97 protein-coding genes, 1 tRNA gene and 3 pseudogenes (1 of these 101 only partly in view) are annotated in these 115,035 nt (G+C 64.3%); 41 read left to right on the top strand and 60 right to left on the bottom strand.

Features of this window, described 5'->3' with window-relative positions:
* From DA1_RS19945 to DA1_RS19925, 5 genes are all read left to right on the top strand, one after another.
* Positions 1–467, top strand: partial view of a pyridoxal phosphate-dependent aminotransferase gene (locus DA1_RS19945; protein WP_034393073.1) — the end only. 700 nt of this gene lie to the left of the window's left edge; only the last 467 of its 1,167 coding nucleotides appear in the window; its start codon lies beyond the left edge, outside the window; it ends in the stop codon at positions 465–467.
* 105 nt (positions 468–572) lie between these two features.
* The gene (locus tag DA1_RS19940) at positions 573–2,267 is read left to right on the top strand and encodes a tannase/feruloyl esterase family alpha/beta hydrolase (RefSeq protein WP_034393071.1); all 1,695 of its coding nucleotides are present in this window, start codon (positions 573–575) and stop codon (positions 2,265–2,267) included.
* Positions 2,268–2,377: 110 nt separating this feature from the next.
* Positions 2,378–3,340, top strand: a complete 963-nt coding sequence (locus DA1_RS19935) for a helix-turn-helix transcriptional regulator (RefSeq protein WP_034393068.1) — start codon at positions 2,378–2,380, stop codon at positions 3,338–3,340.
* A 77-nt stretch (positions 3,341–3,417) separates the two neighbouring features.
* Positions 3,418–5,637 (top strand): TonB-dependent alcaligin siderophore receptor FauA, encoded by a 2,220-nt coding sequence (fauA, locus tag DA1_RS19930; RefSeq protein ID WP_230590779.1) that lies wholly within the window; start codon positions 3,418–3,420, stop codon positions 5,635–5,637.
* Between the two features lie 402 nt (positions 5,638–6,039).
* Positions 6,040–7,032, top strand: coding sequence for a Bug family tripartite tricarboxylate transporter substrate binding protein (locus DA1_RS19925; protein WP_034393063.1), 993 nt, complete (start codon positions 6,040–6,042; stop codon positions 7,030–7,032).
* Here the strand turns inward: DA1_RS19925 and DA1_RS19920 are convergent.
* From DA1_RS19920 to DA1_RS19880, 9 genes are all read right to left on the bottom strand, one after another.
* Complete coding sequence (locus DA1_RS19920; protein ID WP_034398471.1) at positions 6,968–8,197, bottom strand: FAD-dependent monooxygenase; 1,230 nt, start codon at positions 8,195–8,197, stop codon at positions 6,968–6,970. The genes DA1_RS19925 and DA1_RS19920 overlap by 65 nt on opposite strands.
* A gap of 9 nt (positions 8,198–8,206) precedes the next feature.
* Positions 8,207–10,108: a LodA/GoxA family CTQ-dependent oxidase gene (locus tag DA1_RS19915; protein ID WP_034393060.1), complete on the bottom strand. Its 1,902-nt coding sequence runs from the start codon at positions 10,106–10,108 to the stop codon at positions 8,207–8,209.
* A gap of 179 nt (positions 10,109–10,287) precedes the next feature.
* Positions 10,288–11,775 (bottom strand): ribonuclease G, encoded by a 1,488-nt coding sequence (gene rng / locus DA1_RS19910; protein ID WP_013802635.1) that lies wholly within the window; start codon positions 11,773–11,775, stop codon positions 10,288–10,290.
* 161 nt (positions 11,776–11,936) lie between these two features.
* Positions 11,937–12,551, bottom strand: a complete 615-nt coding sequence (locus DA1_RS19905; protein ID WP_034393057.1) for a Maf family protein — start codon at positions 12,549–12,551, stop codon at positions 11,937–11,939.
* Between the two features lie 127 nt (positions 12,552–12,678).
* On the bottom strand, positions 12,679–13,146 hold the full coding sequence (rlmH, locus tag DA1_RS19900) for a 23S rRNA (pseudouridine(1915)-N(3))-methyltransferase RlmH (protein ID WP_012205361.1): 468 nt from the start codon (positions 13,144–13,146) through the stop codon (positions 12,679–12,681).
* 21 nt (positions 13,147–13,167) lie between these two features.
* A complete protein-coding gene (gene rsfS, locus DA1_RS19895) occupies positions 13,168–13,953 on the bottom strand; it encodes a ribosome silencing factor (RefSeq protein ID WP_013802637.1) in 786 nt (261 codons plus the stop codon).
* 249 nt (positions 13,954–14,202) lie between these two features.
* A complete protein-coding gene (gene hemF, locus DA1_RS19890) occupies positions 14,203–15,177 on the bottom strand; it encodes an oxygen-dependent coproporphyrinogen oxidase (RefSeq protein ID WP_051940708.1) in 975 nt (324 codons plus the stop codon).
* A 4-nt stretch (positions 15,178–15,181) separates the two neighbouring features.
* Positions 15,182–16,465: a phosphoribosylamine--glycine ligase gene (gene purD, locus DA1_RS19885; protein ID WP_012205358.1), complete on the bottom strand. Its 1,284-nt coding sequence runs from the start codon at positions 16,463–16,465 to the stop codon at positions 15,182–15,184.
* Complete coding sequence (locus DA1_RS19880; protein ID WP_012205357.1) at positions 16,462–17,181, bottom strand: YebC/PmpR family DNA-binding transcriptional regulator; 720 nt, start codon at positions 17,179–17,181, stop codon at positions 16,462–16,464. Before DA1_RS19880 ends, purD begins: the two co-directional genes overlap by 4 nt.
* Positions 17,182–17,259: 78 nt before the next feature.
* Here DA1_RS19880 and DA1_RS19875 point away from each other — a divergent pair, with 78 nt between their 5' ends.
* From DA1_RS19875 to upp, 3 genes are all read left to right on the top strand, one after another.
* Positions 17,260–18,786 (top strand): helicase HerA-like domain-containing protein, encoded by a 1,527-nt coding sequence (locus DA1_RS19875; protein ID WP_034393052.1) that lies wholly within the window; start codon positions 17,260–17,262, stop codon positions 18,784–18,786.
* Between the two features lie 147 nt (positions 18,787–18,933).
* Positions 18,934–19,911: a threo-3-hydroxy-L-aspartate ammonia-lyase gene (locus tag DA1_RS19870; protein WP_034398468.1), complete on the top strand. Its 978-nt coding sequence runs from the start codon at positions 18,934–18,936 to the stop codon at positions 19,909–19,911.
* Positions 19,912–19,967: 56 nt separating this feature from the next.
* Positions 19,968–20,597, top strand: a complete 630-nt coding sequence (gene upp / locus DA1_RS19865; protein WP_012205354.1) for a uracil phosphoribosyltransferase — start codon at positions 19,968–19,970, stop codon at positions 20,595–20,597.
* 72 nt (positions 20,598–20,669) lie between these two features.
* Here the strand turns inward: upp and DA1_RS19860 are convergent, their stop codons facing one another.
* A complete protein-coding gene (locus tag DA1_RS19860) occupies positions 20,670–21,371 on the bottom strand; it encodes a YebC/PmpR family DNA-binding transcriptional regulator (protein ID WP_012205353.1) in 702 nt (233 codons plus the stop codon).
* 255 nt (positions 21,372–21,626) lie between these two features.
* Here DA1_RS19860 and DA1_RS19855 point away from each other — a divergent pair, with 255 nt between their 5' ends.
* Positions 21,627–22,772, top strand: a complete 1,146-nt coding sequence (locus tag DA1_RS19855) for a PQQ-dependent sugar dehydrogenase (RefSeq protein WP_034393050.1) — start codon at positions 21,627–21,629, stop codon at positions 22,770–22,772.
* A gap of 20 nt (positions 22,773–22,792) precedes the next feature.
* Here DA1_RS19855 and DA1_RS19850 read toward each other — a convergent pair whose 3' ends face one another.
* The 5 genes from DA1_RS19850 to DA1_RS19830 all read right to left on the bottom strand — a co-directional run bounded on the left by DA1_RS19850 (position 22,793) and on the right by DA1_RS19830 (position 27,883).
* Positions 22,793–23,785, bottom strand: a complete 993-nt coding sequence (locus DA1_RS19850; RefSeq protein ID WP_034393047.1) for a tripartite tricarboxylate transporter substrate binding protein — start codon at positions 23,783–23,785, stop codon at positions 22,793–22,795.
* A 63-nt stretch (positions 23,786–23,848) separates the two neighbouring features.
* Positions 23,849–24,706, bottom strand: coding sequence for an amidohydrolase family protein (locus tag DA1_RS19845; RefSeq protein WP_034393044.1), 858 nt, complete (start codon positions 24,704–24,706; stop codon positions 23,849–23,851).
* Positions 24,706–25,869 carry a CoA transferase gene (locus DA1_RS19840; RefSeq protein ID WP_012205349.1) on the bottom strand — a complete coding sequence of 388 codons (1,164 nt, stop codon included), beginning with the start codon at positions 25,867–25,869 and terminating at the stop codon, positions 24,706–24,708. Before DA1_RS19840 ends, DA1_RS19845 begins: the two co-directional genes overlap by 1 nt.
* 58 nt (positions 25,870–25,927) lie before the next feature.
* A complete protein-coding gene (locus DA1_RS19835) occupies positions 25,928–26,932 on the bottom strand; it encodes a tripartite tricarboxylate transporter substrate binding protein (protein WP_034393042.1) in 1,005 nt (334 codons plus the stop codon).
* Positions 26,933–27,013: 81 nt separating this feature from the next.
* Positions 27,014–27,883, bottom strand: coding sequence for an HpcH/HpaI aldolase/citrate lyase family protein (locus DA1_RS19830; RefSeq protein ID WP_034393039.1), 870 nt, complete (start codon positions 27,881–27,883; stop codon positions 27,014–27,016).
* Between the two features lie 75 nt (positions 27,884–27,958).
* On the opposite strand from DA1_RS19830, the gene DA1_RS19825 reads away from it, so the two are divergent.
* Complete coding sequence (locus DA1_RS19825; protein ID WP_034393037.1) at positions 27,959–28,876, top strand: LysR family transcriptional regulator; 918 nt, start codon at positions 27,959–27,961, stop codon at positions 28,874–28,876.
* A 9-nt stretch (positions 28,877–28,885) separates the two neighbouring features.
* Here the strand turns inward: DA1_RS19825 and DA1_RS19820 are convergent, their stop codons facing one another.
* Positions 28,886–29,794: a LysR family transcriptional regulator gene (locus DA1_RS19820; RefSeq protein ID WP_196248525.1), complete on the bottom strand. Its 909-nt coding sequence runs from the start codon at positions 29,792–29,794 to the stop codon at positions 28,886–28,888.
* Positions 29,795–29,901: 107 nt separating this feature from the next.
* Between DA1_RS19820 and tam the strand changes: the two genes are divergently transcribed.
* Positions 29,902–30,675: a trans-aconitate 2-methyltransferase gene (gene tam, locus DA1_RS19815; protein WP_174549407.1), complete on the top strand. Its 774-nt coding sequence runs from the start codon at positions 29,902–29,904 to the stop codon at positions 30,673–30,675.
* Between the two features lie 19 nt (positions 30,676–30,694).
* Here the strand turns inward: tam and DA1_RS19810 are convergent, their stop codons facing one another.
* On the bottom strand, positions 30,695–31,090 hold the full coding sequence (locus DA1_RS19810) for a VOC family protein (RefSeq protein WP_034393034.1): 396 nt from the start codon (positions 31,088–31,090) through the stop codon (positions 30,695–30,697).
* Positions 31,091–31,238: 148 nt separating this feature from the next.
* Here DA1_RS19810 and DA1_RS19805 point away from each other — a divergent pair, with 148 nt between their 5' ends.
* Positions 31,239–32,468, top strand: a complete 1,230-nt coding sequence (locus tag DA1_RS19805) for a spore maturation protein (RefSeq protein ID WP_034393032.1) — start codon at positions 31,239–31,241, stop codon at positions 32,466–32,468.
* 136 nt (positions 32,469–32,604) lie between these two features.
* Here DA1_RS19805 and sbcB read toward each other — a convergent pair whose 3' ends face one another.
* From sbcB to dnaE, 5 genes are all read right to left on the bottom strand, one after another.
* Complete coding sequence (gene sbcB, locus DA1_RS19800) at positions 32,605–34,044, bottom strand: exodeoxyribonuclease I (protein ID WP_034393030.1); 1,440 nt, start codon at positions 34,042–34,044, stop codon at positions 32,605–32,607.
* Between the two features lie 37 nt (positions 34,045–34,081).
* Complete coding sequence (gene cls / locus DA1_RS19795; protein WP_034393027.1) at positions 34,082–35,536, bottom strand: cardiolipin synthase; 1,455 nt, start codon at positions 35,534–35,536, stop codon at positions 34,082–34,084.
* 267 nt (positions 35,537–35,803) lie between these two features.
* Positions 35,804–38,140, bottom strand: coding sequence for an ATP-dependent Clp protease ATP-binding subunit ClpA (clpA, locus tag DA1_RS19790; RefSeq protein ID WP_012205339.1), 2,337 nt, complete (start codon positions 38,138–38,140; stop codon positions 35,804–35,806).
* A 63-nt stretch (positions 38,141–38,203) separates the two neighbouring features.
* Complete coding sequence (clpS, locus tag DA1_RS19785) at positions 38,204–38,581, bottom strand: ATP-dependent Clp protease adapter ClpS (protein WP_012205338.1); 378 nt, start codon at positions 38,579–38,581, stop codon at positions 38,204–38,206.
* Positions 38,582–38,714: 133 nt separating this feature from the next.
* On the bottom strand, positions 38,715–42,248 hold the full coding sequence (dnaE, locus tag DA1_RS19780; protein WP_034393024.1) for a DNA polymerase III subunit alpha: 3,534 nt from the start codon (positions 42,246–42,248) through the stop codon (positions 38,715–38,717).
* Positions 42,249–42,460: 212 nt separating this feature from the next.
* Here dnaE and DA1_RS19775 point away from each other — a divergent pair, with 212 nt between their 5' ends.
* Entirely contained in the window at positions 42,461–43,252 is a 792-nt protein-coding gene (locus DA1_RS19775; protein ID WP_034393021.1) for an outer membrane protein assembly factor BamD, read from the top strand.
* Here the strand turns inward: DA1_RS19775 and DA1_RS19770 are convergent.
* Positions 43,215–45,383 carry an ATP-dependent DNA helicase gene (locus DA1_RS19770; protein WP_034393018.1) on the bottom strand — a complete coding sequence of 723 codons (2,169 nt, stop codon included), beginning with the start codon at positions 45,381–45,383 and terminating at the stop codon, positions 43,215–43,217. The two genes, DA1_RS19775 and DA1_RS19770, sit on opposite strands and share 38 nt — an antisense overlap.
* 136 nt (positions 45,384–45,519) lie before the next feature.
* On the opposite strand from DA1_RS19770, the gene DA1_RS19765 reads away from it, so the two are divergent.
* Entirely contained in the window at positions 45,520–46,293 is a 774-nt protein-coding gene (locus DA1_RS19765) for a PP2C family protein-serine/threonine phosphatase (RefSeq protein WP_034393013.1), read from the top strand.
* 9 nt (positions 46,294–46,302) lie between these two features.
* Here DA1_RS19765 and DA1_RS19760 read toward each other — a convergent pair whose 3' ends face one another.
* From DA1_RS19760 to DA1_RS19740, 5 genes are all read right to left on the bottom strand, one after another.
* Positions 46,303–47,031 (bottom strand): hypothetical protein, encoded by a 729-nt coding sequence (locus DA1_RS19760; protein ID WP_034393010.1) that lies wholly within the window; start codon positions 47,029–47,031, stop codon positions 46,303–46,305.
* Between the two features lie 40 nt (positions 47,032–47,071).
* Complete coding sequence (gene zapE, locus DA1_RS19755; protein WP_012205332.1) at positions 47,072–48,175, bottom strand: cell division protein ZapE; 1,104 nt, start codon at positions 48,173–48,175, stop codon at positions 47,072–47,074.
* A gap of 97 nt (positions 48,176–48,272) precedes the next feature.
* On the bottom strand, positions 48,273–49,700 hold the full coding sequence (lpdA, locus tag DA1_RS19750; RefSeq protein WP_034393007.1) for a dihydrolipoyl dehydrogenase: 1,428 nt from the start codon (positions 49,698–49,700) through the stop codon (positions 48,273–48,275).
* 90 nt (positions 49,701–49,790) lie between these two features.
* Positions 49,791–51,056, bottom strand: coding sequence for a 2-oxoglutarate dehydrogenase complex dihydrolipoyllysine-residue succinyltransferase (gene odhB, locus DA1_RS19745; RefSeq protein ID WP_013802659.1), 1,266 nt, complete (start codon positions 51,054–51,056; stop codon positions 49,791–49,793).
* Between the two features lie 54 nt (positions 51,057–51,110).
* A complete protein-coding gene (locus tag DA1_RS19740; protein ID WP_034393004.1) occupies positions 51,111–53,990 on the bottom strand; it encodes a 2-oxoglutarate dehydrogenase E1 component in 2,880 nt (959 codons plus the stop codon).
* A gap of 231 nt (positions 53,991–54,221) precedes the next feature.
* Between DA1_RS19740 and DA1_RS19735 the strand changes: the two genes are divergently transcribed.
* The 8 genes from DA1_RS19735 (at position 54,222) to DA1_RS19695 (ending at position 65,254) form a co-directional block, all read left to right on the top strand.
* Positions 54,222–55,385 carry an AI-2E family transporter gene (locus DA1_RS19735; protein WP_034393000.1) on the top strand — a complete coding sequence of 388 codons (1,164 nt, stop codon included), beginning with the start codon at positions 54,222–54,224 and terminating at the stop codon, positions 55,383–55,385.
* A 358-nt stretch (positions 55,386–55,743) separates the two neighbouring features.
* Positions 55,744–58,809, top strand: a complete 3,066-nt coding sequence (gene fdnG, locus DA1_RS19725) for a formate dehydrogenase-N subunit alpha (protein WP_080518199.1) — start codon at positions 55,744–55,746, stop codon at positions 58,807–58,809.
* Positions 58,810–58,819: 10 nt separating this feature from the next.
* Positions 58,820–59,749, top strand: coding sequence for a formate dehydrogenase subunit beta (fdxH, locus tag DA1_RS19720; RefSeq protein WP_012205325.1), 930 nt, complete (start codon positions 58,820–58,822; stop codon positions 59,747–59,749).
* A complete protein-coding gene (locus tag DA1_RS19715; RefSeq protein ID WP_012205324.1) occupies positions 59,746–60,372 on the top strand; it encodes a formate dehydrogenase subunit gamma in 627 nt (208 codons plus the stop codon). Before fdxH ends, DA1_RS19715 begins: the two co-directional genes overlap by 4 nt.
* 213 nt (positions 60,373–60,585) lie before the next feature.
* A complete protein-coding gene (gene fdhE, locus DA1_RS19710; RefSeq protein ID WP_034392996.1) occupies positions 60,586–61,560 on the top strand; it encodes a formate dehydrogenase accessory protein FdhE in 975 nt (324 codons plus the stop codon).
* A 14-nt stretch (positions 61,561–61,574) separates the two neighbouring features.
* Positions 61,575–63,041, top strand: coding sequence for an L-seryl-tRNA(Sec) selenium transferase (selA, locus tag DA1_RS19705; RefSeq protein WP_034392994.1), 1,467 nt, complete (start codon positions 61,575–61,577; stop codon positions 63,039–63,041).
* 10 nt (positions 63,042–63,051) lie between these two features.
* Positions 63,052–64,983 carry a selenocysteine-specific translation elongation factor gene (gene selB / locus DA1_RS19700; RefSeq protein ID WP_034392991.1) on the top strand — a complete coding sequence of 644 codons (1,932 nt, stop codon included), beginning with the start codon at positions 63,052–63,054 and terminating at the stop codon, positions 64,981–64,983.
* 175 nt (positions 64,984–65,158) lie between these two features.
* Positions 65,159–65,254 (top strand) — tRNA-Sec (locus DA1_RS19695).
* A 32-nt stretch (positions 65,255–65,286) separates the two neighbouring features.
* Here DA1_RS19695 and yfiB read toward each other — a convergent pair.
* The 4 genes from yfiB to DA1_RS19675 form a co-directional block, all read right to left on the bottom strand.
* Positions 65,287–65,793: an outer membrane lipoprotein YfiB gene (gene yfiB / locus DA1_RS19690; protein ID WP_013802666.1), complete on the bottom strand. Its 507-nt coding sequence runs from the start codon at positions 65,791–65,793 to the stop codon at positions 65,287–65,289.
* Between the two features lies 1 nt (position 65,794).
* Positions 65,795–67,024: a diguanylate cyclase DgcN/YfiN gene (dgcN, locus tag DA1_RS19685; RefSeq protein WP_013802667.1), complete on the bottom strand. Its 1,230-nt coding sequence runs from the start codon at positions 67,022–67,024 to the stop codon at positions 65,795–65,797.
* Positions 67,021–67,578 carry a regulatory sequestration protein YfiR gene (yfiR, locus tag DA1_RS19680; protein WP_034392987.1) on the bottom strand — a complete coding sequence of 186 codons (558 nt, stop codon included), beginning with the start codon at positions 67,576–67,578 and terminating at the stop codon, positions 67,021–67,023. Before yfiR ends, dgcN begins: the two co-directional genes overlap by 4 nt.
* A gap of 182 nt (positions 67,579–67,760) precedes the next feature.
* Complete coding sequence (locus DA1_RS19675; RefSeq protein ID WP_034392984.1) at positions 67,761–68,585, bottom strand: GNAT family N-acetyltransferase; 825 nt, start codon at positions 68,583–68,585, stop codon at positions 67,761–67,763.
* 99 nt (positions 68,586–68,684) lie between these two features.
* Between DA1_RS19675 and selD the strand changes: the two genes are divergently transcribed.
* The gene (selD, locus tag DA1_RS19670) at positions 68,685–69,743 is read left to right on the top strand and encodes a selenide, water dikinase SelD (RefSeq protein WP_034392981.1); all 1,059 of its coding nucleotides are present in this window, start codon (positions 68,685–68,687) and stop codon (positions 69,741–69,743) included.
* Between the two features lie 106 nt (positions 69,744–69,849).
* On the opposite strand, the gene DA1_RS19665 is transcribed toward selD, so the two are convergent.
* Positions 69,850–72,300 (bottom strand): penicillin acylase family protein, encoded by a 2,451-nt coding sequence (locus DA1_RS19665; RefSeq protein ID WP_034392977.1) that lies wholly within the window; start codon positions 72,298–72,300, stop codon positions 69,850–69,852.
* Positions 72,301–72,456: 156 nt separating this feature from the next.
* On the bottom strand, positions 72,457–72,936 hold the full coding sequence (locus DA1_RS19660; RefSeq protein ID WP_012205315.1) for an Lrp/AsnC family transcriptional regulator: 480 nt from the start codon (positions 72,934–72,936) through the stop codon (positions 72,457–72,459).
* 662 nt (positions 72,937–73,598) lie between these two features.
* On the opposite strand from DA1_RS19660, the gene DA1_RS19655 reads away from it, so the two are divergent.
* Entirely contained in the window at positions 73,599–75,077 is a 1,479-nt protein-coding gene (locus DA1_RS19655) for a GGDEF domain-containing protein (RefSeq protein WP_034392974.1), read from the top strand.
* A gap of 30 nt (positions 75,078–75,107) precedes the next feature.
* Here the strand turns inward: DA1_RS19655 and DA1_RS19650 are convergent, their stop codons facing one another.
* Complete coding sequence (locus DA1_RS19650; RefSeq protein ID WP_034392971.1) at positions 75,108–76,955, bottom strand: methyl-accepting chemotaxis protein; 1,848 nt, start codon at positions 76,953–76,955, stop codon at positions 75,108–75,110.
* Between the two features lie 800 nt (positions 76,956–77,755).
* Here DA1_RS19650 and DA1_RS19645 point away from each other — a divergent pair.
* Positions 77,756–78,049: an H-NS histone family protein gene (locus DA1_RS19645; protein ID WP_012205312.1), complete on the top strand. Its 294-nt coding sequence runs from the start codon at positions 77,756–77,758 to the stop codon at positions 78,047–78,049.
* A gap of 486 nt (positions 78,050–78,535) precedes the next feature.
* On the opposite strand, the gene DA1_RS19640 is transcribed toward DA1_RS19645, so the two are convergent.
* Positions 78,536–80,098, bottom strand: coding sequence for a methyl-accepting chemotaxis protein (locus DA1_RS19640; RefSeq protein WP_034392967.1), 1,563 nt, complete (start codon positions 80,096–80,098; stop codon positions 78,536–78,538).
* Between the two features lie 346 nt (positions 80,099–80,444).
* Here DA1_RS19640 and DA1_RS19635 point away from each other — a divergent pair, with 346 nt between their 5' ends.
* Entirely contained in the window at positions 80,445–81,620 is a 1,176-nt protein-coding gene (locus DA1_RS19635; RefSeq protein WP_255288159.1) for a GGDEF domain-containing protein, read from the top strand.
* Between the two features lie 109 nt (positions 81,621–81,729).
* On the opposite strand, the gene DA1_RS19630 is transcribed toward DA1_RS19635, so the two are convergent.
* Both DA1_RS19630 and DA1_RS19625 read right to left on the bottom strand, forming a co-directional pair.
* Positions 81,730–81,909, bottom strand: a complete 180-nt coding sequence (locus DA1_RS19630) for a CsbD family protein (RefSeq protein ID WP_012205309.1) — start codon at positions 81,907–81,909, stop codon at positions 81,730–81,732.
* 131 nt (positions 81,910–82,040) lie between these two features.
* The gene (locus tag DA1_RS19625) at positions 82,041–82,442 is read right to left on the bottom strand and encodes an Arc family DNA-binding protein (protein WP_034392960.1); all 402 of its coding nucleotides are present in this window, start codon (positions 82,440–82,442) and stop codon (positions 82,041–82,043) included.
* Positions 82,443–82,624: 182 nt separating this feature from the next.
* On the opposite strand from DA1_RS19625, the gene DA1_RS19620 reads away from it, so the two are divergent.
* Complete coding sequence (locus tag DA1_RS19620; RefSeq protein WP_034392958.1) at positions 82,625–83,017, top strand: hypothetical protein; 393 nt, start codon at positions 82,625–82,627, stop codon at positions 83,015–83,017.
* A gap of 24 nt (positions 83,018–83,041) precedes the next feature.
* Here DA1_RS19620 and DA1_RS19615 read toward each other — a convergent pair whose 3' ends face one another.
* Both DA1_RS19615 and DA1_RS19610 read right to left on the bottom strand, forming a co-directional pair.
* Positions 83,042–84,343: a UDP-N-acetylglucosamine 1-carboxyvinyltransferase gene (locus tag DA1_RS19615; protein ID WP_034392956.1), complete on the bottom strand. Its 1,302-nt coding sequence runs from the start codon at positions 84,341–84,343 to the stop codon at positions 83,042–83,044.
* A gap of 141 nt (positions 84,344–84,484) precedes the next feature.
* Positions 84,485–84,961, bottom strand: coding sequence for a GNAT family N-acetyltransferase (locus tag DA1_RS19610; RefSeq protein WP_034392954.1), 477 nt, complete (start codon positions 84,959–84,961; stop codon positions 84,485–84,487).
* Between the two features lie 271 nt (positions 84,962–85,232).
* Between DA1_RS19610 and DA1_RS19605 the strand changes: the two genes are divergently transcribed.
* From DA1_RS19605 to DA1_RS19595, 3 genes are all read left to right on the top strand, one after another.
* On the top strand, positions 85,233–85,436 hold the full coding sequence (locus tag DA1_RS19605) for a hypothetical protein (RefSeq protein WP_034392952.1): 204 nt from the start codon (positions 85,233–85,235) through the stop codon (positions 85,434–85,436).
* A gap of 194 nt (positions 85,437–85,630) precedes the next feature.
* Positions 85,631–86,761: a linear amide C-N hydrolase gene (locus DA1_RS19600; protein ID WP_232625586.1), complete on the top strand. Its 1,131-nt coding sequence runs from the start codon at positions 85,631–85,633 to the stop codon at positions 86,759–86,761.
* A gap of 579 nt (positions 86,762–87,340) precedes the next feature.
* A complete protein-coding gene (locus tag DA1_RS19595; protein ID WP_268988480.1) occupies positions 87,341–88,231 on the top strand; it encodes an IPTL-CTERM sorting domain-containing protein in 891 nt (296 codons plus the stop codon).
* A 221-nt stretch (positions 88,232–88,452) separates the two neighbouring features.
* On the opposite strand, the pseudogene DA1_RS31125 reads toward DA1_RS19595, so the two are convergent.
* Positions 88,453–88,581: pseudogene (locus tag DA1_RS31125) on the bottom strand (transposase); the annotation flags it as partial.
* Positions 88,582–89,327: 746 nt separating this feature from the next.
* On the opposite strand from DA1_RS31125, the pseudogene DA1_RS31560 reads away from it, so the two are divergent.
* Together DA1_RS31560 and DA1_RS29895 are read left to right on the top strand one after the other, a co-directional pair.
* Positions 89,328–89,741 (top strand): annotated as a pseudogene (locus DA1_RS31560) (hypothetical protein); the annotation flags it as partial.
* 60 nt (positions 89,742–89,801) lie between these two features.
* A complete protein-coding gene (locus DA1_RS29895) occupies positions 89,802–91,268 on the top strand; it encodes an IPTL-CTERM sorting domain-containing protein (protein WP_230590778.1) in 1,467 nt (488 codons plus the stop codon).
* Between the two features lie 58 nt (positions 91,269–91,326).
* Here DA1_RS29895 and DA1_RS19580 read toward each other — a convergent pair whose 3' ends face one another.
* Complete coding sequence (locus tag DA1_RS19580) at positions 91,327–91,605, bottom strand: hypothetical protein (protein WP_034392940.1); 279 nt, start codon at positions 91,603–91,605, stop codon at positions 91,327–91,329.
* Between the two features lie 311 nt (positions 91,606–91,916).
* Here DA1_RS19580 and DA1_RS19575 point away from each other — a divergent pair, with 311 nt between their 5' ends.
* From DA1_RS19575 to DA1_RS29890, 3 genes and pseudogenes are all read left to right on the top strand, one after another.
* Complete coding sequence (locus DA1_RS19575; protein ID WP_034398464.1) at positions 91,917–92,336, top strand: hypothetical protein; 420 nt, start codon at positions 91,917–91,919, stop codon at positions 92,334–92,336.
* 46 nt (positions 92,337–92,382) lie between these two features.
* Positions 92,383–92,700 (top strand): phospholipase D-like domain-containing protein, encoded by a 318-nt coding sequence (locus DA1_RS19570; protein ID WP_174549406.1) that lies wholly within the window; start codon positions 92,383–92,385, stop codon positions 92,698–92,700.
* Positions 92,661–92,861: pseudogene (locus DA1_RS29890) on the top strand (tyrosine-type recombinase/integrase); the annotation flags it as partial. The gene DA1_RS19570 and the pseudogene DA1_RS29890, both read left to right, overlap by 40 nt.
* A gap of 336 nt (positions 92,862–93,197) precedes the next feature.
* On the opposite strand, the gene DA1_RS19565 reads toward DA1_RS29890, so the two are convergent.
* Positions 93,198–93,476, bottom strand: coding sequence for a hypothetical protein (locus DA1_RS19565; protein WP_034392938.1), 279 nt, complete (start codon positions 93,474–93,476; stop codon positions 93,198–93,200).
* Between the two features lie 188 nt (positions 93,477–93,664).
* Between DA1_RS19565 and DA1_RS30570 the strand changes: the two genes are divergently transcribed.
* Positions 93,665–93,817 carry a hypothetical protein gene (locus DA1_RS30570; RefSeq protein WP_155737659.1) on the top strand — a complete coding sequence of 51 codons (153 nt, stop codon included), beginning with the start codon at positions 93,665–93,667 and terminating at the stop codon, positions 93,815–93,817.
* A gap of 380 nt (positions 93,818–94,197) precedes the next feature.
* On the opposite strand, the gene DA1_RS29885 is transcribed toward DA1_RS30570, so the two are convergent.
* Both DA1_RS29885 and DA1_RS19560 read right to left on the bottom strand, forming a co-directional pair.
* The gene (locus tag DA1_RS29885; protein WP_225614168.1) at positions 94,198–94,494 is read right to left on the bottom strand and encodes a hypothetical protein; all 297 of its coding nucleotides are present in this window, start codon (positions 94,492–94,494) and stop codon (positions 94,198–94,200) included.
* A 448-nt stretch (positions 94,495–94,942) separates the two neighbouring features.
* Positions 94,943–95,593: a BON domain-containing protein gene (locus DA1_RS19560; RefSeq protein ID WP_034392934.1), complete on the bottom strand. Its 651-nt coding sequence runs from the start codon at positions 95,591–95,593 to the stop codon at positions 94,943–94,945.
* A gap of 232 nt (positions 95,594–95,825) precedes the next feature.
* Here DA1_RS19560 and DA1_RS29880 point away from each other — a divergent pair, with 232 nt between their 5' ends.
* The 5 genes from DA1_RS29880 to DA1_RS29870 all read left to right on the top strand — a co-directional run bounded on the left by DA1_RS29880 (position 95,826) and on the right by DA1_RS29870 (position 101,801).
* Positions 95,826–96,512 carry a PRC-barrel domain-containing protein gene (locus DA1_RS29880; protein WP_080736855.1) on the top strand — a complete coding sequence of 229 codons (687 nt, stop codon included), beginning with the start codon at positions 95,826–95,828 and terminating at the stop codon, positions 96,510–96,512.
* 2,477 nt (positions 96,513–98,989) lie between these two features.
* The gene (locus DA1_RS30565; RefSeq protein WP_141441616.1) at positions 98,990–99,202 is read left to right on the top strand and encodes a hypothetical protein; all 213 of its coding nucleotides are present in this window, start codon (positions 98,990–98,992) and stop codon (positions 99,200–99,202) included.
* A 447-nt stretch (positions 99,203–99,649) separates the two neighbouring features.
* Positions 99,650–100,249 carry a tyrosine-type recombinase/integrase gene (locus tag DA1_RS19550; protein ID WP_155294227.1) on the top strand — a complete coding sequence of 200 codons (600 nt, stop codon included), beginning with the start codon at positions 99,650–99,652 and terminating at the stop codon, positions 100,247–100,249.
* 369 nt (positions 100,250–100,618) lie between these two features.
* Positions 100,619–100,825, top strand: a complete 207-nt coding sequence (locus DA1_RS29875; protein ID WP_080736854.1) for a hypothetical protein — start codon at positions 100,619–100,621, stop codon at positions 100,823–100,825.
* Between the two features lie 55 nt (positions 100,826–100,880).
* On the top strand, positions 100,881–101,801 hold the full coding sequence (locus DA1_RS29870; RefSeq protein ID WP_080736853.1) for a S1 family peptidase: 921 nt from the start codon (positions 100,881–100,883) through the stop codon (positions 101,799–101,801).
* A gap of 107 nt (positions 101,802–101,908) precedes the next feature.
* Here DA1_RS29870 and DA1_RS19545 read toward each other — a convergent pair whose 3' ends face one another.
* From DA1_RS19545 to DA1_RS19480, 15 genes are all read right to left on the bottom strand, one after another.
* Positions 101,909–102,418 (bottom strand): hypothetical protein, encoded by a 510-nt coding sequence (locus DA1_RS19545; RefSeq protein ID WP_034392928.1) that lies wholly within the window; start codon positions 102,416–102,418, stop codon positions 101,909–101,911.
* A complete protein-coding gene (locus DA1_RS19540) occupies positions 102,415–102,885 on the bottom strand; it encodes a lysozyme (protein ID WP_034392926.1) in 471 nt (156 codons plus the stop codon). The genes DA1_RS19545 and DA1_RS19540 overlap by 4 nt, the downstream gene beginning before the upstream one ends.
* The gene (locus DA1_RS19535; RefSeq protein WP_034392925.1) at positions 102,882–103,178 is read right to left on the bottom strand and encodes a hypothetical protein; all 297 of its coding nucleotides are present in this window, start codon (positions 103,176–103,178) and stop codon (positions 102,882–102,884) included. The genes DA1_RS19540 and DA1_RS19535 overlap by 4 nt, the downstream gene beginning before the upstream one ends.
* Before the next feature lie 69 nt (positions 103,179–103,247).
* A complete protein-coding gene (locus DA1_RS31355) occupies positions 103,248–103,760 on the bottom strand; it encodes a hypothetical protein (RefSeq protein WP_230590777.1) in 513 nt (170 codons plus the stop codon).
* An 8-nt stretch (positions 103,761–103,768) separates the two neighbouring features.
* Positions 103,769–104,455, bottom strand: coding sequence for a hypothetical protein (locus DA1_RS31600; protein WP_501037393.1), 687 nt, complete (start codon positions 104,453–104,455; stop codon positions 103,769–103,771).
* Positions 104,456–104,475: 20 nt separating this feature from the next.
* A complete protein-coding gene (locus DA1_RS19525) occupies positions 104,476–105,711 on the bottom strand; it encodes a hypothetical protein (protein WP_080736852.1) in 1,236 nt (411 codons plus the stop codon).
* Positions 105,708–106,619 carry a carbohydrate-binding protein gene (locus DA1_RS19520; protein ID WP_034392922.1) on the bottom strand — a complete coding sequence of 304 codons (912 nt, stop codon included), beginning with the start codon at positions 106,617–106,619 and terminating at the stop codon, positions 105,708–105,710. The genes DA1_RS19525 and DA1_RS19520 overlap by 4 nt, the downstream gene beginning before the upstream one ends.
* Positions 106,616–111,508 carry a phage tail length tape measure family protein gene (locus DA1_RS19515; protein ID WP_034392919.1) on the bottom strand — a complete coding sequence of 1,631 codons (4,893 nt, stop codon included), beginning with the start codon at positions 111,506–111,508 and terminating at the stop codon, positions 106,616–106,618. The genes DA1_RS19520 and DA1_RS19515 overlap by 4 nt, the downstream gene beginning before the upstream one ends.
* An 89-nt stretch (positions 111,509–111,597) precedes the next feature.
* A complete protein-coding gene (locus DA1_RS19510) occupies positions 111,598–111,816 on the bottom strand; it encodes a hypothetical protein (protein ID WP_062794145.1) in 219 nt (72 codons plus the stop codon).
* A gap of 559 nt (positions 111,817–112,375) precedes the next feature.
* Positions 112,376–112,702, bottom strand: a complete 327-nt coding sequence (locus DA1_RS19505; RefSeq protein WP_034392916.1) for a hypothetical protein — start codon at positions 112,700–112,702, stop codon at positions 112,376–112,378.
* An 83-nt stretch (positions 112,703–112,785) separates the two neighbouring features.
* Positions 112,786–113,265, bottom strand: a complete 480-nt coding sequence (locus DA1_RS19500) for a hypothetical protein (protein WP_034392915.1) — start codon at positions 113,263–113,265, stop codon at positions 112,786–112,788.
* A 111-nt stretch (positions 113,266–113,376) separates the two neighbouring features.
* Positions 113,377–113,847, bottom strand: a complete 471-nt coding sequence (locus tag DA1_RS19495) for a phage tail tube protein (protein ID WP_034392912.1) — start codon at positions 113,845–113,847, stop codon at positions 113,377–113,379.
* A 65-nt stretch (positions 113,848–113,912) separates the two neighbouring features.
* Positions 113,913–114,278: a tail completion protein gp17 gene (gene gp17 / locus DA1_RS19490; RefSeq protein WP_034392909.1), complete on the bottom strand. Its 366-nt coding sequence runs from the start codon at positions 114,276–114,278 to the stop codon at positions 113,913–113,915.
* Position 114,279: 1 nt separating this feature from the next.
* The gene (locus DA1_RS19485; RefSeq protein ID WP_034392906.1) at positions 114,280–114,834 is read right to left on the bottom strand and encodes a hypothetical protein; all 555 of its coding nucleotides are present in this window, start codon (positions 114,832–114,834) and stop codon (positions 114,280–114,282) included.
* 9 nt (positions 114,835–114,843) lie between these two features.
* A partial coding sequence (locus DA1_RS19480; protein WP_155737658.1) for a phage head closure protein occupies positions 114,844–115,035 on the bottom strand: 192 nt, incomplete at its 5' end.

Raw genomic sequence — 115,035 nt, 5'->3', positions numbered from 1 at the left:
TCTCCAGCTTCGGCAAGACCTACCATGTCACGGGCTGGAAGGTGGGCACCGTCGCCGCGCCGGCCGCGCTCACGGCCGAGTTCCGCAAGGTCCACCAGTTCAACGTCTTCACCGTCAACACGCCCATGCAGGCGGGCCTGGCCAGCTACATGGCCGACCCTGCGCCCTACCTGCAGCTGCCCGCCTTCTACCAGGCCAAGCGCGACCTGTTCTGCCAGGGCCTGGAAGGCTCGCGCCTGCGCCTGCTGCCCACGGCGGGGACCTACTTCGTCTGCGCCGACATCTCGGCCGTGTCGGACCTGGACGAAGCCGCGTTCTGCCAGTGGCTGGTCCGGGAGCATGGCGTGGCGGCCATCCCGCTGTCGGCCTTCTATGGCGACGGCTTCGACCAGCGCGTGGTGCGCTTTTGCTTTGCCAAGCAAGACAGCACGCTGCGCGCGGCGTTGGAGCGGCTGCGCAAACTCTGAAGCCGGGCGCGGGGCAGCGCCCACGCCGGGTTGTCCCGTCATCCTCTGAGATGACATGGCCCCTCCGTCCCTGGTCTTACGCTCGGGCGACAGGAGACACAAGCCATGCGAATCGACCACGCCCCACGCGCCTTGCGGCGCGTTTTTCCATCCACGGCCGCCTTTGCCGCATCCCTTCTCATGGCGGGCTGCGGCGGTGGCAGCAGCCCCACTTTGGCCGATGCCGCAACGCAGGCGGCCGCCTGCGCCGACCTGCCTGACAGGGCAGGCCTTGCGGCCACCCGGCTGTCCACCAGCTATGTGCCGCCCGACACCCGCAGGCCGGGCGGCGCCAGCACCGGCGCGCTGCTGCCCGGGCACTGCGTAGTCACCGGCGCCATCAACCCGCGCGTGGGCGTGGACGGCAAGAACTACGCCATCGGGTTCCAGCTCAGCCTGCCGGACCAATGGAACGGCCGGTTTCTCTTCATCGGCGGCGGTGGCAACGACGGCATCCTGCGCGACACCTCGCTGAGCTCCAGCATCTCTGGCGCAACGCCTTCGCCGCTGGGCCAGGGCTTTGCGGTGGTCTCCACCGACGCGGGCCACACCGGCACCACGGCCAGCTTCGGTGCCGACCCTCAGGCCCGGCTGGACCACGCCTACAACGCCTACGACAAGACCGCCGTGGCGGCCAAATCACTGATCTCCACGCGCTACGGGCGCAAGCCTGAGCACTCCTATTTTTCAGGCTGCTCGGGTGGCGGGCGGCAGGGCATGGTGTTCTCGCAGCGCTTTCCCGACTACTTCGACGCCATCACGGCCGGCGCCCCTGCCATGCGGGTATCGAGCGGCGCCACGGTGGCCGCGATGTGGAACACCATCGAGTTCGATGCCATCGCGCCGGCCGACAGCAGCGGTCGGCGCATCCTCTCCCGGGCCTTCAGCAACGAGGACCTGAACCTGGTGGCCAAGGCCGTGACCGCCTCCTGCGATGCGGCCGACGGCGTGGCCGATGGCATGGTGAACCACGTCAAGGCCTGCCATTTCGACCCCGGCGTGCTGCAGTGCGGCGGCGCCAAGACCGGCAGCTGCCTGAGCAGCGGACAGGTGAACGCGCTCAGAAACGTGTTTGCCGGGCCGCGCAACTCGGCAGGCCAGGCCCTGTATGCGGGCCAGCCGTGGGATCCGGGCCTGGCAGCGCCGGGCTGGCGCACCTGGACACTGGGCAGCTCCACCACCGCCACGCCGGATTCGCGCTACATCACGCTGATCGTGGATGCGCTGGTCAACGAATTCCTCACCCCGCCAGACCTGGGCTTCAACCCGCTGGCCTTCAATTTCGACACCGACCCGGCGCGCATGCAGGCCTACTCGGCCATCTATGACACCTACCGGGATGACCGGCTCACGGCCTTCCGGCAGCACGGCGGCAAGATGCTCTTCATCCACGGCATGTCCGACCCCATCTTCTCGGCGCTGGACACGCTGGACTACTACGAGCGCCTGGCCGCCAACAACGGCGGCATGCAGGCCACGCAGGACTTTGCGCGCACCTTCCTCGTGCCGGGCATGAACCATTGCTCGGGCGGCCCGGCCACGGACAGCTTCGACTCCATACAGGCCATGGTCGACTGGGTGGAGAAAGGCGTCGCCCCGGACACCATCGCCGCCAGGGCCCTGCCGTCCAGCGCGGACTTTCCGCAGCGCACGCGCCCGCTGTGCCCGTATCCGAAGATTGCCAGGTACAGGTTCGAGGGCGCAGCCGCCGGCACGGGCAATGTGGAGGATGCGGCCAGCTTTGTCTGCGCCCTGCCCTGAGCCTGCGCATCTGCGGGCTGGACGGCGCAGGGCCGGAGCAAGCCTGCAGCGATAATGAGAAGCGTTCACTGCAGCGAGCGCTTCCCGCCACCGCCTTTCCGCCTCCGCCCATGCCCGCCCCTTCCCAGCGCTACACCACGGCGCAGCTCGACGCCATGCGCCAGCGCCACGGTTTCAGCGTGCGCTTTCTCTCCACCGTCTCCGAAAACGATTGCATCTTCGAAGGCCAGGTGCAGGAGCACCAACTGCCTTCGGGCCTGCAGCTGGTCAGTTCCGACATCCGCATCAACCATGGCTATGAATCCACGTCCGAGCACCCGCGGCGCTTCACCGCCGTGGTCCTGCTGGACGGCCAGGCCGAGCTGCAGCTGCCCGCCGCCCGCAAGGCCCTGAGCGTAACGCGCCATGCCGCAGCGGCATTCTCCTGCGGCGACACCGAGGTGCTCAAGGCCACCCATGCGGCAGGCCAGAGGGTGCGTGGCTTCAACCTGTCCATCGAGGCACCCGAGGCCTGCGCCGATGCCGAACTGGCCGAGCTGCTGCACCACGCCCTGCAGCAGTCCGGCCCGCCGCTGCATGCCTGGTCGCTGCCCGAGCATCTGGCGGTGTCGCTGCGCCAGCTGCTCGATGGCGTCTGGAGCGGCAGCCTGGCCCGGCTGCACCGCGAAGGCATTGCGCTGCAGGTGCTGGCCTGCGCGCTGCAGGCACATGCGCAGCCGCGGCCTGCGCCCTCGCCGCGCATCCATCCCCGGGACAGGCGCGGCCTGGAGCGCGTGCGCGAGTGCATGGATGCGGCGCCGGGCCAGGCGCACAGCCTGGACGACCTGGCGCGCCTGGCCTGCATGAGCCCGACCACGCTGCGCGAGAAATTCCAGGCCGCCTACGGCCAGACCGTGTTCGGCTGGCTGCGCGAGCGCCGCATGCAATTGGCGCGCGAGCGGCTGGCACAGGGCTGGAGCGTGCAGGAAGCGGCCGACTGCGTGGGCTTTCAGCACGCCAGCAATTTCGCCACGGCCTTTCGCCAGCGCTTCGGCCACGCGCCCAGCCAAGGCAGCCTGCGTCGCAAACCATAGGACTGGCGTCGCCGGGAACAGGCGGCGGCGGCACACATTTCCCACAATCCGGGCTCACGCCCAGGACCATGGAAATGATGAGCATTCGCATTCAAAACCCCACCCCCCGACACCCCCAAGGCGCGCGGACCCCGCTGTCCCTGCTGATCTGTGCACTTTGTGCAGCCCCTGCGCCAGCAGTCTGGGCCGCCGACGAGGACAGGCCCCCTGCCAGGAAAGGCGACACCGAACTGGGCACCGTCACCGTGCGCGCCGCCGCCGATGCGGGTACCACCGAAGGCACGGCGCGCTACACCAGCGGCGCCACAGGCACGGCCACGGGCCTGCAACTGTCGGCGCGCGAGACACCGCAGTCGGTCAGCGTGATTACGCGCCAGCTCATGGACGATGCCGGCCAGCTCACGGTCTCGCAGACGCTGGAGGCCTCCGCCCCCGGCCTGTCGGTCAGCCGCAGCGACAGCAACCGCTACCAGTTTTCCTCGCGCGGCTTTGGCGTCAGCAACTTCCAGTTCGACGGGCTGGCCTCGCCCATCAACAGCCTGTGGAACTTCGGCGCCACCGACATGGACACGGCCTTCTACGACCGCGTGGAAATCGTGCGCGGCGCCACGGGCCTGCTCAATGGCTCGGGCGATCCGTCGGCCACGGTGAACTTCGTGCGAAAGCAGCCGCGCGAGACGGCGGGCGGCCATGCCTCGCTGACGCTTGGCCGCTGGAACCTGCGCCGCGCCGAGGCCGATCTGTCCCTGCCGCTGGACCGCAAAGGCCGCGTGCATGGCCGCGTCGTGGCCGTGCAATCGGATAGCGATAGCTACGTCAGCCACTTTGGCCAGCGCAGGCAGGGCCTGTATGCCGTGGTCAGCGCGGCCCTGACGCCCGCCACGCGGCTCGTGACCAGCCTCGAATACCAGAAGAACACCAGTCCCGGCATGGGCGCCGGCTTTCCGCTGTTCTATGCGGACGGCAGCCGCACGGACTTCGACCGCTCGGTATCCAACAACACGCGCTGGTCGCATTTCGGCACCGAGAACACCACGGCCACGCTGGACCTGACGCACCGCCTGGACAACCGCTGGCTGCTGCGCGCCGCCTACAGCCGCAACGAAGGCAACTACGACATGCGCTACGTCTACCGGGGCGGCGCGCCGGACGCCACCACCGGCCTGGGCATGGCCAACTCCTTCATCAAATACCGGGGTGACCGCTCGCGCGACAGCCTGCACCTCACGGCCAGCGGCCCGGTCGCGCTGTTCGGGCGTCAGCACGAGATTGCCGTGGGATGGAACCATGTGCGCGACGACATCGACATCCGCCGCTACGCACCGCTGGGCACGCCGCCTGCCACGGACAACTTCCTCGACTGGCGCAACGGCAGCCTGGCCGAGCCTGGCTGGTCCGACGTCTCCAACGGCGGCGACGACAGCCGCATGCGCCAAAGCGGCGGCTATGCCGTGGGGCGTTTCTCGCTGGCCGATGGCTGGACGGCCGTGGCCGGCGCCCGCCTGAGCCGCTGGTCCACGCGCCAGAACTACTTCGGCAGCCTGCGCGACTACCGCTACAGCAACGAAATCACGCCCTACGCCGGCCTGCTGTGGGACATCGATGCCCGGCATACGGCCTACCTGAGCTACACGGAAATCTTCACGCCCCAGAACTACCGCGACAAGCAAGGCAGCATCCTGGACCCCGTCACCGGCCAGGCCTTCGAGCTGGGCCTCAAGGGCTCCTGGCTGCAGGACCGGCTGCAGGGTTCTGCCGCGCTGTTCCAGACCCGCCAGGACAATCTGGCGCAGGACACGGGCGAATTCATCGACGGCACCACAGACCAGAAGGCCTATCGCGGCGTCAAGGGCGCGCAGGTGCGCGGCATCGATCTGGAACTCAGCGGCGAGCCGGCCCGGGGCTGGCGCATGGGCGCCAGCTACACGCACTACACGGCACGCAGCGCCAGCGGCGCCGCCTTCAACACCACGCACCCGCGCAGCCTGGTCAAGCTCACGGCCATGCGCAGCTTCGAGGGTGCGCTTCGGGGCCTGAGCCTGGGCGGCAACCTGCGCTGGCAAAGCCGCATCTGGCAGAACGTGACCAACCCGCTGCGCCAGAGCGTGCAGGTCGGCCAGGGCAGCTACCTGGTGGTCAACCTCTCGGCCCACTACCGCATCGACCCCACCTGGTCGGCCAGCGTGCAGCTCAACAACGTGCTGGACCGCCAGTACTACAGCCAGATCGGCTTCTACAACCAGGGCTGGTGGGGCGAGCCGCGCAATCTGACGGTGAGCCTGAAGGCGGATTTCTAAGCTGTATCGGCATCGGCAATGCCCACCCCACCCCGGTGCCTCGGCGGGCGCCGGCCCACGCCATGGGGCGCACCGTGCAGGTGCAGGCAGGAGCCGCAAAGCCGCATGGATGCGGGCAGTTGGCAGCGACGGGGGCGGATGCAGGAGAGGGTGCGGACCTTGTTCATGGGCGGGTCCAGGAGGCTTGCGCCGTGGTTGCAGGAGCCATGAAGAGCGCACGCCGGTGCAATCCATTCTCATTTTCCGAGCAAGGACGAACAGGTCATTCGCCCGCCGCATGACGTCCTGCCAAAACATTGATTGACGTCAAGACAGCCACCGCCCAGCATTGGCCCGCCTGAAAAATCCGCCGCCGGCCGCAGCCGCTGCGCCACCAAAAACACCGACAAGGAGACATCCCCCATGCCCCGCACCCTTTCACGCAAGCAATTCCTGCGCGCTGCCGCGCTGCTCGGCGCCACGCTGCTGCCCCTGCCCCAGGCCTGGGCGGATGCCTATCCCACCCGGCCCGTCAAGCTGGTCGTGCCCTTCGCCCCTGGCGGCAATACCGATGTGCTGGCGCGCATGGTGGCGCAGGGCCTGTCCGAATCGCTGGGCCAGCCCGTGATCGTGGAAAACATCTCCGGCGCCAACGGCTCCATCGGCGCCAGTCGCGTGGCTTCGGCGGCCAATGATGGCTACACGCTGCTGTTCGGCACGGCCGGCACCCAGGCCATCAACCAGAGCCTGTACAAGAACCTGAGCGAGAAGAGCCTGGGCGATTTCGAGTACGTGGCCCTGGTGACCACCATTCCCAATGTGCTGGTCGTCAACGAGACGCGCACGCCCGCAAGGACGGTGAAGGACCTGGTGGCACGCGCCGCCGCGCAAAAGACCGGCATGAGCTATGGCTCGCCGGGCAGCGGCTCCACGGTCCACCTGTCGGGCGAGCTGTTCAAGAGCGCCACCCAGCTGGACATGGTGCATGTGCCCTACAAGGGCAGCGCGCCGGCCCTGACCGACCTGCTGGGCGGCCAGATCGATTTCATCTTCGAGAACGTGACGCCCGCCCTGCCCTTCGTGCAGTCGGGCAAGCTCAAGGCCCTGGCCGTGACCTCCGAGCAGCGCCTGCCCGCCCTGCCCGATGTGCCGACCATGAAGGAAAGCGGCTACCCCACCTTCGTGACCGGCACCTGGAACGGCGTGCTGGCACCCAAGGGCACGCCGGCCGCCATCGTCAAGCGGCTGGAGGATGCCACGCTCAAGGTGGCGGGCCATGCCGACTTCAAGTCCAAGGTGACGGCACTGGGCGGCGAAGTGCGCCTGCTGGACTCCAAGGCCTTCCGCGAATTCACGCGGGCCGAGTACCAGCGCTGGAATGCGATCGTGCAGACGGCGAAGTTGGAGCGGCAGTAACGTCGGCTCCGATCCCTGCCTCCGGAGCCTGCTGGCGGCGGGTCCAGAACGGCTCGGCCGCCCAGCGCTGCTCCAGCGCGTAGTAGTGCTGGTGGTGGGTGCGGTACGCGGCGCGTATCGTGCCGATCCACGCATTCCAGGACGGCAGCGCATCGGCATCGCCCGCCAGACTGCGGCGCACGGCCAGGGCGGCCTCGCTGCCCGTGACCAGGCTGTTGAGCAGGCCCTGCGATGCCAGCGGATCGAAGGACAGGCCTGCATCGCCCACGGCCAGCCAGTCAGGCCCGCTGGCTGCATCAAGCCATTGTTCGTGGGCGGCGGCCACGCGCAGCGGCTCCAGCACCCGGCTGCCCCTGCTGCGCGCGCCCACCAGGGCCGTGTGATGCGCCATTTCCAACAGATCGGCCGTGCTGAGCAGGCGCCGGGCTTCAGGCAGATCGATGTCGGTCTGCCAGGCAATCACGCAACTGCCATCGGGCAGGTCAGCGCTGTACCACCAGCCTTCGGCATCCGACTCGATCATGGTGGTGCCTGCATGCTCATGCGATGGCGGCTCCACCCAGGCGTGAAAGCAGACCAGGCGGCCACCACGGTGGACCTGGGCGCCCGCCTGCCGGGCCACGCGGGCCGCGCGGCCCGTGGCATCGACCACGATGCGGCAGGACAGCTCCAACGGGCCATGCGCCGTGTCGCCCTGCGCCCTATCGATCAGGCAGCGCCAGCGCATGGGTGCGCCCGGTGGCTGGCGCTGCATGCTGCGCAGCGTGGCGGGCACCAGGCAGGGCACGCCACGGCTGCGCGCAGCCTCCAGCAGCATGGCGTCGAAGCGCGCACGGTCCAGGTGCCAGCCCGCACCATGCGGGTCGAACAGCGCGTCCTGAAAGATGACCTCGGAGCTTCCCCACAATGACCGCCGCGACCAGGCAGGACGGTGGCCCTGTGCCGCGAACGCATCCCACACGCCCAGGTCGGACAGAATCACCCGGGCCGCAGCGGGCAGGGTTTCGCCAATGGCCCGCCCAGCCTGCACGGCACGCCCTATCAGCGCCACGCGGCAGTGCCCTGCCAGCTGCGCGGCAACGGCCGCGCCCGCCGGCCCTGCGCCCACGACGAGCACATCCAGTTCATCCGGCAGCGGCGCGGCGGCCATGGCGTGCGACGACATGGCCGGCACTCAGCGCGGCAGCACCGGGCCGCGCTGCGTCATGGCGCGCAACTGCTGCTCGTTGTCTGCATCGAAGGGCTCGATGCGGGGAGGCACTTCCTGCCCGTCCGGTTGCACCGCAGTCTTGAGCATGTGCAACGGCGCCGGGGCGATGCGGTTTTCCACCTGCATCACCGGCGGGAAGTCCTTGTCGCCCCGCACCCCGGGCCGACTCTCGATGACGCCCATGTCACCGAAGTGGCTGATCATGCGGTTGATCTCGCTCTCATAGCCTTCCTCACCCAGTGTGCGGAACCACGACTCGCGGCGGTTGAAGGCGGCAACGCGCTGCTCGCGCGGCAGTTCGGCGTTGATGACCCTTTCATAGGCCTCCTGCGTCAGCACCTGGTTGGGCACGCGGGCTGGCCAGAACGTGGGCAGGTAGGGGTCGTAGCGTGGGCCATAGCCGGCGTAATAGCCGCTGCGGCAGCTGGCGGTGTCGGTCTGCCAGGGGACCGCCATCCAGCGCGTGAGGTCGCCGGCCACCTGCGCATACAGCGGCCCGCTCTCTGACAGGGCCACCGCAGGCGTGAGCCGGGAGCCGTAGAGCTGCAGCTCGGGCGGGTTCACTGCCGCCTCGCGGATGCGGAACGGCGCCCGGTACATGCTGGCGTGCCGCATGGGCCAGGTGATCTCGCAGCCCGGATGGAAGGCGTCGGCCAGGCAGTCGTCCATGGCGGCATGGTCGAGCATGGCCGGCTGCTCCTGCAGCGGCACGTCGGCGAGCTGGGCAGGGTACTGCTGGCCGGGCTTCCAGTCGGACAGGAAATGGCCACCGGCCCACAGGTCCAGCATCCTCAGCTGCGTGGCCGTCAGCGCCGCATGCTGGCGCGGTGTGTCGACGGGCGGCACGGCCATGGCATCGCCATACAGCCAGGGCCAGGGCTGGGGAGATGCGCCATCACGGTCAAAGCGCCGGAAGGCATTCGCCACCTGCTGGCGCAGCTCGGCCCAGGTCGTGCCCGGGCTGTTGAGCCTGGCGATCCACACCTCGTCATCCGCATTGGCCGCCCCGCCCCAGCCGAACTGGGATGCAAAGCCCTTGTTCGCCCACTGCAGGCTGCTCTGGCGCTGGAGTATGGGCAGGATGTGCCGGCTGAAGGAGACGTGCAGCGGGAAGGCGGCCATGCCCGAGTGGATGTACACATCCTCCATCAGGTCCTTCATGGTGCGCACCGACTTCATCTGCGGGCCGTAGTTGGGCGGCGCAACCGTGACCCATGCCGCATCCACCGGCACGGAAACACCGGCCACGACGACCTTGGCGCGCACGGGGCCGTCGGCCACATCGTCATGCCAGCCCTCGTTGTTCGCAAACGTGGTGGCCTTGGAGCCATCCACGGAGGCAGAGACGCCACGGCCTCCCAGCACGAGAAGCTGGCCCGTCTTTTCAATGCGCAATTCGCCCAGATAAACCGGCTTGCCGCAGAAACTGCCGCTGTCGAATGCCACGGGGGCCGAGCCTTTGGCAATGCGGCGGGCTCCGGGTCGAATGGCCAGGCTTTTCCGGTCCTTCACCGTGGCATTGCGCAAAATCGTGGGATCGGCCGTTGCGGCTTCAGGCACGTCCAGCGCCAATTGGAATTGATACCAGGCAGCCTTGGTATTGGCCAGCTCGACTTCCCATTCGATCTGCTCCTGGTCGGCCGTGAGTTCACGCACCACCTCGCCCGCAGCGTTGTAGCCGTAGATGCGAAAGCGCGCCGCCTGCCGCTTGAGCGCGCCCTGCGCATCGCGCAGGCTGCCCGGCGCCATGGGCGGCACATGCATCAGCTCGGGGCCGACATAGTACTCATCCGGACTATTGCCAATACGCGCCACACCAATTCCCGGGTGTATGGCTGCACGCACAATGGTGGAGTCGATTCCCATTCGTCGCCCTTTCAGTTGCTGAGGCACTGATTGCAACAAACAGTATCAAAAAAGCCGAGACAAAGTTAATTATCGGGAATCAACAATCCATAGCAATGCAAGAATGAGTTCAATTGAACACATTCATTCACCAATAGATGGACTGCTATTGATAATGAATTAGCAGGATAAATACCGATTCACAGCAGCACAATGTCGTATTGCTCCTGTGCCATGGCTGTCTCGGCCTGCAGCGAGATGGGCTTCTTGATGAAGTCGGACAGGCCTGCCAGGTGCTGGCTTTCCTCGTCCAGGAACATCTCCACCACCTTGGGCGAGGCCACGATGCGGAACTCGCGCGGGTTGAACTGGCGCGCTTCGCGCAGGATTTCGCGCAGCACCTCGTAGCAGACGCTGCGCACGGTCTTCACATGGCCCTTGCCCTGGCAGACCGGGCAGGATTCGCACAGCATGTGGGCCAGCGATTCCCGCGTGCGCTTGCGCGTCATCTCCACCAGGCCCAACTGCGAGAAACCGCCCGCCATGGTCTTGACACGGTCGCGCCCGAGCTGGCGCTTGAATTCGGACAGCACCTCGGCCTGGTGGTCGTCCCGCACCATGTCGATGAAGTCCACGATGATGATGCCGCCCAGGTTGCGCAGGCGCAGCTGGCGCGCAATCTGCTGGGCCGCTTCCAGGTTGGTCTTGAAGATGGTGTCGTCGAAGTTGCGCGCCCCCACGTAGCCGCCGGTGTTGACGTCCACCGTGGTCAGCGCCTCGGTCTGGTCCACGATCAGGTAGCCGCCGGACTTGAGATCCACGCGGCGGCCCAGCGCACGGGCGATTTCCTCGTCGATGGCGAAGAGGTCGAAGATGGGCCGCTCGCCGCGGTAGTGCTGCAGCTTGGGCACGGCCGCCGGCATGTATTCCTGGCCGAAGGTCATGAGCAGGGCGAACTGCTCCTTGGAGTCGATGCGGATGCTCTGCGTGCCCTCGCCCACCAGATCGCGCAGCACGCGCTGCAGCAGGTTCAGGTCCTGGTGCAGCAGCGACATGGGCGGCAGGCGCACCGAGGCGTCCTTGATGCGGCTCCAGGTCTTGCGCAGGTAGCGGATGTCGTCGGCCAGCTCGGCGTCGCTGGAATCCTCGCCATTGGTGCGCAGGATGAAGCCGCCGCCCCCGCCGGTTTCCTTGGTGCCCACCAGGCCCTGCAGGCGGGCGCGCAGCGCGTCGCGCTCGCCCTGCGGGATTTTCTGCGAGATGCCGATATGGTCATCCTGGGGCAGCAGCACCAGCAATCGCCCCGCAATGCTGATCTGCGTGGACAGGCGCGCACCCTTGGTGCCGATCGGGTCCTTGATGACCTGCACCATGATGGTCTGGCCTTCGAAAACCTGCTTTTCGATGGGCACGACAGGCATGTCCTTGCGCGCGAACATGGGGGCCTCGCCCCCTTCCTGCCGCTGCCACACATCGGCCACATGCAGGAAGGCCGCGCGCTCCAGGCCGATGTCGATGAAGGCCGACTGCATGCCCGGCAGCACACGCGAGACCTTGCCCAGATAGACGTTGCCAACCAGGCCGCGCTCCAGCGGGCGCTCCATGTGCAGCTCCTGGACGGCGCCGTTCTCGATGATGGCCACGCGCGTTTCCTGTGGCGACCAATTGATCAGAATGTCTTGCTGCATGCTGTGCCTGTGGTGTGCTTTGTCGTTTGTATTTCTCGGCCATGGCGGCCCGGCAATCATTGCGCCGGTGGCCGCTTGCCACTATCTTGCCGCGCCATCCGCTGCCATCGGCGGTCTGCGCATGCCTGCACGCCCCTGCGGGCCAAGGTCGGGGAGCCGGCCTACAGTGCCCAGCCCAGCTCGCGCAGCAGCGCCGCCGTCTCGAACAGCGGCAGGCCCATGATGCCCGAGTAGCTGCCGTGCAGCCACTGCACATGGGCCGCCGCGCGGCCCTGTATGCCATAGGCGCCGGCCTTGCCCATGGGCTCGCCCGAGGCCACATACGCGTCGATCTGCTGCGCGCTCATGGCCGAGAAGCAGACCTGGGACACCGACAGCGCAGCCAGGCGCCGCGCGCCGTGCTGTATGGCGACGGCGGTCAGCACCTCGTGCTCGCGGCCCGCAAGCGCGGTCAGCATGCGGCGGGCATCGTCGGCATCGGCAGGCTTGCCAAGAATGCGGCCATCCAGCGCCACCGTGGTGTCCGAGCACAGCACGGGCGCCACAGCCAGGGCGCGGCGCGCATGGCGGGCCACGGCGGCATCGAGCTTGAGCGCGGTGACGCGCTGCACATAGTCGCGCGCTGCCTCATCGGCCAGTTCGGCCTCTATGGCCTCGGCATCTTCGGCAATGTCGCCCTCGGCGTTGGGCAGCAAAAGCTCATGGGCCACACCCAGCTGCTCCAGCAGCTGGCGGCGGCGGGGGCTCTGGGAGGCAAGGTAGATGAATGGCGGCATGATAAGAATGAGAAATGCCTTCAGCCCTTTGTTGCAAAGCGCTGAAGGCTATCAAAATCATAGTATCACGAGATCCTCGGATCCGCGTGACAGGGCCGCTGGCAGAGCCTGGGAGCCGGGACAGGCCCTATTCCCGGTGGTAGGGATGGCCGGCGTTGACCGACCAGGCACGGTACAGCTGCTCGATGAGCAGCACCCGCACCATGGCATGCGGCAGGGTCAGGTCCGACAGGCGGATGCGCTCGTGCGCAGCCTGCCTGAAGGCGGGGTCCAGTCCGTCCGGGCCGCCGATGATCAGGGCCACGTCGTCGCCCTCCAGCTGCCAGCCCTGCAGGCGCTGGGCCAGTGCCTTGGTCGTCAGATTGGTGCCACGCTCATCGAGCACGACGATGCGCGTGCCGCGCGGAATGGCGGCCTCGATGCGCTTGCGCTCGGCCGCGTACAGGGTCTCTACCGTCTTGGAGCCGCGCGGCTCGGTCTTGACGGCCTTGAGCTCCACCTTGAGCTCCGGGGGAAAGCGCTTTGCATAGTCGTCGTAGGCCGTCTGCGCCCAGTCGGGCACATGCTGGCCCACGGCCACGATCAACAGTTTCATGCAGCGTCAGTCCCGAACCGTTCAGGCCTTGGCGCGGGGAGCGCGCTTGGCGGCCGGCTTGGCAGCGGCACCTGCCTTGGGCTTGGCGGGAGCGCGGTTGACCACCACGGTCTTGATGGCCTTGGGCGCTGCCGTCTTGCGGGCCGGCGCCTTGGCGGCGGCCGACTTCACGGCGGCGGACTTGGGAGCGGCCGACTTTGCAGCAGCCGTACGGGATGCGGCCGGCTTGGCAGCTGCGGAACGGGGCGCAGCGGCCTTGGCAGGAGCTGCCTTCTTGGCAGCGGGCTTCTTGCCTGCAGCAGGTGCAGCGGCAGAAGCGGCCTTCTTGGCAGCAGGCTTGGCGGCCGTTGCAGCAGCCTTCTTGGAAGCGGCCTTCTTGGCCTTTTCCTCGGCCTTGTCGGTGGCGGCCGAGCGCGTGGGCTTGGGAGCACCCAGCTTCAGGCGCACAGGCGTCTCGCCCCAGATCTCTTCCAGGCGGTAGTACTGGCGGATGGCTGGCTGCATGACATGGACCACGGCCTGGCCGCAGTCCACGATGATCCACTCGCCGTTTTCTTCGCCTTCCTGGCGTGGCACGGGAAAACCGGCCTGCTTGACGGCGTCGCGCACGCTGGAGGCCAGCGCCTTGGTCTGGCGGTTGGAGGTGCCCGCAGCCACGATCACGCGCTCGAACAGCGGCGAGAGCTTTTCGGTATTGAAGACCTGGATGTCTTGGGCCTTGACGTTTTCGAGGCCGTCAACAATGGCGCGTTGCAGCTTGGTCACGTCGCGCTTGGCTGCGGAATCCGATTTGGTGGAAGTGGTCATCAGGCGGTGATCAGTGGAATAGAAATGGGATCAATATAGCGCGAGCGCCGTGCGGCCCGTAGAGGGCTTGGCTGTAGCGGCGCTCCAAAATGCATGGAGTTCGCCCACAGATCGCCGGAAGATTTCGCGCCGAAGAAAGTGGAGAACGCAGCCAACGCTGCGCCTCAAGCTATTGAAATTATAGTTTTGCCGCCTATTCCCTTGCACGCGCGGATTTCGCCACGCGGTCGGGGATGGCGGCAATGGAGCTCAAAGCCAGTCGCGGCGCACCAGGAATTGCTCCAGCAGCGCGCGTTCGGGCGTGCCGGGCGCGTCCTCGCGCTGGTAGCTCCAGCTCGCATGCGGGGGCATGGACAGCAAGATGGATTCCGTGCGCCCGCCGGACTGCAGGCCGAAGTGCGTGCCCCGGTCCCAGACCAGGTTGAACTCCACGTAGCGGCCGCGGCGGTAGCGCTGGAAATCGACCTGCTGCTGCCCGTAGTCCATGGCCTGGCGGCGCTCGACGATGGGCAGGTAGGACTCCAGAAAGGAATCTCCCACCGAACGCAGCATGTCGAAGCTGCGCGCCTGGCCCAGCTCAGAGAAGTCGTCGAAGAAGATGCCGCCGATGCCGCGCTGCTCGTTGCGGTGCTTCAGGCAGAAGTACTCGTCGCACCAGGTCTTGAAGCGCGGGTAGAGCGTGTCGCCAAAAGGCGCCAGCGCATCGCGGCAGACGCGGTGAAAGTGCTGTGCATCTTCCTCGAAGCCGTAGACCGGTGTCAGGTCCATGCCGCCGCCGAACCAGCAGGTGGGTTCGTTGCCCGGATGCCCTGCCGCACCTGAGCCGGCCGCACCTGAGCCAGCCGCAATCATTCGCACATTCATGTGTACCGTAGGCACAAAAGGATTGCGCGGATGGAAGACCAGGGACACGCCCATGGCCTCGAACGGCGCACCCGCCAGTTCAGGCCGGTGCTGCGTGGCCGAGGGCGGCAGCTGCGGCCCTCGCACATGCGAGAAGCCGCAGCCCGCGCGCTCGAACACGCGGCCGCCCTCCATGATGCGGGTGATGCCATCGCCCTGCAGGCGCTCGCCGGGGCCCTTGCTCCAGGCGTCGGATAGAAAGCGTGCACCGCCCTCGCCTTCAACCTGCTCCAGCGCCTGCGTGATGCGGGCCTGCAGGCCCGTCAGGTACTCGCGCACCTGCGCCACGGGCAGCGCCTGCCCGGTCGATTGCTCTGCCATGGACTCAGTTCTTCACAGCACGGAAGCCGATGTCGCGGCGGTACTGGGCACCATCGAAATGGATGCCGCGCGCCACGTCATAGACCTTTTGCTGGGCCTGCTTGACGCTGTCGGCCAGCACGGTGACGCACAGCACGCGGCCACCGCTGGTGACGGGAACGCCATCCTTGAGCTGGGTGCCGGCATGGAAGACCATGGCATCGGCGGCGTCCTGCGGCAGCCCGCTGATGGCATCGCCCTTGCGCGGGTCCTCGGGGTAGCCGGCCGCGGCCATGACCACGCCCAGCGCCGTGCGGCGGTCCCATTGCAGCTCGACCTGGTCGAGCTTGGCATCGGTGGCCGCCAGCATGACGTCCACCAGATCGCTCTTGAGACGCATCATGATCGGCTGGGTCTCGGGGTCGCCCATGCGGCAGTTGAACTCCAGCGTCTTGGGATGGCCGGATGCATCGATCATCAGGCCCGCATACAGGAAGCCGGTGTAGGGAATGCCGTCCTTTTCCATGCCACGGATAGTCGGCAGGATGATCTCGCGCATGGCGCGGGCATGCACGTCGGCCGTGACCACGGGCGCGGGCGAGTAGGCGCCCATGCCGCCCGTGTTCGGGCCCTGGTCGCCGTCCTTCAGGCGCTTGTGGTCCTGGCTGGTTGCCAGGGCCAGGACGTTCTTGCCGTCGCACAGCACGATGAAGCTGGCTTCCTCGCCAGCGAGGAACTCCTCGATCACCACGCGGGCGCCGCCGTCGTTGTGGGCCACGCCGTACTTGTTGTCCACGAGCATGAAGTCCACGGCGTCGTGGGCTTCCTGCAGCGTTGTCGCAACGACCACGCCCTTGCCTGCGGCCAGGCCGTCGGCCTTGACCACGATGGGCGCACCCAGGCGGTCTACGTATGCATGGGCCGCCACCGGGTCGGTGAAGGTTTCATAGAGTGCCGTGGGGATGCCGTGGCGCGCCATGAAGTCCTTGGAGAAGGCCTTGGAGCTTTCCAGCTGGGCGGCCGCCTTGGAGGGGCCGAAGATGCGCAGGCCGTGGGCGCGGAACTCATCGACCACGCCGGCAGCCAGCGGAGCCTCGGGGCCGACCACGGTCAGCGCGACCTTCTCGGCCTGCGCCCACTCGCGCAGCGCCTGCGGGTCGGTGATGTTGAGGTTTTCCACCTTGCCGCCGGCCAGGCCCGTGCCACCGTTGCCGGGGGCCACATAGACCTTGGTCGATTTCGGCGATTCAGCCAGTTTCCACGCCAGGGCGTGCTCGCGGCCTCCGCCACCAATCACAAGAATTTTCATAGTTCAGCGTTGTGGTAGACGTCCTGTACGTCATCCAGGTCTTCGATCATGTCCAGCAGCTTTTGCATGCGGGCTGCGTCATCGCCTTGCAGGGCGATGGTGTTTTCCGGGCGCATGGTGACTTCAGCCACCTCCGGCGTCAGGCCCTTGGCCTGCAGCGCGTCGCGCACGGTTTCGAACTCTGCGGGTGCGGTCAGCACCTCGATGGCTCCCTCGTCATCGGTGATCACGTCCTCGGCGCCGGCCTCCAGAGCCACTTCCATGATCTGGTCCTCGTCGCTTCCGGGAGCGAAGATCAGTTGTCCGACATGCTTGAACTGGAAGGACACGGAACCCTCCGTGCCCATGTTGCCACCGTACTTGCTGAAGGCGTGACGCACATCCGCCACAGTGCGCACGCGATTGTCGGTCATGGTGTCCACGATGATGGCCGCGCCGCCAATGCCATAGCCTTCGTAGCGGATTTCCTCGTAGGTCACGCCTTCGAGGTTGCCCGTGGCCTTGTCGATGTTGCGCTTGATGTTGTCGGCCGGCATGTTGGCCGCCTTGGCCTTTTCCACCGCCAGGCGCAGGCGCGGGTTGGCGCTGAGATCGCCCCCTCCCGTGCGTGCCGCCACCATGATTTCACGGATGATGCGGGTCCAGACCTTGCCACGCTTTTCGTCCTGGCGGCCTTTGCGGTGCTGGATATTGGCCCATTTACTGTGTCCTGCCACAGGCTGTCCTTTGATATTGATTTAACCTTGCGGCTGGGATTTTACTTTTGACCGCATGCTCCCCCGAGGAAACCCGAAATGGCCGCTCCACTTCTGATCGCCCGCCACTCTGCCACAGAATGCCTGCTGCTGCCCGCACTGGCCAATCGACATGGCCTGATTACGGGCGCCACCGGCACCGGCAAGACCGTGACGCTGCAGAAAATGGCCGAGGGATTCTCCGAGATCGGCGTGCCGGTGTTCATGGCCGACATCAAGGGAGACCTGTCCGGCATCAGCCAGGCTGGCAGCACGGGCGCCAAGATGGCGGCCTCCCTGCAGGAGCGCGGCATCGAGATTCCCCAGCCCCTGGCCTGCCCCACCACGCTGTGGGACGTGTTCGGCGAGCTGGGCCACCCGGTGCGCGCCACGGTCTCGGACATGGGTCCGCTGCTGATCGGCCGCATGCTGGCCCTGAATGACACGCAGATGGGCGTGCTCAACCTGGTCTTCAAGATTGCCGACGACAACGGACTGTTGCTGCTGGACCTCAAGGACCTGCGGTCCATGCTCCAGCATGTGGGCGACAACGCCAAGCAGTTCACCACCGAGTACGGCAACATCAGCGCGGCCAGCGTGGGCGCCATACAGCGCGGGCTGGTGGCCATCGAGTCGCAGGGCGGCGACAAATTCTTTGGCGAGCCCATGCTCGACATCAACGACCTGATGCAGACCGATGCCGGCGGCAAGGGCGTGGTCAACATCCTGGCCGCCGAGAAGCTGATGAATTCGCCGCGCCTGTACTCCACCTTCCTGCTGTGGATGCTGTCCGAGCTGTTCGAGCGCCTGCCCGAGATCGGCGACCCCGACAAGCCCAAGCTGGTCTTCTTCTTCGACGAGGCCCACCTGCTGTTCAACGACGCGCCCAAGGTGCTGCTCGAACGCATCGAGCTGGTGGTGCGCCTGGTGCGCTCCAAGGGCGTGGGCGTGTATTTCGTTACGCAAAACCCGATGGACGTGCCCGACACCGTGCTGGCCCAGCTGGGCAACCGCGTGCAGCATGCGCTGCGCGCCTTCACGCCGCGCGACCAGAAGGCCGTCAAGGCCACGGCCACCACCATGCGGCCCAAGCCCGGCCTGGATATCGAGGCCGCCATCACCGAGCTGGCCGTGGGCGAGGCCCTGGTGAGCTTCCTCGACGACAAGGGACGCCCCGGCATCACCGAGCGTGCCTACGTGATCCCGCCCGGCAGCCAGATCGGCCCCATCAACGAGGAGCAGCGCAAGACCCTGCTGGCACAGTCGCTGGTGGCCGGCGTCTATGAAAAGGCCGTGGACCGCGAGTCGGCCTACGAGGTGCTGCGCGGCCGCACGGCAGCGACCGGCGACGGCGCAGCGCCAACCGGCACGGGCCCGGCCGGTGCCACCCCTGCGGCGAGCGAAGGTGGCGCCATGATGGACGGGCTCAAGGACCTGCTGTTCGGCACCACGGGCCCGCGCGGCGGCAAGCACGACGGCCTGGTGCAGACCATGGCCAAGTCCACCATGCGCACCATGGGCAATTCGCTGGGCAAGGAGATCCTGCGCGGCGTGCTCGGCGGCATCCTGGGCAACAAGAAGCGCTGAAGCGCTGGCGCACCGGCCCTGCGCCGCATCAAACACCATAGCACCCAGCCGTTGCCATGCAACGGCTGGCGCATTTCAGGGCTCTGAAAGCCCGCGCATGCGGCTATGATCGAAAGCGCCTCCATCCACTTTGCGGAACCGCACGCCATGACGACGAACAGCCCTCCCTCGCTGCCCACCTATGACGATGTCGCCGCCGCCGCTCGCCGTCTGGAAGGCGTGGCCCACCGCACACCCATACTGCGCAGCCGCACCGCCGACGAGCTGCTGGGCGCCCAGCTGTTCTTCAAGTGCGAGAACCTGCAGCGCACGGGCGCCTTCAAGATACGCGGCGCCTACAACGCGCTGTCGCAGTTCACGCCCGAGCAGCGCAAGCGCGGCGCCCTGGCCTTCTCCTCGGGCAACCATGCGCAGGCCGTCGCCCTGGCCGCGCAGATGCTGGACATGCCCGCGCTCATCGTCATGCCCGAGGATGCCCCCGCCTCCAAGATGGCAGCCACACGCTCCTACGGCGCCCAGGTGGTGACCTATGACCGCTTCACCGAAGACCGCGAGGCCATCTCCCGCCGCCTGGCCGACGAGCGCGGCATGACGCTGATCCCGCCGTTCAACCACCGCGACGTGATCGCCGGCCAGGGCACGGCAGCCAAGGAACTGTTCGAAGAGGTGCCCGACCTGGACTACCTCTTTGTCTGCCTGGGCGGCGGCGGCCTGCTGTCCGGCAGCCTGCTGGCAGCCGGACAGCTCGCCCCGCGCTGCAAGGTCTACGGCGTCGAGCCCCAGGCCGGCGACGATGCCCGCCAGTCGCTGCGCGCAGGCCAGATCGTGCAGATCCCCACGCCCCACACCATTGCCGACGGTGCCCAGACCCAGTCCATAGGAGATATCACATTCGCCATCATCCGCGAGCATGTGGAAGATATCCTGGCCGTGGCGGACGAGCATCTGGTGCAGGCCATGCGCTTTTACGCGGAACGCAAGAAAATCGTGGTCGAACCCACGGGAGCGCTCTCGCTGGCGGGCGCCCTGCATGGCGGGGTTGCGCTGTCGGGCGCGCGCGTGGGCATTCTGATCAGCGGCGGCAATGTGGACCTGGCGCGCTACGCACGCTTTCTGCACGACTGAACCGCCCCCTGGCGCCGGCCGCAAATGCCGGCACCCCTTTTTTCCAGAAGAAAACCATGAGTACTCTGCACCTGATCGACCACCCGCTGGTCCAACACAAGCTCACGCTGATGCGCCGCAAGGAAGCCAGCACCAACAGCTTTCGCCGCATGCTGGGCGAGCTGTCCACGCTGATGGCCTACGAGATCACGCGCGACATGCCGCTGCAGGACATCGAGATCGAGACCCCGCTGGAGACCATGACCGGCAAGGTCATCGACGGCAAGAAGCTGGTGCTGGTGTCCATCCTGCGCGCCGGCAACGGTTTCCTCGACGGCATGCTCAATGTTGTGCCCGGTGCGCGCATCGGCCACATCGGCCTGTACCGCGACCCCGAGACGCTGCAGCCCGTCGAGTACTACTTCAAGATGCCTTCCGAGATGGAAGAGCGCGACGTGCTGGTCGTCGATCCCATGCTGGCCACGGGCAACTCGGCAGCCGCCGCCGTGGCGCGCCTGAAGCAGCTGAACCCGAAGTCCATCAAGTTCATGTGCCTGCTGGCCGCGCCCGAAGGCGTGGCCACCATGCAAAAGGCCCATCCCGACGTGGACATCTACACGGCCGCCGTGGACCGCCAGTTGGACGCGCACGGCTACATCCTGCCGGGCCTGGGCGACGCGGGCGACCGCATCTTCGGCACCAAGTAGGCTTGGTGCACGCACCCACAAAAAAGCCGCACATCGTGCGGCTTTTTTGCTTGGGAGCGGGGGGCAGCGGGATCAATCCACCAGGCCCGCGTAGACGTGCTGCACGTCATCATCGTTCTCGATGCCGGCCAGGAAGTCCTGCACTTCCTCCTGCTGCTCGGCCGACAGGCTGGCCATGCTGACCGGCGTCTTGGCCTTGTAGCCCAGCTTGGCCGACAGCACCTTGAAGCCCTGGGCCGGCAGCGCCTTGCTCACGGTATCCAGGTCCGTCGGGTCGGTGATGAACAGCGTCGTGCCCTCTTCCTCGCCGGGCTCGAAGTCCTGTGCGCCGGCCTCGATGGCGGCCAGCTCGGCATCGGCACCGCCTTCGGGCTCGCCCTCGATCATGCCCACATGGTCGAAGTCCCAGGCCACGGCCGTCATCTGGCCCTTGCGGAAACACACGCGCATGTTGGGCGCCGTGCGGTTCACGTTGTCGGTCAGGCACTCGATCATCACGGGCACGCGGTTGGGGCCGTAGCCTTCATAGACCACGCGCTCGTAGTTGACGGCGTCGGCACCCACGCCCGAGCCCTTCTTGATCGCACGCTCGAGCGTGTCCTTGGGCATGGAGGCCTTGCGGGCGGCTTCCACGGCCATGCGCAGGCGCGAGTTGCCTGCCGGATCGGCGCCGGCGCGCGCCGCGACGATGATTTCCTTGGCCAGCTTGCCAAACAGCTTTCCCTTGGCATCGGCGACCAGCGCCTTGCCCTTTGCTTTCCATTGCGCGCCCATGGCTGCTTTTCCCTTGCGGATTCTCTGGTGGGTAGGAGGCGCCGCCGACCGCCCCACGCAGGGACCCGGCCCGGCGCCGAAAGAGCGCTGTTTATACACCCGCGCAAGTGGCTGCGCGGGCTTTTTGCGCAGTGGTTGACAGGGCGCCGCTGGCTCTGGCCGCGTCGTGCATGATGTTTGCCAGATCAAAGCCGCCCGACTGCGCTGCAGCGCAGTCGGGCGTCCCTCTTGCCCCCTCTTCACAGGAACATCGGCATGCCGCCATCCCTATCCGCCGCCATCGGCATCAGCACCCTGGGCCTGTCCGGTGCACTGTGGGCCGCCGGCAGCCCCAACCTCTCCACCGAAATCGTCGCCGAAGGCCTGGAGCATCCCTGGGCCGTGGCTTTCCTGCCGGATGGGCGCCACCTGGTGACCGAGCGGCCGGGCCGCATGCGCATCGTGCAGGGCGACGGAAGGCTGGGCGCTCCTCTGGCAGGCCTTCCGGCCGTGGAGGCCGCAGGCCAGGGCGGCCTGCTGGACGTGGTGCTGGACAGCGATTTCGCGCGCAACCGCCAGCTGTACTTCTGCTACTCCGAGCCCGGCAGCGGCGCCGACAGCAGCAAGAACAGCACGGCGCTGGCCAGCGCGCGGCTGTCCGACGATGCCAGCCGGCTGGAGCAGGTGAAAGTACTGTTCTCGCAGCGCCCCAAGTACGCGAGCGCGCTGCATTTCGGCTGCCGCATCGTTGAGCGCATGGTGGAAGGAAAGAGCGATGGCACGTTGTTCCTGGCGCTGGGCGAACGCTCGCGCTACAAGGAAGAGGCCCAGAACCTGAAAAGCCACCTGGGCAAGATCGTGCGCATCGCAAAGGATGGCAGCGTGCCCGGGGACAACCCGTTCGCGGGCCGTGCAGATGCCAGGCCCGAGATCTGGAGCTACGGCCACCGCAACGCCCAGGGCGCGGCGCTGGGGCCCGATGGCAGCCTGTGGATGCATGAGCACGGCCCGCAGGGCGGCGACGAGGTCAACCGGCCCGAGGCGGGCAAGAACTATGGCTGGCCCGTGATCACCCATGGCGAGAACTACGGCGGCGGCAAGATCGGCGCGGGCATCACACGCAAGGAGGGCATGGAGCAGCCACAGCACTACTGGGTGCCTTCGATTGCACCATCGGGCATGGCCTTCGTGACCAGTGACCGCTATGGGCCGCAGTGGAAGGGATCGCTGGTCGTGGGCTCGCTCAAGTTCCAGAGGCTGGAGCGCCTGACGGTCAGGTCCGGCAAGGTAACGGCCAGCGAGCAGGTACTGCCGCGCCTGGGCCAGCGCGTCCGTGATGTCCGCCAGGGACCGGACGGCTGGCTTTACCTGCTGACGGACGCCCAGGACGGGCAGTTGCTGCGCGTCACCGCCACGCCCTGAGCCCCGTCACGCGCGGCGGCTCACTGCACGGTGATGCCGTTGGCCTTGACCACGGCATCCCAGCGCTTGCGCTCGGCCGCCACGAAGCCCGTGAAGGCGGCGGAGGAACTGCCCACCGGCGTCAGGCCCAGCTTTTCAAGGCTGGCGCGCGTGGCCGGCAAGGCCAGGGCCTTTTGCACCAGGTCCTGCAGCTTCTGCACAGTCTCGGGCGCCGTACCCGCAGGCAGGAAGAAGCCGTTCCACTCCGTCACCTCGAAGCCCTTGATGCCGCTTTCCGCCACCGTGGGCACGTCGGGCAGGTCCGGCATGCGCTTGGCCGAGGACACGGCCAGCGCCTTGAGCTTGCCGCCCTTGACGTAGTTGATGCTGGAGGCCGCGTTGGCAAAGTACACATCGACCTGGCCGCCCATGACATCGACGATGGCGGGCGCCCCACCCTTGTAGGGAACGTGGACGGCATCGAACTTGGCGTCTGCCTTGAGCAGTTCCGTCGCCATCTGGGCCAGGCTGCCCGGACCGTAGGAGGCATAGGTGAGCCTGCCGGGCTTTTGCCGCGCGGCATTCATGAAGTCGGCCAGGCTGTTGTAGGGCGAGGACGGCGCCGCCACGAGGATGTTGGGCACGCTGATGGCCTGGGACACGGCAATGAAGTCCTTGGCCGGGTCATAGGGCAGCTTGCGCAACGCGGGGTTGATGGCGAAGGACGATGCGTCATACAGCACCGTATAGCCATCGGCCTTGGCGCGCGCCACGAGGGCGGCACCAATGGCGCCGCTGGCGCCGGCCTTGTTGTCCACCACCACGGTCTGGCCCGAGACCTCGCCCAGCGCCTTGGCGATGATGCGCGCCGCATTGTCCGCACCGCCACCGGCCGAGAACGGCACGACGACCGTGATGGCCTGCGCGGCCGGATAGTCGGCCGCATGCAGCGTGCCCTGGAACAGGCCCAGCCCCGCCCCAATACCCAAGGCCAGCACCGTCATGGCGGGCCGCAGTGTCTTGATCTTCTTCACGTTTCTGTCTCCTGTTGCTCAATGGTGAAAACCTGGGCTGCGAGGCTTGCGTGCCCCGCACCCTCAATCGAATCCGTACAGCTCGGCGGCGTTGTCCACCAGCACGCGGGCGCGCAGCGCCGCATCGGGAATCCAGCGCGACAGCAGCGCCAGCAGCATGGGGGTCTGCGGCGGATGAGCAGCTTCGGTGACATGGGGCCAGTCGCTGCCCCAGACCAGGCGCTGCGGGGCCTCGGCCACCCAGGCCTGCGCCAGCGCGTCGCAGTCGGCATAGCCTGCGGCCAGGCCCGCCCGGCTGTTCAGATACGGGCCCGAGAGCTTGACCCAGGCCCTGCCCTGCTGCACCAGCCCGCGGACCACGCCGAAGGCGGGCTGGTGTACGCCAGCGCCGTCAGCACTGTCAGCGAGCCGCGCCATGTGGTCGAACACCAGGGTGCATGGCAGCCGCTGCAGCAGCGCCGCATGGGCCTCGATCTGGCTGGCCAGCCAGTGCAGCTGCACATGCCAGCCCAGCGCGGCAATGCGCTCGGCCAACGGCTCCAGCATGTCCAGCCGCACGGCTGCATCGTGCTCGGTGTGCAGCGAAAAGCGGATGCCGCGAATGCCGCCGTCATGCAGCGCCTGCAACTGTGCGTCGGTGATATCGGGGTGCACTACGGCAATGCCGCGCGTGCTTGCAGCGCCCAGCGACTGGATGGCGTGCAACGTGGCGCGGTTGTCCGTGCCATGCGCACGCGGCTGGACGATGACGGCCCGCTCCAGCCCCATGGCGCCGCGCAGCTGCGCATAGTCGGCAGCCGTGGCATGGGCGCCAAAACGCGTATCAAAACGCGTATCAAAACGCGTACCAAATCGCGTACCAAATCGCGGATCGAAGACATGCAGATGGGCGTCGCAGGCGCCAGCGGGCAGTGCGTGCATCAGCGGCTCTCTTGCGCGGCGGCCTTCAGCGCCTCGGTATGCTGGCCCAGCGTGGGCGCGGCAAAGGCCGGCGGGCCGGGTGTGCGGTCGAATTCGACGGCGCCGGCAAAGCCCCGGTAGCTGCCCAGGGTCGGGTGCTCGAAGCGGGTGACCATGCCCTCGGCCTGCACCTGCGGGTCGTCGAACATGTCTTCCACCGTGCGGGCCGCCGCGCAGGGCACTTCCTCGCCGAACAAGGCTTCCCATTCGAGCGCGCTGCGCCCCGCCAGCGCCTGGCGCAGCAGGGGCACCAGCACATCGCGGTGCTGGGCGCGCTTGCGCACGGAGTCGTAGCGCTCGTCGCTGGCCACCTCCGGCAGATCCAGCTTGCGGCACAGCGCCGCCCAGAAATGCGCGGTGTTGGCCGAAATGTAGAGATAACCTTCGCGCGTCGGGTGGATGCCCGTGATGCCGCCGGAGCGCATGTCGCGCCCCACCTCGCGCGGCTCGCCCTCGGCCCAGACCATGCGTGCGGACTGCATGGTCAGCGCCGCGCGCAGCAGGGACACGCCCACATGCTGGCCCAGCCCGCTTTTCTCGCGCTCGTACAGCGCCGACGACACACCGCCCGCCACCAGGGCCGAGGCGTAGTAGTCCACCACCGAGCCATAGAGAATCTCGGGCGGCCCGCCTGCCTTGCCCTGCATGGCGCACATGCCGGTCATGGTCTGCAGCACCTGGTCGTAGCCCGCCTTGGCCTTGAGCGGCCCGCGGCTGCCATAGCCGGTGACGCTGCAATAGATGAGGCGTGGGTTGATGGCGGCCAGTTGCGCAAAACCGATGCCCAGCCGCTCGGGCACGCCGGGCCGGAAGTTGTGGACCAGCACATCGGCCTCGCGCACCAGGCGCAGCAGCACGGCGTGGTCGGCCTCATCCTTCAGGTCCAGCACCATGCCCCACTTGCTGCGGTTCACGCCCAGGAAGGCGCGGCTTTCAGCTTCCAGCGTGGAGGGGTACTTGCGCAGGTTGTCGCCCACGGGCGGCTCGACCTTGATCACCTCGGCGCCCTGGTCCGCCAGCAGCGAGCAGCCATAAGGCCCCGCGATATAGGCGCTCAGATCCAGCACGCGCACACCGCTGAGCGGGCCTTTCGGTCCCTGGCGTTCACCGGGCACAAAACTCATTCGTTTCTCCTGATAGGGAAGCGGGAAGGCCTGGGGCACCTCCCGCCAAAGGCCGGGTTCAGTCGGCCTGGATATTGCGGTCCTTGGCGAGCTGCTTCCAGCGCGCTACGTCGCTGCGGATCACCTGCGCGAACTGCTGCGGCGTCACGGGGTTGGCAATGGCGCCTTCGCGCAGGAAGCTGGCCTGGATGGTCGGCTTGGCCAGCACCTGGTTCACGGCCTGGTTGAGGCGGTCCACGATGTCGGCGGGCGTGCCCGCAGGCGCCAGCAGCCCCCACCACAGATCGAATTCGTAGCCCGGGATGGCCGTTGCCATGGGCGTCAGGTCCGGCGCAATGGGGCTGGGCTTGAGGCTGGTGATGCCGATGGCGCGCAGCTTGCCGTTGCGCACCATGGGCAGGATGGACGGGCCGCTGGAGACCAGCATCTGCACCTGGTTGCCGATCACGTCGGTCACGGCCGGACCCTGTCCCTTGTAGGGCACATGCATGATGTCCATGCCCGGCACCATGGAGCGCATCATCTCGGTCGCGAAGTGGTTGATGCTGCCGGTGCCCGAGGTGGCGTAGTTGAACTGGCCCGGGCTGGCCTTGATGGCGCGCACCAGATCCTGCGGCGTCCTGGCCGGGAATTCGTTGTTCACGGCCACCACCAGCGGGCCCTTGGCAAACATGGCCACGGGCGCCAGGTCCTTGACGGGGTCGAAGGGCATCTTGGCCTGCACCGCGGCATTCGTGGTCATGCTGGACGAGACCGCCACCAGCGTGTAGCCGTCCGCCGTCGCCTTGGCCACCGAGGCCGTGCCGGTGTTGCCGCTGGCGCCGGGCCGGTTGTCCACGATCACGGTCTGCTTGAGCAGATCGCCCATTTCCTTGGCGACCTGGCGTGCGAACACGTCGTTGGAGCCTCCCGGCGGATAGGGAACCACCATGGTGATGGCCTTGGACGGGAAGGCGCCCTGCGCCATCAATCCCGGCGAAGCCAGCCCGGCCAGCGTGGCCACCGTTGTGGTGGCGGCCAGCGCCACCAGCCTGCGCCGCGCGCGGCAATGGGAAATGCTCATGTCTTTGTCTCCTGTACTGTTTCTTGTCATGGGGATGCCCGGCATGCGGGATGCCGGGGCACCGGATTGCCGGCCGCCCGTTCAGGCCGCCAGCAGCCCTTGTGCGTGCGCCGCAGCCACGATGGCCTGGGCACGCAGCACAAAGGGCTTGTCCACCATCTTTCCGTCCACCACATAGGCGCCCAGGGCGTTGGCATCTGCCTGGCGGGCCGCCTCCACCACCTTCAGGGCGTGCCCGATTTCCTGCTCGGTGGGCTGGTAGACCGCATTGGCCAGGGCGATCTGGCTGGGGTGTATGCAGGTCTTGCCCAGAAAGCCCAGGCCGCGCGACAGGCGGGCCTCGGCGCTGAAGCCTTCGCTGTCGCGGATGTCGGCAAAGGCGCCGTCGTAGGCGTAGACGCCGGCCTCGGCGGCGGCCATGCGCACGGCAAACAGCGCCTGGGCAATGGCGGCGGGCTCGCGCCGGTTCACGCCAAAGGGCTCGAACAGATCGCCAAGACCCATCTGCAGGCCGGCCACGCTGGCATGGGCGCTGGCCAGTTCGGCAGCGCAGCGCAGGGCGCGGGGTGTTTCTATGTTGAGCAGCAGGCCAGGCGCCTGGGCCACGCCGTTGGCATCTGCCGCCTCGGCAATGCGCTGTGCGGCCTCGCGCACCTGCTGCACGGTCTCGGGCTTGGGCAGGTTGATGAGGTGCACGCCGTCGCGCACCATCTCGGCGATGTCGGCACCGAAATGCGGCGTGTCCATGGCGTTGACGCGCACGATCAGCGTCTTGCCGTGGCCCCGGCTTTCAGGGCTGAGCAGGAAGCTGCGCAGCAGGCCGCGCGCCTCGTCCTTGCGGGCCTCGGCCACCGCGTCCTCCAGGTCGAAGGACAGTGCGTCGGCTTCGCCGGCCAGGGCCTTGGCGAACAACTCGGGACGCGATGCAGGAACAAACAGTTTGCTTCTCATGCACCGCATTGTGGGCGGCAGAAAGCCAAGAGAAACACAGGTAATATTTGTTCAAACCACACAAATTCTTTGTTTATGGAAACCAGCTACCTGCACAGCTTCCTGCTCGTGGTCGAGACGGGCTCCATGGCCGAGGCCGCGCGGCGCCTGAACATCACGGCCGCCGCCGTGGCCCAGCAGATCCGCATCCTGGAGCGCGAGTTCGACGCCCCCCTGCTGGCCCGCGCAGGCCGCACCGTGCTGCCCACCCCAGCCGGCCACCGGCTGTCGCAATCGACCCCGCTGCTGCTGCGCGAGCTGGCCAACGCCAAGACCCATGTCAACCATGATGGCGCCGACGGCGAGCTGGTGATAGGCACCATCAACACGGCCCTGCACAGCCTGCTGCCCGACATCCTGGCGGGCTTTGTGAAGAAGTGCCCGCAGACCAAGGTCTTCCTGCGCTCGGCCACCACGCGCGAGCTGTACCAGGCCGTGCAGCAGGGCGAGCTGGATGCGGCTGTCTGCCTGCACCCCTCATTCGCCCTGGCCAAGACCTTCGACTGGACACTGCTGCGCGAGGAGCCGCTGGTGCTGCTGGTGCCGCACCAGCTGGCGCACCTGGACCCGCACACGCTGCTGCGCACCCAGCCGCTGATCCGCTATGACCGCAGCCTGGGCGGCGGGCAAATGGTGGAGCGCTACCTGCGCGCCGCGCAGATTGCGCCGCAGGAACGCTTTGAACTGAGCTCGCTGGTGGCCATTGCCATGATGGTGGAGCGCGGCCTGGGCGTTTCGCTGGTGCCAGACACGGCACTGAACCTGCCCGATGGCCAGGGCGTGGTGCGCCTGGCCCTGCCCGAGGAATCGCAGTCGCGGCGCTTTGGCGTGATGTGGCTGCGCTCGTCGGCACGGCTGCCGCTGATCCACAGGCTGGTGGACTGCGCACGCACCGTGGTCAAGCAGCGCGGCGGCCCGCGCGCTGCCGCACGCGCAGCAACCAGGACACCATAGTCCGCACCTTCAGGACTCTGCCACGGCCGCCGTGGCAACCAGGTCCTGGAACCTGCGCAGCACGGCCGACGCATCGCCCACGCGCGCGGCCAGATGCAGGGGAGCGGCCAACCCGGGGCACTGGGACAGCGCACGGTAGACAATGCCGTCGCTGCGCAGGCGCTGCATGGAGGCCGGCACGATGGACAGCCCCAGCCCTGCCGAGACCAGGCTCAGCGTGGCCGTCATGCGCGGCGCCTCCTGCACCACGCGCGGGCTGAAACCCGCCTCCAGGCAGGCCTTGAGAATGGCGTCGTACAGGCCCTGCCCTACCCTGCGCCGGTACAGCACGAAATCCTCCGAGGCGAGCTGCGGCAGGGGCACGGGCCGGCGCAATGGGCGTGCCAGCGCATGCCCTGCAGGCAGGGCCAGCAGCATGGGCTCCTCCAGAATCGGCACGGCCTGCAGCCCCTGGCTGCCATGCAGCGGCGAGCGCACAAAGGCCGCGTCCAGCCGCTCGTGCAGCAATGCATCCATGAGTTCACCCGTGCCCGCCTCCTCCAGTGCCACGGCCACGCCGGGCACCTGCTGGCGGAACATGCGCAGCACGCCGGGGACAAAGGGATGCAGCGCGGCCGAACTGGTGAAGCCCACGGCCAGCCGGCCCGTCTCGCCCCGGGCGGCGCGGCGCACCACCTCGGCCAGCACGTCACAGCGCTCCAGCAGCGCCTTGGACTCTTCCAGCAGCGCCAGCCCCGCCGCCGTGGGCCGCACGCCGCGCGGCAGGCGCTGCACCAGCTCCACGCCCAATTCGTGTTCCAGGCCCTGCAGCAACCGCGTCAGCGGCGGCTGCTGCATGCCCAGGCGCTCGGCCGCACGCGTGATGTGACCTTCCTCCGCGATGGCGACAAAGGCGCGCAGTTGGCGAAGCTCGGGCACATCAATACTTTCAAGGTATGGGAAGACTTCAATTGTGGCATTTGCAATCATGGATGGACGGATTTACGCTCGCGCCCCACAAACATACCCACCTGAAAGGCAACACGATGACCTGGTCCGCAAAGCAGTACACAACGTTCGAGCAGGAACGCACGCGCCCCGTGCGCGACCTGGTGGCCGCCATTCCCGATCTGCCTGGCCGCGCCGTGCGGCTGGCCGTGGACCTGGGCTGCGGCCCCGGCAACTCCACCGAGGTCCTGGCCCAGCGCTTCCCCGAGGCCACCGTGACGGGACTGGACAATTCCGAGGACATGCTGGATGCCGCACGCAAGCGGCTGCCGGGCACGGCCTTCTCCCTGGCCGACATCGCCACTTGGCAGCCCGACCAGCCGCAGGACGTGATCCTGGCCAATGCCTCGCTGCAGTGGCTGCCCGACCACCAGCAGCTTTACCCGCGCCTTGTCAGCCACCTGGCACCCGGTGGCAGCCTGGCCGTGCAGACGCCGGACAACCTGGAAGAACCGGCCCACCGGCTGGCACGCGAAGTGGCCGCCAGCGGCCCATGGGCCGCCACGATTGGCGATGTGCGCCACCCCGCACGTCACAGCGCGGACTTCTACTACGCCCTGCTTCGCCCGCACTGCAGCAACGTCGATGTCTGGCGCACCACCTACTTCCACCCGCTGGCGGGCGGCCATGCTGCGGTGGTTGAGTGGTTCAAGGGTTCGGCGCTGCGTCCCTTCGTCGCGCCGCTGGACGAGGAACAAAAGGCCGGCTTCTACGCAGCGTATCTGCAGGCCATCTCCCAGGCCTACCCCGCGCTGGACGATGGCACGGTGCTGCTGCCATTCCCCAGGCTGTTCATCGTGGCCAGCCGCTGAAGCAGCGCGCCTTCGGCCCTCAACGCGCAGGATGCGGCTCGATGAGATCCCACAGATTGCCGTAGAGGTCTTCGAACACGGCCACGGTGCCGTGGGGCTTGCGCTGGGGATCCTGCACAAAGCGCACGCCGCGCGAGCGGTAGGCCTCGAAGTCGCGCAGGCAGTCGTCGGTCTGCAGGAACAGGAACACGCGCCCGCCGGTCTGGTTGCCCACGCGCGCGGCCTGTTCCTCGTTCGTGGCGCGGGCCAGCAGCAGGCGCACACCGCCGCCACCCGGGGCCACGGTGACCCAGCGCTTGCCCTCGGACAGGGCGGTGTCCTCGATCAGCACGAAGCCCAGCGCGCTCACATAAAAGCGCAGCGCCTCGTCATAGTCGCGCACGGCGACGCTTACCTGTCCTATCACCTGGGGCATGGAATCCTTTGCAGCAATGGTGCGGTCCTCGGACTGCGGGGCCGCGAGGATAACGGAGCGCTGTCAATGCCCTGCCGCCCTGGCCCGTAAGCCCTGCAGCTGGCCCCACAATGGCGGCTTGCAATTGCCTCGTGAGGGAGGGGAATCCATGCTGAATGCCTTGTGGCTGGGCTTTTTTCTGGTGGCGGCCGTGGCTGCGCTGGCGCAATGGCTGGTCGGCGGCCAGGCCGGGATTTTCTCGGCCATGGTGCAGGCGCTGTTTGCCATGGCCAGGCTGTCGGTCGAGGTCATGGTGCTGCTGTTCGGCACGCTGACGCTGTGGCTGGGCTTTCTGCGCATCGCAGAGAAGGCCGGCGTGGTCGAGTGGCTGGCGCGCGTGCTGGGCCCGTTGTTCGCCAGGCTCATGCCCGAGGTGCCGCGCGGCCATCCGGCCCTGGGCCTGATCACGCTGAACTTCGCGGCCAACGGGCTGGGACTGGACAACGCGGCCACGCCCATGGGCCTGAAGGCCATGCGCTCGCTGCAGGAACTCAATCCCCGGCCCGACACCGCCACCAATGCGCAGATCCTGTTCCTGGTGCTCAATGCGTCGTCGCTGACCTTGCTGCCCGTGACCATCTTCATGTACCGCATGCAGCAGGGTGCGCCCGATCCCACCCTGGTCTTTCTGCCGATCTTGCTGGCCACCTCGGCCTCGACCCTGGTCGGCCTGCTGGCCGTGGCCGCCGTGCAGAGGCTGCCGCTGTGGAGCCCCGTGGTGCTGGGCTATCTGCTGCCGCTGGGCCTGGCGCTGGCTGGCTTCATGGCCTTTCTGGCCACGCTGTCGGCGGCCGCGCTGGCGCAGCTGTCATCGCTGCTGGGCAACCTGACGCTGTTTGCCCTGATCGTGCTGTTCGTCACCCTGGGCGCCTGGCGCAAGGTCGCGGTCTACGACAGCTTCATCGAAGGTGCCAAGGAAGGCTTTGACGTGGCCAAGGGCCTGCTGCCCTACCTGGTGGCCATGCTCTGCGCCGTGGGCGTGTTCCGCGCATCGGGTGCGCTGGAGTACGCGCTGTCGGGCATACGCTGGGTGGTCGATGCCCTGGGCATGGACGCGCGCTTCGTGGACGCCCTGCCCACGGCCCTGGTCAAACCCTTCTCGGGCAGCGCGGCGCGCGCCATGCTGATCGAGACCATGCAGACCCAGGGCGTGGACAGCTTCGCCGCCCTGGCGGCCGCCACCATCCAGGGCAGCACCGAAACCACTTTCTACGTTCTGGCCGTCTACTTCGGCGCCGTAGGCATACAGCGTGCCCGCCACGCCGTGCCCTGCGCCCTCATCGCCGAACTGGCCGGCGTGGTGGCGGCCATCGTCGTCTGCTACAAATTTTTCGGATGAAGGCAAAATGGGCGCTGCGCCTAAAGCCGACGCGGCCCAAGGCGACGAACACCGAGCAAGGGCCTACGCCACCCGCCCCGCCTCGCCGCGAGGGTGTCGCACCTCTCGGGAGAAGCCGCGCAGCGGCTCAGGGGGACTAAAGTTCCGGCATGATCGCCTCGGCATAGTCATACAGCGCCCCCAGGATCTCCTCGCCGCGCTCGTCGGCACTCTCCGATAGCTGATCGACCATGGCAAACATCTGCTCGGCCGTGCGTGCGCCGCCCTTGCCTTCGATCAGGCAGGCCGCGCAGTGCTGCAGCCAGCGCTGGCGCTCGGCCGGGTTCAGGCTGGCGGGGAAGTTGCGGGCGCGGTAGCGGAACAGCAGTTCGGTCAGGCGGGCATCGTCGAAGCCCGTGCGGTCCAGCGCCAGCTCCTGCGCGGACAGGCTGCGCAGGTGGTTCAGGCGGCGCCGGTCCTCATTGCCCACAAAGCCGCCGTACAGGTCCTGGTCGGCATCCAGCCCTTCCTGCGCAGGGCGCTGGTGAACGGCACGCCACAGCGCGCTCATGTCGGGCAGGTCACGTGCAATGGCCGCATGGCCCATGCACTGCTCCACATCGATGCCCCATTGCGCGGCCATGACCGGGCTCAGCGTCTTGAGGCTGCCGACCACCATGGGCGACTTGTTGACGTGGATGCTCTTGATGGGCAGGCGCTGCATGCCCTCGGGCAGGTCGGCAGCGCGCGAGAACAGGCGCAGGCGCAGCGTGTCCACGTCGATGGAGGCCAGCTCGGACGGGTCCTGCGCCAGATCCCAGCAGATGATCTCGTTCTTGTTGGTGGGGTGCGTGGCCAGCGGCCACATGACGGCGATGCAGCCGCGCTCGGGCCGGATCATGCCGCTGACGTGCAGGAAGGGCCGTGCATGCGCCGGCTCGGCCGGCAGGCCCATTTCCTGCAGCACGCGGTCCTTCTTGTGCAGCGAGAAGGCGAAGTCGAACAATCTGGGCTGGACCTTACGGATCAGCCGGGCCAGCCCAATGGTGGCGCGCACGTCGGACAGCGCGTCGTGCGCCTTTTCGTGCAGGAGGCCGTTGGCGCGGGCCAGGTCCTCGAGCTTGAAGCTTGGGGATCCATCCTCCTTTTTCGGCCAGGCAATGCCTTCGGGGCGCAGCGCATAGACCATGCGCACCACGTCGAGCAGGTCCCAGCGCCCGCAGCCGTTTTGCCATTCGCGCGCATAGGGGTCGATGAGGTTGCGCCAGAACATGAAGCGCGTGATCTCGTCGTCAAAACGAATGGTGTTGTAGCCCACGCCCACGGTGCCGGCCTGGGCCAGTTCTGCCTCGATGTGGGCGGCGAACTGGGCCTCGGGCATGCCCTGCTCCAGGCATTGCTGGGGGGTGATGCCGGTGATCAGGCAGGACTGCGGATCGGGCAGGTAGTCACCTGCCGGCTGGCAGTACCACATGACGGGCTCGCCGATTTCATTGAGTTCCGCATCCGTGCGGATGCCCGCGAATTGCGCGGGCCGGTCATAGCGCGGCTGGGCGCCGAAGGTCTCGTAGTCGTGCCAGAAGAAGGTATGGGCCATCGGGCGAGTATGCCTGCGAAAAACGAGCCACCGGCCCTCACAGCAGGGGCGAACACAGCCGCGCGCCCGAGTCGAACAGGCGCAGCGCAAAGCCCAGGTCGCGCTTGAAATGCACGCGCTGGGCCTGCTCCAGATCGGCCTCGAACTGCTTGGCCAGATCGCCGTTGAGCGCAGGCCCGTAGGCGATGGCGCAGACCTCGTAGTTCAGGAAGAAGCTGCGGTAGTCGAAGTTGGCCGTGCCGATGATGGCGATGTTGTCGTCCACCACCAGGGTCTTGGAGTGCAGCATGCGTGCCTTGTACTCGTAGACGCGCACGCCGCAGCGGATCAGCTCGTCGTAGTAGGAGCGCGCAGCCGCCGTGACCAGGGCCGAGTCAGAACGGCGTGGCACCAGCAGCTGCACATCGACACCGCGCAGCGAGGCATTGGTGAGCGCTGCCAGCGCGGCCTCCGTCGGCACGAAATACGGCGTGGTCAGCCAGACACGTTCCTCGGCCGCGTTGATGGCCGCCAGATGGGCGCGGTAGATGGCCTGCAGGCCGTTGTCGGGGCCCGAGGTGATGATCTGCACGGGCAGCGGGCCCTCGGGCGCATCCGGCAGCAGCAGGTCGATGTCGGCGGGCTCGTTCTTGGGGTCCTTTTCCAGCGCATAGGCCCAGTCTTCGAGGAACACGGTCTGCAGCCAGTTGACGATGGCGCCCTCAAGGCGCAGGTGCACGTCGTGGTAGGCATCGGGCATGACACGCGCGTTCTCTTCATCGGTCACGTTGACGCCGCCCGTGAAGCCCACCTTGCCGTCGCACACCAGGATCTTGCGGTGGGTACGGAAGTTGATGACCGGGCGCAGCCGCCGGCCGATCTTGGTGCCATGGAACAGCGCGACCTCGGCACCCGCATCCTCCAGCGGCTGCAGAAAGCGCCGTCCCAGCTTCTTGGAACCCAGGGCATCCACCAGCAGGCGCACCTGTATGCCTGCGCGGGCCCGCTGTATCAGCAGGTCGCGCAGGGCCGTGCCGGTCTGGTCCGGCTCGAAGATGTAGTACTCCAGGTGGATGTGGTGGCGCGCCGCGTTCACCGCCTCGATGATGGCGTCGAAGGTGGCAGCGCCGCCCACCAGCAGCCGCAGGTCGGCGGCCGTGCTGACGGGAAAGTCGCTGGTGGCCGCCACCAGCCGCGCGACCTGGTGCAGGCGTTCCGAGCTGCCCGGCATGCGCTCGCGCAGGCGCTGCACGCCTGTTCGCACACGCGATGTCTTGCGCGCACGCAGCCGCTTGATGCGCTGGCGCTTGAGCCGCTGCGGGCCGAAGAAGTAGTAAATGGCCAGCCCGCCCACAGGAATCGCCGCCATGGATAGAAGCCAGCTCAGCGTGGCCACGGGCGCGCTGCGCTGCAGAAGGATCCACACCGCGACGATCACCACATAGACCGACCAGGTCACCGACAACAGCCACGTCGCGTTGTCCTGGGTCAGGTGCTGATGAATCCACTGCACACAAGCTCTCCCGAAAGGCGATCAAAGAAAAAGCCGGCAGCCCGTGGGACTGTCGGCTTGTGCGGTGGGTATCAGACGATACGCATATCAGGCACCCGCAGCGCTAAGCGCCACCCGGACGCAATGAAACCGGCGCGCCCCAAGGCCATGGACACCGAGCAAGGGCCTACGCCGGCCGCGCCGCCCCGCGGCGAGGGTGTTGTCCCCCTCCCCCGCGCAGCGGGTAGAGAGGGGGAAGGCGCGCAGCGCCTCAGGGGGTGTTTCATCTCAATCGGCAGTGGCCTCTTTGGGCTCGGCCGGCTCGGACGCCGGGTCCTGCTTGGGCTGGGGCGTGATGTCGAGCTTGACTTCGCCCTTGTCGGCATCGTCGGCGTCGGCCACCCAGTCCACTTCCAGGCGGCCACCATCGACCAGTTGCCCGAACAGCAACTCGTCGGCCAGCGAACGCCGGATGGTGTCCTGGATCAGGCGCTGCATGGGGCGGGCGCCCATGAGCGGATCGAAGCCCTTCTTGGCCAGGTGCTTGCGCAGCGCATCGGTGAAGGTGACCTCCACGCGCTTTTCCGCCAGTTGCTGCTCCAGTTGCAGCAGGAACTTGTCGACCACGCGCAGGATGACCTGCTCGTCCAGCGGCTTGAAGCTGACGATGGCGTCCAGACGGTTGCGGAACTCCGGCGTGAACAGGCGCTTGATGTCGCCCATTTCGTCGCCGGCCTGGCGCGGGTTGGTGAAGCCGATCGAGGCCTTGTTGATGGTCTCGGCGCCCGCGTTCGTGGTCATGATTAGGATCACGTTGCGGAAGTCGGCCTTGCGCCCGTTGTTGTCCGTCAGCGTGCCGTGGTCCATGACCTGCAGCAGCACGTTGAAGATGTCCGGATGCGCCTTCTCGATTTCGTCGAGCAGCAGCACCGAATGCGGCTTCTTGGTCACGGCCTCGGTCAGCAGACCGCCCTGGTCAAAGCCCACATAGCCCGGAGGCGCGCCGATCAGGCGGCTGACGGCGTGGCGCTCCATGTACTCCGACATGTCGAAGCGGATCAGGTCAACGCCCAGGATGTAGGCCAGCTGCTTGGCCGCTTCCGTCTTGCCCACGCCCGTGGGGCCCGAGAACAGGAAGGAGCCGATCGGCTTGTCCGGCTTGCCCAGGCCCGAGCGCGCCATCTTGACCGAGGAGGCCAGCGCTTCCAGCGCCTTGTCCTGGCCGAAGACCACGCTCTTGAGGTCGCGCTCCAGCGTCTGCAGCTTGCTGCGGTCGTCGTTGGACACGTTGGCGGGCGGAATGCGCGCGATCTTGGCCACGATGGCCTCGATCTCGGCCTTGTCGATGGTCTGCTTGCGCTGCTCCACCGGAATGATGCGCTGCGCGGCGCCGGCCTCATCGATCACGTCGATGGCCTTGTCGGGCAGGTGGCGGTCATTGATGTACTTGGCCGACAGCTCGGCCGCAGCCTGCAGGGCGGCAGCGGCGTATTGCACGCTGTGGTGCTCCTCGAAGCGCGACTTCAGGCCCTTGAGGATGTCCACGGTCTCGGCCACGGTGGGCTCGACCACGTCGACCTTCTGGAAACGCCGCGACAGCGCCGCATCCTTTTCGAAGATGCCGCGGTACTCGGTGAAGGTGGTCGCGCCGATGCACTTGAGCTGGCCGCTGGACAGCGCCGGCTTGAGCAGGTTGGACGCGTCCAGCGTGCCGCCCGAAGCGGCGCCCGCGCCGATCAGCGTATGGATTTCGTCGATGAACAGGATGGCGTTGGGCCGGTCCTTGAGCGACTTGAGCACGCCCTTGAGGCGCTGCTCGAAATCACCACGGTACTTGGTGCCCGCCAGCAGCGCGCCCATGTCCAGCGAATAGACCACGGCTTCGGTCAGCACCTCGGGCACCTTGCCCTCGGTGATGCGCCAGGCCAGGCCCTCGGCGATCGCGGTCTTGCCCACGCCGGCCTCGCCGACCAGCAGCGGGTTGTTCTTGCGGCGGCGGCACAGGATCTGGATGGTGCGCTCGACCTCGTAGTCGCGCCCGATCAGCGGATCGATCTTGCCGTCCTTGGCCGCCTGGTTGAGGTTCAGCGTGAACTGCTCCAGGGGCGAAGCCTTTTCGTTGCGCTCGCCGCCGGCGCCCTCTTCGGACTCGGCAGGGTTTTCGGCCTTGGCGGGCTCGGGCGGTTCGCCCTTCTTGATGCCGTGGGCAATGAAATTGACCACGTCCAGACGCGTCACGCCCTGCTGGTGCAGGTAGTAGACGGCGTGCGAATCCTTCTCACCGAAGATGGCCACGAGCACGTTGGCACCCGTGACTTCCTTCTTGCCGTTGCCGGTGGATTGCACATGCATGATGGCGCGCTGAATCACACGCTGGAAACCCAGCGTGGGCTGTGTGTCCACCTCATCGGAGCCTGCCACTTGGGGCGTGTTGTCCTTGATGAAGTTGGACAGGGCCGAGCGCAGGTCATCGATGTTGGCTGAGCAGGCGCGCAGCACTTCCGCTGCACTGGGGTTGTCCAGCAGGGCCAGCAGCAGGTGTTCCACGGTGATGAACTCGTGGCGCTGCTGGCGCGCTTCGACAAAGGCCATGTGCAAGCTGACTTCCAGTTCCTGGGCGATCATTGATGACTCCTTTTCGCTTGCTGGGGATTATTGACTGCAACCATAAATCAGGGCGGCCCGGGTTTATTCAACAGGCTCGAACATCGCCTGCAACGGATGGCCTGCCTTCTGGGCCGCCTGCAGCACCTGTTCGACCTTGGTGGCCGCCACGTCGCGCGAGTACACGCCGCAGACGCCGCGGCCATCCAGATGGATCTTGAGCATGATCTGGGTGGCCGTTTCGCGGTCCTTACCGAAGAGTTCCTGCAGGACGATGATGACGAATTCCATGGGCGTGAAGTCATCGTTGAGCATCACGACCTGGTACATCTGCGGCGGCTGGACGCGCTGGCGTCGCCGCTCCAGCACCACGGCACCGTCATCGTCGGACACGGGCCGCACTGTAGGGATGGCAGGAGGGATCGAAGGGGGTTGGGTTGCCATGAAAATCATTCTAGCCATCGGAGCCACTGTTTTCCGGAAGGGATATGCGAGGCATGCCTGAAGAATTCAAGCGCGGCGCCCGCCCGGGCCGGCAAGCACGCACCAAAGCAGTGCCTGCTCGCCGCCATCGGGCGCTGCGCCACCTTGCGGGTTATTCGTAGACCACCTTGACCTGGGCACTGCCGGCCTGGGCGTACCAGGCCGCCAGGGCCGCATCGCTGGGATAGAAGCGGCTGGCATCGCCCAGCGCCAGCTCGCAGCTGGCCGAGCCGCGCTCGTCCTCGCAGACCAGGCCCAGGCGCACTTTCATGCCGCGCTGCAGCTCGCCATGTTCGCCCTGCTCCACCACGGCGGGGAACTGGCGCAGCAGGCCAAGCACATCAGGCATCTTCTCGCCCACGCTGACCTGCAGGTAGCGCGCAAAGCGGCAGCGCGCGTCTGCCAGATTCCATAGCTGCTGGGCCTTCATGCGCAGGCCGCCGCTGAAATGGTCGAGCTGCAGGCGCCCGGTGATGACGACGAATTCATCGTCCTTGAGCAGTTCGCGGTAGGTGTTGAGCGTGTTCTCGTCCACCGAGGCCTCGATCACGCCCGAGCCATCGTCGATCTTGAACAGGCCCAGCCGCCCGCGCTGGCCGTTGATGGCGCGGAAGTCGCTGATGATGCCGGCCAGCGTCTGGGGCTCGCGACTGTCGCGCAGCTCGGCCAGGGGCGTGCGCACGAAGCGGCGCACCTCTTTCTCGACCTCATCGAACAGGTGGCCCGAGAGGTAGAAGCCCACCGCCGTCTTTTCCTGGGTCAGCCGCTCCTTCACGCCCCAGGGCAGTGCCTCGACCAGAGGCGGCTCCTGGGTGCTGGAGCCCACGGCGTCATCGCCCATCATGTCGAACAGGCCGCCCTGGTTGGCGTTGGCCAGCGTCTTGTTGCCGAACTCGAAGGCATGGTCGATGGAGGCCACCAGCGACGCCCGGTTGAGCTCGATGGCGTCGAAGGCGCCGCCCTTGATCAGGGCTTCCAGCGTGCGCTTGTTCAGGCGCGTGCGGTCCACGCGCACGCAGAAGTCGGCCAGGCTCTTGAAAGGTCCCTTGTCGGCGCCGCGCGGCCCCACGCCGCGGCCTTCGCGCGCCGCAACGATGGCCTCGATGGCCTGCTGGCCCGTGCCCTTGATGGCGCCCAGGCCGTAGCGGATGACCTTGTCGGTGACGGGCTCGAAGCGGTACATGCCACGGTTGACGTCCGGCGGCTCGAAACTGATGCCCATCTTGAGCGCGTCTTCGTACAACACCTTGAGCTTGTCGGTGTTGTCCATTTCCACGGTCATGTTCCCGCAGTAGAACTCGGCCGTGTAGTGCACCTTGAGCCAGGCCGTGTGGTAGGCCAGCAGCGAGTAGGCGGCGGCGTGCGACTTGTTGAAGCCGTAGCCCGCGAACTTCTCCATCAGGTCGAAGACCTCGTCGGCCTTTTCCTCGCTGATGCCCTGCTTGGCCGCGCCCTCGCGGAAGATCCCGCGGTGCATGACCATTTCCTCGACCTTCTTCTTGCCCATGGCTCGGCGCAAGAGGTCGGCGCCGCCCAGCGAGTAGCCGCCCAGTACCTGGGCGGTCTGCATCACCTGCTCTTGGTAGACCATGATGCCGTAGGTCTCGGCCAGCACCTGCTCGACCAGCGGGTGCGGGTACTCCACCACTTCCTTGCCGTGCTTGCGCGCGACGAAGCTGGGGATCAGGTCCATGGGGCCCGGGCGGTACAGTGCGTTCAGTGCGATCAGGTCTTCCAGGCGGCTGGGCTTGGCGTCGCGCAGCATGCCCTGCATGCCGCGCGATTCAAACTGGAACACGGCTTCGGTCTTGCCCTCGGAAAACAGCTGGTAGGTCCGCGCATCGTCCAGCGGGATGTTCTCGAAGGCGAAGTTCTCCTGACCCTTGTGGCGCTTGATGATGAACTCGCGCGCGATCTCCAGGATGGTCAGCGTGGCCAGGCCCAGAAAGTCGAACTTCACCAGGCCCACGGCCTCCACATCGTCCTTGTCGTACATGGCCACAGCGGAGTCGCTGCCCGGCTGCTGGTACAGCGGGCAGAAGTCGGCGAGCTTGCCCGGAGCGATCACCACGCCGCCCGCGTGCATGCCGATGTTGCGAGTCATGCCTTCGAGCTTCTGGGCCATTTCGATCAGGGTCTTGACGTCTTCTTCTTTTTCGATGCGCTCGGCCAGCATGGGCTCGGCCTCGATGGCATAGGTGTACTTGTCGCCCTCCTTCTTCGGATTGGGCGGGTATTTGAGCGTGACGTGCAGGCCCGGCTTGTTGGGAATGAGCTTGGAGATGCCGTCGCAGAAGGTGTAGCTCATGTCCAGCACGCGGCCCACGTCGCGGATGGCCGCGCGCGCGGCCATGGTGCCGAAGGTGGCGATCTGGCTGACGGCGTCGCGGCCGTAGAGCTGCTTCACATAGTCGATGACGCGGTCGCGGTTGGCCTGGCAGAAGTCCACGTCGAAGTCGGGCATGGACACGCGCTCGGGGTTCAGGAAGCGCTCGAACAGCAGGTTGTATTCCAGCGGGTCCAGGTCCGTGATCTTGAGCACGTAGGCCACCAGCGAGCCCGCGCCCGATCCGCGGCCCGGGCCCACGGGGCAGCCGTTGAGCTTGGCCCACTTGATGAAGTCGCCCACGATGAGGAAGTAGCCTGGGAAGCCCATCTTGAGGATGGTGCCGATCTCGAATTCCAGCCGTTCCACGTAGCGCGGGCGCTGCGCCTCGCGCTTGGTGGGATCGGGATACAGATGGGTCAGGCGGTCTTCCAGGCCGTTGAAGGATTCGCTGCGGAAGAACTCGTCCATGGTCATGCCGTCAGGCACGGGGAAATTGGGCAGTTGCGGCTTGCCCAGCACCAGGGTCAGGCTGCAGCGGCGCGCGATTTCCACGGTGTTGGCAATGGCGCTGGGAATGTCGGCGAACAGCGCCTGCATCTGCGCGGCGGTCTTGAAATGCTGGTCGCGCGTGAAGCGGCGCACGCGCTTCGGGTTGGCCAGGATCTCGCCCTCGGCGATGCACACGCGCGCCTCGTGCGCTTCGTAGTCGTCGGGGCCGAAGAACTGGATGGGGTGCGTGGCCACCACGGGCAGGTTCAGCCGCTCGGCCAGTTGCACGGCGGCCAGCACATGGGCCTCATCGTCCTGGCGGCCGGCGCGCTGCAGTTCGATGAAGAAACGGTGCGGGAACATGCCTGCCAGCCGCTGGGCCACGGCGGCTGCGCCGGCCTCGTCGCCGCGCATCAGCGCCTGGCCCACGGGGCCGGCCTGGGCACCGGCCAGCACGATCAGCCCCTCGCCCAGCTCCTGCAGCCAGGCCCAGGTGTGCACGGCCTGGCCCTTGACCACGTTGCGGGTCCAGCCACGGGCCAGCAGTTCGGACAGGTTGTGGTAGCCCAGCGGGCTTTGCACCAGCACGATGATGCGCGAGACGGCGGCGCCGTTCTCGCCTTCGATCTGGATTTCCGCGCCCAGCACGGGCTTGACGCCCTTGGCCCGCCCTTCGCGGTAGAACTTGACGCCGCCAAACAGGTTGTTGAAGTCTGTGACGGCCAGTGCGACCTGCCCATCCTCGGCGGCGGCCTTGACGATGGCATTGATGCGGTTGGTTCCGTCCACGACGGAGAATTCGGTGTGCAGGCGCAAATGGACAAACATATGGGCGCCATTGTAGAAAGCTCCGCAAGGCCGGGACCCGTTCACGGCCATGCCTTTGCCGCCGCCCCCGCCTGCGGGGCGGGCATCGCAGGCCGTTACAATGCTTCGGCCCGGTTGCGGGAAAATCAGGCTTTGTGCGGCCCCTCAGCGCGGCCCGCGTCCCTGCCCGCCAACCCTCTCACCGCCCTTCGATTGCCCGAGAAACGTCCACCATGCAGCGTATTCCCCTGTCCATCGTTCCCGCCATGCTGGTCGCAGGCGTTCTGACAGCCTGCTCCAGTACGCAGCAAGACCCTACTGCCAAGTGGACCCCGGACCGCATCTATACCGAGGCCCGCGACGAAGCCGCCTCCGGCGCGTTCGACAAGGCCGTTCCGCTGTTCGAGAAGCTCGAAGGCCGTGCCGCCGGCACGCCCCTGGCCCAGCAGGCCCAGCTCGACAAGGCCTATGCCCAGTACAAGAGCGGCGACAAGATCCAGGCCACCGCCACGCTGGACCGCTTCCTGAAGCTGCATCCGGCCAGCCCCGCCACCGACTACGCCCTCTACCTGAAGGGCCTGGTCAACTTCAACGACAACCTGGGCATGTTCTCCTGGCTGTCGCGCCAGGATCTGTCCGAGCGTGACCAGAAGGCCGCCAAGGACTCGTTCGAGTCCTTCCGCGAACTGGTGACGCGCTTCCCCGAGTCGCGCTACGCCGAGGATTCGCGGCTGCGCATGCAGTACATCGTCAACTCGCTGGCGCAGTACGAAGTGCATGTGGCCCGCTACTACTACGGACGCGGCGCCTACGTGGCCGCCATCGCGCGCGCGCAGACGGCCGTCAAGGACTACCAGGGCGTGCCCGCCGTGCGCGAGGCCATGCAGATCCTGGTGAATTCATACGACGCCCTGGGCATGACGCAGTTGCGCGACGACGCGCAACGCGTGCTGTCCGCCTCCTACGGCCAGGAGTCCGACCAGGACCTCACGGCAAAGCAGAAGTCGTGGTGGAAGCTGTGGTGATCTGCGGCGCAGGCTGCGCCAGCGCCTGCAGGGCCTGAACAAAGGCCACCTCGTCCACCAGGGTCCGCATGGGCGGCAGCGCAGCACGCAGCCGCCGCCCGTAACCCATGGTGGCCAACCGGGAATCACAGACCACGAGCACGCCGCGATCCGTCTCGCGCCGGATCAGGCGGCCAGCGCCCTGCTTGAGCGCCATGGCGGCCTCGGGCAGCATGTAGTCGGCAAAGGCCTGACGCCCCACGGATTCCAGGCTGCGCGAACGCGCCTCGACCAGCGGATCGTCGGGCGGCGGAAACGGCAGCTTGTCGATGACCACCAGCTGCAGCGCATCGCCCGGCAGGTCCACTCCCTCCCAGAAAGTGGCCGAGGCCACCAGAATGCAGCCCCGCCCCGGGCTTGCCCCCGTGCCTTCCCTGCCTTCTCCGGCCGCGATAAAGCGCTCGATCAAGGCCAGCTTGGGCGCCTGCCCCTGGACCAGCACATCGAGTTCACCAAACAGCCCCAGCGACTGCTGCAGCGCATCGCCTATGGCGTGCAGCGCCCGCAACGTGGTCGTCAGCACCAGCGTGCGCCCGCCCAGGCGCTGGGCGGCATCCAGCGCCAGGCGCGCCACCTCGGTGCTGTGCGTGGCGCTGCCGGCCTGGGCAAAGGGCCGGGGCACGTAAAGCGCTGCCTGCCTCGCATAGTCAAAGGGACTGTCCACGCGCAGCACCTGGGCCTCGCGCAGGCCGCAGGGCTCGGTGAACCAGCTCAGGCGCTCGTCGTCACCCAGCGTGGCCGAGGTGAAGATCCACGCGGTGCCCGAGGGCTGCCGGGGCAGGCCTGCAGCTTCGGGAACGGGCGCGGGCGCGCCTTCTTCCTGTTCTTGTGGCTCGGGCTGTGCATCCTCTCGCTCCTGGTCTTCCGATTCCTCCTGCTCCTGCGTCAACCCCAGCAGCCGCGTGCGCATGATGTGCGCAATGGTCAGCGGAGACTCCAGCATGCGCATCTGCTGGCTGCCCAGCTCCAGCCAGCGCACCGTGTCCTGCACGGCGGCGGCGGCAAAGGTGGCCAGGCGCCGCAGCAGTTCGTTGCCGCGCTCGAACAGCCTGCGCAGTTCGGGGTCGCTGATCTGCAGTTGCACCAGCGGCTCCAGCAGTGCCCGCAGGCTGCGCCCCAGCGTCACCAGGGCGGTGCGCCAGCGCTGCGCGTCCAGCCCCTGCGGCGTCACACCCTGCCAGGGCAGGCGCCCGCCCACCGGGGGCTTGCCTGCTGCCAGGCGCAGCTCGCGCAAGGCCTGCTCCACACGTGCCGCAAGCTGCATCCAGTCGGCCATGCCGCGCGCCAGTTCCTGGCCGGCGCGCAGCACATCGCGGGCATAGCCCGTCAGTTGCTGGCCCGACAGGCTCTGGCCCGCGAACTGCACACCGGTGTCGTTGAGCTGGTGGGCCTCGTCCACAACGACCACGCCCACGCTGGGCAGCAACTGGGCCACGCCCGACTCGCGCACATCCAGGTCGGCAAACATGAGGTGGTGGTTGATGACCACCACGTCGGCCTCCAGCGCAGCGCGGCGGGCCACGTTGACATGGCAGTCCTGCCAATGCGGGCAGTCGGAACCCAGGCAGTTGTCGCGTGTGGAAGTGACCAGGGGCAGCGCGGGCGAGCGCTCGTCCAGCGCGGGCAACTCGCCCAGGTCGCCCGTGCGCGTGGTGCGTGCCCATCGCTCGACCAGGGCCACGCTGCGCAGCACCTGCGGGTCCTGCGGCGCCGTGCGGCCCTGGCGCACACGCTCCAGCCGCTCCATGCACAGGTAGGCGCTGCGGCCCTTGAGGCGCGCCATGCGCAGCGGCATGCCCAACGCGGCTACGAGGCGCGGCAGATCGCGGGCATACAGCTGATCCTGCAGCGCGCGCGTGGCCGTGGACACCAGCACGCGCTGGCCGCTGAGCAGGGCCGGCACCAGGTAGGCATAGGTCTTGCCCACGCCCGTGCCGGCCTCGACCACAAGGGTCTGGCGCTGCTCGATGGCCTGGGCCACGGCCAGGGCCATGCGGGTCTGCCCCTCACGCGGCAGGAACAGCGCCTCGGCGCGCGACAGCAGGCCTTGCGGCGCGAAGGCCGCCTGCACGGCGGCGGTCAGGGAATGCAAAGGGCGGGTCCGTTTGTTGAAAAAGAGAGCGCCGCCGGGGTGCGGCGTGCCAGCGCCGGGGACGGTGCTCCGATAATATGCGCCATGACATTGGTGTGCCCATCCACCGCCCCAAGAGCCCACCAAACCAGAGACCATGCAGCCAGCGTACCGACTCCAAGCCGCCACAGGCATCCATCGCGGTGACAGGCAATACCAGCAAGACCAGGTGATGCTCATGGCCCACCCCTATGTACACGGCTGCCTGCTGGGCGTGCTGGCCGACGGCATGGGCGGGCGCAGTGGCGGGCGCAAGGCCTCCGACCAGGTCATGCTCACGGCGCGCCAGCTGTTCGAGCGCTTCGAGCCGGGCAAGGAGGACTGCACGGCGCTGCTGGAGAGCATCGTCCACGAGTCGCACATGGTGATCCGGCTGACGGCCATTTCGGCCGAGCAGGAGCCGCACAGCACCATTGCCGCCTTCGTGCTGCTGCCCCAGGGCCGCTGCCACTGGGTGCATTCGGGCGATTCGCGCATCTACCACTACCAGGGCGCGACCATGGTCCACCGCACCAAGGACCACTCCTACGTCCAGTCCTTGGTGGACAGGGGAGAACTCACCGAATTCGAGGCCCATGTGCACCCCAAGTCCAACATCCTGCTGGGCTGCCTGGGCACCGAGGCCGAGCCGCCCATGAGCCACCACGTGATCGAGCATGTGCATCCGGGCACCACGCTCATGGCCTGCAGCGACGGCGTCTGGCACTACTACACGGCGGAGGAACTGGGCACCGTGCTCAACGCGCTCACGCCGCGCGAGGCCACGGAATTCCTGATCGACAAGGCACGCGTGCGCGCCCAGGGCGGGGGTGACAACCTGTCGCTGGTGGTGCTCAAGCTCGAGGCACTGGAGCAGCCGGTGACGGCGTGACCACCGAACTCAGGGCGCCGCAGGCGCGGGAGGCGCAGGCAGGGGCGCTGCCTGCGGGCCGCGATCACGGGCGGCATCGGCGGCGCGGGCCTTGCGCTCGGCAGCCTCTTTTTGCTTGGCCTCGAACTGGGCGCGGGCGGCAGTTCGCCGCTCCTGCTCCTGCGCAGACTGGCGCTGCTCGATCTGCGCCTGGCGATCACGCTGGTGGCTGGCCTGCTGGGCTGCACGCTGCTGTGCGTCCTGGGCACGCTGGGCCCTGAGGGCCTGGGTGTCGCGCTGGGCGGCCGGTGGCCGCTCCTTGGCTTGCATGGACGAGGCGGCCTTCTGGGCCTTCTTGGCCTCGATATCCTCAAGGCGCTGGGCGGCGCGCTCCTTGCGCTCCTCGTCGTTGATCTGCAGCTCGCGTTCGCGCAGCGGCTTGTCCTGCTCACGGGCCTCTTCGCGCGCCTGCCTGAGGCAGTCTTCCACGGCAAAGCGCTGGTAGCACTCGGACTCCAGGGCCGTGCGCCGCCTGTCGATGACGGCACGCTGGGCCGCGATCTCGGCGCGTGCGGCCTTGCGCTCGGCCTGGACCTGCTTTGCAACCTGGGCGCGTTCCTGCCGCGCATCGGCATCGCTATCCGCGCCAGCCTCCGCAGCCATCGCCGGGCCGGCCAGCACAAGGCAGGCCAGCGCAGCGCCCAGGGGAACGGGCAGTTTCTTCACAAGGGCGAAAGCAGAGGTAGGCAGTTTCAACATGTACAGGTCCGGCAAACGACGCCAGCGGCCGGGACCGGCCTCAGGTCAGGCTGGTGTCCACCACACGGCGCTCCAGCGCCAGGAATTCCTTGGACTGCATCTCGTTCAGGCGCGATACGGTACGGGGGAACTCATGGGCCAGCGGGCCCTCAGTGTAAAGCTGCTCGGGCGGCACGGCGGCCGAGATGACCAGCTTGACCCTGCGGTCGTACAACACGTCCACCAGCCAGGTGAAGCGCCGCGCGGGCGATGCCATGTTGACCGGCATATAGGGCACGTCGGACAGCAGCACGGTGTGGAACTGGCTCGCGATCTCCAGGTAGTCGTTCTGCGAGCGCGGGCCGCCGCACAGCTCGCGGAAGTCGAACCAGACCACGCCACCGGCGCGGCGGCGCGCACGGATCTCGCGCGCCTCGATGTGCAGCACGGGGTCTTCGTCCTTGACTTCGGCCAGCTTGTCGAAGGTTTCGGTCATGGCCGCATCGGCCTCTGCACCCAGGGGCGTGTGATAGAGCCGGGCGTTTTCCAGCGTGCGGCGGCGGTAGTCCGTGCCGTTGTCCACGTTGACGACTTCCATGCGCTCGTTGAGCAGGTCGATGGCCGGCAGGATGCGGTCGCGGTGCAGGCCGCCCGGGTACAGCTCGTCGGGCTTGAAGTTGGAGGTGGTGACAAAGCCCACGCCGTTGGCAAACAGCGAGACCAGCAGCCGGTGCAGGATCATCGCGTCCGTGATGTCGGCGACGTGGAATTCGTCGAAGCAGATCAGCTTGTACTTCTTGGAGATGCGGGCACCCAGCACGTCCAGCGGGTTCTGCGTGCCCTGCAGCACGGCGAGCTCGCGGTGGACCTCGCGCATGAATTCGTGGAAATGCAGGCGCACCTTGCGCCTGAGCGGCACGGCGTTGAAGAAGCAGTCCATGAGAAAGCTCTTGCCGCGCCCCACCCCGCCGTACATGTAGACGCCGCGGGGAATCTCGGGATGGTTGATGAGCTTCTTGAAGGCGTTGGAGCGGCGCTGGCGGTAGACCGCCCAGTCGTCGGCACAGCGCTGCAGCGCCTCGACGGCGCGCAACTGCGCAGGATCACTGTGAAAGCCCTTGGCTACCAGTTCGGCCTCGTAGGCCTCTCGCACTGAAACGCTCATGCAGCATCAACCATTCGCTATGTATTCAGAAGCTGAAAACGCTTGCAAGGCAAGCGCTTTCAGGTCTTTGACTTGGGCTAGATGGCTAGCCTGGCACTCAGAAATTCAGAGTGCGCTTGTCGACGGCCAGTGCCGCTTCCTTGGTGGCCTCGGACAGCGAGGGGTGGGCGTGGCAGATGCGGGCGATGTCTTCGCTCGATGCCTTGAACTCCATGGCGACCACGGCTTCGGAGATCAGCTCCGAGACCATGGGGCCGACCATGTGCACGCCCAGGATTTCGTCGGTCTCGGCATCGGCCAGGAACTTGACCATGCCCGTGGTATCACCCAGGGCGCGCGCGCGGCCGTTGGCCAGGAAGGGGAAGGTGCCAGCCTTGTACTTGACGCCCTGCTCCTTCAGTTGCTGCTCGGTGCGGCCCACCCATGCGATTTCGGGGCTGGTGTAGATCACCCAGGGAATGGTGCCGAAGTTCACATGGCCATGCTGGCCGGCAATGCGCTCGGCCACGGCCACGGCCTCTTCCTCGGCCTTGTGCGCCAGCATCGGGCCGCGCACCACGTCGCCCACGGCCCAAACGCCGGGCAGGCTGGTCTTGCAGTCGTCATCGACCACGACGCAGCCGCGCTCGTCCAGAGCCAGGCCCACGGCCTCGGCATTGAGGCCGGCCGTGTTGGCGGTGCGGCCGATGGAGATGATCAGCTTGTCGGCCTCCAGCGCCTGGGCTTCACCCTTGGCGTTGGTGTAGGCGATGGACACGCCCTTCTTGCCGCTCTTGATTTCGCCGATCTTCACGCCCAGCTCGATCTTCAGACCCTGCTTGTCGAACGCCTTCTTGGCTTCCTTGGCGATCTGCTCGTCCACGGCGGACAGGAACTTGTCCATGCCTTCGAGCACGACCACTTCCGTGCCCAGGCGGCGCCAGACCGAGCCCATTTCCAGGCCGATCACGCCAGCGCCGATCAGGGCCAGCTTCTTGGGGGCCTTGCCCAGGCGCAGGGCGCCGTCGTTGGACAGGATGTTCTCTTCATCGAAGGGCACGCCGGGCAGCGCGCGGGCGCTGGAGCCCGTGGCGACCACGATCTGCTTGCCCGTCAGCACTTCCTCTTCCTTGCCGGCAACCTTGATCTGGTAGCCGCCCTCGACCGCCTTGACGAACGAGCCACGGCCGTGGAAGAAGGTGACCTTGTTCTTCTTGAACAGGTACAGGATGCCGTCGTTGTTCTGCTTCACGACCGCATCCTTGCGGGCGATCATCTTGGCCACGTCCATCTCGACCTTGCCGGTGGAGATGCCATGGTCGGCAAAGTGCAGATTGGCGTGCTCGAAGTGCTCGGACGACTGCAGCAGGGCCTTGGAGGGAATGCAGCCCACGTTGGTGCAGGTGCCGCCCGGAGCGGCGCCGCCAGCGGCGTTCTTCCACTCGTCGATACAGGCCACGTTGAAGCCCAGTTGTGCGGCACGGATGGCGGCGATGTAGCCGCCAGGGCCCGCGCCGATGACGATGACGTCGAATTGCTTGCTCATTTCAGGAATCTCTTGTCTGTGATGCATGAAAAAACCCACCGCAGGGCACGCGGCCAAGGGTGGGTTTTCGTCGTGTCGAACCCTGTGGAATTACAGGTCGAACAGCAGGCGCGAAGGATCTTCCAGCGCGTCCTTCATGGCCACCAGGCCCAGCACGGCTTCGCGGCCGTCGATGATGCGGTGGTCATAGGACATGGCCAGATAGTTCATCGGGCGGACCACGACCTGGCCGTTCTCGACCATGGCGCGGTCCTTGGTGGCGTGCACGCCCAGGATGGCCGACTGGGGCGGGTTGATGATGGGGGTGGACATCATCGAGCCGAAGGTGCCGCCGTTGGAGATGGAGAAGGTGCCGCCGGTCATGTCTTCAATGCCCAGCTTGCCGTCCGCCGCCTTCTTGCCGAATTCGGCAATCTTCTTTTCGATGTCGGCGAAGCTCATCTGGTCTGCATTGCGCAGGATGGGCACCACCAGGCCACGGGGCGAACCCACGGCGATACCGATGTCGAAGTAGCCGTGGTAGACGATGTCGTTGCCGTCCACGGAAGCATTGAGCACGGGGTACTTCTTCAGGGCGTGCACTGCCGCCTTGACGAAGAAGGACATGAAGCCCAGCTTGGTGCCGTGTTCCTTGGTGAAGGCGTCCTGGAACTTCTTGCGCAGATCCATCACCGGGGCCATGTTGACTTCGTTGAACGTGGTCAGGATGGCGTTGGTGGACTGCGACTGCAGCAGGCGCTCGGCCACGCGGGCACGCAGGCGGCTCATGGGCACGCGCTGCTCGGGACGGCCGCTGAGGTCTTCCTTGGCAGCGGGAGCCGACACCTGGGGCAGCGCCTTGGTGGGCACGCCGGTGGGGATGACGGCAGCCGTGGACTGCACGCCGCCCTTGACGGCCGCCAGGGCGTCGCCCTTGGTCACGCGGCCATCCTTGCCGGAGCCAGCCACGTTGGCGGCCGACAGGTTGTTCTCGGCCAGCAGCTTGGCAGCGGCGGGCATGGCGACATCGCCCTTGCTGCCGCCAGTGGCAGCAGCAGCGGCGGGAGCAGCAGCAGGCGCTGCGGCAGCGGGAGCGGCGGCTGCGGCAGGAGCGGCAGCGGCCACGCCGGCCACGCCTTCGGTGTCGATCTTGGCGATCAGCTGCTCGGCCACCACGGTGGCGCCGTCACCTTGCACGATCTCGGCCAGCACGCCAGCGGCGGGTGCGGGCACTTCGAGCACGACCTTGTCGGTTTCGATTTCGATGAGGATCTCATCGATTGCAACCGCTTCGCCGGCCTTCTTCTTCCAGGTCAGCATGGTGGCCTCAGCGATGGACTCGGACAGCTGGGGAACTTTGACTTCAACGATAGCCATTTGTGATTCTTTCCAAAAGTGTTCTGTACTGATACGTAGCGGGTGGGGGCTGCCTTACTTGTTCAGGACAAAACCCTTGAGCTTGGAGAACGCGCCTTCCACCAGGGCCTTTTGCTGCTCCTGGTGCAGGTGTGCGTAACCCACGGCGGGCGATGCCGAGGCAGCGCGGCCGGAGTAGCCCAGCTTCTGGCCATCGAGCATGTTCTCGTGGATGTAGTGCTGCACGAAGAACCAGGCGCCCTGGTTCTGCGGCTCGTCCTGGCACCAGACGATCTCGGTGGCGTTGCCGAACTTCTTGAGTTCAGCGGCGAAGGCCTTGTGCGGGAAGGGGTACAGCTGTTCGACGCGGATGATGGCGACGTCCTTGCTTTCCTTCTCGGCGCGCTTCTTGACCAGGTCGTAGTAGACCTTGCCCGAGCATGCGATCACGCGCTTGACCTTGGCCGCGTTCTTCACGACGGCTTCGTCCTGCTCGGGGATCACGGTCTGGAAACCACCGCTGGTGAATTCGGACAGCGGCGAGGTCGCATCCTTGTTACGCAGCAGCGACTTGGGCGTCATGATGACCAGCGGCTTGCGCAGCGGGCGCACCATCTGGCGACGCAGCACGTGGAAGATCTGGCTGGCCGTGGTGGGCTGCACGATCTGCATGTTGGCGTCGGCGGCCAGCTGCATGAAGCGCTCCAGGCGTGCCGAGCTGTGCTCGGGGCCCTGGCCTTCATAGCCGTGCGGCAGCATCAGCGTCAGGCCGTTGATGCGGCCCCACTTGACTTCACCGGAGGCGATGAACTGGTCGATCACCACCTGGGCGCCGTTGGCGAAGTCGCCGAACTGGGCTTCCCAGATCACCAGGGTGTTGGGATCGTTCGACGCGTAGCCGTACTCGAAGCCCAGCACGGCCTCTTCGGACAGGATGGAGTCGATGACGGTGAACGGAGCCTGGCTGTCGGCCACGTTCTGCAGCGGGATGTAGGTGCCTTCGCTCCACTTTTCACGCTTTTGGTCATGGATGACCGAGTGGCGGTGGGTGAAGGTGCCGCGGCCGCAGTCCTCGCCCGACAGGCGCACGGGGTAGCCCGATGCGACCAGCGATGCGAAGGCCATGTGCTCGCCCATGCCCCAGTCCACGTTGACATCGCCGCGGCCCATGGCTGCGCGGTCGTCATAGACCTTCTTGACCAGCGCGTGCGGGGTCACGGTCTCGGGGATGGTGGTGATGCGTTCGGCCAGGCGCTTCCATTCGGTCAGCGGGATGGCGGTGTCGCCTGCGTCGGTCCAGGTCTTGCCCAGGAACGGGCTCCAGTCCACGGCGTACTTGCTCTTGAAGTTCGTCAGCACCGGGTCCACGGTGTGGCGGCCTTCGTCCATGGCGGCGCGGTAGGCCTTGGCCATGTCGTCGCCCAGCGATTCGCCCAGGCCTTGCGTGGCCAGCTTGTCGGCGTACAGCTTGCGGGTGCCGGGGTGGGCGCCGATCTTCTTGTACATCAGCGGCTGGGTCAGGGCAGGCGTGTCCTGCTCGTTGTGGCCCAGCTTGCGGAAGCAGACGATGTCCACGACCACGTCCTTGGAGAATTCCATGCGGAATTCCAGCGCCAGCTGCACGGCCAGTGCCACGGCTTCCGGATCATCGCCGTTCACGTGCAGCACGGGCGACTCGATCATCTTGACGATGTCGGTGCAGTACAGCGTGGAGCGGGTATCGCGCGGATCGGAGGTGGTGAAGCCGATCTGGTTGTTGATGATGATGTGCACTGTGCCGCCCGTGGTGTAGCCACGGGTCTGGGCCAGCGCCAGGGTTTCCTGGTTCACGCCCTGGCCGGCAAAGGCGGCATCGCCGTGCACCAGCACGGGCAGCACTTGCTTGCCGTGCGGGTCGTCGCGGCGGTCCATGCGCGAGCGCACCGAGCCTTCGACCACGGGGTTGACGATTTCCAGGTGCGAGGGATTGAAGGCCAGCGACAGGTGGACAGGGCCGCCAGCGGTGGACACATCGGAGCTGAAGCCCTGGTGGTACTTCACGTCGCCCGAGGGCAGATCTTCGGGAGCGGTGTGATCGAACTCGGCGAACAGGTCCTTGGGCATCTTGCCCAGGGTGTTGACCAGCACGTTCAGGCGGCCGCGGTGGGCCATGCCGATCACGACTTCCTGCACGCCCTTCTGGCCGGCAGCGTTGATCAGCTCGTCCATGGCGACGATGAAGCTTTCGCCACCTTCCAGCGAGAAGCGCTTTTGGCCGACGTACTTGGTGTGCAGGTAGCGTTCCAGGCCTTCGGCAGCCGTCAGGCGGTCGAGGATGCGCTTTTTCTGGTTGGCGTCAAAGCTGGGCTTGGTACGGCTGGTTTCCAGCTTTTGCTGCCACCAGCGCTTTTGCGTCTGGTCGGTGGCATACATGTACTCGGTGCCCAGGGTGCCGCAGTAGGTCTCGCGCAGCGCGTTCATCAGCTCGCGCAGCGACATGCTTTCCTTGCCGAAGAAGGTGTTGCTCGTGTTGAACACCGTTTCCTGGTCGGCATCGGTGAAGCCGTAGAACGACGGCTCCAGCTCGGGAATTTCGGGGCGCTCGGTGCGCTTGAGGGGATCGAGATCGGCCCAGCGTGCGCCGACATTGCGGTAGGCGGCGATCAGCTGCTGGACGGCGGTGCGCTTGCGGCCCAGCTCGGAGTCGGCGCCGGAGGCCACGACCACCTTGGTGCCGCCTTGCTTGGCGCGCTCGGCGAAAGCGTTGATGACGGGCTGGTGCGGGACGTCCTTGGAGTCCGTGCCGTCGACTGCGGGCACATGTTGCAGTGCATCAAAGTACTCGCGCCAGGAATCCGGCACGCTACCGGGGTTGGCCAGGTAGTTCTCGTACATTTCTTCGACGTAGGGGGCATTGCCGCCGAAGAGGTAGGTATTGCCTTGGTAGGCTTGGTAGACCGACGTCTGATCGCTCATATTGCGCTGACCTCAGCCTCCCTGAAGGAGGCATTAGCTGGTTTGTGGAACCTTCCGCGACACGGCTGTACCGATTGGCGGATGCGACTGTGGCTGGGGAAGGGCCTGGTTGCGACCGCCATTGTGCCACCGTTCAAACATCGCAGCAGGGCAGTTACCAAGCGATTACCTGGACCCTCCGGGAGTTCCCGCAGTCGCGTACATTGGCGCATCTTCCGAACGGACCGACAGATGAACCTGCTGCCCTTACACAAACGCACTTTCATGCTGCTGCTGATCGCGGCGACCATAGGCTTCGGTGCCGTGCTCTGGGAATTCATGGGGGCCATCTTCTGGGGCGTCGCCCTGGCCATCCTGTTCTCGCCGCTGCACCGGCGCCTGCTGGCGCGCATGCCCCGGCGCACCAATCTCGCCGCCCTGTCCACCCTGCTGCTGTGCCTGGTCGTGGCCATCCTGCCGCTGGCGCTGATCGGCGCCTCCCTGGTGCGCGAGGCCTCGTTGATCTATGAGCGCGTCAACAGCGGCAACCTGGATGCAGGCACCTATCTGCAACAGATCATGGACGCCCTGCCCTCCTGGGTCACACCCTGGCTGGAGCGGTTGCACCTGGGCTCGCTGGCCGAGCTACAGGACAAGCTGTCCAGCATCGCCATGCAGGCCTCCAAGCTGGCCGCCACCAAGGCGCTGGGCATAGGCCAGAACACGTTCGGCTTCCTGGTGGGCTTTTGCGTGATGCTGTATCTGCTGTTCTTCCTGCTGCGCGACGGCCGTGACCTGACCCAGCGCATCCGCATGGCGATTCCGCTGCAGGCCGACCACAAGGCCGAGCTGTCGAGCAAGTTCACCACCGTGATCCGTGCCACCGTCAAGGGGAACCTGGCCGTGGCGGCCGCCCAGGGCGCGCTGGGCGGGCTGATCTTCTGGATTCTGGGCATCCAGGGGCCCGTGCTGTGGGGCGTGGTGATGGCCTTCCTGTCGCTGCTGCCCGCCGTGGGCGCTGGCCTGATCTGGGCCCCTGTGGCCATCTACTTCCTGGCCACCGGTGCCATGGGCAAGGGCCTGATCCTGATCGCCTACGGCGTGCTGGTGATCGGACTGGTGGACAACGTGCTGCGCCCCTTGCTGGTGGGCAAGGACACGAAGATGCCCGACTACATCGTGCTGATCTCGACGCTGGGCGGCATGGCTCTCTTCGGACTGACGGGTTTTGTGATAGGCCCCGTGATCGCGGCCCTGTTCATGGCGATCTGGGACATGTTCTCGCGCATGCAAGTGCAGGATGAGGAAAAGCGCCGCCAACTTGCCCAGGCAGGTTTGGCGCATGCTGAATATCAGACATCGGATGATATGGACCTCAAGCAAGCACCGCAGGATCCGCGCCCGCCGGCACGCTGAGCCTGCTCCGGCCCCTCCCTCTGGACGGGGGCCGGAAATCCATTTTCAGGCATTCAATGGGTGCAAATGGATCGCATTCGCGCAATAGCCTGGATTCATCGAGCTCATTCATCCATTCAATGAATGGCGGATTGATATAAAACAAAATGTCCGAAGCCCTGAATCCAGATAATCATTTCAACTGATGATCCCGCCGGGCGGCGCCCCGGCAAGCCCCGCGCAGCAAGGCCTGGCGTGGAGCTTGCGCGCGAATGCCGCACAGGCCGACTCAGGATTAAGGGTTATTTCCCGGATTGATTCCGGGGTGCACTCGTAGAATTTGCTTACAAGCGTCAATTTCTATTAGAAGGTACCCCACATGGTCCAATTCTCCAGACGCCAGTTCATGAAAGTGACTGGTTCGACTCTGGCCGGATCCAGCCTGGCGTTGATGGGCTTCTCGCCCACTGCCGCCCTGGCTGAAGTGCGCCAGTTCAAGCTGGCCGCCACCACGGTCACCCGCCAGACCTGTACCTACTGCTCGGTAGGCTGCGGCATCCTGATGTATTCGCTGAGCGACGGCGCCAAGAACGCCAAGCTGTCGGTGATCCACGTCGAGGGCGATCCGGACCACCCCGTCAACCGAGGCACGCTGTGCCCCAAGGGCGCATCGCTGCTGGACTTCGTCCACAGCCCGCACCGCCTGAAGTACCCCGAGTACCGCGCCCCCGGCTCCAACGAGTGGAAGCGCATGTCCTGGGACGAGGCGCTGACGCGCATCACCAAGCTGCTCAAGGACGATCGCGACGCGAACTTCGTCGAGCAAAACGACAAGGGCCAGACGGTGAACCGCTGGCTGACCACCGGCATGCTGGCCGCCTCGGCCTCCAGCAACGAAGCCGGCTACGTCACACACAAGGTTGCCCGTTCCTGGGGCCTGCTCGCACTCGATAACCAAGCACGTGTCTGACACGGCCCGACGGTGGCAGGTCTTGCCCCGACGTTTGGCCGTGGAGCGATGACGAACCATTGGGTCGACATCAAGAACGCGGACGTTATCCTGATCATGGGCGGCAATGCCGCTGAAGCACATCCCTGCGGTTTCAAGTGGGTGACCGAAGCGAAGGAGCACAACGGTGCGCACTTCATGGTGGTCGATCCGCGCTTCAACCGCTCCGCCTCCGTGGCCGATTTCTACGCCCCCATCCGGTCGGGCTCGGACATCGTGTTCCTGGGTGGCGTGATCAACTATCTGCTCACGAACGACAAGATCCATCACGAATACGTGAGGAACTACACCGACTTCTCGTACATCGTGAAGGAGGAGTTTGCGTTCGACGAAGGCATCTTCTCGGGCTACGACCCGCAGACACGCAAATACGACAAGTCCAGCTGGGACTATGAGCTCGACGCCGACGGCTACGTGAAGGTGGACGCCAGCCTGCAGCATCCGCGCTGCGTGTACCAATGGCTCAAGCGCCACTACGCCAGCTACACACCCGAGAAGGTGGAGAGCGCCTGCGGCACGCCCAAGGAAAAATTCCTGCACGTGTGCGAGAAGCTGGCATCGACCGCCGTGCCGGGCCGCGTCGCGACCATCCTGTACGCACTGGGCTGGACACAGCACACCACGGGCGCGCAGATCCTGCGCACGGGCGCCATGGTGCAGTTGCTGCTGGGCAATATAGGCGTGGCCGGTGGCGGCATGAACGCGCTGCGCGGGCACTCCAACATCCAGGGCCTGACGGACCTGGGCATCCTGTCTGCCTCGCTGCCCGGCTACCTGACGCTGCCCAACGAGGGCGAGCAGGACTACCAGAAGTACATCGACGCGCGCACGCCCAAGGCCATGCGCCCGGGCCAGATGAACTACTGGTCGAACACGCCCAAGTTCCACGTGAGCCTGATGAAGGCCTGGTGGGGACCGGCGGCCACGGCCGAGAACAACTGGGCCTTCAACTACCTGCCCAAGCTGGACAGGCAGTACGACATGCTGCAGGTGTTCGACCTGATGGCACAGGGCAAGATCAACGGCTACATCGCCCAGGGCTTCAACCCGCTGGCGGCCCTTGCGAACAGCAACAATGTGCGCGAAGGCCTCAAGAAGCTGAAGTTCCTGGTGATCATGGACCCGCTGGTCACCGAGACATCGGAGTTCTGGCAGAACCACGGCGAGTTCAACGACGTGGATCCGGCATCGATCCAGACCGAGGTGTTCCGCCTGCCCACGACCTGCTTTGCCGAGGAAGACGGCGCCGTCGTCAGCTCCTCGCGCGTGCTGCAGTGGCACTGGAAGGCGGCCGAGCCCCCGGGCGAGGCCAAGACCGACATCGCCATCATGTCGGCCCTGCACCTGCGCCTGAAGCAGGCCTACGAGAAGGACGGCGGCAAGTTCCCCGAGCCGATCACCAAGCTGTGGTGGCCCTATGCCCATGCCGATCATCCGACGTCGGAAGAGATCGCCAAGGAGTACAACGGCCGCGCGCTGGTGGACCTGTTCGACCCCAAGGATCCGACCAAGCTCATCCGCAAGGCCGGCGAGCAGCTGGCCGGCTTCGGCGAGATGCGCGACGACGGCACGACGATGGGCGGCTGCTGGATCTGGGCAGGCTGCTGGACCTCGTCCGGCAACCAGATGGCCCGGCGCGACAACAGCGACCCCACGGGCATAGGCAACACGCTGAACTGGGCCTGGGCCTGGCCGGCCAACCGCCGCGTGCTCTACAACCGCGCCTCCTGCGACCGCAACGGCCAGCCGTTCGATCCCAAGCGCACGCTGATCCGCTGGAACGGCAAGGCCTGGGGCGGTGCCGACGTGCCCGACATGGGCCCGACCATGCCGCCGGAGACCACCGATCCGTTCATCATGAACCCCGAGGGCGTGGCGCGTTTCTTCGCCCGCAAGGGCATGAACGAGGGACCGTTCCCCACCCACTACGAGGCCTTTGACAACCCGCTGGGATACAACCCCATGTATCCCGACAACAAGCTGGCGGTCATCAACCCGGCCACGCGCATCTTCGACTCCGTCAAGGATTCGGCGGGCTCGCCCAGCGAGTTCCCGCACGTGGGCACGACGTACCGCCTGACCGAGCACTTCCACTACTGGACCAAGCACGTTCAGCTGAACAACATCGTTCAGCCCGAGCAGTTCGTGGAAATCGGCGAGGCGCTGGCCAAGGAACTGGGCATCGAGACCGGCCAGCATGTGAAGGTCAGCTCCAAGCGCGGCTTCGTCAAGGCAGCCGCCGTGGTGACCAAGCGCATCAAGCCCATGAAGATCGATGGCAAGACCATCCACCACGTGGGCGTGCCCATTCACTGGGGCTTCTCGTCGACGGGCCGCAAGGGCTACATGGCCAACAACCTGACGGCATCGGTGGGCGATGGCAACAGCCTTACCCCGGAATCCAAGACCTTCCTCGTGAAGGTGGAAAAGGTTTAAGGAGCAGCTGATGTCATCAACCATGTCTCTCGATATCAAGCGTCGCTCGGCCACGACGACGCCTGCTCCCAGTGCGCGCGAAACGCACAGCGGCGAGGTGGCCAAGCTCATCGATGTCTCCAAGTGCATCGGGTGCAAGGCCTGCCAGACCGCCTGCATGGAGTGGAACGACCTGCGCGACGAAATCGGAACCTGCGCGGCCGGCGTCTATGACAACCCGACCGATCTGACCGATCAGTCGTGGACCGTCATGCGCTTTACCGAGTACGAGAACGAAGCGACCGGCAACCTGGAGTGGCTGATCCGCAAGGACGGCTGCATGCACTGCGAGGACCCGGGCTGCCTGAAGGCCTGCCCCTCGCCGGGCGCCATCGTGCAGTACAGCAACGGCATCGTGGACTTCCAGCAGGACCAGTGCGTGGGCTGCGGCTACTGCGTCACGGGCTGCCCGTTCAACATTCCGCGCATTTCCAAGAAGGACCACAAGGCCTACAAGTGCACGCTGTGCTCGGACCGCGTGGCCGTTGGCCGCGAGCCTGCCTGTGTCAAGACCTGCCCCACCGGCGCCATCATGTTTGGCACCAAGGAGGCGATGAAGGACCAGGCCGAGCACCGCATCGGCGACCTCAAGCGGCGCGGCTATGCCGAGGCCGGCCTCTATGACCCGCAAGGCGTGGGCGGCACCCATGTGATGTACGTGCTGCATCACGCGGACAAGCCTTCGCTGTACAAGGGCCTGCCCGACGACCCGAAGATCAGCCCCATGGTGTCCCTGTGGAAGGGCGTTGCCAAGCCGCTGGCCATGGCCGCGCTGGGCGCAGCTGCCGTCGGCAGCCTGTTCCACTACATCACCAAGGGCCCGAACGACGTGTCCAAGGAACTGGAAGACGAAATGGACCGCAAGGACCAGGAAGCCGCTGAAAAGGAGGCCCGCCGATGAAACGCAACCCACGTGACCTGGTGCGCTACAACGCATCGGAGCGTGCCAACCACTGGGTGGTCGGCATCTGCTTCATCCTGCTGGCGCTGTCGGGCCTGGCGTTCTTCCACCCGGCCTTCTTCCCGCTCACGCAGCTGTTCGGCGGCGGGCCGTGGACGCGCATCCTGCACCCCTACATCGGGGTGGTGATGGCGCTGTTCTTCATCATCATGGCGCTGCGCTTCTGGCGCCTGAACGTGGTCGAGCCGCGCGACATCGAGTGGCTCAAGAACGTCAACAAGATGATCGACGGCGACGACCACGACATGCCCGAGCAGGGCAAGTACAACGGCGGCCAGAAGCTGCTGTTCTGGGGCCTGGTCATCGGCATGCTGGCGATCACCGTGACCGGCGCGCTCATGTGGCGCGCCTGGTGGACGCTGCCCGTCAACGTGGTGCGCGCCGCCTCGGTGGTGCATGCCATTGCGGGCGTGTGGATGATCGGCCTGATCATCATGCACGTGTACGCGGCCATCTGGACCCGGGGCACCATCCGCGCCATGCTGTACGGCACGGTGACGCGGGCCTGGGCCAAGCAGCACCACCGGGGGTGGTATCGCAAGATGACCGGTGACAACGACTGAGCCCCCTGAGCGGCTGCGCCGCTTCCCCCTCTCGCTTCGCGGGGGGGGACGGCACCCTCGGTGCGGGGCGGCCCTTCCTCGGTGCCCCTGATCTGGGGCCAGCCGGTTTCATAGGCCAAGGACAATGCGCAACCCCGTGTTAGCCTTTCGCCTGAAGCCACCAGCCGCCCGGCGTCCCTGGACGCTGGGCGATTGTCTTTTTGGAACATTCCAATGCAACGCATTCTTCAACCTGGCGATATCGAGTCGCTGGACCACACCAGTTTTCCGCGCGTGCTGCTGCCGCAGTTGCCGGGGCTGTTCAGCGAGCGCGCGGCGCGGCTGCGGCAGCTGGCCGAGGGCAATCCGATTGCCGATTACCTGCGGTTTGTGGCGCAGATCGTGGACGCGCAGGCCAAGGCGGCCGGGCAGTTGACGCTGGCCGAGCCCGATGCGGCGCTGATCGCCCGGGCGCAGGAGCATTCCATGCCGCTGCTGCCTGCCGCCGACCATATCGATGCCGCCTGGCATGGCGTGCTGGACCGCATGCTCGATGCCCTGTCGGGCGCCGATGGCCTGCCTGCGCCGCTGCAGCCGCTGCTGCAGGAGCTGCGCGCGCTGGACACGGCCGGGCGTGACGAGATCGCGCAGCGGCTGCTGCAAAAGGAAGTGGCGGCCCGCCACGTGGGCATGGCGCCTTTTGTGATGGCTGCGCTGCAGGTGGTGTTTGCCACGCGCGCCAGCGGCCTGAGCGCCCGCGACGTGCCCTACACCGATCCCGCCTCGATCTGCCCCGTCTGCGCCAGCGAGCCCGTGGCCAGCGTGCTGCGCATTGGCGGCAAGGCGGCGGGCCACCGCTACCTGCACTGCGGCACCTGCTGCACGGAGTGGCACATGGTGCGCGTCAAGTGCTCCCACTGCGAGTCGACCAAGGGCGTTGAATACCAGGGCATCGATGGCGCAGGCGATACCGTGCTGGCCGAGACCTGCGAGGAATGCGGCAGCTACCGCAAGGTGGTCAACCAGGAAAAGGACCCGATGGCCGAGCCCCTGGCCGACGACCTGGCCTCGCTGATGCTGGACCTGCTGATGGGCGAGGAGACGCGCTTTCAGCGCGCCAGCGCCAATCCCCTGCTCTACGTGGCCTTTGCCGAGGAGCAGGACGAGGCCGGCGACGCGTTGATCGACCCCGCCACGCCTGCTGCCTGACCCTTTCGCACGCCATGACCGATACCGCCGCCCCCTCTGCCGCCTCCCCTGCCGCCTCCCCTGCCCCGTCCGCGCTGCGCCTGCCTGCCGTGGACAAGGTGCTGCTAAGCGCCGACATGCTCGCGCTGCGCGAGCGCCACGGCCTTGATGCCTGCACCCAGGCCGTGCGCGAATCCCTGGCGCAGATGCGGGCCGATGCGCAGGAGCGGCTGCGGTCCGGCGAGCCCGATGCAGGCGCGCCCGGCATCACTGAGGTGGTGCAGGCGGCCGGCCTGCGCCTGGCGCGGCGCTTTGCGCCCCGGCTGCGCACGGTCTTCAACCTCACGGGCACGGTGCTGCACACCAACCTGGGCCGCGCCCTGCTGCCGCGGGAGGCGGTGGACGCCGTGGTGGCCGCCATGACGGCGCCGGCCAACCTGGAGTACGACCTGGAAGACGGCGGCCGTGGCGACCGCGACGACCTGATCGAATCCCTGGTCTGCGAACTCACGGGCGCCGAGGCCTGCACCGTCGTCAACAACAACGCCGCCGCCGTGCTGCTGACCCTGGCCACGCTGGCGGCCGGGCGCGAGGTCATCGTCTCGCGCGGCGAGCTGGTGGAGATCGGCGGCGCCTTCCGCATTCCCGACGTGATGACGCGCGCAGGCGCCACCCTGGTCGAGGTGGGCACCACCAACCGCACCCATGCGCGCGACTACGAAAGCGCTGTCGGCGAACACACCGGCCTGCTCATGAAGGTGCATTGCAGCAACTACGCCATCACCGGCTTCACCAAGGCCGTGAGCGACGCGGAGGTGGCATCCATTGCCCATGCGCGTGGCCTGCAGATGGTGGTGGACCTGGGCAGCGGCACCCTGGTCGATCTGCGCGAATGGGGCCTGCCCTACGAGGTCACGGTGCGCGAGACCATCGAGTCGGGCGCCGACATCGTCACCTTCAGCGGCGACAAGCTGCTGGGCGGCCCGCAGGCCGGCCTGATCGTGGGCCGCAAGGACCTGATCGCCCGCATCAAGAAACATCCGCTCAAGCGCGCACTGCGCGTGAGCAAGCTCACCCTGGCCGCGCTGGAGCCCACGCTGCGCCTGTACCTGCACCCCGAAAAGCTGGCCGAGCGCCTGACCACGCTGCGCCTGTTCACGCGCCCCCAGGCCGACATGCAGGCCCGCGCGCAGGCGCTGCAGCCGCTGGTGCAGCAGGCGCTGGGCAGTCGCTACGTGGTGGAAACCGCCGAGATGAACAGCCAGATCGGCAGCGGCGCCCTGCCCGTGGAAAACCTGCCCAGCTGGGGCCTGCGCCTGCATCCGGCCGACGGACGCCAGGCTGGCCGCCAGCTCACCCGGCTGGAGGCCGGCCTGCGCGGCCTGCCGCGCCCCGTCATCGGCCGGCTGCATGACGACGCGCTGTGGCTGGACCTGCGCTGCCTGGAGGCAGCCGACGAGCCGGCCTTCACCGAACAGCTGCCGCTGCTGCACATCGCCTGAGGACGAACGCATGATCATCGGCACCGCCGGCCACATCGACCACGGCAAGACCACCCTGGTGCGCGCGCTCACGGGCGTGGACACCGACCGACTCAAGGAAGAGAAGGCGCGCGGCATCTCCATCGAGCTGGGCTATGCCTACACGCCGCTGCCCAATGGCGAGGTGCTGGGCATCATCGACGTGCCCGGCCACGAGAAATTCGTGCACACCATGGCCGCAGGCGCCGTGGGCATAGACCATGCCCTGCTGGTGGTGGCCGCCGACGACGGCGTCATGCCGCAGACGCGCGAGCACCTGGACATCCTGCAGCTGCTGGGCGTGCGCGAAGCCACCGTGGCCCTGACCAAGGCCGACCGCGCCACGCCCGAGCGGCTGCAGCAGGTGCGGGCCGAGATCGGGGCCCTGCTGGCCCCCACGCCACTGGCCGGCGCGCCGGTCTTCCCTACCGCGGCAGCCCTGCCTGACGACGCAGGCGTGGCGCAGCTGCGCGAGCACCTCATGGCGCGCGCCCAGTCCATTCCCGCGCGGGCCAGCGACGGGCTGTTCCGCCTGGCCGTGGACCGCAGCTTCACGCTGCCGGGCCAGGGCACCGTGGTCACGGGCACCGTGTTCGGCGGGCAGGTGAAGGTGGGCGACACGCTGGTGCACTCGGCCTCGGGCACCGAGGTGCGCGTGCGCAGCCTGCATGCCCAGAACCAGGCCAGCGAACAGGGCCTGGCCGGCCAGCGCTGCGCGCTCAACCTGTCGGGCATTGCCAAGGAAGCCATCACGCGCGGCGACTGGATCGCCGACGCACGGCTGCTGCAGGCCAGCGACCGCATCGACGTGCGCCTGCAACTGCTGGCCGATGCGCCATCACTGGCCCAATGGACGCCTGTGCATGTGCACATCGGTACGGCGCGCTGCACGGCCCACGTGGCCCTGCTGCAGGACCAGCCGCTGGGCCCGGGCGAACAGGCCATCGTCCAACTGGTGCTGGACATGCCCGTACATGCCCAACCCGGCGACCGGCTCATCGTGCGCAATGCCCAGGCCAGCCGCACCATTGCCGGCGGCAGCGTCATCGACCCCTTTGCACCCGCACGCAAGCGCCGCAGCCCCGAGCGCACGGCCTATCTGCAGGCGCTGGAATCGCTGATTGCCACCGGGGACGCCAGCGCGCTGGTGCAAGGCGCGGCGCACGGCATTGCCACGTCGCAGCTCATGCGCCTGACGGGCCGCGCATCGGTGGCCACGGATGCCCGCCTGCACCGCCTCCCCTTGGCCGAGGGCGATACGCTGCTGCTGGGCGAGGCACGCTTGCAGCAACTGCGCAACCAGGTGCTGGACAGCATGGCGCGCTTCCACGACAAAAGCCCCGACGAGCCCGGCGTGAACGCCGCACGCCTGCGCCGCATGGCACTGTCGGGCCTGGTACATGCAGGGCATGACGCGCTGTGGAAAGGCCTGCTGCAAGCCCTGCTGCAGGACGGCAGCCTGGCCGCCAGCGGCGCCTGGCTGCACCTGCCCGGCCACAGCGTGCAGCTGTCGGACAGTGAAACGCAGATCGCCCAGAAACTGCTGCCCGCCATCGAGGCCGGCCGCTACGACCCGCCCTGGGTGCGCGACCTGGCCCGCGACAGCGCCACGGGCGAGGAAACCGTGCGCCAGCTGCTGCGCAAGCTCGCACGCCAGGGCCAATTGTTCCAAGTCACCAAGGACCTGTTCTACACGGCAGCCCGCATGGACGAACTCGCGGCCCTGGTCCGCGAGCTGGCCTCCTCCACCCCCAACGCCGAAATCCAGGCCCACGCCTTCCGCGACGCCACCGGCCTGGGCCGCAAACGCGCCATCCAGATCCTCGAATTCTTCGACCGCATCGGCTACACCCGCCGCCTGCGCGACGCCCACCTGCTGCGCCCCGATGTGCAGTGGACCACTGGTGCCACAGCAAGAATCTGAGGCAAGGGGCCGCTACAATGTCCGGCTTTGGACATACCGCTTGCAGCGGCGCGGCCCAACCCAGGGACGCCGAGCAAGAGCCGCCTCGCGGCGATGGCGTCGTCCCCCTCCCCCGCGAAGCGGGTAGAGAGGGGGAAGGCGCGTAAGCGCCTCAGGGGGTGCCCAACATCCAGAAGGAAAGCATACGCACCCGGTGGTGCGCCCGGGCTTCAAACCCGGTCAGGGGCGTCAGCCGCTCCTGGGTAGGTTCGACTCCTGCTGCTTTCCGCCAATCCCCCGACTCTGATTCCAGCCAGGTTCCGGCTATTGCAAGGGCACGACGATGGCCACGCGGCGGTTCTCCGCTGCATCGCTGGGCACCACGGGCATGGCGCGTCCCAGGCCCTTGACCTCGATATCCTGGCGCGCCAGGCCAGCTTCGGCCAGCACGTCGGCCACGGCCTCTGCGCGGCGCAGCGACAGGCGCATGTTGTAGGCATCGCTGCCGCGATCGTCCGTATGGCCTTCCACGCGCAGCCGCTCGATGCCCACGCCCTTGAGGGCACGGCCCAACTCCAGCACCTTGGTGCGCGCCTGGGCGCCGACTTCGGCCGAATCAAAGCCGAACAGCAGCTTGCCCGACATCTGCAGCTCCCAGCCCTGGTCTGCCTGCGCAAAACCCTGGCTGCGCAGCAACTGCTGCTGTTCTTCGGTCAGCCCCGGCGCCTTGGCCGGCGCCTGCGGCACCGTCTGGCAACCGACCAGTGCAAGGGCCAGCACTGCGGCCGCACCTGCGCCGCACATCCGGATCCAGCTCCGTCGTTTCAACATGTCATCCTCCTGTGATTCGTTCGGCCTGGCGCATGGCCTTGGCCTGGTACATGGCCTGGTCTGCATGGCGCATCAGCGTCTCCATGCTCTGGCCATGCTTGGGAAAAAGGGCGACGCCCGCGCTGACCGAAGGCTGCAGCACCACGCCGTCGCCAACGACCAGGGGCTCGCGCATGGCGGCCTCTATCTTGTCCTGCACCATCTGCGCATCGCCGCCGCCGCCGATGGGATAGAGCAGGATGGCGAATTCGTCGCCACCCAGGCGGGCGACCAGATCGGTCTCGCGCACCTGCGAGCGCAGCCGGGCACCCACCGCCTTGAGCAGCACATCGCCCACGGCATGGCCGTAGGCATCGTTGACCTGCTTGAAGCGGTCGTTGTCCAGAAACAGCACGGCCAGCTTCTGCCCGCTCTCCGCCGCACTGTCCAGCGCCTGCTGCAGTCGCTGCTCGAAATGCAGCCGGTTGGCCAGCCCAGTGAGGCTGTCGCGCGAAGCCTGTCGCTCCAGCGCCGAATTTTGCTGCTGCAGCCGCTCATGGCGCGTCTGCAGCTCGGCCAGCAGGGCGTTGAAGTTGTCGCCCAACTCGCGCAGCTCGGCAATGCGCGCCAGCGGCACGCGCTGGTCCATGGATCGGTCATGGCGCACGGCCCGGGCCACGCGCGCCAGCTGCTGCAGCGGCTCGGCAATGTCGCGCAGCATGCGGCGCGACTGGCGCAGGCCCACATAGCCGCTGACACCCACGCACAGCACCAGCACGATGAAACCTGCGCCCAGGAAGCGGACCAGGCCCACGCCATCGCTGGCCAGCTGCACACTGCCGACCAGCCTGCCGTCCTGGCGCACATCGGCCTCGGCTCGCGGCAGGCCAATGCCCACGGCCAGCAGCTCCCCGATGCTGGACAGCGCCGAGCCACCATGGCCCGACCACCGCACGAACGGGCGGCCCTCGGCATCGAAGACCTCGGCATGAGCCACGCCTTCGCCGCGCAGCAGCTGGTCCAGCACGCGGGCCGCCTCGTCACGGTCACCGAAGACCAGCGATGCCTCGACCGTATAGGCCAGCGAACGGGCTACCAGATGCAGGTTGTTGGACAGGTACAGGCGCAGGGTGGCCACGCCGACGATGAGCAGCAGTGCCCCCGCCAGCGCGATGGCCACCGCCGCCATGCGCAGGTGCGCGCGGCGGATCACGTTGCGCAGGGAGGCATTGCCGGACAGGGACAACTTCATGGCAAGGTCCTGTGGCGCGCCAGTTGCAGCACCTTGGGATTGACACGCAGGCCGCTGCGGGCCACGGAGTCGAGGCTGACCTCGAAGCCCGCGCCCTCGCCACGGCGGCGCAGGCAGAACATGGCGCCGATGCGGCACAGCTCGCCCCGCTCGCTGATGGTCAGCAGCGGCCGCCCGGCCAGTTGCTCCATGAGCTTGCGCCAGGCAGCCTCATCGAGCTGGCCGACATAAATGCCCTCGCATTCGACCAGGGCGCGCGCATCGACGGGCACCACGCGCCGCACTTCCAGCCGCTGGCTGCCCACGGTCTGCGGGGCGCCATTGAGCAGGTCGTCGGCATATTCGGTGGAGCCCACCACGCACAGCCGCAGCACGGGGCTTTCCGTGGGCCAGCGCGTGTAGCCCAGGATGCCTACGACGGTGCGGGTCACCCCCAGCTCATGCTCATCGGCCGCCGGCTCCGCATGTGCCTGCCCCACCAGCCCGGCCTGCAAGGCCAGCAGACCCACGACCAGCCAGGCCCGGGCAGACAGGCCTTTGATCCTGCAATCCATGCCCCACCTGCGGTATGTGTGATGTATGCGATGTGTGCGAGCTGGCAACCAAGGCTCCTTGAACGGAATATCCATGCATTGCGCCACGCTGGCGCACTGAAGCATTTTTTCACATATCGACCCCATCTGGCCGCCGGGACTGTCACGCCGGGGCGCCCTGGATGGCCCAATGCGGTAAGGCATCAAAGAGCAGAGGCAGGCAGCCGGTAGTGATAGCCGTAGAGCGCCTGAAAGCCCAGGCTTTCATACAGCCCGCGCGCCACCATGTTGGGCGCACGCACCTGCAGTTCGGCCCATTGCGCTCCCTGTGTCTGCCCCCAGTGCATCAGGCCATGCACCAGCGCCCGGCCCAGTCCCTGGCCGCGCAGCGCAGGCGTGATGACGATGTCATACAGGCCCACGCAGCCGCGCTCCACGACGGCCAGGCCAAACCCGACCACCTCGCCGCCCACTCCACCGCCCACTTGCAGCGAAGCAAATGCGGCGGGCCAGGCAATGGACTGCAGCATATGGTGGTGCGCCTGCCTGTGCTGCTCCGGCACGGCGCCGGCCTCGGCAAAGCCCTGCAGCCAGGCCGTGCCAGGCTGGGCTTGAATGGCAAGGGTCCAGCCCTGGTCGTTCGCTGGCGGCGCCATGTCCGTCAATGCGGCACGCATCACCAGGGAAGGGTCGGCCAGCCGGTAGCCGGCCTGCGCCAACTGCGCATCCGCCTCGGGACTTGCCAGGGGCGAGAGGCGAAAGATGGCAGGCAGGCCCTGGCGCTCGTAGAAGGCCTCGATCTGCGGCAGCAAGGCGCCAAGGCGGGCGCCGGGCTGCTGGGCATTGGCCGAGTTGGCGCGCTTGGTATGGCCCTGCGCGGCGCGCAGCAGCCAGTCGCCGCAGAGCACGGTGCGCTGGGCCGGCCAGGCGTTGAAGCCGCGCTGCTCCACGCCCACCACCGTCTCGGGATCGCATTCCACGGATGCGCGGTCATGAGTGAAAGACTTGGACATGCCCGCTTGTACCATGGCCGCCCGCCGTGCCCGCCCATAATATGGCGCGCCGCCGCGCTGGCGGCAGGCACTCTCTCCCACTACTGCGATCGCCGCCGATCGCCGGATTGCTCCATGACCACAGACACCTCCCAAGCCCCCCGACTCACCTCGCTGTCCCATGGCGGCGGCTGCGGCTGCAAGATCGCGCCGGGCCTGCTGGCGGAGCTGATCGGCAAGAGCGCGCTGCCCAAGCAGTTCTTCCCGGACCTGCTGGTGGGCACGGAGACCGCCGACGACGCCGCCGTCTACCGCATCAACGACGAGCAGGCCATCGTGGCGACCACGGACTTCTTCATGCCCATCGTGGACAACCCGTATGACTTCGGCCGCATCGCCGCGACGAATGCGCTGTCCGACATCTACGCCATGGGCGGCCAGCCCCTGATGGCCCTGGCCATCGTGGGCATGCCCATCAATGTGCTGCCGCACGACACCATTGCCAAGATCCTGGAAGGCGGCGAATCGGTCTGCCGCGATGCCGGCATTCCGCTGGCCGGGGGCCACTCCATCGATTCGGTCGAGCCCATCTACGGCCTGGTCGGCATCGGCATCGTCAACCCCCGCCAGATGAAGCGCAATGCCGACGCCCGGGCCGGCGACGTACTGATCCTGGGCAAGCCGCTGGGCGTGGGCATTCTGTCGGCCGCACTCAAGAAGAACCTGCTGGACGAGGCCGGCTACCGCGCCATGGTGGAAGCAACCACCCTGCTCAACCGCCCCGGCACGGCGCTGGGCAAGATGGACGGCGTGCACGCGCTGACCGATGTGACGGGCTTCGGCCTGCTGGGCCATGGCCTGGAGCTGGCACGCGGCGCGGGCCTGACGGCACGCATCGACAGCCGCAGTCTGCCCGTGCTGCCCACGGTGCAGGGCTTTGCCGAGCAGGGCGTCATCACGGGCGCCTCGGGCCGCAACTGGGCCTCTTATGGCGCGCAGGTTGCGCTGGGCGCCGGCATCACCGATGCGCAGCGCGCGCTGCTGACCGATCCGCAGACCTCGGGCGGCCTGCTCGTGTCCTGCACGCCGGATGTTGCCGATCAGGTGCTTGCACTGTTTGCCGAGCAGGGCTTTGGCAGTGCCGCCATCGTCGGCCGCATGGAGGCGGGCGAGCCGCGCGTCATCGTGGACTGACGGCCAGCGCATTCCAAAAGCGACGGGGGCCGAGGCCCCCGTTGCTTTTTGCACTCCCGGCGAGCCGCCAGCGAACCGGCGGCCCGTCACAGGGTCACAGGTTGCTTCACTCGCTCACGGTCTGCGTCTTGTAGGCCGGGCTGGCCTGGATGGCGCTGTCGGTGAACGGCAGCTTGAGCCATTGGCGGGCGCCGTAGGCCTTGGTGTAGTCCACGTAGTGGGCCGAGGCCGGGTCGTCCGACAGCGAGAAGGTCAGGAAGGTATGGGCCTCCACACCGGCCGACGGGAAGCTCACCACCTGCATGTAGCTGTTGCCGTGCGGCTGCCCGTCCATGCTGTAGCCGCCCTGCTCTATCTTGTTTTCCGAGCAGGTGATGGTGAAGTAGCCCACCTCGCCGCAGCCGCCATACAGCGCGATCTTCTCGCCGCCGCGCTGCGAGAACAGCACGGTGCCGCGCGCCGCATCCATGGCAAAGCCGCTGCCCTGCACGGCCTTCACTGCTTCGGCGAACGCCTTTTGCAGCGCCGCCTTGGCCGTGGGCTTGATGCCACGCGGCGTGTTGACGGGGTCGGCCGCATCGAAAGGCACGGCATACAGGTCGGCCGATTTGATCTGGCTGGCCACGCGCTTCCAGAACTCATCCCAGACATGGGAGCCCCTGGATGCCGCCGTGCCCGTGCCGTCCCAGGCCTGCAGCGCCGTGCAGGCAGCCGATACGTCCACCGTTTCACCAGCCGTGGACACGGGGCCTGGACAGACCTGGGCCAATGCCTCGTCCTTGAAGCGCGCGCTGTAGACACGGCTGTCCAGCACCATCTGGCGCACGATGTCGCTGGTGGCAAGCTTGCCCGGGTAGCCGTCCGTGCCCGCCAGCCGCTGCAGCGCCATGGTGTGGCCCAAGCGCGTGCGCAGGCTCTGGGCCGACGAAGTGGAGCCGAAGATGGCCGGATAGCCGGTCAGCGGCGCCGAGGCATTGGACAGCCAGTAGCTGTCGTTCATGTTGCCCACGTAGTCGCTGCGCAGCAAATTGGGCATACGCGCGGGGCCGATGGCACCCGCCTGCACCGAATCCGCATCCGAACTCCAGTCGCACTGGCTGCTGCCACCGGCCAGCACCGGCACCTGGGGCAGCGCCGCGTTGATGGCTGCCGAGGCCGGCGTGGCACAGGCCTGCAATTGCGCGGGCGGCACGTTGGGCACGGCGCCGATGTCGGCATACCAGACCTGGGCATTGCCGCGCCCTGCGGCGACGGTGTTGACCCAGGGAATGGCCGACTCCTCCTTCTGGATGCGGATGAACTCGTCCAGCGACCTGGCCTGGTTCCAGCGCAGCCAGTTGCGGAAGGTGCGGTAGTTGTAGGCGTTGATGTCGCGGATGGCGAACACGCTCTGCGTGGTCCAGCCCAGCGCCGGGTCCATGGCGCCCAGGTTGACCACCGGGCCGTGCACGGTCTTGTACAGCGTGCGCGTGACCTGGTCCTGCCCGCCGGAGGCATTGCGCACGCTCACGGTGATCCTGCTGGCCTGCATGGCCTCGGTCTTGCCGTCGCGCACATAGCGGGTCGGGTCATTGGGCGCCAACTGGTACATGAACAGGCCGAAGCGCCGCGCCGTGGACACGGTGTGGCTCCAGGCCACGTCGTTGTTGAAGCCGATCAGCACCATCGGGATGCCCAGAAAGCTTGCGCCACTGACATCGATCTCGCCCGGAATCGTGAGCTGCGATTGATAGAAGCGGTCCGGCCCCTTCCAGTACCAGTGCGGATTGCCGAACAGCACGCTGCTGCCGCCGCCCGTGGCCTGCTGGCCAAAGCCGTACATGTTGCTGCCGATGCCCGTGGTGCCGCCCACCTGCAATGATGGCGCCACCACCTGCCCCGGCTTGAGCGCGGCCAGCTGCGTCACGGCCGGCCGGGCCTTCGCCGGCTTGGCCGAGGCCGTTGCAGCCGCAGCCGCTGCAGGCGGCACGGCATTGGCGATCTGGGCCACGAAGTTGCTGTAGCCGCCGGCCAGATTGGCCGTGTACATGCGCCGCCAGATGTCCTGCGCGGTGATGGTCTGCACCCACGGTTGGCCCGCGCAGGCCGCATTGGTCTTGGCCCCGGCCGGGGTCTCGCGCACCACGCGGTTGTAGCCGGCCACGAAGCCATCGACCAGTTGCTTGAGCTTGTCGGGCTGGGCCTGGATCATGGCGGCCACGGCGTCATCGGAGACGACATGGCGGAAGAAGAAGTCCGAGTCGAGATTGCGCGGCCGGTCGATGGTGCTGTCGTAGACGGCCTGGGCATCGCCGCCAAGGTAGCGCGAGCGCTCCCCGCGGTACGTCAGGAAGGAGTCGGCCATGGTGCACAGGTTGTCCTGCGCCTGGGCATAGCCGGCGCCATAGCCCAGGCCCGTCCAGTCCTTGGCCTTGATGTGCGGAATGCCCATTTCCGTGCGGCGAATCTCCGCGCTGTACTTGCTGCTGGAGCCGTCGCCCGAACCGCCGCAGGCCGCCAAGGCGGCCAGGCAAATCAATGACAGGGGCTTCCATCCACTGCGAACCGCTGGGTACATGCTTTGTCTCCTAGTGTTATGCGTACACAAAGAAAGGCCCCTGTTGGTACGGGGGCCCACAACAGCATAGGAGGGCCGCAAGGGACTGCCTACCCGGCAGTTTCACTAGCAGATGTCAGAGACCCGACAGTGGTTGCAATGGCTGCAGAGCGCCCGTCAGGCAGCGGATTCGCCCGGCTGGCTCAGGGCCGCCGTCGTGCGCCGGTCGATCTTGCGGCTGAGCACCACCGAGGTATAGGTCTGCTGAATGCCGTCGATCAGGCCGATGCGGTCCAGCAGCGCATCGAGCTTTTCATTGCTCTCGCAGCGCACGAACACCATGTAGTCGTACTGGCCGCTGACGGCAGAGACCTCCTCGACCTCGGTGAAGCGGTTGAGCGCCTGCATGACCAACGTGGCCGTCTTGGGCTGCACGCGGATGCCGCAATACGCCCGCACGGCAGACTGCTCCACGCGTGCGCCCAGGCGCACGCCGTAGCCGGCGATCACGCCCTCTTGCTCCAGCCTGGCAATGCGCGCCACCACCGTGGTGCGCGCCAGATTCATCTGCCGAGCCAGATGTGCGGTGGAAGCACGTGCATTGGTCTGCAGCAGACGCAGCAGTTGGCGGTCGGTTTCATCAAGACGGTATTCCATGCGGTTCCCTGGATTTCAACGGCAAGCACCCATGAAGGCTGCCCGGATGTGGTTCAACATTTCGGCAGAGATCCCCCCCAATCCGGCGATTTTATGCGTTGCGCATCGTCGTTCTATCGATAGGAGCTGCACTTTTCCTGGTGCCGCGGTGGCTGGAATGCCTCTCCAACCCTCGCCGACCAGCAGCCGCCCCAACTGGCACCACCAGCTCTTGGGATATTCATCAGAAACAAAAGTAACTAATTACAAATTCCTGGCGCGACAGAAAGCAGGGACCACGCAGGGACCTGACTACGGAACCGCATGAATCCTTAGCATGCATCCCATCTTTCCTTCACAAAAGCTGCTCCAGGCGCACCGCTGCCACTTGCGGCAGTGCTGATCGGGCTTACCGGCGCCTGCGAAACGCTTTCATCGCGTGCTGTATGCAAGATGGATCAGTACTTGCAAATACATGCATTTCCGCTAGATTGGCCCCGCAGGCGTAAATTTTGTGTACTCAAGTTACCCCGCGCGTCTTGTTTTATCTGCCCCGAGGAGGATTTCCTGTTCCCGCTGCCCGCCGGGCCGCTCGTTCATCACCATGACAAAGGCATGGCCGCCATGCCCGACGAACGCGCGCAGAGTCCGGTGCCTCCATTCGGTCTCCACAGGGGAGACATATGTCACATCGCGCCGCATCCGGAGATCCGTGGAGCCTTCCACAAGCTGCAACGCCCTGGCGGGACAGCTTTGTGCTGGGCGGGGTGCTGTTCCTGTGCTCGGCCGTGGCGCTGGGCCTGCGTTCTCCGGAACATCTGTCGTCTCTGTGGCTGTCCAACGCCCTGCTCCTGGGCTGGATGCTTCGCAGCCCTGCCTACAGCCATAGACACGGCTGGACGGCTGCCGCCATTGCCATGGCGCTGGCCGAATGGCTTTCCGGCAGTCCGCTGGACCAGACCCTGTGGCTGACCTTTGCCGACCTGGCCGCCGTGGCCTGCGGCTGGGTGATGATGCGGCGCCTGCCGCAGCGGGTGCAGCAGATGCGCTCCCCTTCCTCGGTGCTGCATCTGGTGATGTGCAGCCTGCTGGTGAGCGTGGTCGGAGCCGTGCTGGGCTCGGCGGGCATGCACCATCTCATGCATTGGCCCTGGCAGCCCATGATGGCCATGTGGTTCAGCAGCGAGTTGATGCACATGACCCTGTTGCTGCCTGTGCTGCTGAGCCTTCCGGCAAAGCTGGAGCCGCTGTCCTGGCGCAGCCAGCCATTCAAACAAACGGCGCAGGCCTTGCTGCCGCTGCTTGCCCTGGCGATTTCCGAATCCATTGCCATCTACCTGGGCGGACCAGGCGCGCTGTCGCTCACCATGCCGGCCATGCTGCTGTGCGCCATGCGCTATCGGCTGTTCGTGGTCGCCCTGCTCAACCTGGTCAGCTGTGCCATCAAGCTGGCCACGTTTTCCCATGTGTTGTTCAGCTCGCCCAACACCGAGCTGGAGACCACGTTCTCCTTCCGCCTGGGTCTGGCCATGCTGTCGATCGGCCCGCTGGCCGTAGCCTGCACGCTCATGGCTTTCAAGGACATGCTCAGCAAGCTGCGCCATGCAGTGAACCACGATGCGCTGACCGGACTGCTGGCACGCACCAGCTTTCTGGAGCGCGCACAGCGCACGCTGGAGCGCCTGCAGCGCGAGCGCCAGTCAGGCGCCATGCTGATGCTCGACCTGGACCACTTCAAGCACATCAACGACCGCCATGGCCATGCCGCCGGCGACCGGGTACTGCAGGAAGTCTCGGCCCGCCTGTCGCAGGCGCTGCGCCCGCATGAACTCATAGGCCGCCTGGGCGGCGAGGAGTTTGCGGTGCTGCTGCCCGGTGCCGACTGCGTCACGGCAATCGCCGTGGCCCAGCGGCTGTGCGAGGCCACGCGCGAAATTCGCATCGACATGAACGATGGCGCAGCCATCTGCCCCACGCTGAGCATTGGCATAGGCTGCACGAACATGGCCTACCCACCGCTGGGTTTGAGTGCCTTGCTGCGCATGGCCGATACGGCGCTGTACCAAGCCAAGGCCAGCGGCCGCGACCGCTACTTCGTGGCTGGCGAGGCCGACACACCGGCCTTTGCCTGCGAGCATCCGGGTGGCGCCAAGGCGGCCTGACCGCCCGGCCCGCCTTGGCTTTGCCCGCGCTCAGCGCAGGCGGCGCATGCCGCTTCCCGCACTTCCTGCGCTTGCCGCGCTTGCATCTTCAAGCTTGAAGCCCGCCACGGCCTGCGCCAGCTGCACCGCCTGTTGCTGCAGCGACTGCGCTGCGGCCGTGACCTCTTCCACCAGCGCAGCGTTCTGCTGCGTGACCTGGTCCATCTGGCCGATGGCGCTGCCCACCTCGGCAATGCCACGGCTTTGCTCCTGGCTGGCGTTGCTGATCTCGGCCACCAGCGTGCTGAGCTTGCGCACGCCGTCCACGGCCTGGTCGATGGTGGTGCCTGCATTGCGCACCAGGCGGCTGCCCGTGTCGATCTGGCCCACGGAATCATCGATCAGCGCCTTGATCTCCCTGGCCGCCGTGGCGCTGCGTTGCGCCAGCGTGCGCACCTCGCTGGCGACCACGGCAAAGCCCCGACCCTGCTCGCCGGCGCGCGCCGCTTCCACCGCCGCGTTCAGCGCCAGGATGTTGGTCTGGAAGGCAATGGAGTCGATCACGCCGATGATGCTTTCGATCTTGCGGGCCGAGGCCTCAATGCCGCCCATGGTCTGCACCACTTGGCCGACGGCCTCTCCGCCCTGGGTGGCGATCTGCGAGGCGCTGGTGGCCAGCTCGCTGGCCTGGCGGGCATTGGCCGCGTTCTGCTGCACGGTTGCCGTGATCTGCTCCATGGCGGCTGCCGTCTGCTCCAGCGAGCTGGCCTGCTGCTCGGTGCGTGACGACAGGTCCTGGTTGCCACCCGCAATCTCTGCCGAAGCCATGCGCACCGATTCCGACGACTCGCGAATGCGCAGCAGCACCGTGGCGATCTTGTCCACGAACTGGTTGAAGGACTGGCCGATCTGCGCCAGCTCATCGCGGCCGGCAGAGGTGAGGCGGCGGGTCAGATCGCCTTCGCCCGAGGCGATGTCCTGCAGCGCATCGCGTGCCACGGCCAGGCGGTTGAGCATGCGGCGCAGCGCCACGGTCAGCAGCACCGCCGCGCCCAGCACGGACAGCACGGTGATGAGGGCGGCCACCTGCAGCAGCGCCCGCACCGAATGCGTGGCCTGTGCGCGGTCGATCACCACGGCCAGCGTCCAGGGCGTGCCCTCGACCTTGGCGGCGTAGAGCATCTGCGGCTCGCCATCGAGCACCAGATCGGCGCGGCCGCCCTGCTCGGCCAGGCGCTTGATCAGCGCGGCATCGAGTTCAGGGGCAATCGCGGAAGCGGGCTTGAGCGCCAGCTCGGGCTTGGCGTAGGCCAGCAGGCGGCCTTCGCCATCCATCAGAAAGGCAAAGCTTTTTTCCTGGGGACGGATGGCGGCCACTTTCCTGGACATGGCGGCCAACCGCACATCAGTGCCGACAACGGCCGTGATGGCGCCCGAGCTGCCGACCGGATCGACAAAGCTGATGGTCAGCTCGCCGGTGCTGGCATCGACATAGGCTGGCGTCACGCCTGGCCGGCCTTCGCGCACGGCCTGCTTGAACCAGTCGCGCTGGGTTCCGTCGTAGTTCTCCGGCATGGGATGGGTGAACACGGCGCGTTTGTCGGCATGGACGAAATAGGCGTCATCGAAGCCGCCAGCCTGCTGGCCGGCCAGCAGGAAGGGAACGGGGTCCGGCTGGTCAACCGCTTTCTTCAATGAGCCGGTGATGCGCTGCTTGTCCTGAACCCAGTCGGTCAGTGTGGATGCATGGGCCCGCGTGAGCTGGCCGATGTTTTCGTCGATATCGGACAGCGTACTGCTGCGCGCCGTCCAGAAGGTGGCCATGGACAGCGCGAACAGCGCGGCCACGGTGATTGCTACGCAGATGAGGATCAGGCGGGCACGAAGTGTTTGAAACATGATGCGTAGTGAAGGCAAAACGAGGGCTGTGAATGCCCACCGAGCCTATCCGAGACGCATCGGCCGCCAGAGCTCGAAGAGTGCGTACTTGCCCTTGTAATTGCCTGCTTCTTGCGTGCGAAGAAGCCCGCTGGCTAGCTCCTTCGTGCAGGCACTGCATTGCTGGCAGCGCCGCCCAAGCTGCAGTAGTCAGCCTTTTGCAAGAACCAGTCACAAGCTTGAAGGATGCGTGCTATAGTGTCAATTTGTAACACAGACACTTGCCGCCCTGGCTGCGGGATTTTTCTGTCGCAAACGCCAGAGCCTTGATTCCAGGACCCTGCCGTTTGCGCCGCGCACCCTGTGTTTTTCCCTCCCTCATATTTTTGGGGTGCACCACGCGGCCTTTTCTTCCCTTGCATGGACTGCCATTGATCGAGAGTGGCTTCCCATCGGGGGCCGGCAGGGAGCCGGGCAAGAAAGTGTTTCACCTTGATACAAAAATGCCGATAAGAAGGCAGATCTGTCATTCAAGGGAAGAGAAACATGAAGCGATGCATCATCAAAGTGGCCGGCGCCTGCTACACAGCCCTGTTCCCCAGCACCTGCGCCGCTGTGGCAGACGCGATGGCCCGGTTTCCATACGCTACAAAAATCAGCGTCCGACTCGCCTAGACTCGGGCAAGATGGGAATCCGTTCTCAGACAGGTTCCAGGCAATACGCCTGTCGCCGTCCGGGTGTTGCGCGGCAGTGTAGGCTCACTTTGCCAAAAGTCTCCTAAGATTCCTTTATATTGGCAGATCAACATCCATTGATATACATGACTACCGACTACAAGACACTGCTGCAGCAGAAAGCCCATCTCGAAGCCCAGATCGCCGAAGTGCTCAAGACCGAGAAGTCCGGAGCCATTGCCCAGGTGCGCACCATCATCGACCAATACGGATTGACCGAGGCCGACGTCTTCCCTTCGTCCAAAGCCAAGGCTGGTGGCGGTTTCCGCGTGGTCGGCGTCCCCAAGTACCGCGACCCGGCCACGGGCGCGACCTGGACCGGCCGCGGCAAGCAGCCCCGCTGGATCGAAGGCAAGGACCGCACTCCCTTCGCCATATGAGGTCCGGCGCAACCCGCCCCCTGGCAGCCGCCAAGCTGCGACAGAGCCCGCCAAGTGCGGGCTTTTTGCTGCCAGAAGCAACGGGTTAACCCTATTGCTCAGAAGTTACAAATTCTTCAATGTAGTGCAGATGCGTGAACCGATGGGTGCCGGCATGTTTCGGTACCCAAGCAATCACAACAAGGGAAACAGCAGGTATCACACAGGGAACTGTCCTACAGCCCTGCTCTCCAAAATCATGTTGGCCATGCCTTTACAGCAAGCGCAAGCCATGTGGATGCAACCGCGCAGCGGCGAAGTCCAGGCGGCCACTGGAGCGATCCGCAGCCACCACGAACCATTTTCCAGCCGGGCCAGGGAGACTATCTCCTCCCTCCCCTCTCACTGACTTACCCTGGCAGGCCCGCAAGGGCACCGGCTTTTCTCTTCAAGGACCGCCCTCGGGCGGTCCTTTTTTCTGCGTGTGTCATTGCGCCTTGGTGCTGGTCAACGCAAGGCTGGCACGGCATGGCCCACCTTGAACACGGCCACCATGCCCGACAGGCGCTGCGCCTGGTCGCTGAGGGCGGCGGCCGCCGCTGCGGATTCCTCCACGAGAGCCGCATTTTGCTGCGTCATCTGGTCCAGCTGGCTGACTGCCTGGTTGACCTGGCCAATGCCGTCGCGCTGCTCGGTGGAAGATGCCGTGATCTCGCCGATCATGTCCGAGACCTTGCGCACGCTGCCCACGATATCGTCCATGACCTGTCCGGCCTGGGCCACCTGGGCCGAGCCTTCCTGCGCGGCATCGACCGAGGTGCTGATCAGCACCTTGATCTCCTTGGCGGCCTCGGCGCTGCGATGGGCCAGGGCCCGCACTTCACCGGCCACCACGGCAAAGCCGCGGCCCTGCTCGCCTGCGCGGGCCGCTTCCACGGCAGCGTTCAGCGCCAGGATGTTGGTCTGGAAGGCAATGGAGTCGATGACACCGATGATGTCGGAGATGCGGCGTGCGCTGTCGCCGATGCGATCCATGCTGGCCACCACATGGCCCACCACGGCGCCGCCGCGCTCGGCGGCCTGGGCGGCGCTGCCGGCCAGATGATTGGCCTGGCGCGCGGTGTCGGCCGCCTGGCCCACGGTGGCGGTCAGTTGCTCCATGCTGGCGGCCGTTTCCTCCAGATTGGACGCCGTCTGCTCGGTGCGCGAAGACAGGTTGTGATTGCCCGCGGCAATCTCGGTGGATGCGGTGGAGATGGAGTGCACGCTGTCACGCACCTCCGTCACCAGGCCGCGCAGCCGCGCAGCCATGCCCGAGACCGAGCGCAGCAGGTGGCCGAACTCGTCCTTGCGACTGTCATCGGCCGACACCGTGAGGTCGCCCTGGGCGATGGCGTCCGTCAGCTGCACGGCACGTTCCAGGGGGCGGGTGATGGCCCGCGTCAGCACCAAGGCCAGGGCCAGGCCCGCCAGAAGGACCACACCCTGGACGATCCAGGCCAGCACGCTGGCCTGCTGCCGGGCGGCCTGGGACTGCTCGCGGGCTGCATCGCGCTGGCTGCGCTGCAGTTGCACGAAGACTTCCAGCGAGTCCACGTAGCGGCCAATGGCGCCCAGGTACTGCTGCTGGACGAACTCGCGGAATGCCGCTGCATCGCCGGTCAACTTGATCTCGCGCGCCCGCTTGTTCAGTGCCAGCACCTCGGTGCGGATGGCGGCAATGCGCTCCAGCGCCGCCTTGTCGGCATCACTGGCGCCCTTGACGATCTCGGCCTGCAGCTTGGTGATCAGTGCCGAGCCTTCCTTGACCCGGCCGTCGAGCAGGCGGGTCAGTTCCTCATCGGTGGAGGCATTGCTGGCCAGAACCCGCTCGCCCGTGGTCTCCGTTGCGCCCTTCCATTGAATGGCCAGGCTGATGCGACTCTCGTACTCGGACAGCGTCTGCATGCCGTGGTCCATGGCGCGAGCCGCCGCAAACTGTGCCCAAAGCGATACCGCAAGCATCATCGCCAGCAAGCCGCCCAGCGTGCCCCAAAGCTTGGCGGACACGCTCCATTGATCAAATTTCATTCGTAGCACTCTCGTCGGAAAAACCGAATACAGGAAAGGTGAAACAACAGGCCGCGCACATCAGCGGCGACCGTTTTCCGGCGCAACGCCTTGCCATATCGGCATAGGCCACCAATCCGGAAAAGATGACCTGCTCTTTCGTCACAAATGCCCGGGACTTGAGGCCGCTGCACAGGTAGGCCCGATATCGCCAGCCGTGCACAACGCAGAACATGCGCCCATGCGGCCGCAAGCGCCGTGGCAACGGATGCAAAATGGACCGGCGCTTCGGTATGCAGCACCATTCAATGCCGCAATCGCGAAGCTGTCGCCACCCGCACCTGCAAGTGCATAACACGCTGTGGATGTGTCACTCGATACCGATCGCCTCTATGTATTGATTGCGCCGCTGAGCATTTTGCTGCTCAGTTGCACGCTGGCCGTGTGCTGGCTGGTGCAGCGGCGCCAGCGCTACCTGCTGTGGATTGCGGGCGGATACGCCCTGGTTTCTCTGGCGCTGGCCTGGCAAAGCCTTGCACCCCCGGAAGAACTGCACCACTGGGCCGTGTTCACGGGCGCCATGTATCTGTTCGGCACCTGGTGCTTCGCGCGCTGCATGGCGGGGCGCTATGGCGTCTCGGCCCATCCCTTGCTGGGGCTGCTCATAGGCGCCGTCGTCCTGGCTGCGCTGTACTACTACAGCCGGGTCCAGGTCGATCTGTGGGTGCGCGTGCACTGGCTCAACACCGGCCTGGGCCTGCTGCAGATGCTGCCGGCGCCCGCCATGCTGCGGCGCCGGCCGCCGCAGGACTGGCTGGAGAGAATGCTCTACTGGTCCTACGTGGTGTTTGCCGGCTACACCGCTGCCCGGCCGCTGCTGGTGCTGGCCCTGGGCAGCACCGATCTCAATGAGATTGCACGCTCCACCTACTGGCTGGTCACCCTGGTCAGCACGCTGTCGTTTGCGCTGCTGTTCACCCTCATGCTGCTGGCGTGCACGGTGCGCGATGTCTTCACAGCGCTGCGCGAGGAGCGCAACCACGACTCGCTGACCAACCTGCTCAACCGCCGCGCCTTCCAGGAGGCAGCCGAGTTGCGCCTGGCCGATCCGCACATGGCCCCGATCTCCGTGCTGATAGGCGACATAGACCACTTCAAGCGCATCAATGACAGCTGGGGACATGACTGCGGAGACCGTGTATTGCAGGCCGTGGCCCAGACCCTGCAGCAACACGTGCGCAACGACGATCTGGTGTCACGCTTTGGCGGCGAGGAATTCGTGCTGCTGCTGATGCGCACCACGCCCCAGGAGGCCGAGCGCGTGGCCCAGCGCATACGCGCCCAGCTCAGCGCGGACGGCTATGTGCTGGCGGCCGGCCAGCGGGTGACCATCAGCTTCGGCATCGCACCCGTGGCCGCCAACACCGCCTTGACCGATGCGCTGACGCGCGCCGACGGCCTGCTGTATGCCGCCAAGCAGGCGGGCCGCGACCGCGTGCATGTGGCCACGGACCCTGGCCGCAGGGTGCCGCAGGCCGTCTGAAACAGGAAGCGCGCAGCGCCTTCTTCGCACACCCATTCGTCGAAATCCGTGGAAAAGAAAAAGCCCGCCAGGGTGTGGCGGGCTTGCTCGCAAAGGCAGGGTCAATGCCTTATTTTTTCGCGTCCTTCAAGACTTCCTTTACATCACCCAGCTTCTTCTGGGCCGTGCCTTCGACCTGCTTGGCAATGCCCTTGGCCTGTTGCTCGGGGCTGTCGATCAACTCGCCAGCCTTTTGCTGCACCTTGCCTGCGGCATCCTTGAGCGTGCCCTTGATCTGATCCGTGTTCATAGTTGCGTCCTTTGCTGCAAGAGCCTTCAAAAAGGGATAGGTTGTTTAACACCCAACGCAACGATACGCGTGGCAAACCGGGGCGCGCGACAGCGCGCTGCAACGATACGCGTGGTCTGAGGCCTACAGCCTCAGGTCTTCTTGCTGGTGCGACGGGCCTGCACGCTGTTCCCCGTGGCCTTGGGCAAAGACGCGGCCTCACCCGCTTCGGAGCGCAGGCGCTTGAGTGCTTCGGTCACCACGGCCTCCTTGTGCGCCTCGAACAGGCCTGCAGCGGCGTCCTTGTGTTCTTGCAGCAAGCGGCACAGGCGCGCGATTTCCTTTTTCAACTCCGCCACATCCAGGTCCGGGCCGGCCTGGGCCGTGTCGCCGGCTTCATCCAATTCGAAGCTGCGCCGTATGCGGGCAACGATTTCGGCATTCATGGAACGGTGGCCTGCCTTTGCCACTTCCGAGATGCGATCGCGCATTCCATCCGGGAAACGGACGATGAAGCGCTCCTGGGTTTCGCTGGGAAAGGGTTTTCGTTGCATTGGGCGATGGTACCTGCCAGATGCAAATTCAGATTCATGCCTAGTTGACATGATTCCAAGTTGGCATAACATTTGAATCGGCCCGACCGAGGCGTGGGCAAGCCAGCACCCATGCCTATGCCCGTGCCGATGCTCGTGCGTACGAGCACTGAACCCCAGACCTATTGCGCAAGAACAGAACCATGCCGGACACAGACATGCCCGCCTCCGCGCGCCTTGCGCAGGCCCTCGCCAGAGCGCCCGATCCGGAGAGCCTGGCGACCGATGCGCTATGCCACATCAGCGCGGCGCTGAGCGTGCTGGAAATGCATGTGGAAAGATCCAACCGCGCCATGGTGGTCGGTGTCCACGACCTGCTGCGCAGCTACCACCTCAAGGCAGACCGTGCCGCTGCAGAGCAGCCGGTCGAGGCGCTGGCCAGCAGCGTGCTGCCGCAGATGTCGGCCGACCTTCAAGGCCTGCTGGAAATCATTGACCGCGTGAACGACGACGAGATGGACGACCCCATCCTCTATGCCGTGAGCTACCTGCTCAGGGCGGCCAAGAGATTCTCGGATGCGGCGCCGCAGGCATAGCGGCCTGCGCATCGCCGCCTGATCTCACTCCTCGTTGGTCCACTCCACCCGCGCGCCCAGGCTGCGCAGGTTCTCGACGAAGTGCGGATGCGCACGGCGAATCGGCGTGGCGTTGCGGATCTCCGATCGACCCTCGATGCTGCTGGCGACCATGAACAGCGCAATCGCCACGCGGATGATGTAGGGGCTCTCCACCACGGCCGGCGTCAGCGGATTGCCGCCAAAGGTGACCACGCGGTGCGGGTCCGAAGAAAACACATGGGCACCGAACTTGGACAGCTCGCCCGTCCAGCCCAGCGCGCCGTCATAGATCTTGTTCCAGAACAGCGCATTGCCCTGCGCATGCACACCCAGCGCAATGAAGATGGGCAGCAGATCCACCGGAAAGTACGGCCAGGGAGCGGCTTCCACCTTGGTAAGCACATTGCTGGTGAAAGGCGTCTGCACCTTCAGCGGCCCCGAGCGCAGCGCGCGCGACCAGCCGTTCTTGTGCTCCACCTGCACGCCAAACTTGGCGAAGGTGCGGTCGATCAGCGGAAAGTTGTCCGGCGTGCTGTTGCGCACCTCCACATCGCCGCCCGTGATCGCACCCAGCGCGAGAAAGGTGGTGATCTCGTGGAAGTCTTCCTCGAAGATGAAATCGCCGCCGCCCAGCGGCGCACCGCCGCGCACCGTCAACCGAGAGGTGCCAATGCCGTCAATATCAGCACCCATCATCACCATGAAGCGGCAGAACTCCTGCACATGCGGCTCACAGGCCGCATTGGTCAGCATGGACTCGCCCTGCGCAGCCACGGCGCACAGCACGAAGTTCTCCGTAGCCGTGACCGAGGCGTAGTCCAGCCAGTGGCGCACGGCCTTGAGCGGCGCGGCACTGTGGATCAGCAGGGAGCCGCTGGCGCGCTCCACCTCTCCGCCAAAGGAGCGAAAGATATCCACGTGCGGATCGATCTCGCGCACACCCAGCGTGCAGCCCTTGACGTTGTCCTCCAGCCGCGCCACGCCAAAGCGCGCCAGCAGCGGCGGCACTAGCATGATGGAAGAGCGCATTTCCTCGGGCAGGCGGTGCGAGGACGCGTCAAAGCGCGTGTCGCGGTGGTGCAGCTGCAGCGTGCGCGTGGTCTCGTCCAGCTGCACCTCGCTGCCCAGCGTGCGAAAGATGTCGAGGATCTTGCGCACATCCGTGATGTCCGGCACGCCATGCAGCCGCAGCGGCTGATCGGTCAGCAGCGTGGCGCACAGAATCGGCAGCACGGCATTCTTGTTGGCGGAGGGAACGACGCGGCCGCGCAAAGGCGTGCCGCCGTGGACGATGAGATTGGACATGGGGTGCAGCGCTAGCAGCGATAGGACAACGCGTGATTCTAGGGTTGCCGGGCTGCCCGCAGGCCTTGCAGCGGCAGCGCACGCCCGCTGTTTCAACAGGTTTCGTATCCAGGCCGCCTACCCGACAACAAAGCGTCAGCCTCAGCCCTGCACTTCGTGCCCGTAGACGATGAAGCCTCGGTGCTCGGCCACCTGGTCATACAGCGCGCGGCCCGCCTCGTTGGAGGACTGCGTCTGCCAGTACACGCGGCGCGCTCCCGCCTGCGCAGCCTGCGCATAGACCGCACGGATGAGCGACTTGCCAATGCCCTGCTTGCGCCGGCGCGCATCGGCAAACAGATCCTGCAGATAGCACACCGGCTCCAGCCGCGTGGTGCTGCGATGAAACAGGTAGTGCGCCAGGCCGACCAGCTCACCCTCGCTCTCCGCCACGAGCGCAAACACCGGCTCCAGCGGATTGAGGAAACGCTCCCAGGTGGCCTGTGTGATGCCTTCCGGCAGCGCCGTCTCGCCAGCGCGCCCATAAAAGGCGTTGTAGCACTGCCAGAGAGGAAGCCATTGGTGGTGATCCGCCTGTGTGACAGGCCGGATCTGAAGCGGAGGAACAAGGGACGACATGGAACTCCTGGCACATAAATGAAATGGGGACCAGGAATTCTAGGCACGGCAAGCCGCCGCAAAGAGGCTTGGAGGCCACTCCTTGCACCCCTGCGAGGCCTGAGGACGCAGCGCACAGCGCGTCCGCAAAACACATACACGGCGTACAGGCGCGGCCTACATGCGACCTCAACCTTGGCCCGCACAGAAACACCGCGCAACCAATTGAAATAGAGCCCATAGGAGAGCACGTACCCAGAAACCTCTCCAAATCATGTGACGGAGATACAAGATGAGTCGAGTCGTTCCGACAGAAAGCTTCAACCCGGACCCGGATGCCCGCTACCACCGCAGCCTGCTGGAAGCCTTTCCCGTGCGCGGCAACCAGCCTTTGCTGCTGCGCATGGAGTCGCGCTCGCCCCTGGGGCGCCTGTACGCGCGGGGCTTGCGCGCCTTGCGGACCGCATTCGCCACCGAACTGCCGAGAACCTTCTGATGCGACACCTCTTCCTCGTCTTTCTGTGGTCTGCCATCTGCGCCATTTCCTTTGCCGTCGCAATGCTGGCCAGCCCCATGCTCAGCCACGCCATCTGACCGTGCTGCCAGCGCGCGTGCCGTTGCCTGCACCACGCCCATAAAACCATCGGCCATCGCCTTGGCCGTCTCCAATGCGGCTTTATCCGACTCTGGATGCAAATGCCTGCCGCCTACACTGCGCCAGTCCATTTGCTTACAAAGGAATTGCCCGTGAAGAAAAGCGCATTGCAGATTCGTCCCGTTGTGGGCGCATTGCTGGTGGGATTTGCCGGGCTTGCAGCCCTTTCCAGCGCCTGGGCCTGTACTCGCCTTGTCTATTTGGGTGCGAATGGCCAGGTCGTGACGGCACGCTCCATGGATTGGAAAAGCGACATCGTCAGCAATCTCTGGGTACTGCCGCGCGGCATGGAGCGCAGCGGCAAGGCCGGCCCCAATTCCCTGCGCTGGACTTCCAGGTACGGCAGCGTTGTCACCTCGGGCTATGACGTTTCCACCACCGATGGAGTCAATGAGGCCGGCCTGAATGCCAACCTGCTATGGCTCGTGGAATCCCAATACCCCGCTTTCGGCGCAGGCAGCAAACCCGGCCTGACCATTGCGGCTTGGGCGCAGTATGTGCTGGACAACTTCGCCACCGTGAAGGAAGCCGTCGCGGCTTTGGAGAAAGAGCCCTTCACCATCGTCTCGGACAACGTGCCCGGAGAGAGCCGCCTGACGACGCTGCACCTCTCGATGTCCGACGCCAGCGGCGACAGCGCGATCGTCGAATACATCAACGGCCGGCAGGTGATACACCACGGCCGTGAATACCAGGTCATGACCAACTCGCCGACCTTCGATCAGCAACTGGCCCTGAACGCCTATTGGAAGCAAGTGGGCGGCACCACCATGCTGCCCGGCACCAACCGGGCCGCCGACCGCTTTGCCCGCGCATCGTTCTACGTCAACGCGATCCCCAAAAGCCCGGACCCCAACAAGGCGCTTGCCAGCGTCTTCAGCGTGATCCGCAACGCCTCGGTGCCATATGGCCTGAACACTCCCGAAGAGCCCAACATTTCGTCTACCCGCTGGAGAACCGTGTTCGACCACCAGCGCAAGCTCTACTTCTTCGAGTCGGCCCTGACACCGAATACCTTCTGGGTGGACCTCAAGGCACTGGACTTCAGCAAGCAAGCCGGCAAGGTGCTCAAGCTCGACCTGGGACCGGATCAGGACCACACATTCTCGGGCGATGCCACGCGGAATTTTCAGGAATCGGTACCGTTTGAGTTTCTTGGATTGTGAGAATCAACTTCAGGCACAGGCCATGGGCTCGCGCACTGCTGCCTCAATGTTGATTTCGCTTTGTGCTTTGCATAGGAAAAGGCCTCGCATTAATTCGAGGCATTTTTCCATTGAAAATCAAAAATAGCAGAGCTAATCGCCGCCAAGTAATACCATGATGGTTTATTGGCATTCAACTGGGAAATAAACCCAAAAAAATAAAACCCAATAATCTCAAACTCAATACATTTTAATTTTCTATTGATTTATTTATATCAATATATAAACAATATCAACCTGACTCCACAAGCCGAAATCAAGTAATTCCTCAATAGACAATATTCAGACCATCACATAGCATCGCGCTCGCAAAATATATTCACCAAGGGATGAGGAAAAATGCGAGCAACAACACCGAATCAACAAAGATGGATCACGCCTTGGCCTGAACTGCGCAAGGGCATATTGAATGCGCGTCTTCTGGCAGCTTGCGCTGCGTGTCTGGCCCCTGCGGCCTGGGCGGCGCCCTGCGTCAGTGGAACGGTTTACACCGCCGCTGGCGGACCCCAGGTTTGCACCGTACCTGCAGGCATCACGACCATGACCGTCGCCCTCATCGGCGGTGGCGGCGGGGGCGTTCTCAGCTCATCCATGGTGACAGGAGGAAACGCCGCCGTTGGCACAGGCAGCTTGGCGGTGACTCCTGCCAACAACCTCCTGATCAGCGTCGGTGGCGGAGGCGCCACAGGAGGGCCTGTCGGCGCAGGGGGCGGTGGAAGCAGCAGCATCATCGACACATCCGCCCTCACCGTTCTGGCCGTGGCGGGCGGCGGAGGCGGCGCCGGCCGCAACGACACCGCTGGAGTTTCCGGTGGCAATGCGGGAGTGGGCGTAGGAGGTGGCAACGGCAGCAACGGAACGATGGGCAACCCGGCACACCCCGGTGGCGCAGGCGGTACGGTGGCTGGCACAGGCGGGGCCGGTGGCATTGGCACCGACGGCACGGGAGGCGCTGGCGGCAGCACCAGCAGCAGGGACGGCAGCACGGCCACAGGCAATGACGGAGGCGGCAGCGGCAGCGGCGTGGGTCCTGCAGGACCAGGAGCCAGTGGCGCCAGCGCCGGCAGCATGGGCCCCGGTTTGGGCGGTGGCGGTGCTGGCGGCGGAGGAGCCGGCGGCTACAACGCCGGTGGTGGTGGCGGCGGCTACGGCGGCGGCGGTGGTGGCGGCGGCGGGAACACTGACGACATAGGCGGCGCTGGTGGTGGTGGCAGCAGCTACGGCACCGGAATCACATTCGCAGCAGCCACCAGCGGAGCGGGGATGGGTGGCGTCGGAGATTCGAATGGTGCGGACGGGTCCGTTCTGATCACCTTCGCGCCCCCAATCGCATCAGCCCAGGCCATCCCCACGCTTGGCGAATGGAGCCTGCTGCTGCTGTCGGGCCTGCTGGCCTTGGTCGGCGTAGCCAGGACGCGGCGCCAGTACTGAGCACAGGAGCGGGACGGATTTTTGAGGACCCGCCCCAAAAGGAATGATCACAGCGCGCGTGCGCTGTGATTCCTTCAATGCCTTTCAGCCTGGTAGTAGTTTTTTCCGCCGCCCAAGCACGGCATGGGCGTCAGCATTACGGCTGCACTGCTATGGCAAAAGCCCAGTACCGTTCTGGCCGGTTGGACGAGTTGGCCGGCTGCATCCACCCCGCTCCAATGGAGGTCTTCCCATGGAATGCCTGTTTGCAGCACGAACAAGATGCCGTTGAGGGCGGCCTCATCGCTGACTGCGAGCTTGCGCGCACCACCTTTGGCGGAAGGCACGAAGGCTGGGATCAGGGGTTGCAGCTATCGCCACAGTTCGTTGCTTACGGGTCGTCGTGCCATGACGGCAGCGAGCACAACCGCTGAGGAGCCATTTGGTGGAGTGGGGTTAGCCACTCTTAGAGGAGCTGCAGAAAAAAATCACATCCCTAGCCGCAAGCTAATCTAATCCCAAGCTGACAATATGAATCATTTAATCCTGCGACACTTTCAGGAATTGACGAGCTTGGGATAAACCATAAATCACACTCTGACCTAAAAATTCATTAGTTGATTTCCTATAATCAAGCATCTAACCAAGAAATTAAACGCGATTTAAATCCTTGGATATTCCAGGCCATGCAGCACCTAATGATTGGACATCGGCTGCGTGTCCTGCAGCCTTTGCTGCCATGTCCCCATACGCTGCGCGGCAGTCTTCATATACGGCATTGACGGCAGTGGCGTATTCAAGGACGGATGCGGGGGAGTGCTGGCAAGTCTGCGGGCGGCATCTGCAGATTGCTCGCGCAGGCCGTTAGAGACAGCGCGCGTCCAGCTCGACGCGCTCCCACTGCGGCGCCTGTTTCTGTTGCTTGCTCATCCGCCCGAAGCTGGCAGGCTTGGGGCGACCGCCACAGCACCAGGCCGCCCACTCCAAATAACTACCAAGTTTCAGTGATATACACAAAATACACAAATTTCTACAATTTGCAACGAATTCAGCCATCGAACATGGGTTCGGTATAGAGCGCTGCAGGGAGCGAGCCGTTCGCTAAAAAGGAACCAACATGTCATCCGGGAATTTCCGCACATGGGCACTGGGCAGCGCCGTGGCTCTTGTGGCCTTTGCTGGCTCCGCCAGCGCACAGTTGCTCAACGTATCCACATCACATACCAATGTCTCGTGTTACGGAGGAAACAATGGCACAGCCACGGCCCACAGCATCCAGAACGGTGTTGCGCCCTTCTCCTACTCATGGGCACCCACTGGAGGCACAAACGCTACCGCCTCAGGGCTCATGGCTGGCACTTACACCGTCGAAGTTACTGACTCGAACAACTTACAGGGAACTGCGTCTGTCACAGTTGGACAACCTGTAGCAGCCCTATCAGGCACAAAGTCGCAGATCAATCCCACTGGAGGCAACAACGGTAGCGCAGCAGTTGTCGCGAGCGGGGGGACTCCTGGCTACACCTACGCCTGGATCCCCTCCGGGGGCACAGCGGCAACCGCGACAGGACTAGCTCCCGGTCAATATTGGGTGACCATCACAGACGCCAACGCCTGCCAAACCGCGCTGAGCTACATGCTTGCGGCCGCTGCCCCCTCAGTGCAATCAGTAAGCGTTCCTCCCAACGGAACCTATAGTGCTGGACAGAACCTGCAGTTCAATGTGACCTACAGCGCTCCCGTCGCCGTCACAGCTGGCGGCCCACCGTCAATTCCTTTGACGATTGGTTCAACTGTCCGGCAAGCGAACTTCGTCGGTGGCAGCAACACCTCCACCCTGACTTTCATATACACCGTGCAGCCAGGTGACTTGGATGCAAATGGAGTGACGTTAGGGACAGCCATCAATCTCAATGGGAGCACGATGACGAGCGGAGGCACCAACGTTGTACTGAATTTGGCAAACGTAGGCGCCACGACCGGCGTACTGGTGAATGGACAGCAAACCCAGAGCATCACGTTCACAAACCCCGGCGACCAAACTTTCGGCACAACGCCAACACTGACCGCGACGGCCAGTTCCAGCCTGCCCGTGGCCTTCAGTGCAACCACAACTGCCGTGTGCACGGTCACCTCGGGCGGCATGCTGACTTTTGTGAACACAGGCTCTTGCACCGTCGATGCGAACCAAAGTGGTAACGCAAGCTATCTGCCTGCATCACAGGTGTCTCAAACCTTCATGGTGAATGCAGCGGCACCCGGAGCCCCCACCATCGGCAACGTCACTGCAGCCGACGGACAGGCTACGGTGACCTTTACTGCACCTGCATCTAACGGCGGCACCCCCATCACAGGCTATACCGTGACCGCAACCCCCGTGGCCGTGCCCGGTGCGCCTGGTGTAATCACTCAGCAAGGAACGACATCCCCCATCGTCGTGGCTGGCCTGAGCAATGGCTTCACCTACAACTTCACGGTCGCGGCATCCAACGGGACAACCGGTGCAGCCTCTGCAAGCACACAAGCCACGCCGCGCAAGCTGCAACTGGTGAGCGCGCCCGGCAGTGTGCCTGGCATGACCGGCATACCGTCTGCCACGATGTCCGGCGGCGGCACCACCTGCACGCTGCAGCCTGGCGGCGGCTTCGGACCTGTGACCTCCACCCCTCCGAACCTCCAAGCGCCCAGCGGTCAATTCGCTTTCAGCGCCGAAAACTGCACCGGATCTGTGACGATGACCCTCACCTATCCCAGCGCTCTCCCCGAGGGCGTGCAGTTCCGCAAGCCCGATGGAGCCGGCGGATGGTTCGACCCTGTGACCGCGCTGAACGTCATCGTGAACGGTGCGCGCACCACGGTGACCTACACCATCACCGACAACGGCCCGGGTGATACCAACCCTGCCGTGGGCGTGATCGCAGACCCACTCGTGCCCGTGCTGGCAGCAGCTCCAGTCGGCGGCGCCGCAGCCATTCCTACGCTCAGCGAGTGGGGCGTCATTCTGATGTCTGCCCTGCTGGCGATGTTCGGCCTGCGTCGCATACGCCGCCAGCGTTGATGCAGCCCTGACCTAAAAACAAGGCCCGCAACTGCGGGCCTTTTCTTCGTCTGCGTGTCTACAGTCGGCGCGCGGCGATCTGCAGGCGCTCGGCCAGCGTGGGCTTTGCAGCCAAGCGCTCTGCCGTTCCCAGAACACCATCGCGGCCCGTTACCGCCCGCGCTATCAGTGCTGTGCCCAGCGCACCACTCACAACACGGCCCATGCCACTTTCCGTCCGCCGGGCGTGGCGCAGAGCCAATAGGCCAGCACCGAGCACCAGCCAGTGCTCTCCCGTAAATCCCTTGCGAGAGTCATCCCACTTGCGCAGGTCCTGGATCTTTTCTGAAATCGCCATTCATTGCTCCTGTTTCTTCAGAGCTTGCATGGTGCCCCGCCAGCGGGCTGCAGGCTGTCGGTCCCTGAGCAAGATTCCGGTGGCGAGAGTCCTACGGGCGCGTTGTGGGGGCCAGCCCCTGTAGTCCAGCTCAATGCGCTCCCACTGGGGGGCTTGCTTCTGTTCCTTGCTCATCCTGCCAAACGTGGCAGGCTTGGGGCGGCACCGTCATCTCTGCGAGGCGGCTCGTCGGAGGCTGTCGCACAATGCGCCCGATCGTCTGGTAGCCTGTATGCGAACGGGGCGATATGCGCCTCCTAGAAAGGACCTGCATGCTTTCCAGAATTTGCACAGCTGCATTTGTCGCCTGCCTCACGGTCGTGCAAGTGCCAGCGATGGCTCAGGCGGATGTTCCCTCTACTGCGGTGAACTTCAAGAAAGGCACGTCGAGCGCCACCGTCCAGGGCAAGCTCCAAGGCAACAAGGTGGAGACGCGCGACTACGTGGTCCGCGCGGGCGCCGGGCAGACGATGACCGTGCAGATGGAGACAAAATCCACCTCGACCTACTTCAACGTGCTCCCACCTGGCAGCGATGAAGCGCTGTTCCGCGGCGAAATGGCAGACGGGCCCACTTGGACCGGCGCCTTGCCCGCCAGCGGTGACTACCGTGTGCGAGTCTTCCTCAATCGTGCGGCCGCCCGGCAGGGCAAGTCGTCCGCGTACACGCTCAAAATTTCAGTCGTGAATTGAAGTGGCGCCGCGCCCGCAGACAGCGCGGGCGCAGCACTATCTGCGTATGAAAAACCTTCCTCGCATTGCACTGGCGGCTCTGCTCGCTCTGCCGATCGCCTCCTTTGCCCAGTCGAGCGTGCAGGTAGGGTTCTCACCCGAAGGTTCCGCCCGCAAGTTGGTGCTGGACACAATCGCCAGCGCCAAGACAAGCATTCAGGTGCTGGCCTATGCCTTCCAGGCTCCTGACATTGCGCAGGCACTTGTGGCTGCTCATCAGCGCGGCGTCGACGTGCGCGCAAAGCGTTCAAGGCTGGCGCGCGAGCGGCCGGCTACAGCCATGCCCGGCTGCATGACCTGCGGCACAGCACAGCCAGCGAGATGATCAACGCCGGCGTGGATCTGTACACCATGGGCGGCGTGCTGGTGCACAAGTCTGCAGTGAGCACGAAGCGGTACAGCCATCTGGCGACGAAGACGCTGAAAAGTGCTGTTGCGTTGGTTTGCAAAAAACCCCGCACAACGGCCAAGAAAAAAGCGGCCTGAACGCCGCTCTTGCTACTTCTTCGATAGCAAAGAAAAAAGGCCCCGTATTGCTACGGGGCCTTGTGCTCTTTGGTGGGTACTGCGAGATTCGAACTCGCGACCAACGGATTAAAAGTCCGATCTATCGAAATAGGCATAAGAGAAAATACCTTTCGTATCAATCACTTGCAACGATAGCCACTCATCTGGTGTTTTCGAAATCATGCCTTTTTCACCCTATTTCAGCCTACTTTGGGCAGGTTTTGATCATAGCACACCGCCTGCCTGAACCCTCCACTATCAGCGCATCGCCGGTGTCAGAAATCTCCACTTTGGTCTAACCCAGCAGGGCATAGATCATGGCTTGCGGCGGGGGACCAGTTGAATGGGCTCCGTGCCATGCTCACGCCGCGGCGAGATCCAGTAGACCCACAGCCCCCGGGCCCACGCGCCAGCATAGATGATCGACAAGGCGAAGATGCCCCACTGCTCGGCCTGCCAGCTGGCATAAAACCAGAACGGCTGCCCCAGCATTCCGAACACCGGCGCCCATTTGCGCCAGCTCTTCCCCCGGGCTTGGGAGAGCCAAGCTGCCAGGGACCCCAGCAGGGCAATTGTGATCTGATCGAACGTCATTTCTACATATTATGTGAAACCAGAAATCTATTCAGGTCCAGTTTTACCCTAAAAAATAAAATCCTTTCGGCACGCTGCTTACACATTAAATAATCATTGGCCTATTTGACTACAGCAGAAAATTAGGAAAAGGAACATCGTTAGACCTCAGGAGCCGATCTTGGCTTTTGATAACCAAGGAGCTCTTCATGGCCGTTTTCCAAAATACCCCTGGCAACAACCAGCAACAAGGCAACAAGCCGCAACCCTCGCAGCAGGAGCAAAGCCGACCTCTGAAAGAGGGATCGCACGCGCCCGAGCAGCAAAAAAAGCGGTCTGAGCAAGAACAGGCTCAGCAATAAATCTGCTGGATAAAAATCCAAAGGGCCAACAGGCCCTTTTTTCTTCAGCGAGCAAGCAAGCCGCATTGAAAGTCACCGCATGAACACCGGAGACAAGGCACGTATATGAAATTCGATGACTGGGCAAAAGCTCTACCAGATGAGATACGCACAACCCTAACCGTTTCGGAAGCATGGAATGCAGGGGCCTTATCTATGCTGGAGACATTAATAAAGCTGGGCCATATCGGCGAAGGATACGCGGAGAAAGCTAGAAACGACGTGAAGGATCTTCTAGGAGGTCTGACCTGCAGGGCCAAGTGGGTAGATGAAGCATGGCTCCAGTGTTCGCCCGTATCGCGCTCTGGGCAAACCCTGGGCATGGACCGGACGGCTGAACATTAAACCGGCCGCTGCCGCACCTCTGCGCGCCAAGGAGTCAGCCCCTTGGGTTGCAATGACTTGCCCTCAGCTGCAGCGATATGAAGATAGTTGCTCCCCGTCAACGCCCGAGCCTCCTGTGACAGCCGCTCACGAACATCAACAGATTCAGCACGCAACATATTAATGACCAGCTTGTTCACTTTGAACTCACGACAACAGGGACACACAAAATGCGTCCACTTGGCATAGTTTTCCAAGTAGGCTGTACTGGTCAGGCTGCACAGAGGACAGGGAGCTTGGATGGAATTTTTCATGTTTTCTACTCCAAAAAAGTGCTGAGCATGTGGTTGACGTTGTGAGCTACTGCCGGTTTTGATGACACCTTGCTAAGGTGGAAGATGAAACCGATAGCAGCCCAGACCTCTATTCCTCAATTGGGGATGAAACGAAAGCCGCGCTACTTTTACGATAGCGCGGCTTCCGCGTTTTTGTTGTTGGGTCCTTGGATATTCTAACTCGCGACCAACAGATTAAAAATCCGTTCCGCTGAAATAGACAAAAAAGAAAACACATTTTTAATCATCCACGCTTCTAGTGTTTTCGAAATCATGCCTCTTTCACCCTATTTCTGCATACTTTGGACAGGTTTCGGTCATGGCTCAGATCCTTTCTGATTCATCAGACATCCGCTTCAGGTAGGCACGACGACAATGGCTATGAATTGGCGACAACGATTCATGCCCCCGGCCTTCGCCAAAATTGTCAGATGATGGTCATCCTGTCAAATACCTGGCGGACACCCGGGCTTCCCCAGGCAGAATGAACTACGAGATCACGCTCCATCCAACTACGGACGGTCCCTGTTAACGTCACATCGCCACCCGTGACATCAACAACAATCGTTTTCGTATCAGAAGTCGCACGACGCTTGATGGCATCCTCGATTTCTGACTTTACGACGATGGCTGAAGCCCTGGGTTTGATGGAAATTTGGTTGCTCACACCGTGCACTCCCGGCAAGAGGCGCACTCTGTCGGCAGCATCGCTACGCTGATAGTTCCAAACCACTTCCCCAGACAAGGTAATCCAACCATCTTCTACAAGGACCTGAACGGTGTCGATAGGAACCGAATTCGTCCAGCTAAGCACGTTTCGCGCGGATGCCGCGATATCGGTATCAGTCCTCTTTCCCATTTGCGACAACTTGACAGTCATGTCGATCGCCAAGGCTCTAACACCTATCACACGTTGCACGACCCTTTCAGCCCCCCATTTTTCCAAATAGCTACTGACCTCTCCAGCCAAAGTGACAACGCCATCCTTGACCTCTACACCAATCTGGGATGCGTGCACAGAAGGCTCCCACTTCAACTCTGCCATTACATCTTGCTGTAATTGTGTGTCAGTTTTCATGGTAATTCCTAGATGCTTCAACAATCAGAATAATATGTCTAACCTAAAATCATGTCTGTGCGCCAGCACACACTTGAAATATTTCCAGAGAAATTTCTGCATCAAGGGTGTCAGGGTTAAAAAAGCCACTGTAGGTTCGCGTACAGACAGCGCTACTTGATAAGTATAAAAGCGATAAATCGTACACCAAACATCCAACACCCGATGTGGTACGTTTTGGAGAGCCTCAATCATGAAAAATCAACATTCACACCATTTTCTTGCCGTTCTGGCATTAGCCGCTGTCCTAGCTTCTGCTGCAACAGCAAGGGCACAAATTGCAGGATCAACTACCACAATGGATGTTAAGACCTCCCAAACCACCAGCGCTGCCCTGGGATGGAGCGCAAAGAAATCACTGATAGGAAAGTTTATATTTAACGACACTGGGGGAAAAGTTGGCAGAGTAGATGATCTTATTATTTCACCTGACAAGAACGTGACTTATGCCATCGTGAGTGCAGGAGGGTTTGTCGGAATAGGACAACATGATGTGGCCATTCCAATCCGTGAAATTAATGAAATATCAGGAAAACTGATTATCATGGGGGCTACAAAACAAAGTGTGAAGGACATGCCAGCATTCACCTACACCAACGAGGCAATGGTTCGCGAGCAGTTCTTAGCAAATGCCGGAAAGGAGATATCCAAAGGGAAGGCAGCGGTATCAGAACTTGAGAAGAAATATGACTTGGCAAGCTCCGATGCCAAAGTAAATATTCAAATGCACATTAATAGAATGCATACCGAGATTAAATCCGCAGATGAGAAGATGAATGAAATGCGTCACTCTGGCGTAAAAAACTGGAGAGATTTTGAGGCGGGCGTAGTTGCGGCGATCGATCGAATAAAAAAATCCATGGCATTATCCGAAGGCTGATAAAGCTTAATGGAAATTTATTCCCCACTAGAGAAGCCATGAAAATAATCACTACATCCCACACGACAACACGCTGCCGCATACTGCTTGGCGCTCCTCGCGTTGACGAAAAGATGCCTATGAAGTCATTCCACTATCGAACGCATCCTGAGCGCCATGAACCGCTCAGGTAGGTTGGCTGCGCGCTGCAGTGCTGGGCACCAACGACGGAACCATCTCGACGGCGAGCCTTGTCGTGTTCTGGCAGGTCGCCTCTACGGGAACACGCGCGGCGCCAACGGCCAGAGCAACGCCCACCACGAGAACCTTAAGCGGATCCACATCAGCGAGAACGAGTTCAAAGCCCGGGTTCAGCGCGGAGAGGATGCTGATGGAGTGTTGGCAGATGTGCCGCTGGCCAGGGCTCATGGCGCAGCGAAGGCTCTGGACAAGAAGATCTCGGACCTTCGAAAGTTCCGACAAACGCGAACAGGTAAACACCGTGAGAGTTTCCTGATGATTTCCTGATAGCCAGAAGCACAGGGAGTGCCTTGCGCCCTCTTCTAATGTCCTTCGACGCCATGAAACGCTACTACATATAGGTAATTATTGTTACGCAAACGGTTTTACCGCGCAAATCAGAGTAGTGTGAAAAGTAAGTCATCTTTGACCAACGATCCAAACAGGAGTTTCACATGAAATTAAGAAAAAAATCTGATTCAACCATCCACATCGAAAGTTTTTCGCTACCTGATGTTGATAGCCATTCCGTATCAAGAGATGATTACTCCCACACTCCTGATCCACCGCACAAAATAATGCGCAGCTGGTGGAATACAGCATCTCTGGTCGCTCTTAAATCTGCCGTATTGCGCGAACGACAGATATGCCCGCCCTCTCTAAATGGCTTGCACACTGGAGGCCAATATGTTCTTACTCCCTCGTACCCCTTTTGAAAAATTCTGGGATTCTATAAAAACCGTATTTTCTCCCAAAGCTCACCTAGATCCCATAGAAACCACTGAGCAAGATTACCCCTTGTCTAAAGAAGATATATTAATATACGAAGAAGAGCTTCAAAACAATCTCAACGCCCCGTCGTACAGCCAAGCATCTTCTCAGCATGAACACATCAATAGGCACAATGCACATATAGAGGGACGCGAGGATAAATATCACAGACCGATATAATGATAATTATAGAAAAGCCCGCTGAATGCGGGCTCTTTTTCATCCATCTGAACCACTCTGTTTTTATAATCTCTCCCCTAAACCTCTTCATAGAGGCCTTTTTGGGATCGCACTTCCCCGCAAGGCTGTTACGTACAGCTCGCAAAAGCAGCCGTGATCATCTACCAGGGAACAAGCGTAACCAGAAGAGCAACAATTACCACAGCGATGCCGATGTAGAGTGTCCTGCGCGTAGAAAACCTGTTACGAGAAGAGGATGTGGGCACTTGGCCAGGGGATTTTTTACTAGGCGTGGTCATTAACACAGCATGAGCTTCTGTACTGGTGAGCGCTGTAAGACAAATGCAATTCAACATCTAGGCCCATTAGCCATTTCACATCTATCACAAGCATTGTGTTTATTGCATGCACCAGAAAAGGGATTTTTTGGGCAACATGTCATTTATACGACAAAACGGCGAGAGTCTGAGTGTTTTAAACGCAGACGAGCCTATGCCGTAAACCTGCTAAGGCTCGCGCGAATGCAATTTTGGGTGGACACATCCCAAGGATCGTCTACCTCTATCACTAGCATGTGATATGGGGACTCACAGCGTGCGGCTAGGCTTGCGATCGCAGGCGCTTCATATACAGAAATTCCAAGCATCTCGCCACGGCGTGCCAGCAGCACCATGCTTACATGCCAAACGTGCAATGCCCCTAGCTCGGGCTCACTTATTCTTTGATCCATAACATTTTCTCCCGAATTTCAAATTAAGGAACGCCTCTGGAGGAAACGAAATTGCCAATGAGCAGTTTCATTGGGCGCCTATTTTTGTTACTTTGGAAGCTGTATTACATCCGCGTACACATATCGAGAAGCATGAGCGCAGCACGTGCAGCACGCTGTCTTGGTACCTTCTCGCGCAGCCAAGCCAGCCTGCGGCCTGGAGATACCGCAAGGTCCGGAAGCAGCCTCTTATAAGAACGGCCAACAGTTAAGCAACGACAGGCCCATACGCCACTCAAAGGGGTGCGCGCCAAGTCTAGGCGGCTCCCCAAGCCCCTGGATGCGAGACTGCCAGGGGTCTTTTTCCTTCATAACAGCCCCCGAGATGGATCGTTTGCAAAGACCGCGAGCAGTTCCTGACATTTCCTGAGGGCATGGATGCGGGGCGCGAGACGCGCCCTCTCGCGACGGGCTTCGCTGCCCTGATCCGCTTCTACATATAGGTAATTGTTGTTACCCAAACGGTTTTCCGCTGGAAATCAGAGTAGTGTGAAAAAAGTTGGTCGTTTTCGGTCAACACACAGGACCGGAGGTCCACATGAAAGTCAAAGACACAAAAGGCTCATTTAGCCGCCAAAATAAATATTCTCTTCCAGATGTTGATAGTCATGCTGTATCTAACGATGACTATTTCCGCACACCTGACCCACCTCGTAAGAAAAAAATCAGCGATTGGGACACAGAATTTACTATAAATTTGGATTCTGCTGAACTGCGGGACACACCTCCTCCCTACCTCAACGGAAGATAATTGGAGTTTAATATGCTTTCACAACCTCGCACCCCATGGGAAGTCTTTTGGGATTCCGTCAAGAGTATCTTTTCTCCAGGAGTTCAGATAGAAGCACTTGATAGCAAAAGAAAGAATGACCCTTTATCCAGAGAGGAACGAAGGATCTATGAAGAAGAAAAGCAAATAAATCGAGATGCTTAGCTAGGCAAACCTTCGTTAACCAGATCAAAGCCACTCAACAGTGGCTTTTTTTCCGTGCGTGAGCACAGCGCGTGAAGTGCGCTGTCCTGATCTCTCCTTCTTCAAAAAGCCAGCCACAGAGCTGGCTTTCTGTGTTCTGGACCAGCATGAGCCAAGTCACTCCCCCCGCATTGCGCCCTTAGGCAAGTTGGACTACCGGCTCAGACGATTCCGGATTCCATCGGCCAGGTGCGCGCCAATCGGGAGAAGTCCCTGTTCTCGCACATGTGGAACTTTGCTCGGGAACAGGGCCTCACGAAGGCCTCCAACCCCTGCGCAGGCATGCGAGGCTTCCGGGAGGATGGGCGGGATGTCGTAGTCGGCGACGACCTGATGGCTCGGCTGTTGGAGAAGGCCGCAGTATCCCTGCGGTTCGCTGTCCACTTGGCGCTCCTCACTGGCCAGCGCCCGGCCGACGTGCTTCGCATGAGCACCGACCACATCGCCGGCGGCATGCTCCACGTCCGCCAGGGCAAGACAGCCAAGCTGCGCATCGAGGTAACAGGCGCACTTCAGGAGCTGCTGGCCAAGATCCAGGCGTACAAAGCCCAGGTCAAAGCAGACACCGCGCAGCTGCTTGTGAGCGAGGCGGGTCAGCCGCTGACAAAGAACATGCTCCGCGACCGCTTCGACGCCGCTCGGGATGCCGCCGGCATTCCCAAGGCGCAATTCCAGTTTCGGGACCTGCGCTCCACGGCCGCCACCACTGTGGATGACGACGGCGGGATACGCCATGCCCAGGCGCTGCTGGGGCATACAACGGAGGGCATGACAGCGCAGTACATCCGCCACAAGGTGGGCAAGAAGGTGAAGCCCGTGCGGTGAATTGCGGAACACGCCCAGAATTGCGGAACACGGGCCGCAAATCTCTGTTCCGTTTTGCTACTTCTTCGATAGCAAAGAAAAAGGCCCCGTATTGCTACGGGGCCTTGTGTTCTTTGGTGGGTCCTGCGAGATTCGAACTCGCGACCAACGGATTAAAAGTCAGACTCTCAATCTATAAAAATCAATAGGTTAAGTGATTTTTTGGGAATACACATAAAAACCTGAGCAAGCACTGAAGCGACCGTCAGAGGCTTATTCCCGAGCCCATAGATTCACAGCGAGGGTCGTGCATACAGGTCATCATGCCCCCGGAAGTAGCCCCATCTCTACAAGTAAAGCCCGAGCCCGAGCAGCCGCTGGCTGAGCCGCATGAATTCGTTCATCTGGGGCGGAAGGCCGACGGCGCCGGGCTGGTATGCGGTCGTGGTGGACTATGGCCGCCTGCCCTTCCCTGCTGCCCGTCGTTGGACCGGCGCGCTCTGGGACGATGAGCGCGGCATCCGCGCGTTCAACGGGCCGCACCCTACTGCGGCTGAGGCGCTGGACTGGGCTATGGAGTGCTGCCCGGAAGATTGAGTGCACAATGTGCGAATAGAAATCGATCCATCGCATCCCCCAGAATCAACTGAATATGTCTGAATTCATTCACCCGATTTCACAGTTGGTCCATAGTACAGTGCGCATTGAATGCACCAACATAAGGGGTGCAAAATCATCTGGAACTGGCTATATTTATTTATTTTGCGAATCTGATGGCAAATCAATTCCGTGCGTGGTAACAAACAAGCATGTTGTTCGAGGCGCAGTCCAAGGTACTTTTCATCTTACTTTGAAAAAAGAAGACGGGACCGCAGACCTTGGAAAGCACGAGCCTATCATACTTGACAACTTGGATAAATATTGCGTCAATCATCCATCACCTGATATTGATCTCGCCGCATTTCCGATTGGTCCAATTATTAGCAATGGGGCAAAGGATGGTCGGTCATATTATTTCAGAGCAATTAGCAGCGATCTATTGGCGAGCCAGGAGCTTCTGAATTCTCTTCCTCCCATGGAGGAAATTGTGATGATTGGATATCCAAACGGACTATGGGACAAGCTACATAATCTACCAATTATCAGAAAGGGAATAACTGCCACCCATCCGGGGTTGAAATTAAACGGCAAGAATGAGTTCTTAATAGATGCCGCATGCTTTCCGGGATCATCGGGCTCACCGGTTTTCTTGGCAAACATCGGGAGTTATGTTAGCAAAGAAGGAAACTTCATTGCAGGCAGCAGAATATATCTTTTAGGCACGCTATACGCCGGCCCTCAGCACTCTACTACGGGAGAAATTATTGTAGTTGATATACCAACCGACACAAAAGCGATTTCCGTGGGGTCCATTCCAAACAACCTAGGTTATATCATTCATGCTAGCGAATTGCTCGCCCTCGAAGAAGAATTGAAAAAAATAACTAAACAGCAGCCAAAGATTTCGCGAAATTCTCCTTGTGCGTGCTTAAGCGGCAAGCGATATAAGGAGTGCTGCGGAAAATTCCATTAGGCTGCAAAGTAAATGACAGTTCTTTTACCAGGGGCTGTCTGAACATCAGGTCTATAACAAATCGCGGATAACCTTTGGTACCTCCTTCAATTGGTATTTGCAACTCTTCAACGCGACACCCTCGGCCACGCATCCCGCATCAGCGCGGCGTCAGCGGCGTGGCCATCAGCCGCTCGCGCGATGTCTGCACCGCGCTCTGCCATGCGTCCACCTCGGTCTGCCAACTCTTGGAGTACGGCTGTGCAGGTTGAGGCGTACTGAGCGAGGGCGGGCTGGGCAGCTCCAGCGATGCGCTCGGGGAGGCCTGCAAAGTCGCCCCGCATGCCTGCAGTAGCAGTGCGCAGGTCGCGCAGACTGCGCTCCAGATCCTGCTGCGCGGCCTGGTTGCGCTGGCCCGTGGCCTGGAAGGTTGCGAGTGCATCGGTCAGTCCTTTCTGGAATCCGGCCATGTCCGCGACGGCCTTTTGCGTGCTGGCCAACGCGGCGATGGTCTGCTGGTGCTGCAGCTGCTCGATCTGCAAGCCGTAGCGCTGGCCCTGGGTCCACCAGGCACCGCCAACACCGATGGCCAGCGCCGCACCAGCAGCCGCGAGATGGGTGTAGATCCCTGCAATCACGACAGCCCCCTTTCGCACAGCTGCCGCTCCGCCGCACGCCGGTTGACCAGGCCCGGCAGCTGCTTACCACCCGCCCAGGTCCAGCGGCTCAGCTCTGCACAGGCGCCCTGCATGTCGCCGGCATTGGCCTTGCGCGCCAGCGTGGAGCCGCAGAACGCCCCATTGCCCACGTTGAATGCGAAGCTCAGGAACGCGGCCTTCTGCCCGTCCGTCATGGGCTGTCGCACGCACTCCAGCGCGGCCGTGTGCTTGAGCAGATCCTTGTAGAGCATGTCCTCGCACTGCTCGCGCGTGAACGTCTGGCCGATGGTCAGTTCTGAGCCTGTGTGCCCAGTGCAGGCGGTGATGATGCCAATGGGATCACGGTACGTGGCCTGCACTGTTCCCTCATACTTTGCGACCAGGGGCACGGCCAGAGCCGCAGCGGCGGCGCCGATGGCGGCGATCAGTTTGGCCTTGTTGCTCATTTCAGGTGTCCTTTCAGCGCCGCCCAGAAGCCCAGGCAGGCAGCGCAGGCTGAGGCGATGTAGCCCAGCGGCTTCGCGGCCTTGCCGATCCAATTCAGGACGCGGAATGCGCCCTGCGCGGCACGGAATACCTCCACCAGATCGGCTGTGTTCGCTCGCACCTGTTCAGTGGCCGCTGTGTTCGCCGCAAGCTCCCGCTCCATGCGGGTCATCCGTGCGTCCCCCTCATCCAGCCGCGCATTGATCGCAGCCGCTGTCTGCGTGTTGATGGCATCGCCGTAGTCGTCTTGCATTGGCCCTCCTCCGGGCTGCTTTGGGCATGAAAAAACCCGCCGAAGCGGGTTGGTGTTGGTCGGGTTGGATCAGAGCGTCACAGCGAGCGCGAAGGCCTCATCGAGCGACTGCGGCGTGCCGCCGAGTTGCGCCCAGAGCTGCTGTAGGAACGGGTTCGCGCGCTCCCAGGTGTCCGCCTCGTACTCGATCTGGGCCTCGCGCTTTTGCACGGGGTCAGTGATCGCCGCAATGGCCGCTTCGGCATCGTCCAGCACCCCATGGGTGAGCAGTGCAAGCTGCCCCTGCCGGCGCGTGCAGGACTTGGGGATCAGCGCCGCCGCTTCTGCTTCACGCTGACGCTGCAGCTCGGCGAGTTCCTCTGCCGACAGCGGCACGACGGACCACTGCTGCCGCCACACGCCATCGACCTGCACGGGCTCGACCTCGACAGGCTTGTGCGTGTCCGCGTCATGGGGCGGCGTGTCCGATGGCTCAACGAGCGCATAGCACTCCAGATGCTGGGCCATCATCGTGAGCGGGTGCAGCTCCTGGATCTGAGCAACGCTCAGCGGGTATTGCCCGGTTTCGGTGTTGATGTACATGTTGATCCTCAAATAACGCGGCCGAGGCGCGTGCCGGTTGCAAGCCATGTGACGTATGCGTTTCCGTCGAGGTAGTAGCCAGCTGCAGCGGGCGGACTCCCAGGGACAGAGCCTGTCGCACCAGTTCCTCCGCTGGATGCGTTTTCGCCATTCGCTCCTGCAACCCCAATAGCGCCACCAGATCCGCCGAAGCCGCCCTGAGCCCAGGGGCGAGTGTCGCCAGGGAAAATCGCGCCGGAGTAGCTGACATACGATCCGCTTGTGGGGGCGGGGCTTGTGTCTCTGGCGACCATGGATACCGCTGCAGATGCAGTAAATCCTGCGCCATTACCACCTACTCCGCCCTGGGCTGTATCGCTTGTTCCCCCAGGGTATGAATAGCCTGCGGAGCTGCCTCGACCACCCGCGCCCCCGCTGCCGAATATCGTGCCGTTATTTGTGACGAGGATTCGGATGCGGGTGTACAAGCCAGTGCCACTGTTCAGCACCCCGCCGATGCGACCGTTGTTGATGATGTGCAGCCGGTCGTCTGGAATGCCCGATATCTGCAGCGTGGCCACATCCACCCCGGCATTGATCACAAGAGTGATGTTTTCAGTGCCGCGCCACCCCTGCGCGGTAGCAAGTGCCGCGATATCTGGGCTACGCACACTCGCGGTGATAGTGACTGTTATCTGCCGCTGCCCGCTGGCCATCATCAAACTCCGCGCGAACATCAGTGCACCCCCGCGTAATAGCATTCCCAACGGTTGACCAAAATGCAACGAAAAAGGAAAGAGACAACTGCCCCTGTCGAATACGTAGGGAATGGCAATTGCGCGCCAGTCCCATCGCGAGGCGGCGCGACATTTGCCGAGAAGCTGATTGGGCGGATCGCTCCCGCACTGACGACATCAAGCGCAACCTGATCACCGTATTGACGGCCTGCGGGCAAATTGAACGTGCAACTGCCATTGATGGTCACGATGTGTGACCCGCCCAGATTTGGGTCGAGGGTGTATGTCGTTGTACCAGCGGGTACATTGGCCGTCACCTGCTGGTCCATTGCAGTCCTTGCGGTGATCACTCGGTCCCAGGCGCCCCAGGTCGTCCCCTCCAGGGAACGCTGCCATGTGCTGTTTTGAATGCGCGCCGAGGTGGTCGTGAGCAGCTGCGTTGCAACCTGCTTGGCCCGCCCTGCTCCACCCGTCGTCTCGACAAGCCAGGCTTGGTTCGGGTCGTCGTAGGTTTCCGGTGGCCAGTCCCCGCCGCGCCCCGAGGTCGTCGTGAACAGGGCGTATCCCACATCCAGCTCCCCCATGGGTTTGGTTTTGTTGAATGCGTCTGGAGCTTTCTTGAAAACCTCGCTGACACGCGGCGCCTGGTTGCCAGTCGCACCCGCAGGCACATTGATCGGCCCCGTGAACGTGCCCCCCGTCGTGGGCATGTAGACGCCCGTGATGTCGCCCCAAGCGAGCTGCCAGGCCGCGCCATCCCACCACCAGCCTCGCTTGTTGAGCGCCGCATTCGTGCCCGTGTTGGTGTACAGGGCGCCGGCCTGCAGGGGGTTGCCCATGTTGTCGGTCGCAGGGTGCGAGTTGACCGCCTTGCTGCCCAGGTACATGACCTGCATCGCGGTCAGGGCTGCTGTGGCCGTGCCCGCAGCAGAGGAAGCAGTGCTCGCGCTACTGGCAGCCGCTGACGCGCTGCCACTGGCTCCACTCGCGCTCCCTGCCGCCGCTGAGGCGCTGCCCGATGCGGCAGACGCTGCAGCCTGGGCAATTGCCGTGCGCTCGAAAGCAGCAGTCGCATTGTTGAAGACGTTGGACGCCAGCGCATTTGCCTGCGGGACAAACCCGACCTGGGCAGCAACCATCGCAAACGCTTTGGCATCGAACTCGGTAGGGGTGTCGGTTGCCAGCGGGGCAGGTGGCAACGCCGAAATAGTTGGCGGTGTAACGATATCGGTCATGTCAAGCCCTCAAGCTCCAACTCGCAGTCGGAGTAGTCGTAGTAGGTAATTGCGATCTCGAAGCTCTTGTAGAACCCATAGACCGTGGTCGATTCGTAGCGGCTGGAGCCAATCCAAAGGCACGCCGTTGCGCGCACTTCAGCCATGAAGTCGTTGAGCGCGTCCACTTCGGATGCCGTGAGCAGCAGTTGCAGAGAGGCCCGCTTCGCGAAAGCGCGCTCCACAAGCACCGTGTCGCCGAACTCAGTACGCTCTTTTCGCGAGTAGTCCTGGATGCCCACGCGTGCGCCAGCTTTGACGCCCAGCGCAAAGCGGCGGACGGTGCCGAGCAGGATCACGCCCACAGCCAACTGAGCAGTGCCAGTGATCTCGATGAGGATCTCTCCCGTCGGATAGGAAGGCAGATCGGTGATCAGGGCCTGCGTCGGCGCGCGCTTCTCACCGAAGTTCCATACCCACCAAGATGGCGACACCGGGTAGCGCGCCAGGCGAATAACGCGCTGCGTGATCTGCGCCCCGCCGGCGTCAAAGACGGTGACCTTGATCTCAACGCCGGCCCGGATGTTGAGCACCCCCAGGGCCGGAATGGACTGGCCAGGCCGCAAGCGGTACGTGATCTTGTTGGCCTGCGCCGTCTGTGTGGAGTTCGATGAGTCGAACACCTTCCAGCGGTTGGTGGGGCCGACCTCCAGCCACTTAGGCTCTGCAACTGGAATGGTTGGGTTATTGCCCGTGTTGGCGTCTGCAGTGCTCTGGTAGACCTTGTGCTGCGCGGCCACGATCACGCGGGCACCCTTCGCATAAGCCGTGCCCGAGGCCCACTCTGGATAGTCGGCCTCGGGCACATCCGTGCTCACAAGCATCGCGGGCGTGACAACGAGCGGCTTCACGACGCTCAGCTGGTTCATGTGGTTACCTCTTCTTTTCGTTGTCCCGGCAGTCCGTCGCCATCCCAGCGCTGAAGCAGCTTCGCGATCTGGCCCTGCAGCCGCACGATCTGGCCTGCCTGCGCACGGTTGTCCGATACGAGCTGCGCAACCAGTGCCTCGAGCCGCTCGTTGTTGCCAACCAGAGATGAGCCACCAGCCCAAGGATTGAAGGCTTCCGGCACGATGGCCTCGCCCCGATGAACCATGGCCAGCGTGTCGCGTGGAACGAAGTTCGTGCCGATGTCATAGGACGGCAGGCCGCTGTTCTTGAACCAGTTGTCCCAGTCCCGCTCGTACAAACCAGACAGATCGGCAAGGTCCTTGGGCGTCAGGTTGTTGTCGCGAATCCAGGCGTTGAGCCCGGCAGCGTCGCCTGTGCCATCGAACTTGTGATACCCGTCGTAAAGCTTGTCCAGCTCTGCCACGCGCCCCACATCGGTAATGGGCTCGTACCAAGTGCCACCAGATCCATCCGAGCGCGGGCGCTCGTACTTGGAGTCCACAGGCGAGCTTCCGCCGCCACCCGGCCCCCACACCGCGCCACCGTCCCCCGGCTTACTGCCTGGCTTGGTTGCCGTTGTGGGGTCCAGGAACGGCATCAGCGCGCGAATAGCCGCCTCAACACTCAGCGTTGCGTCAATGTGCTTTTCGTTGCCTTCGATCAGCTCGCGCCAGTAGTTCAGCGTCTTGTCCAGCCGCTCCAACTGCTCTTGCGCGTTTTTGAACAAACGCTCCTCGATGCTGAGTTGGGCATCACCCATGTCCGCCAGATCGGCCAGTTGGCCCGCCAAAACCAAGGTGTCTCGGTCCTTCTCAAACTGAGTCGCGTAGGCTCCGCCGTTGATGCCGCTACGCGCCGCGTTGATGGCGTCCGCCAGACCCTCGTAGCTGGACAGCTTCGCGCCACCACGCACGCCGGCCAGCGCCTGCTCGATGTAGACCATGCCCTGCGCCGCCAGCATCTGCTGCGTTGCAGTCACTGAGCCGTACAGCTCGCGCGCATTGGATCTGAGCGTGGCCAGCACCGCAGACATGCTGCTGATGGCAGTTTGCGCAGCCGAGGCGATGGCGCCCCAGTAGTCCTGCTCGCGCTGTACAGCAGCTTCAAAGTTCGCAATGGCGGCGTCCTTGGCCTTTTGCCGCGCATCGGCCAGCGCTTTCGCCGCTTCGTCCGCTGCCGTCTTGGCCGCATCGGCCGCCGTCTCCGCAGCTTTCTGGGCATAGTCCGCCGCCACGCCAAACATCTGGGCAAATGCCAAAAGCTTGGCGGCAAGCTCCGTGTCGCCCGAGGCCAAAGCATCTTCGATCAACTTGCGGAACTTCTTCTTTGCCTCTTCGCCACCCGCTGGGTCGATGTCCACACCCAGAGCCTTGAGCCCCTCCCTCACCTGGCGCTGCAGGATGCCCGCCCTCTCCTCTTCCGAGTAGAAGCTGGAATAGAAGGCATTGACGTTGTTGGACAGTGCCTCGATGCCGCCCGAGAACTTAAGCAGTTCGGTCTGTGCCTTTGCGGTCAGATTGGCGAAGCCCACCAGGGTGTCAGCCCATCCACGGAATGCCGCATCGATCATTGCGATGGTGCGCAATGCTTCGTTGAGACCTTCGATGGTGATGTTCTCGCCCAGGGCATCGAATTCCTCGCGCATCCAGCCGGGGATATCCGCCTTCTTGAGCTGGTCGATGACCGCACCGCCCATGTCCGCCATGTACTGCGCCCAGGCCTTCTTTGGATCTGCATCCAGGTCCCGATTCTTGTACTTGGTCAGCACTTCGCCGGTGGCTTTGTCCAGAATCTGGAAAAAGCCCATGGCACCTTCATCGCTGTACGCAGGGTTGAGTGAGAACCCACCAGCGATGTCGATTTCCTTGGCTGTGCCGTTCGAGAACTTGGCCAGCGCGTTATACAAGTCCAACATCGATTTGATGGAGTCACCCACCTGTTTGTCGATGTCGCTATTGGCGCGCTTGGTGAAGTCTCCCCAGGTGTTGCCCCATGCGTCAGTGCCAAGGGCCTGGCGCGCAGCCGTGTCCCGATCCGTGGTGGCAGTGGACGCCACGCCGCCCGAGTGATTTGCACCCCGCGAGCCGAATGCCTTGTCCAGCAGGCCACCGATCCAGTTGCCGATAAAGGCACCGATGGGTCCACCGAACCACTGCCCCACAGCAGTTCCGATACCCGCCCCCCACTTGCCATCTGCGATTTTGAGAATCGCGCTGACGTAGCTGAACGCGGCGCCGGCCTTGTTGACGATGCCGGAATACTTCGTCAGCGTGTCGCCGAAGTCGATCAGCGAACTGCCAACTTTCTCAAGACCCAGGTTGTAGAGCTTGCCGCCGGCGTTGTTCACCAGGTTGCCCAGGCCCAGGCCGAAGTCCTTCATCAAGGATGAGGTGCCCAGCTTGTACATGGTGGAGACGTTGCCCAACCCCACGCCAGAGCCGCCGCCCGAGCTGCCGCTGGGTCCCATGCCCAGCATGGACAGCACCGTAGAGGCGATGTCACCTGCGATGGGCGCCACGATGGCCTGAATCACAGGCCGCAGCACCAGTGAGCGGAACAGGCCCTCGATGTACTCGGCGCCGTTCTTGCCCCCGGCCATCAGCGCATCGCTGAGCGACTGGCTGGCCTGGTCAAAGGCCTTGTTCCATTCGTCGTTGTAGGCCTTGGTCTGGGCACTGGCCACGCGCTGATAGGAGACCACGCGCGCACGGTCGATCAGCTCATCCTTTTGCGATGTGGTCGCATCCAGCCGCTCTATCTCGGCAATCTTGCGCTTGAGTTCCAGCTCGGCATCGTATTGGGCCAAGGCCACAGCCCGCGCCTGGTTGCTCATGCCGATGAGGCCCGCCTCCAGCTGCAGACGCTCGAAGTCCTCTTTCGCCGACTTCTCGTAAGCGTCCATGGCCTGGCGCGCCGATTCCAGGGCCTTGGAGCGCTTGAGATAGTCCTCTGTGACCTGTTTTTCAATGTCCAGCTGCTGCTGGTAGAGCGCGACGTTTTCCTTGGCCTGCGCCTTGTCCTTTTCCTGCTGCTTCCAGACCGCAATGCGCCCGCGCAGATCCGCCTCATGGGCGGCCGACAGCTTGATCTTTCCTTCTTTCAGATCGGCATTGAGCTTGATCTCGGCCTTTTGGGCGTCGTTGAGTTTGCCGGACTGGGTGACCTCTGCCTTGTTGGCCTCAATCTTGGCTTGGATCGAGGCCGCAAGTTCTGCATAGGCAGACTGCTCTTTCTTGGCGCCGTCGCCGCGCGTCTTGCTCAGCGACTTGATCTTTTCGTTGATGCCGTTGATGCGGGTCTGCAGCTCATCCGCTTCCTTGGAATCACCGCGCCCCTCATCGCGCAGGCGCTGCTGCTGCGTCTGCAGCCTGCCGAGCGTCTTGTTCAGGTCCTCAACGGCATCCTTTTTCCCTTTGAATGCCTTGGTGGTGTCCAGCAGCTCGGACAGCTCCTGGTCGGCCGTGGACTTCGCACCTGTCGTGCCCCAGCCACCTGAGGCGCCGCCCGTGTTGTCGCCCCAGCTGCCTGTCGTTCCGCCAGTGAAGGCAGGCTTGGGAGTGTTGTCGCCGACGATGGCCCTGTAGACCATGCCATTGAGGCCGCCCTTGAAGGATTGCTCCATCCAGTCAGGCAGCCGGGCCCGGTTCAACCAGCCCACCAGTTCCGCAAAGCGGTTCACCAGCCCAGCGACCAGATCATTGGCGGCCGTCAGCGTGCCCGCGTTGGCGACGTTCGCCATGGCCTGGTCCCAGGCATCGCCAAAGTTCTTGGTGGCGGTCTGCAGCGGCGTCAGGCTGTTGTCCGCAAGGTCCTTGAGCCGAGTGCCCAAGGCATCGAGCACCACGCCCTGAGCGCCGGCTTTGTCGCCGGCCTCCACCATGGCTTCAATGGCCACCAGTTGGGACACGGTGAGGAAATTGAATGCCTCATCCAGGGCACGCGCCCCCTTGGCTGGCTCCTCCATCGCCTTGGCCAATTCCTTGGCGGCGCCGGTGGCATCCTGGCCAGTGGCGGTTGCAAAGTCTGCCGACAGCAATGCGATCTTCTGCAGTGCCTCGCCGCCCAGGGTTCGCACCTGCACCAGGTCCGAAATGATGGCCGAGGCCATGCTCTTGCTGATCCCCGGCAGCTCAATCATTTCCTTCTTGAGCTGCTTGATGGCATCGGAGTTCAGGAAGCCCGCGCGCCCTGTGGCCTCCAACTGCGCCATCAGCGTCATGTTGGTGCGCAGAGTGCTCTCCGAGTACGCCATGGCTGCGCCCAAGCCCACCACTGCAGCCGCTACAACGGTGTAGGGATTGACCAGGCCCAGCAGGGTGCTTCCCAAAGCCTTGCCGGCCGCAGCGAAGCCGCCGAACATATCGCGCAACTGCAAGCCCTGCTGCATGAACACAGTCATGACGGGCATGCCGCCCTGCAGGCTCACAACGATGTCGCTGATTTGGGCCGGCACACCTCGCATTGCAGCGGATGTCGCCCGCGCAGACATACCGACTGTCTTGAACGATTCCTCGGCCTGTTTTTCAAACAGGCGCATCTGCTGCAGGTACGGACCCAACGCAGCCATGTCGGCGCCACGCTGCCTGGCAATGGTCTCGTAATAGGCGGCAGTGCCCTTGCCACCGGCCTGCATGGCGGCCATCTCACGCTCCAGGGAGCTGATGATGCTTCGCGTGCTGCGGTCAATACTGCTCGCAGCCGCTTGGCTGCTCTTGCCCATGCCGTCAAAAGCCGTACCGGCCTTGGTGCCTGCCTGGGCAGCCTCATCGCCTACGGCTTTGACATCCTGCTTGATCTCCGACAGGCCGGCCTTGGTGTTGTTACGAACACCAAACTCAAGATTTGATTTGCGCGTGGTGTCTGTCATGCGTACCGTCCAGGCAATAAAAAAGCCCCGCGGCACTGCCGAGGGGCTAAATAGGAATTCCGCTTGTGTGCGGATGGCTGGTGAGGTGTCTACTTGTCCTGACTGATCACCCTCAGCAACTCAATGATCTTTTTTCGCTGCTCTTCTTCCACGGAAGCCTGCCGGACACGAAAAACAACGTATGGAATGATGCAGGAAGCACAGGCCATTGCCGCAAGAGCAGCCTCTTGCGGAGCACCCTTGACGCCAATGGTTCCCAACATAAAAAAGACACCAAAAACAGCGCCTGCGTAAACGACATACTTCACATTTTTCTCCTAAATTCCGCGCTGGTATCTGGGCTTAGCGTCGGCAGCAAGTTCCCGAGGCAGTGGCAATGGACGCCGGCCCGTACGATGTCGCTTGTCGGAAATCCTGACCCTCAATCGTGATCTTGACTGTGACACTGGCGTTTCCCATACCCCGCTGTGCAGATACGTACAGTGCATCTCCATCTTCAACCCAGATCGGCGTCGAAAATTTCCCTCCAAAAGTGCGAGCCTGCTGCACACCCCTGGGAGTACGGTAGGTGACGACTGCCTCATCCTGGGGCTGTGTGGGTGAAGTGCTTGGTGCACCAATGACACTTCGGCCCACCTCGACCTCATAGCTCCCTGTCTTTGTGACAGGGCCATCGTCGCCACCTCCGCAACCTGCTATTGAAATAGCCAGCATTGTGGCCAGAAGCGCCATTTTCCCGAGTCCCATAATTTCCCCTTGATTGAGACCATGGATTCTATTGGACGAAAATATGGGAATGGCGTTAGGGCGCACCCAGGCCAATAGAGAGCCTCGCTAGCAAGTGAGAACTTGATTGCCTCAGAAAAACTATCCGCGCAACATGCTCTTGATGTGGGCCGCCAGCTTCTTGGCCTGATCTCCGTCCTCAGGCCGCATGATCTCTGGCGATGGACAGGCATCGCTTTTGGACAGCCGGTATTGCTCCAGGTAGGCAGCCGACAGGCTGCGCAGCAGCTGCAGCTCATGCGGGCGAAATGGGCACCGCGTGGCCTGCTGCCAGGCGGCTATCTCCGGCCAGGAGATGGGTGCCAGGTCCATCCCCGCATAGGAAACCGGCCCCACCTCCATCAGCGCCGCGATGAAGTGATAGCCGTCCTCCAGCTCGGGCAAAGGCAGCTCTGCGTCATCGCCCATGCGCTGCGCCCTGCTTTGGCGTGGGGCGTCATCGCTGGAGCCCTTAGGCGGATCGACGGGCGCCTGCAGCCAGGCCAGTTGCTTTACGTAGCCTCGGAGCTGGATGCCGAGGTCGCGCCAAAGTTTCCCAGGCTGTCGGACTCCTCGATGATCTGCACGGCCCAGTGCGGATTGCGCTTGAGCGCGGCGCGCAGTTGGTCGGCGCTGTAGGGCTGGCGGACGCCCTCCCAGCCAGCGACACGCACCACGGCGCCCTCGATGTTCTGGGCCTCCATCTCGTCGATGGTCTTGGCCTTGGGAGCCTTGCCCCGGCGCTGAGCCGCGCGCTGCTCATTGAGGAATTTTTCCGCAACGCCGGAGTTCCAGGCGACCACCTCGGGCGCGAACGTGCCGCGCACGATGAGGGTGATGCCGGTGGACGAGCCGTCCGGGTTGCGCAGCGGGAACTTGTGGCCAGCCTCGCAGGCGCTCACCAGGTCGAAGGCGGTGATGTCCACGAGTTCGGCTGCAGCGACGGCGGCGGATGTGGCCACGGCCACGGCTTGGGTGATGGTTTTGGTCATGTCGATCTTTCAGCGGAGGAAATGAAAATGCCCGCGCCCGACTGCCCGCCTCCGCTGAGAGACGAAACAGCCGGGCCGGTGCTGGGGTGACCCGAAGGCCGAAGGGAAAGATCAGGGGCCGGCAGGTGCGGGCACTTCGATGATGCCGACGCCGTCCTTGGAGGTAGTCAGCTCCAAGCCGACGCTGGCCGAGTACATGCTGTCCACGCTTTCGGTGGACTTGGACCAGCTGGTCACGATGGCCGCGAAGTAGTCAATGGAGCCATCCTGATAAGTCACGCGGAAGGCATAGGACGCATCGTCATTGAGGGCGGTCTTGACGATGGCCTGCCCCGGATCTTCGTTGTCCACAGCGAGCTGAATGGTCTTCTGGCCTTCGTTGAATGAGCCCTTGAACTTGCGCGTGCCGCGTGTGGCAATGGGGTTGTGGTTCACAACCTGGTAGGTGCGGCCGTGGCTACCGCCGTTGGTGACCTCACCGATATCCACGAAGGTCAGTGCCTTGTATCCGGTCTCGGTATAGGCCGCAGGCAATGCGGCTGAAATTGCAAGTACGGTTTCGGCAACGGTATGTGCGCCCATGGCGTTTTCCTTTCGGACGTAAAAAAGCCCGCTGCTGCGGGCCGGGGTTGAAAAGGTTTTGGGCGCTATCGGCGCGCCCAGATTGAAAAGCTCTGCTGCATGCCAAAGATCACGACATCGCTGCCGCCGTCATCGAACATGTCCAGAGGTTCATCCAGCGGCGTGCACTGGATGGCATCGGAGGCCGTCAAGGCATCCTCAATCTGACGGATCAGCGCGGTGGCCTTCGCGGGCGTTTCATCCCAAACGGTGATGCTTACGCGGCCATTGCGCAGATTGCCTGTTGGCCGTTTGTCGAGGTTGCGCATCGCGCGGCCGCCAACGCGCTGCCAGATCACATAGGGCATCTTGGTTCCCCATGGGGCAACAACCGGCAAAGACCTCGGACACAGCGCCGTCAGGATGGCCACAAGGTCGGGTTCATAGCTCATGTCACTTCACCTGGTCATAGCGCTTTTGCAGCTCCAGATTCGCAGCCTCAATGGCTTTGGACATGGAGTCTTCAGCGCGAGCGACAAAGAAATATCCCAGCCGGTGGACGGGGCCTCCAGGCCGAGGCACGTAGTACGCATCTTTCTCGGCCTGTGTGGCGCGGCGCCTCGGCCGGGGCTTGCCCTGCGCTTCGGGCCGCACTCGCGTGACCCACTTGCCCCCCTTGGCGATGGTCACTGCGTAGCGCTGTACCCACCCCCTCTCCAGCAGATGGCCGTGAGGCGCTTTCCTGGCGTTCCAGCTGACGTGGTACTGCGCCTGCACGCCATCGATGGAGTGCTCTGGAGAGAATGCCTGGTAGACCGCCCGGCCCAGGTTGCCGGTCACGCTGCCTATGGAACTGATGTTGACCTTGACCGCCTCGTAGAGCACCTGCGCGCCGGCCTGCGCAGCGGGGCGCACGGCCTGGTCGGCAGCTTCGCCCAGCGCATCCAGGAAATCATCCAGGCCCGCAGTGTCAGCACGGATGGTGAAAGAGTTATCTCCATTCGCCATTGCCTCCCCTCACTGGATGAGCTTGCAGACAAGGTCCATGTATTCACGGGTCGGCCCGGGAAGCACTGCCTCGATGCTGTAGACGGACGACCCGAACAGCACGCGCATGGCGGCGTCCACGCCCGCGCGGCGGCGAATCCGGATGCTCGCGCGGACGATGGACACCTCAGCGTCTGCCTTGATCGTGCCCAGGCCAGACTT

The sequence above is a fragment of the Delftia acidovorans NBRC 14950 genome (assembly GCF_001598795.1).
Taxonomy (GTDB): domain Bacteria; phylum Pseudomonadota; class Gammaproteobacteria; order Burkholderiales; family Burkholderiaceae_C; genus Comamonas; species Comamonas acidovorans.
Note: the sequence above shows the minus strand (reverse complement) of the source record. Positions and strands in the feature narration are given on the sequence as shown.

What these genes read in the sequence shown, in the direction of transcription:
- DA1_RS29870 (WP_080736853.1), top strand. Translation starts at nt 100,881, where the DNA reads ATGTCTGAATTCATTCACCCGATTTCACAGTTGGTCCATAGTACAGTG.
- purD (WP_012205358.1), bottom strand. Translation starts at nt 16,465, where the DNA reads ATGAAAATTCTTGTGATTGGTGGCGGAGGCCGCGAGCACGCCCTGGCG.
- fdxH (WP_012205325.1), top strand. Translation starts at nt 58,820, where the DNA reads ATGTCATCAACCATGTCTCTCGATATCAAGCGTCGCTCGGCCACGACG.
- zapE (WP_012205332.1), bottom strand. Translation starts at nt 48,175, where the DNA reads ATGAGCGTTTCAGTGCGAGAGGCCTACGAGGCCGAACTGGTAGCCAAG.
- selB (WP_034392991.1), top strand. Translation starts at nt 63,052, where the DNA reads ATGATCATCGGCACCGCCGGCCACATCGACCACGGCAAGACCACCCTG.
- DA1_RS30565 (WP_141441616.1), top strand. Translation starts at nt 98,990, where the DNA reads ATGAAAGTCAAAGACACAAAAGGCTCATTTAGCCGCCAAAATAAATAT.
- selA (WP_034392994.1), top strand. Translation starts at nt 61,575, where the DNA reads ATGACCGATACCGCCGCCCCCTCTGCCGCCTCCCCTGCCGCCTCCCCT.
- DA1_RS19810 (WP_034393034.1), bottom strand. Translation starts at nt 31,090, where the DNA reads ATGCCCCAGGTGATAGGACAGGTAAGCGTCGCCGTGCGCGACTATGAC.
- DA1_RS19735 (WP_034393000.1), top strand. Translation starts at nt 54,222, where the DNA reads ATGAACCTGCTGCCCTTACACAAACGCACTTTCATGCTGCTGCTGATC.
- DA1_RS19575 (WP_034398464.1), top strand. Translation starts at nt 91,917, where the DNA reads ATGCTTTCCAGAATTTGCACAGCTGCATTTGTCGCCTGCCTCACGGTC.
- DA1_RS19855 (WP_034393050.1), top strand. Translation starts at nt 21,627, where the DNA reads ATGCCGCCATCCCTATCCGCCGCCATCGGCATCAGCACCCTGGGCCTG.
- hemF (WP_051940708.1), bottom strand. Translation starts at nt 15,177, where the DNA reads ATGGCAGAGCAATCGACCGGGCAGGCGCTGCCCGTGGCGCAGGTGCGC.
- clpS (WP_012205338.1), bottom strand. Translation starts at nt 38,581, where the DNA reads ATGGCTAGAATGATTTTCATGGCAACCCAACCCCCTTCGATCCCTCCT.
- odhB (WP_013802659.1), bottom strand. Translation starts at nt 51,056, where the DNA reads ATGGCTATCGTTGAAGTCAAAGTTCCCCAGCTGTCCGAGTCCATCGCT.
- yfiB (WP_013802666.1), bottom strand. Translation starts at nt 65,793, where the DNA reads ATGTTGAAACGACGGAGCTGGATCCGGATGTGCGGCGCAGGTGCGGCC.
- DA1_RS19485 (WP_034392906.1), bottom strand. Translation starts at nt 114,834, where the DNA reads ATGGCGAATGGAGATAACTCTTTCACCATCCGTGCTGACACTGCGGGC.
- DA1_RS19915 (WP_034393060.1), bottom strand. Translation starts at nt 10,108, where the DNA reads ATGGGAATCGACTCCACCATTGTGCGTGCAGCCATACACCCGGGAATT.
- DA1_RS29880 (WP_080736855.1), top strand. Translation starts at nt 95,826, where the DNA reads ATGAAAAATCAACATTCACACCATTTTCTTGCCGTTCTGGCATTAGCC.
- DA1_RS19835 (WP_034393042.1), bottom strand. Translation starts at nt 26,932, where the DNA reads ATGAGCATTTCCCATTGCCGCGCGCGGCGCAGGCTGGTGGCGCTGGCC.
- DA1_RS19675 (WP_034392984.1), bottom strand. Translation starts at nt 68,585, where the DNA reads ATGGTACAAGCGGGCATGTCCAAGTCTTTCACTCATGACCGCGCATCC.
- DA1_RS19600 (WP_232625586.1), top strand. Translation starts at nt 85,631, where the DNA reads ATGCAAATGCCTGCCGCCTACACTGCGCCAGTCCATTTGCTTACAAAG.
- DA1_RS19580 (WP_034392940.1), bottom strand. Translation starts at nt 91,605, where the DNA reads ATGGCGATTTCAGAAAAGATCCAGGACCTGCGCAAGTGGGATGACTCT.
- DA1_RS19920 (WP_034398471.1), bottom strand. Translation starts at nt 8,197, where the DNA reads ATGTCGTCGCACGCCATGGCCGCCGCGCCGCTGCCGGATGAACTGGAT.
- DA1_RS29885 (WP_225614168.1), bottom strand. Translation starts at nt 94,494, where the DNA reads ATGAAAAATTCCATCCAAGCTCCCTGTCCTCTGTGCAGCCTGACCAGT.
- DA1_RS19765 (WP_034393013.1), top strand. Translation starts at nt 45,520, where the DNA reads ATGCAGCCAGCGTACCGACTCCAAGCCGCCACAGGCATCCATCGCGGT.
- rlmH (WP_012205361.1), bottom strand. Translation starts at nt 13,146, where the DNA reads ATGAAACTGTTGATCGTGGCCGTGGGCCAGCATGTGCCCGACTGGGCG.
- DA1_RS19650 (WP_034392971.1), bottom strand. Translation starts at nt 76,955, where the DNA reads ATGTTTCAAACACTTCGTGCCCGCCTGATCCTCATCTGCGTAGCAATC.
- DA1_RS19825 (WP_034393037.1), top strand. Translation starts at nt 27,959, where the DNA reads ATGGAAACCAGCTACCTGCACAGCTTCCTGCTCGTGGTCGAGACGGGC.
- sbcB (WP_034393030.1), bottom strand. Translation starts at nt 34,044, where the DNA reads ATGGCCCATACCTTCTTCTGGCACGACTACGAGACCTTCGGCGCCCAG.
- DA1_RS19620 (WP_034392958.1), top strand. Translation starts at nt 82,625, where the DNA reads ATGCCGGACACAGACATGCCCGCCTCCGCGCGCCTTGCGCAGGCCCTC.
- DA1_RS19520 (WP_034392922.1), bottom strand. Translation starts at nt 106,619, where the DNA reads ATGAACCAGCTGAGCGTCGTGAAGCCGCTCGTTGTCACGCCCGCGATG.
- DA1_RS19875 (WP_034393052.1), top strand. Translation starts at nt 17,260, where the DNA reads ATGGCCGCTCCACTTCTGATCGCCCGCCACTCTGCCACAGAATGCCTG.
- DA1_RS19740 (WP_034393004.1), bottom strand. Translation starts at nt 53,990, where the DNA reads ATGAGCGATCAGACGTCGGTCTACCAAGCCTACCAAGGCAATACCTAC.
- DA1_RS19605 (WP_034392952.1), top strand. Translation starts at nt 85,233, where the DNA reads ATGAGTCGAGTCGTTCCGACAGAAAGCTTCAACCCGGACCCGGATGCC.
- DA1_RS19940 (WP_034393071.1), top strand. Translation starts at nt 573, where the DNA reads ATGCGAATCGACCACGCCCCACGCGCCTTGCGGCGCGTTTTTCCATCC.
- DA1_RS19805 (WP_034393032.1), top strand. Translation starts at nt 31,239, where the DNA reads ATGCTGAATGCCTTGTGGCTGGGCTTTTTTCTGGTGGCGGCCGTGGCT.
- selD (WP_034392981.1), top strand. Translation starts at nt 68,685, where the DNA reads ATGACCACAGACACCTCCCAAGCCCCCCGACTCACCTCGCTGTCCCAT.
- DA1_RS19595 (WP_268988480.1), top strand. Translation starts at nt 87,341, where the DNA reads ATGACCGTCGCCCTCATCGGCGGTGGCGGCGGGGGCGTTCTCAGCTCA.
- gp17 (WP_034392909.1), bottom strand. Translation starts at nt 114,278, where the DNA reads ATGAGCTATGAACCCGACCTTGTGGCCATCCTGACGGCGCTGTGTCCG.
- tam (WP_174549407.1), top strand. Translation starts at nt 29,902, where the DNA reads ATGACCTGGTCCGCAAAGCAGTACACAACGTTCGAGCAGGAACGCACG.
- DA1_RS19870 (WP_034398468.1), top strand. Translation starts at nt 18,934, where the DNA reads ATGACGACGAACAGCCCTCCCTCGCTGCCCACCTATGACGATGTCGCC.
- DA1_RS19625 (WP_034392960.1), bottom strand. Translation starts at nt 82,442, where the DNA reads ATGCAACGAAAACCCTTTCCCAGCGAAACCCAGGAGCGCTTCATCGTC.
- DA1_RS19830 (WP_034393039.1), bottom strand. Translation starts at nt 27,883, where the DNA reads ATGAGAAGCAAACTGTTTGTTCCTGCATCGCGTCCCGAGTTGTTCGCC.
- DA1_RS19660 (WP_012205315.1), bottom strand. Translation starts at nt 72,936, where the DNA reads ATGGAATACCGTCTTGATGAAACCGACCGCCAACTGCTGCGTCTGCTG.
- DA1_RS19655 (WP_034392974.1), top strand. Translation starts at nt 73,599, where the DNA reads ATGTCACATCGCGCCGCATCCGGAGATCCGTGGAGCCTTCCACAAGCT.
- DA1_RS19525 (WP_080736852.1), bottom strand. Translation starts at nt 105,711, where the DNA reads ATGACCGATATCGTTACACCGCCAACTATTTCGGCGTTGCCACCTGCC.
- DA1_RS19760 (WP_034393010.1), bottom strand. Translation starts at nt 47,031, where the DNA reads ATGTTGAAACTGCCTACCTCTGCTTTCGCCCTTGTGAAGAAACTGCCC.
- DA1_RS30570 (WP_155737659.1), top strand. Translation starts at nt 93,665, where the DNA reads ATGGCCGTTTTCCAAAATACCCCTGGCAACAACCAGCAACAAGGCAAC.
- DA1_RS19665 (WP_034392977.1), bottom strand. Translation starts at nt 72,300, where the DNA reads ATGTACCCAGCGGTTCGCAGTGGATGGAAGCCCCTGTCATTGATTTGC.
- DA1_RS19515 (WP_034392919.1), bottom strand. Translation starts at nt 111,508, where the DNA reads ATGACAGACACCACGCGCAAATCAAATCTTGAGTTTGGTGTTCGTAAC.
- DA1_RS19550 (WP_155294227.1), top strand. Translation starts at nt 99,650, where the DNA reads ATGTGGAACTTTGCTCGGGAACAGGGCCTCACGAAGGCCTCCAACCCC.
- DA1_RS19610 (WP_034392954.1), bottom strand. Translation starts at nt 84,961, where the DNA reads ATGTCGTCCCTTGTTCCTCCGCTTCAGATCCGGCCTGTCACACAGGCG.
- fauA (WP_230590779.1), top strand. Translation starts at nt 3,418, where the DNA reads ATGAGCATTCGCATTCAAAACCCCACCCCCCGACACCCCCAAGGCGCG.
- DA1_RS19560 (WP_034392934.1), bottom strand. Translation starts at nt 95,593, where the DNA reads ATGAAAACTGACACACAATTACAGCAAGATGTAATGGCAGAGTTGAAG.
- rng (WP_013802635.1), bottom strand. Translation starts at nt 11,775, where the DNA reads ATGCAGCAAGACATTCTGATCAATTGGTCGCCACAGGAAACGCGCGTG.
- DA1_RS31355 (WP_230590777.1), bottom strand. Translation starts at nt 103,760, where the DNA reads ATGTACATCAACACCGAAACCGGGCAATACCCGCTGAGCGTTGCTCAG.
- clpA (WP_012205339.1), bottom strand. Translation starts at nt 38,140, where the DNA reads ATGATCGCCCAGGAACTGGAAGTCAGCTTGCACATGGCCTTTGTCGAA.
- DA1_RS19925 (WP_034393063.1), top strand. Translation starts at nt 6,040, where the DNA reads ATGCCCCGCACCCTTTCACGCAAGCAATTCCTGCGCGCTGCCGCGCTG.
- DA1_RS19715 (WP_012205324.1), top strand. Translation starts at nt 59,746, where the DNA reads ATGAAACGCAACCCACGTGACCTGGTGCGCTACAACGCATCGGAGCGT.
- fdhE (WP_034392996.1), top strand. Translation starts at nt 60,586, where the DNA reads ATGCAACGCATTCTTCAACCTGGCGATATCGAGTCGCTGGACCACACC.
- DA1_RS19570 (WP_174549406.1), top strand. Translation starts at nt 92,383, where the DNA reads ATGAAAAACCTTCCTCGCATTGCACTGGCGGCTCTGCTCGCTCTGCCG.
- DA1_RS19535 (WP_034392925.1), bottom strand. Translation starts at nt 103,178, where the DNA reads ATGCAAGACGACTACGGCGATGCCATCAACACGCAGACAGCGGCTGCG.
- DA1_RS19630 (WP_012205309.1), bottom strand. Translation starts at nt 81,909, where the DNA reads ATGAACACGGATCAGATCAAGGGCACGCTCAAGGATGCCGCAGGCAAG.
- DA1_RS19845 (WP_034393044.1), bottom strand. Translation starts at nt 24,706, where the DNA reads ATGCACGCACTGCCCGCTGGCGCCTGCGACGCCCATCTGCATGTCTTC.
- DA1_RS19565 (WP_034392938.1), bottom strand. Translation starts at nt 93,476, where the DNA reads ATGACGTTCGATCAGATCACAATTGCCCTGCTGGGGTCCCTGGCAGCT.
- lpdA (WP_034393007.1), bottom strand. Translation starts at nt 49,700, where the DNA reads ATGAGCAAGCAATTCGACGTCATCGTCATCGGCGCGGGCCCTGGCGGC.
- DA1_RS19505 (WP_034392916.1), bottom strand. Translation starts at nt 112,702, where the DNA reads ATGGGCGATGACGCAGAGCTGCCTTTGCCCGAGCTGGAGGACGGCTAT.
- DA1_RS19905 (WP_034393057.1), bottom strand. Translation starts at nt 12,551, where the DNA reads ATGCCGCCATTCATCTACCTTGCCTCCCAGAGCCCCCGCCGCCGCCAG.
- dnaE (WP_034393024.1), bottom strand. Translation starts at nt 42,248, where the DNA reads ATGTTTGTCCATTTGCGCCTGCACACCGAATTCTCCGTCGTGGACGGA.
- DA1_RS19495 (WP_034392912.1), bottom strand. Translation starts at nt 113,847, where the DNA reads ATGGGCGCACATACCGTTGCCGAAACCGTACTTGCAATTTCAGCCGCA.
- yfiR (WP_034392987.1), bottom strand. Translation starts at nt 67,578, where the DNA reads ATGGATTGCAGGATCAAAGGCCTGTCTGCCCGGGCCTGGCTGGTCGTG.
- DA1_RS19860 (WP_012205353.1), bottom strand. Translation starts at nt 21,371, where the DNA reads ATGGGCGCGCAATGGAAAGCAAAGGGCAAGGCGCTGGTCGCCGATGCC.
- DA1_RS19775 (WP_034393021.1), top strand. Translation starts at nt 42,461, where the DNA reads ATGCAGCGTATTCCCCTGTCCATCGTTCCCGCCATGCTGGTCGCAGGC.
- dgcN (WP_013802667.1), bottom strand. Translation starts at nt 67,024, where the DNA reads ATGAAGTTGTCCCTGTCCGGCAATGCCTCCCTGCGCAACGTGATCCGC.
- DA1_RS19500 (WP_034392915.1), bottom strand. Translation starts at nt 113,265, where the DNA reads ATGACCAAAACCATCACCCAAGCCGTGGCCGTGGCCACATCCGCCGCC.
- DA1_RS31600 (WP_501037393.1), bottom strand. Translation starts at nt 104,455, where the DNA reads ATGGCCAGCGGGCAGCGGCAGATAACAGTCACTATCACCGCGAGTGTG.
- DA1_RS19645 (WP_012205312.1), top strand. Translation starts at nt 77,756, where the DNA reads ATGACTACCGACTACAAGACACTGCTGCAGCAGAAAGCCCATCTCGAA.
- DA1_RS19840 (WP_012205349.1), bottom strand. Translation starts at nt 25,869, where the DNA reads ATGAGTTTTGTGCCCGGTGAACGCCAGGGACCGAAAGGCCCGCTCAGC.
- DA1_RS19540 (WP_034392926.1), bottom strand. Translation starts at nt 102,885, where the DNA reads ATGAGCAACAAGGCCAAACTGATCGCCGCCATCGGCGCCGCCGCTGCG.
- upp (WP_012205354.1), top strand. Translation starts at nt 19,968, where the DNA reads ATGAGTACTCTGCACCTGATCGACCACCCGCTGGTCCAACACAAGCTC.
- DA1_RS29875 (WP_080736854.1), top strand. Translation starts at nt 100,619, where the DNA reads ATGAATTCGTTCATCTGGGGCGGAAGGCCGACGGCGCCGGGCTGGTAT.
- rsfS (WP_013802637.1), bottom strand. Translation starts at nt 13,953, where the DNA reads ATGACCACTTCCACCAAATCGGATTCCGCAGCCAAGCGCGACGTGACC.
- DA1_RS19935 (WP_034393068.1), top strand. Translation starts at nt 2,378, where the DNA reads ATGCCCGCCCCTTCCCAGCGCTACACCACGGCGCAGCTCGACGCCATG.
- DA1_RS19640 (WP_034392967.1), bottom strand. Translation starts at nt 80,098, where the DNA reads ATGAAATTTGATCAATGGAGCGTGTCCGCCAAGCTTTGGGGCACGCTG.
- DA1_RS19615 (WP_034392956.1), bottom strand. Translation starts at nt 84,343, where the DNA reads ATGTCCAATCTCATCGTCCACGGCGGCACGCCTTTGCGCGGCCGCGTC.